71 protein-coding genes and 1 pseudogene are annotated in these 80,866 nt (G+C 57.2%); 33 read left to right on the top strand and 39 right to left on the bottom strand.

The window, feature by feature from the left end; translation table 11 throughout:
- The first annotated feature begins 319 nt into the window (after nt 1–319).
- On the top strand, nt 320–1,324 hold the full coding sequence (locus AC1QQ2_RS07460) for a LacI family DNA-binding transcriptional regulator (protein ID WP_479712672.1): 1,005 nt from the start codon (nt 320–322) through the stop codon (nt 1,322–1,324).
- Here the strand turns inward: AC1QQ2_RS07460 and AC1QQ2_RS07455 are convergent.
- From AC1QQ2_RS07455 to AC1QQ2_RS07445, 3 genes are read right to left on the bottom strand one after another with little or no spacing between them, the layout of a single operon-like run.
- Nucleotides 1,321–2,454 (bottom strand): Gfo/Idh/MocA family protein, encoded by a 1,134-nt coding sequence (locus tag AC1QQ2_RS07455; protein ID WP_479712671.1) that lies wholly within the window; start codon nt 2,452–2,454, stop codon nt 1,321–1,323. The two genes, AC1QQ2_RS07460 and AC1QQ2_RS07455, sit on opposite strands and share 4 nt — an antisense overlap.
- Nucleotides 2,455–2,465: 11 nt before the next feature.
- Nucleotides 2,466–3,356, bottom strand: coding sequence for a TIM barrel protein (locus AC1QQ2_RS07450; RefSeq protein WP_479712670.1), 891 nt, complete (start codon nt 3,354–3,356; stop codon nt 2,466–2,468).
- Nucleotides 3,357–3,379: 23 nt separating this feature from the next.
- Nucleotides 3,380–4,477: a Gfo/Idh/MocA family protein gene (locus AC1QQ2_RS07445; RefSeq protein ID WP_479712669.1), complete on the bottom strand. Its 1,098-nt coding sequence runs from the start codon at nt 4,475–4,477 to the stop codon at nt 3,380–3,382.
- 124 nt (nt 4,478–4,601) lie between these two features.
- On the opposite strand from AC1QQ2_RS07445, the gene iolC reads away from it, so the two are divergent.
- From iolC to AC1QQ2_RS07430, 3 genes are read left to right on the top strand one after another with little or no spacing between them, the layout of a single operon-like run.
- The gene (iolC, locus tag AC1QQ2_RS07440) at nt 4,602–5,582 is read left to right on the top strand and encodes a 5-dehydro-2-deoxygluconokinase (RefSeq protein ID WP_479712668.1); all 981 of its coding nucleotides are present in this window, start codon (nt 4,602–4,604) and stop codon (nt 5,580–5,582) included.
- A 10-nt stretch (nt 5,583–5,592) separates the two neighbouring features.
- Nucleotides 5,593–6,447 carry a 5-deoxy-glucuronate isomerase gene (locus AC1QQ2_RS07435; protein WP_479712667.1) on the top strand — a complete coding sequence of 285 codons (855 nt, stop codon included), beginning with the start codon at nt 5,593–5,595 and terminating at the stop codon, nt 6,445–6,447.
- The gene (locus AC1QQ2_RS07430) at nt 6,444–7,274 is read left to right on the top strand and encodes a class II fructose-bisphosphate aldolase (RefSeq protein ID WP_479712666.1); all 831 of its coding nucleotides are present in this window, start codon (nt 6,444–6,446) and stop codon (nt 7,272–7,274) included. Before AC1QQ2_RS07435 ends, AC1QQ2_RS07430 begins: the two co-directional genes overlap by 4 nt.
- 69 nt (nt 7,275–7,343) lie before the next feature.
- Here the strand turns inward: AC1QQ2_RS07430 and iolB are convergent, their stop codons facing one another.
- The 9 genes and pseudogenes from iolB to AC1QQ2_RS07385 form a co-directional block, all read right to left on the bottom strand.
- On the bottom strand, nt 7,344–8,138 hold the full coding sequence (gene iolB / locus AC1QQ2_RS07425) for a 5-deoxy-glucuronate isomerase (protein WP_479712665.1): 795 nt from the start codon (nt 8,136–8,138) through the stop codon (nt 7,344–7,346).
- A complete protein-coding gene (locus AC1QQ2_RS07420; protein ID WP_105236686.1) occupies nt 8,131–8,337 on the bottom strand; it encodes a hypothetical protein in 207 nt (68 codons plus the stop codon). The genes iolB and AC1QQ2_RS07420 overlap by 8 nt, the downstream gene beginning before the upstream one ends.
- Entirely contained in the window at nt 8,337–9,230 is an 894-nt protein-coding gene (gene iolE / locus AC1QQ2_RS07415) for a myo-inosose-2 dehydratase (protein ID WP_479712664.1), read from the bottom strand. Before iolE ends, AC1QQ2_RS07420 begins: the two co-directional genes overlap by 1 nt.
- A 78-nt stretch (nt 9,231–9,308) precedes the next feature.
- The gene (gene iolD / locus AC1QQ2_RS07410) at nt 9,309–11,150 is read right to left on the bottom strand and encodes a 3D-(3,5/4)-trihydroxycyclohexane-1,2-dione acylhydrolase (decyclizing) (protein WP_479712663.1); all 1,842 of its coding nucleotides are present in this window, start codon (nt 11,148–11,150) and stop codon (nt 9,309–9,311) included.
- Complete coding sequence (locus AC1QQ2_RS07405; protein WP_479712662.1) at nt 11,147–13,057, bottom strand: bifunctional 5-dehydro-2-deoxygluconokinase/5-dehydro-2-deoxyphosphogluconate aldolase; 1,911 nt, start codon at nt 13,055–13,057, stop codon at nt 11,147–11,149. Before AC1QQ2_RS07405 ends, iolD begins: the two co-directional genes overlap by 4 nt.
- A gap of 116 nt (nt 13,058–13,173) precedes the next feature.
- Nucleotides 13,174–14,163: an inositol 2-dehydrogenase gene (gene iolG, locus AC1QQ2_RS07400; RefSeq protein WP_479712661.1), complete on the bottom strand. Its 990-nt coding sequence runs from the start codon at nt 14,161–14,163 to the stop codon at nt 13,174–13,176.
- Nucleotides 14,164–14,465: 302 nt separating this feature from the next.
- Entirely contained in the window at nt 14,466–15,512 is a 1,047-nt protein-coding gene (locus AC1QQ2_RS07395) for a LacI family DNA-binding transcriptional regulator (RefSeq protein WP_479712660.1), read from the bottom strand.
- Between the two features lie 281 nt (nt 15,513–15,793).
- Nucleotides 15,794–16,684 (bottom strand): annotated as a pseudogene (speB, locus tag AC1QQ2_RS07390) (agmatinase).
- Between the two features lie 240 nt (nt 16,685–16,924).
- Nucleotides 16,925–18,079, bottom strand: coding sequence for an acetyl-CoA C-acyltransferase (locus AC1QQ2_RS07385; RefSeq protein WP_479712659.1), 1,155 nt, complete (start codon nt 18,077–18,079; stop codon nt 16,925–16,927).
- Nucleotides 18,080–18,319: 240 nt separating this feature from the next.
- Between AC1QQ2_RS07385 and AC1QQ2_RS07380 the strand changes: the two genes are divergently transcribed.
- The 3 genes from AC1QQ2_RS07380 to AC1QQ2_RS07370 all read left to right on the top strand — a co-directional run bounded on the left by AC1QQ2_RS07380 (nt 18,320) and on the right by AC1QQ2_RS07370 (nt 20,911).
- Nucleotides 18,320–19,108 (top strand): HpcH/HpaI aldolase family protein, encoded by a 789-nt coding sequence (locus AC1QQ2_RS07380; protein ID WP_479712658.1) that lies wholly within the window; start codon nt 18,320–18,322, stop codon nt 19,106–19,108.
- Nucleotides 19,109–19,187: 79 nt separating this feature from the next.
- Nucleotides 19,188–19,694, top strand: a complete 507-nt coding sequence (locus AC1QQ2_RS07375) for a chalcone isomerase family protein (RefSeq protein ID WP_479712657.1) — start codon at nt 19,188–19,190, stop codon at nt 19,692–19,694.
- Nucleotides 19,691–20,911 carry an MFS transporter gene (locus tag AC1QQ2_RS07370; protein ID WP_479712656.1) on the top strand — a complete coding sequence of 407 codons (1,221 nt, stop codon included), beginning with the start codon at nt 19,691–19,693 and terminating at the stop codon, nt 20,909–20,911. The genes AC1QQ2_RS07375 and AC1QQ2_RS07370 overlap by 4 nt, the downstream gene beginning before the upstream one ends.
- Nucleotides 20,912–20,946: 35 nt before the next feature.
- On the opposite strand, the gene AC1QQ2_RS07365 is transcribed toward AC1QQ2_RS07370, so the two are convergent.
- The 10 genes from AC1QQ2_RS07365 to AC1QQ2_RS07320 form a co-directional block, all read right to left on the bottom strand.
- On the bottom strand, nt 20,947–21,399 hold the full coding sequence (locus AC1QQ2_RS07365) for an SRPBCC family protein (RefSeq protein ID WP_479712655.1): 453 nt from the start codon (nt 21,397–21,399) through the stop codon (nt 20,947–20,949).
- 13 nt (nt 21,400–21,412) lie between these two features.
- Nucleotides 21,413–21,535: a hypothetical protein gene (locus AC1QQ2_RS07360; protein WP_290245416.1), complete on the bottom strand. Its 123-nt coding sequence runs from the start codon at nt 21,533–21,535 to the stop codon at nt 21,413–21,415.
- Nucleotides 21,528–22,325, bottom strand: a complete 798-nt coding sequence (locus AC1QQ2_RS07355) for an XdhC family protein (RefSeq protein ID WP_478241659.1) — start codon at nt 22,323–22,325, stop codon at nt 21,528–21,530. Before AC1QQ2_RS07355 ends, AC1QQ2_RS07360 begins: the two co-directional genes overlap by 8 nt.
- Nucleotides 22,325–23,506, bottom strand: coding sequence for a vWA domain-containing protein (locus AC1QQ2_RS07350; RefSeq protein WP_479712654.1), 1,182 nt, complete (start codon nt 23,504–23,506; stop codon nt 22,325–22,327). The genes AC1QQ2_RS07355 and AC1QQ2_RS07350 overlap by 1 nt, the downstream gene beginning before the upstream one ends.
- Complete coding sequence (locus AC1QQ2_RS07345) at nt 23,503–24,375, bottom strand: AAA family ATPase (protein ID WP_479712653.1); 873 nt, start codon at nt 24,373–24,375, stop codon at nt 23,503–23,505. Before AC1QQ2_RS07345 ends, AC1QQ2_RS07350 begins: the two co-directional genes overlap by 4 nt.
- A gap of 53 nt (nt 24,376–24,428) precedes the next feature.
- Nucleotides 24,429–26,846: an aerobic carbon-monoxide dehydrogenase large subunit gene (locus AC1QQ2_RS07340; protein ID WP_479712652.1), complete on the bottom strand. Its 2,418-nt coding sequence runs from the start codon at nt 26,844–26,846 to the stop codon at nt 24,429–24,431.
- Entirely contained in the window at nt 26,843–27,337 is a 495-nt protein-coding gene (locus tag AC1QQ2_RS07335) for a (2Fe-2S)-binding protein (RefSeq protein ID WP_074039080.1), read from the bottom strand. The genes AC1QQ2_RS07340 and AC1QQ2_RS07335 overlap by 4 nt, the downstream gene beginning before the upstream one ends.
- 10 nt (nt 27,338–27,347) lie before the next feature.
- Nucleotides 27,348–28,202, bottom strand: coding sequence for an FAD binding domain-containing protein (locus AC1QQ2_RS07330; RefSeq protein WP_479712651.1), 855 nt, complete (start codon nt 28,200–28,202; stop codon nt 27,348–27,350).
- 135 nt (nt 28,203–28,337) lie between these two features.
- Complete coding sequence (locus AC1QQ2_RS07325; protein WP_479712650.1) at nt 28,338–29,387, bottom strand: MHYT domain-containing protein; 1,050 nt, start codon at nt 29,385–29,387, stop codon at nt 28,338–28,340.
- Nucleotides 29,388–29,573: 186 nt separating this feature from the next.
- Nucleotides 29,574–30,356 carry a FadR/GntR family transcriptional regulator gene (locus AC1QQ2_RS07320; protein WP_479712649.1) on the bottom strand — a complete coding sequence of 261 codons (783 nt, stop codon included), beginning with the start codon at nt 30,354–30,356 and terminating at the stop codon, nt 29,574–29,576.
- Between the two features lie 320 nt (nt 30,357–30,676).
- On the opposite strand from AC1QQ2_RS07320, the gene AC1QQ2_RS07315 reads away from it, so the two are divergent.
- The 5 genes from AC1QQ2_RS07315 (at nt 30,677) to AC1QQ2_RS07295 (ending at nt 38,997) form a co-directional block, all read left to right on the top strand.
- Nucleotides 30,677–31,726, top strand: a complete 1,050-nt coding sequence (locus tag AC1QQ2_RS07315; protein WP_479712648.1) for a TRAP transporter substrate-binding protein — start codon at nt 30,677–30,679, stop codon at nt 31,724–31,726.
- Nucleotides 31,727–31,829: 103 nt separating this feature from the next.
- Nucleotides 31,830–33,896 carry a TRAP transporter large permease subunit gene (locus tag AC1QQ2_RS07310; protein WP_479712647.1) on the top strand — a complete coding sequence of 689 codons (2,067 nt, stop codon included), beginning with the start codon at nt 31,830–31,832 and terminating at the stop codon, nt 33,894–33,896.
- Between the two features lie 13 nt (nt 33,897–33,909).
- A complete protein-coding gene (locus AC1QQ2_RS07305; RefSeq protein ID WP_479712646.1) occupies nt 33,910–35,055 on the top strand; it encodes an alpha-hydroxy acid oxidase in 1,146 nt (381 codons plus the stop codon).
- A gap of 12 nt (nt 35,056–35,067) precedes the next feature.
- Nucleotides 35,068–36,759 carry a D-lactate dehydrogenase gene (dld, locus tag AC1QQ2_RS07300; RefSeq protein ID WP_479712645.1) on the top strand — a complete coding sequence of 564 codons (1,692 nt, stop codon included), beginning with the start codon at nt 35,068–35,070 and terminating at the stop codon, nt 36,757–36,759.
- Between the two features lie 120 nt (nt 36,760–36,879).
- Nucleotides 36,880–38,997 (top strand): M10 family metallopeptidase, encoded by a 2,118-nt coding sequence (locus AC1QQ2_RS07295; protein ID WP_479712644.1) that lies wholly within the window; start codon nt 36,880–36,882, stop codon nt 38,995–38,997.
- A 33-nt stretch (nt 38,998–39,030) separates the two neighbouring features.
- On the opposite strand, the gene katG is transcribed toward AC1QQ2_RS07295, so the two are convergent.
- From katG to AC1QQ2_RS07275, 4 genes are all read right to left on the bottom strand, one after another.
- Nucleotides 39,031–41,235, bottom strand: coding sequence for a catalase/peroxidase HPI (gene katG, locus AC1QQ2_RS07290; RefSeq protein ID WP_479712643.1), 2,205 nt, complete (start codon nt 41,233–41,235; stop codon nt 39,031–39,033).
- Between the two features lie 121 nt (nt 41,236–41,356).
- The gene (locus AC1QQ2_RS07285) at nt 41,357–42,040 is read right to left on the bottom strand and encodes a sulfotransferase (RefSeq protein WP_479712642.1); all 684 of its coding nucleotides are present in this window, start codon (nt 42,038–42,040) and stop codon (nt 41,357–41,359) included.
- Nucleotides 42,037–42,903: a glycosyltransferase family 2 protein gene (locus AC1QQ2_RS07280; RefSeq protein ID WP_479712641.1), complete on the bottom strand. Its 867-nt coding sequence runs from the start codon at nt 42,901–42,903 to the stop codon at nt 42,037–42,039. The genes AC1QQ2_RS07285 and AC1QQ2_RS07280 overlap by 4 nt, the downstream gene beginning before the upstream one ends.
- Nucleotides 42,900–44,153: a glycosyltransferase family 4 protein gene (locus tag AC1QQ2_RS07275; protein WP_479712640.1), complete on the bottom strand. Its 1,254-nt coding sequence runs from the start codon at nt 44,151–44,153 to the stop codon at nt 42,900–42,902. The genes AC1QQ2_RS07280 and AC1QQ2_RS07275 overlap by 4 nt, the downstream gene beginning before the upstream one ends.
- A gap of 138 nt (nt 44,154–44,291) precedes the next feature.
- On the opposite strand from AC1QQ2_RS07275, the gene AC1QQ2_RS07270 reads away from it, so the two are divergent.
- Together AC1QQ2_RS07270 and AC1QQ2_RS07265 are read left to right on the top strand one after the other, a co-directional pair.
- The gene (locus AC1QQ2_RS07270; RefSeq protein ID WP_479712639.1) at nt 44,292–45,053 is read left to right on the top strand and encodes a DUF2793 domain-containing protein; all 762 of its coding nucleotides are present in this window, start codon (nt 44,292–44,294) and stop codon (nt 45,051–45,053) included.
- A 39-nt stretch (nt 45,054–45,092) separates the two neighbouring features.
- A complete protein-coding gene (locus tag AC1QQ2_RS07265; RefSeq protein WP_479712638.1) occupies nt 45,093–45,941 on the top strand; it encodes an asparaginase domain-containing protein in 849 nt (282 codons plus the stop codon).
- 95 nt (nt 45,942–46,036) lie between these two features.
- On the opposite strand, the gene AC1QQ2_RS07260 is transcribed toward AC1QQ2_RS07265, so the two are convergent.
- Complete coding sequence (locus AC1QQ2_RS07260) at nt 46,037–48,349, bottom strand: Tex family protein (protein ID WP_479712637.1); 2,313 nt, start codon at nt 48,347–48,349, stop codon at nt 46,037–46,039.
- Between the two features lie 144 nt (nt 48,350–48,493).
- Here AC1QQ2_RS07260 and AC1QQ2_RS07255 point away from each other — a divergent pair, with 144 nt between their 5' ends.
- From AC1QQ2_RS07255 to AC1QQ2_RS07245, 3 genes are all read left to right on the top strand, one after another.
- Nucleotides 48,494–49,273 carry an ABC transporter permease gene (locus AC1QQ2_RS07255; RefSeq protein WP_479712636.1) on the top strand — a complete coding sequence of 260 codons (780 nt, stop codon included), beginning with the start codon at nt 48,494–48,496 and terminating at the stop codon, nt 49,271–49,273.
- 75 nt (nt 49,274–49,348) lie between these two features.
- A complete protein-coding gene (locus tag AC1QQ2_RS07250) occupies nt 49,349–49,978 on the top strand; it encodes a DUF3047 domain-containing protein (RefSeq protein ID WP_479712635.1) in 630 nt (209 codons plus the stop codon).
- A gap of 107 nt (nt 49,979–50,085) precedes the next feature.
- Nucleotides 50,086–51,621, top strand: coding sequence for a M10 family metallopeptidase C-terminal domain-containing protein (locus AC1QQ2_RS07245; RefSeq protein WP_479712634.1), 1,536 nt, complete (start codon nt 50,086–50,088; stop codon nt 51,619–51,621).
- 2 nt (nt 51,622–51,623) lie between these two features.
- Here AC1QQ2_RS07245 and AC1QQ2_RS07240 read toward each other — a convergent pair whose 3' ends face one another.
- Nucleotides 51,624–52,736, bottom strand: a complete 1,113-nt coding sequence (locus tag AC1QQ2_RS07240) for a polysaccharide biosynthesis/export family protein (RefSeq protein ID WP_479712633.1) — start codon at nt 52,734–52,736, stop codon at nt 51,624–51,626.
- Between the two features lie 170 nt (nt 52,737–52,906).
- Between AC1QQ2_RS07240 and AC1QQ2_RS07235 the strand changes: the two genes are divergently transcribed.
- The 4 genes from AC1QQ2_RS07235 to AC1QQ2_RS07220 all read left to right on the top strand — a co-directional run bounded on the left by AC1QQ2_RS07235 (nt 52,907) and on the right by AC1QQ2_RS07220 (nt 56,981).
- Nucleotides 52,907–54,055 carry a UDP-galactopyranose/dTDP-fucopyranose mutase family protein gene (locus tag AC1QQ2_RS07235; protein ID WP_479712632.1) on the top strand — a complete coding sequence of 383 codons (1,149 nt, stop codon included), beginning with the start codon at nt 52,907–52,909 and terminating at the stop codon, nt 54,053–54,055.
- Nucleotides 54,052–54,990, top strand: a complete 939-nt coding sequence (locus AC1QQ2_RS07230; protein WP_479712631.1) for a glycosyltransferase — start codon at nt 54,052–54,054, stop codon at nt 54,988–54,990. Before AC1QQ2_RS07235 ends, AC1QQ2_RS07230 begins: the two co-directional genes overlap by 4 nt.
- A 21-nt stretch (nt 54,991–55,011) precedes the next feature.
- Nucleotides 55,012–56,151, top strand: coding sequence for a KpsE/RkpR family capsule polysaccharide export protein (locus tag AC1QQ2_RS07225; RefSeq protein ID WP_479712630.1), 1,140 nt, complete (start codon nt 55,012–55,014; stop codon nt 56,149–56,151).
- Between the two features lie 131 nt (nt 56,152–56,282).
- Nucleotides 56,283–56,981 carry an ABC transporter ATP-binding protein gene (locus tag AC1QQ2_RS07220; protein WP_479712629.1) on the top strand — a complete coding sequence of 233 codons (699 nt, stop codon included), beginning with the start codon at nt 56,283–56,285 and terminating at the stop codon, nt 56,979–56,981.
- Here the strand turns inward: AC1QQ2_RS07220 and AC1QQ2_RS07215 are convergent.
- The 7 genes from AC1QQ2_RS07215 to acs form a co-directional block, all read right to left on the bottom strand.
- Nucleotides 56,978–59,062 carry a 3'-5' exonuclease gene (locus AC1QQ2_RS07215; RefSeq protein WP_479712628.1) on the bottom strand — a complete coding sequence of 695 codons (2,085 nt, stop codon included), beginning with the start codon at nt 59,060–59,062 and terminating at the stop codon, nt 56,978–56,980. The two genes, AC1QQ2_RS07220 and AC1QQ2_RS07215, sit on opposite strands and share 4 nt — an antisense overlap.
- On the bottom strand, nt 59,062–59,442 hold the full coding sequence (locus tag AC1QQ2_RS07210; RefSeq protein ID WP_479712627.1) for a response regulator transcription factor: 381 nt from the start codon (nt 59,440–59,442) through the stop codon (nt 59,062–59,064). Before AC1QQ2_RS07210 ends, AC1QQ2_RS07215 begins: the two co-directional genes overlap by 1 nt.
- 16 nt (nt 59,443–59,458) lie before the next feature.
- Nucleotides 59,459–59,947, bottom strand: coding sequence for a hypothetical protein (locus tag AC1QQ2_RS07205; RefSeq protein WP_479712626.1), 489 nt, complete (start codon nt 59,945–59,947; stop codon nt 59,459–59,461).
- A gap of 10 nt (nt 59,948–59,957) precedes the next feature.
- Entirely contained in the window at nt 59,958–61,769 is a 1,812-nt protein-coding gene (locus AC1QQ2_RS07200; protein WP_479712625.1) for a putative nucleotidyltransferase substrate binding domain-containing protein, read from the bottom strand.
- A gap of 91 nt (nt 61,770–61,860) precedes the next feature.
- The gene (locus AC1QQ2_RS07195) at nt 61,861–63,615 is read right to left on the bottom strand and encodes a sodium:solute symporter family protein (protein WP_479712624.1); all 1,755 of its coding nucleotides are present in this window, start codon (nt 63,613–63,615) and stop codon (nt 61,861–61,863) included.
- Between the two features lie 12 nt (nt 63,616–63,627).
- Complete coding sequence (locus tag AC1QQ2_RS07190; RefSeq protein WP_067546907.1) at nt 63,628–63,885, bottom strand: DUF4212 domain-containing protein; 258 nt, start codon at nt 63,883–63,885, stop codon at nt 63,628–63,630.
- A gap of 132 nt (nt 63,886–64,017) precedes the next feature.
- Nucleotides 64,018–65,970 carry an acetate--CoA ligase gene (gene acs / locus AC1QQ2_RS07185; RefSeq protein WP_479712623.1) on the bottom strand — a complete coding sequence of 651 codons (1,953 nt, stop codon included), beginning with the start codon at nt 65,968–65,970 and terminating at the stop codon, nt 64,018–64,020.
- Nucleotides 65,971–66,263: 293 nt separating this feature from the next.
- On the opposite strand from acs, the gene AC1QQ2_RS07180 reads away from it, so the two are divergent.
- From AC1QQ2_RS07180 to AC1QQ2_RS07170, 3 genes are all read left to right on the top strand, one after another.
- Nucleotides 66,264–66,938 (top strand): GntR family transcriptional regulator, encoded by a 675-nt coding sequence (locus AC1QQ2_RS07180; RefSeq protein WP_479712622.1) that lies wholly within the window; start codon nt 66,264–66,266, stop codon nt 66,936–66,938.
- Nucleotides 66,939–66,986: 48 nt separating this feature from the next.
- Entirely contained in the window at nt 66,987–67,877 is an 891-nt protein-coding gene (locus tag AC1QQ2_RS07175) for an FkbM family methyltransferase (protein ID WP_479712621.1), read from the top strand.
- Between the two features lie 187 nt (nt 67,878–68,064).
- Nucleotides 68,065–68,340: a hypothetical protein gene (locus AC1QQ2_RS07170; protein WP_479712620.1), complete on the top strand. Its 276-nt coding sequence runs from the start codon at nt 68,065–68,067 to the stop codon at nt 68,338–68,340.
- Between the two features lie 95 nt (nt 68,341–68,435).
- On the opposite strand, the gene adh is transcribed toward AC1QQ2_RS07170, so the two are convergent.
- On the bottom strand, nt 68,436–69,956 hold the full coding sequence (gene adh, locus AC1QQ2_RS07165) for an aldehyde dehydrogenase (protein WP_479712619.1): 1,521 nt from the start codon (nt 69,954–69,956) through the stop codon (nt 68,436–68,438).
- A 110-nt stretch (nt 69,957–70,066) separates the two neighbouring features.
- Entirely contained in the window at nt 70,067–71,038 is a 972-nt protein-coding gene (locus AC1QQ2_RS07160) for a helix-turn-helix domain-containing protein (protein WP_479712618.1), read from the bottom strand.
- A gap of 220 nt (nt 71,039–71,258) precedes the next feature.
- Here AC1QQ2_RS07160 and repA point away from each other — a divergent pair, with 220 nt between their 5' ends.
- The 7 genes from repA (at nt 71,259) to AC1QQ2_RS07125 (ending at nt 77,254) form a co-directional block, all read left to right on the top strand.
- Complete coding sequence (gene repA, locus AC1QQ2_RS07155; RefSeq protein WP_479712617.1) at nt 71,259–72,458, top strand: plasmid partitioning protein RepA; 1,200 nt, start codon at nt 71,259–71,261, stop codon at nt 72,456–72,458.
- Entirely contained in the window at nt 72,448–73,344 is an 897-nt protein-coding gene (repB, locus tag AC1QQ2_RS07150; RefSeq protein WP_479712616.1) for a plasmid partitioning protein RepB, read from the top strand. The genes repA and repB overlap by 11 nt, the downstream gene beginning before the upstream one ends.
- Nucleotides 73,345–73,530: 186 nt before the next feature.
- The gene (gene repC / locus AC1QQ2_RS07145) at nt 73,531–74,652 is read left to right on the top strand and encodes a plasmid replication protein RepC (protein ID WP_479712615.1); all 1,122 of its coding nucleotides are present in this window, start codon (nt 73,531–73,533) and stop codon (nt 74,650–74,652) included.
- Between the two features lie 55 nt (nt 74,653–74,707).
- Nucleotides 74,708–75,406 carry an energy-coupling factor ABC transporter ATP-binding protein gene (locus tag AC1QQ2_RS07140; RefSeq protein WP_479712614.1) on the top strand — a complete coding sequence of 233 codons (699 nt, stop codon included), beginning with the start codon at nt 74,708–74,710 and terminating at the stop codon, nt 75,404–75,406.
- Nucleotides 75,387–76,001 carry an energy-coupling factor transporter transmembrane component T family protein gene (locus tag AC1QQ2_RS07135; protein ID WP_479712613.1) on the top strand — a complete coding sequence of 205 codons (615 nt, stop codon included), beginning with the start codon at nt 75,387–75,389 and terminating at the stop codon, nt 75,999–76,001. The genes AC1QQ2_RS07140 and AC1QQ2_RS07135 overlap by 20 nt, the downstream gene beginning before the upstream one ends.
- A gap of 30 nt (nt 76,002–76,031) precedes the next feature.
- The gene (locus AC1QQ2_RS07130) at nt 76,032–76,583 is read left to right on the top strand and encodes a biotin transporter BioY (protein WP_479712612.1); all 552 of its coding nucleotides are present in this window, start codon (nt 76,032–76,034) and stop codon (nt 76,581–76,583) included.
- Nucleotides 76,583–77,254 (top strand): nitroreductase, encoded by a 672-nt coding sequence (locus AC1QQ2_RS07125; RefSeq protein ID WP_479712611.1) that lies wholly within the window; start codon nt 76,583–76,585, stop codon nt 77,252–77,254. The genes AC1QQ2_RS07130 and AC1QQ2_RS07125 overlap by 1 nt, the downstream gene beginning before the upstream one ends.
- 6 nt (nt 77,255–77,260) lie before the next feature.
- Here the strand turns inward: AC1QQ2_RS07125 and AC1QQ2_RS07120 are convergent, their stop codons facing one another.
- Both AC1QQ2_RS07120 and AC1QQ2_RS07115 read right to left on the bottom strand, forming a co-directional pair.
- Nucleotides 77,261–78,334: a thiolase family protein gene (locus AC1QQ2_RS07120; RefSeq protein WP_479712610.1), complete on the bottom strand. Its 1,074-nt coding sequence runs from the start codon at nt 78,332–78,334 to the stop codon at nt 77,261–77,263.
- The gene (locus AC1QQ2_RS07115) at nt 78,331–79,509 is read right to left on the bottom strand and encodes an AMP-binding protein (protein WP_479712609.1); all 1,179 of its coding nucleotides are present in this window, start codon (nt 79,507–79,509) and stop codon (nt 78,331–78,333) included. Before AC1QQ2_RS07115 ends, AC1QQ2_RS07120 begins: the two co-directional genes overlap by 4 nt.
- 106 nt (nt 79,510–79,615) lie before the next feature.
- Here AC1QQ2_RS07115 and AC1QQ2_RS07110 point away from each other — a divergent pair, with 106 nt between their 5' ends.
- On the top strand, nt 79,616–80,161 hold the full coding sequence (locus AC1QQ2_RS07110; protein WP_249944677.1) for a glutathione peroxidase: 546 nt from the start codon (nt 79,616–79,618) through the stop codon (nt 80,159–80,161).
- 90 nt (nt 80,162–80,251) lie between these two features.
- Nucleotides 80,252–80,866 (top strand): SapC family protein (locus tag AC1QQ2_RS07105; protein WP_479712608.1); only part of this gene is annotated, 615 nt, incomplete at its 3' end.

Genomic DNA, 80,866 nt, shown 5'->3' with positions numbered 1-80,866 from the left:
ACCCCAACAGAAGCCTTCAGAGAAGAGATCATGAAACTGAGATAGCGGAAAATGTCGCAACGTGTCTTGAGCCATCATTTCATATTGGATAGGACTTTTCCTTAACTATCACTCAGCTTGCTCCGGGCTTCGTATCATTATTCAGGCGACGGTCATGTCTGAGTCCATGGCAACCCTAATCCGCACGGCAGAACTACCGAAGCACCCTGCTCCGCCGAATATGAGGATGCAATCGATTGCAAAATTTTACTTTTTTGCTGAGCCTTGTTCCAGACTTGTGTAGGTTGGCTGCAAGAGAAATCACGTAGGATTAGACCGCATGACACCGACGCTCAAGGATGTTGCCTTACGGGCTGGCGTATCGACCTCTGCGGTGTCGCGGACCTTTACGGATGGGGCGTCTGTCTCTGACAAAATGCGCAAAAAGGTCGAAAAGGCGGCGGCAGAGTTGGGCTACAGTCCAAACTTTATCGCGCGGAGCCTGACCACGCGTCGAACCAAATTGATCGGCCTTGTCTCTGACAACTTGTACAACCCTGTTTTTCTGGAAGTGTTCGACCGATTTACCCGAGCACTGCAGGACTGCGGCCTCCGCCCGTTGCTCGTCAACTTGAGCAATGAAACAGACCCTGAAAATTCGGTGCGGATGTTACAACAGTATTCGGTTGATGGTGTTATGGTGGTGTCGTCCACTCTCCCCCCCGAATTTTCCAAGGCCTTTCGGGATAAGAACATCCCTGTCGTGAATACCTTTGGACGGCACGCAACAAGCCCTGATGTTCACGTCGTAGGGATCGATAACGTCGCCGCAGGACGGATGGCGGCACGTGAGTTGGTGTCCCGAGGATACAAATCCATCGCGTTTTTGGGCGGACCGATGCGAGCAACCTCGACCTTGGACCGTCTCGAAGGCTTTCGGGCGGAGATGGCACAGCATCCAGACATCGCGTTTACATACAGCTTTGCCTCAGCATATTCGTTTCAGGCCGGACGCGCTGAAATCTTACGACTGGCTGAAAACGGTCTAGCAGAAGCCTATTTCGGCGGTGACGACGTTTTGTCTGTCGGCATCTTGAGTGGTTTTCAAGATCTTGGCAAAGGTGTGCCACAGGATGTCGGGCTGATCGGATTCAACAACATGGAGATGGCGGGCTGGGAAAACATCGCCCTGACCACCATTCACCAACCAATCGCGCAGATCATTGCGTCTTCGGTCGAACTGATGGTGGCCATGCTCGAAAATCCAGACCGCTACCCAGAGGCACGATTGTTCCCATGTCATGTGGTCGAGCGCAAAACGTTGCGCCCGATCCAGTGCCGTTAACGGAACATTGGCGGGCGGGCATCCATCCATGCGCCGCCCTGTTTTACCGAAGCAACCGCGGTGTGAACAGCCGCCATTGACCGCACACCATCTGCTGCATTGGGCAAACCATCACGTGTCTCACCACGAATCGCATCGGCGAGATCGCAGTAGATGTTCGCCACGGCCAATGGGAACCCCTCTGGGTGGGCAATGGCAACACGGGACAGACGCTGTGCGTCCTCGTGCAGCCCGCCTTCGCCTTTTTCGATGATCTGCGTGCGCCCACCAACGGGCGTGTAGATCAACTGGTTCGGCTGCTCGGACGCCCAACGCAAGCCGCCCGTTTCGCCAAAGACTTGAATGTCGAACCCGTGCTGGCGACCAATGGCCACGGACGAGGTCCACAAACGACCAACGGTGCCACCCGCCGTTCGGAAATTGACCATCGCATCGTCTTCGAGCACGCGGCTCGGGATTGTGGAGGCAAAGTCCGCCGATAATTTTTCAACCGTATCATCGGCAATAAACGTCGCCATATGGAGCGCGTGGATACCGCAGTCAGCGAACTGCCCCGACACCCCCGCCATCGCGGGGTCATACCGCCACCGCACACGCGGGTTGTCAGCATCGGTCGCATCGCCATGGTGCCCGTGGCTAAAGTTCGTGACGACTAGACGCACCTTCCCGATCTCGCCAGCACGGACCATCGCACGAGCCTGACGCACCATCGGATAGGCCGAATAGCAGTAGTTCACGGCGCAGATTTTGCCCGTCTTTTCTGCGATCCGAACAATCTCTTCACCCTCTTCGACGGTCATGGTCATCGGCTTTTCACACAGCACGTTGAACCCAGCCTCAAGGAACGCTTTTGTGATTTCAAAGTGGGTAGCGTTAGGAGTTGCCACGGTCACGAGGTCAACGCGATCGTCGCGCCCCTTTTCTCCTGCCAGCATCTCTTGCCAATAGCCATAGGCACGATCCTCAGCGATCCCGATCCGTTGCGCATAGTCGCGTCCCACATCAGGACGATGATCCAGTGCGCCCGCGACAAACTCGAAACGCCCATCCGCCTGAGCCCCCAAACGGTGCGCGGGTCCAATTTGGCTGCCTTCACCGCCGCCGATCATGCCCCATTTTAGCTTTGCCATGTTCGGTCTCCTCAAAAGCCTATGGATTGAAGGTACTGACGGTTTGCGCGGGCGTCCTCTAGCGGCGTGCCCGGCATGGACGGGTCGCAATCCTGTTCGACCGTGCACCATCCCTCAAACCCAGCGTCGAGGAGGACCTGCCGAACAGCCGCAAAATCGACATCGCCCTGACCAAGGTTGCAGAAAATACCCTGTCCGCAAGCTTTGTAAAAATCGGTCCGATTGGCGACAACGTCTGCCTTTACGACGGGGTTGATGTCTTTGAAGTGCATGTAGGAAATGCGGTCGATGTGCCGTTTCATAAAGGCGACTGGATCAAACCCCGCATAGGAATGGTGGCCCGTGTCAAAGCAGATTCTAAGCACGCTTTCATCGACCTCATCCAAGAGCCTTTCCAGCTCTGGCTCGAAGTCGATAAAGCCCGCGGCATGGGCGTGAATACTGGTGGTTAGGCCGTATTCTTCGGTGCCCATTTTCGCGATGGTCGCGATACGATCCCGAAACGCGCGCCATTCGTCTGCGTCCATCTGCTCGGCCTCATTCGCACGGCCAGCGGTGGCTGCGCGGCGTGGCGAAATGCTATCGATCAGAACGAGGTGCTCTGCCCCATGCGCAACCAGCGCCTTGCAGGTGCGAACACTTGCGTCCATCACCTCGTCCCACTTTGCGGGATCATGGAAGGGGCGGAACACAACGCCGCCGACGATCTCTAGGTCGCGCTCTGCCAAGGCTGGCGCGAGGACCGCAGGGTCTTCGGGCATGTAGCCAATCGGGCCAAGCTCGATCCCCTTATACCCTGCCCCTGCGCACTGATCCAAAACCGACTGCCATGTCGGATAGGACGGGTCGCTAGCGAATTCGATCCCCCATGAACACGGGGCGTTTGCGATTTTAATGGTCATTTACTGGCGCCTTTCAAACGCAATCAGACAGACGATACTTCAACCCAAGCCTTGCTTCGCGATGATGCCATCGACGCCTCAATCACTTGGTTCACCTCCATGCCGTCCTCAAAGGTCGGCCAGACGGGAGAGCGCGTTTCAATCGCCCGCAAGAAATCACGGGCTTCGATGATGATTTGGTCCTGATAGCCCGTGCCATGCCCCGGTCCCTGACAGAAGGGCAGGTAATCGGGGTGCGCGGGGCCCGTCAGAATTTTGCGGAAGCCCCGCGTCGCCTCGGGTTCATCCATGGAATAAAGCCAGATCGCGTTCTGATCCTCTTGATCAAAGCGGATGGCCCCTTTGGTTCCTGTAATCTCATAGGCGTAGCCCATTTTGCGACCATGTGCGACGCGGCTAAAATACATCTGCCCCATTGCGCCATTGGCAAAGCGGCACATCAGCTGCCCATGATCGTCATTGGTTACGATCCCACCTGGGCGGTTGGTGTGAACCGTTTCGATCTCTGCAATCACCGATTTGATCGGACCGATCAGCGCCAAGGCGCCATTGATCATATGGGGCGCAAGATCCCCCATCGTGCCGTTCGCATCGCCTTGGGTCCGCCAATTGGCAGGCGCATTCGGATCGGCCAAGAAGTCTTCTGTGTGTTCGCCGCGAAACCAAACAACGTCGCCAATCGCACCTTCAGCGATAAGCTGGCGGGCGAATTGGCTGGCGGGGGTGCGGATGTAGTTAAAGCCCACCATGCTAACCTGCCCTTCGGCTGCAGCCACCATCGCGCGGCTATCGTCGAGCGAGGCTCCGAGCGGCTTTTCGCAAAAGACAGGTTTATTCAGCGCAAATGCCGCCTCGGCGATCGCACGGTGGGTGGCCTGCGGGGATGCGATAACAATGGCCTCGACCTTGGGGTCATTGACCAATTCACGCCAGTTATCAGTGCCACGCGCAAAACCATAGGCGACGCGGTAGCGTTCAGCCGAAGCCTTGGAACTGGCGCAGACCATTTCCAAACGCGGACGAAGGGTCGTGTTGAACACCGCACCGACGGCTGACATGGCAACGGCGTGGGCCTTCCCCATGTATCCACCGCCGATGATACCGATCCCGATTTCCGCCATAAAACCCCTCCCGCAAAATCAGTTTGCAACCGCTTGCAATATTCGTATCCTTCCGTTCAAAGTCATGCAAGCGTCAAACGCGCATCGCGGTCGGCGGGATCACAAATCGAGGGTTAGCTGAGAGATGGATATTTTCGACGCCATAAAGCGTAACAGCTATGTCGTCTTAGGCCGTGTCGGCATGGACCTCTTTGCTGATACAGGCATCGCGATTGAAGACGCGACGACGTTTAATGCTGATATGGGCGGATCCTCCGCCAACATTGCGGCTGGGATCGTAAAACTGGGTGGTCAGGCCTCGCTCGTCACCCGCGTCTCTGACGATGCCGTTGGTCGGTTCTGTGTTGGGAAACTCAAACACTATGGGGTCGGCTGCGAATACGTGATCCCCCAAGGCGGGGAAGCTCGCAATTCGCTCGCTGTCTATGAAACACGTGTTGTGGGCCACCAATCGGTGATCTACCGCAACGGGGCTGCCGATTTTGAAATGACAGTCGCCGACGTTGAGGCGGTCGACTACAGCAAATTTGGGACTTTGATCGCCGCAGGCACCGTCTTTGCCGCAGAGCCATCACGTTCAGCTGCGTTTCGCGCGTTTGAGTTGGCGCGCGCGGCAGGCTTACCGATCATCTTTGACGTGGATTACCGCCCCTATAGTTGGCCCAGTGCACAGGTCGCCGAAGAGGTCCTATCACGCGCAGGTTCAATGTCCGATGTGATCATCGGCAATGACGATGAGTTCGGCTTTATGGCAGGCAGCAAGGACGACGGCCTCGCAAAAGCGCGGGAACTCGCTGAGACCTCTGCGCAGATCGTCGTTTACAAAATGGGCGAACATGGCGCGGTGACTTTTCATAACGGCACCGAATTGCGAACGGGCGTTTACCCTGTCAAAGCCGTCAAACCGACCGGTGCAGGCGACAGTTTCATGGCAGGCTTTTTGACGTCTATCGCAGACGGTCATGACCTGCACACAGCGCTTCTGCGTGGATCAGCCTGCGCTGCAATCGTTGTCGGCAAACCGGGGTGCGCCCCCGCTATGCCCTACCCCGATGACCTCGACACGTTTTTGGCCAATCACCCCGGCCCCACCCAGGTGGCCTAAGGAGAGATCAATGCATATCCCCCCACATGACAACCAAAACAAACCGATCGTGGATGTCGATGATCCAACGGTTCCGCTAAACTACTTCAACATCGTTAAACTCAAAGCGGGCGAAGCGTTTACCTATCAGGTGCCGAATTACGAAACCTGCATCGCACCTGCGACAGGCACCGTCGATGTCGACGTCGAGGGTGTTCATTTTGCCGACCTGGGCAATCGTGGCGTCGATGTGTGGGATGGGGAACCAGAGGGCGCCTATGCCCCGTCAGGCGCGAAGGTAACGCTAGTCGCAAAACGTGATACTGAAACCTTTATCGCGGGCGCCAGATACGACAAAGTTCTCGACCCGTTTGATGTGCGTGTCGCAGACATCGACAAAGTCCAATACGGGTCGGACGACACAAAGACCCATCGCAAGATCAAACACATCCTTGGCCAGAAACAACATGATAAAGTTGGACGTCTATTGGTGTCCGAACTCTTTACCGTAGGCCAAGGTGGCTGGTCTGGGTTCCCATCGCACAAACACGACACGGACCGTTGGGACGAAAATGGCACCCTTATCGAGACACGTCATGATGAGACCTATAACTTCCGTTTTCGTCCGAACCACGGCGGGGGCGTTCAGATCCTTCAACGCGAAGAAGGCAAGGTTGGCGATGCCTATCAACTGATGGACCGCTCAACCATTTGCATCGACAAAGGGTATCACCCCTGCGCTGTACTGCCTGGGTATGAGATGTATTATTTCACCATTCTCGGCGGCCTCAGCCAGCGCAGTCTCGTTCAGTTTTTCCAGCCCACCCATGCCTATCAGGTCGAAACGATCCCAGGCATCAAAGACATGGTGGCCAAATTCAAATGACCATCGCGACGCTCGCCGAGGTTTTGCAACCCGCACTCAAGCAAGGCTATGCCGTGGCTGGTCTAGTCACATTGGGTTGGGAAGATATGTGCGCCTATGTTGAGGCCGCCGAAGCCGAAGGATGTCCTGTGATCTTGCAAGCTGGCCCGTCTTGCCGTGCACATACGCCGCTACCAATTTTGGGCAAAATGTTCCGCCATCTCGCTGAGCAAGCAACAGTTCCCGTGGTCGCACACCTCGACCATGGATATTCGCTCGACGACTGTCGGATGGCAATTGATGCAGGCTTTACCTCTGTCATGTTCGACGGATCGCGCAAACCCTTGCGTGAGAACATTGATGAAACCGCAGCCATTGTGGAAATGGCGCACCGTGCGGGGGTCTCTTGTGAAGGCGAAATTGGTTTTGTGGGCTATGCGAACGGCGAACAATCGGCCGGAACAGACCCAAGCGAAGCGGCAGAATTTGCTCGGCAAACAGGCGTTGACGCAATGGCCGTTTCGGTTGGAAACGTGCACCTGCAGCAAACCGAGGGCGCGGGTTTGGACCTCAACCGAATTCACGCGATTGAAGCGGTCACAAACGTCCCACTCGTCATCCACGGCGGATCAGGCGTTCCTTCGGCGCAACGGCGCGAGTTGGCTCAAGGGTCGAATGTCTGCAAATTCAACATCGGGACAGAATTGCGGATGATCTTCGGCGCGGCACTTCGCCAGACTTTGACAGATCATCCTGACCAGTTCGACAGGCTCGAAATTCTCAAAGCGACGATGAACCCAATGGCCGAAGCTACGAGGACCATTTTGCGTGAATTAATGCCGAGCTAGGTTGACCTCCGCCAATCACGACAAAAGCTGCATCGTCTCAACTTCAGCTAGATCGCCACCGCTGCGATCTTAAAAGAGATGCTCGACTGCAGGATCAGGCACAAAGCGCCAGTTGCGGCGCGGACCTGCCATGACGTTCAGATAATACATCTCGAACCCGTAAGGCGCGCCGCAGGGGTGATGCCCACGCGGGACCAAAACAACATCTCCATCAGACACAGCCATGGCTTCATCCAAGGTGCCATCCTCGGTGTAGACGCGCTGGATGCCGAACCCTTGGGCAGGGTTGAGACGGTGGTAATAGGTCTCTTCGAGGTAGGTGATCCGCGGGAAGTCATCTTCGTCATGGCGGTGGCTCGGGTAGGATGACCAATGGCCTGCAGGGGTAAAGACTTCGGTGACCAAGAGGCTGTCACAGTAGTCCTCATTTTCCATCGCGATGTTATTGATAAAGCGCGTGTTGGTGCCCGTCCCACGCTGGGTCAGCGTGATCCCGTCCGGCCCAATGCGACGCGCCTCATGGCCACTTTTGCCAGGCGCCAAACAGACCGCAATCACACAGTCGGTCGTGGCAGTCGCTTCCCAGCTGTTGTCGTTCGGCACATAAAGGCAATGCGGCGGCGTCTTTTCGAAGACGTTCATCCGCTCGCCCAATTCCCCCCAAGACTGCCCTGCGGCCTCAAAGGTTGCCTTGCCTTCGACCATCACCAGAATGGCCTCGTTGTCGCCCAAAGCCTCGCCCACGGTTTCGCCAGCACGCAGACGGAAGAGCGAGAACCCAACATAGCGCCATCCTGCCGACTGCGGCGTGATCTGATGCACCTTGCCATGTGTTCCAAACGGTTTGCACAAAAGATCAGGCATCGTCGGAGTCCTTTTCAGGGTCAGTCGGGTTAAACACGATAAAGAAAGAATAGGCAGCGTAAGCCCCTAAACCCCCGAACATGACGGCCCAACCGGGCGATCCTGTCCAAAGCTCGACCACCGTCCAAAATACGCAGATCGCGACCAAAAGGACGCGCAGCCACAAAGGACGGAAGAAGGGGTCATTCATTTTGAACATCAGATAAGCCCGGTTTCTGTTGCAATCCGCTTGAGCGTATGCAGGCCGAGGGTCTGATACAACAGCGGGTTCCGCACATCGGGGTCCTGCTCTGCCTCAATCACGATCCAACCGTCGTAATTGTTATCCGCAAGGATTTGCAGGAGCGGTTTAAAATCGACGCCACCCTCTTGATCACCCGGCACGGTGAAGGCGCCCTGAACAACCCCCTGAAGGAAAGACAGACCCTCAGCGCGCACCTTTGCGGTGATCGCAGGACGGATGTTTTTCGCGTGGAAGTGACGGACGCGACCAACGTGTTTGGTCAAAACAGCCACAGGATCACCACCGCCGAATGCGCAGTGACCCGCATCAAACAAAAGATGCGTCGCGGGACCTGTCGCCGCCATGAACGCGTCGATTTCCCCGGGGCTTTCTACAATCGTGCCCATGTGGTGGTGATAGACCAAGGTCACACCCTCACCCGCCAGATACTGCGCGAACTCCTCGAGCTTGGCACCAAAAGCCACCATTTCATCGGCAGTGAGCGTCGGGCGGTCATTCACGGGCAGGTCTGAGCCATGAATCGCATTCGAGGTTTCACAAACGATGCACACCTTGCAGTCGTTGTGCTTCAGCTTCGCAAGATGATCCTGCACCGCCTCAATCTCTTCGGCCACAGACTGAACCAAGAGGTTCGTCGAATACCAGCCAGAGATAAACTTTAGACCATATGCCCCTAAGCGGGCCTTCAGCTCTGCTGGGTCATTCGGCCAACGGTGGCCGTTCTCAATACCGTCAAACCCGATCAAACGGCCCGCTTCCTCGAGAATACGGTCGGTCGAGATATTCGCACCGATGGTCTGGTCGTCATCATTGGCCCAAGCAATCGGGTTTGTACCGAACTGGATCATTCTTAGTCACTCCGAAAGGGCACATCGCCCGAATAGGTCTGGAGCAGGGTCCGCCCTGCCCCAAATCTTTGTTTTTGATCAGTTCACAAGGTTCTGACGTTTCATGTTTTGGACATAGCGATCCCGCGCGTCCGACATTCTGTCGTTGCTCGGAACCTCAGGAATTGCCACGTCCCACCAGCTGCCGCCGCCCGCTTCACCGGGGCCGTGCATCGGGTCGGTATCGATTACGATCACGGTTGGAATATCACGCGATTTCGCAGCCGCCAGATGTGCCTCGAGATCGGCAATCGACTGTGCCTTAACCGCATGCGCGCCCATCGATCCCGCATGGGCCACAAAGTCGATCGCAGGTTGGGTTTCAACGCGGCAGTCTTTGTAAAGGTTGTTAAACTGCTCACCGCCTGTGCCCATCTGCAGGCGGTTGATACAGCCAAACCCACTATTATCGGTCAGAACCACCGTGAACGGAACACGACGCATTACAGCCGTCGCCAGTTCAGAGTTCGCCATCATATAGGACCCATCACCGACAAAGCACACAACGTCACGCTCAGGTGCCGCGAGTTTAACACCCATCGCGCCCGCGACCTCGTAGCCCATGCAGCTAAAGCCGTATTCCATGTGGTATCCGCCCTGCGGCGATTGCCACAGCAGCTTGAGCGCGCCCGGCATCGTCCCTGCCGCACACATCGCAATGGTTGCCTCAGACGAGGTCCGCTGAACCGCACCGATCACTTCGCAATCCATAGGCAAGTAGCCCTCACCGCCCTTGCGATCCGCGCAATGCGCATCGACCTTTGCCAGCCACTCCGCCCGCACAGCAGGTTTTGCGTTCGACGCAGAATACCCCGCCAAAAGCCCCGTCAGTTTCTCAAGCGCGACCTTCGCATCCGACACCAGCGGATAGGCCCCGTGTTTCACCGCGTCATAGGCCGCGACGTTGATCGACACCAATTTACGGTTCGGGTTCTCAAACAGCGACCACGACCCCGTGGTGAAGTCTTGGAACCGTGTGCCGACACCGATCACCAGATCGGCCTCTTTCGACATGATATTCGCAGCCTCAGAGCCATCAACGCCCGAGGCGCCGTAGTTCATCGGATGCGATTGCGCCAAAGCCGATTTGCCCGCCTGCGTCTCAACGACAGGAATTCTAAACGCAGTAGCAAAAGCACCCAGAGTTTCTTCGGCCTCGGAATAAATCACGCCACCGCCCGCAACGATCACAGGCGACTTTGCCGCTTTGATCAGGTCCGCAATCTGCGCCAACTCAGCCGCATCGGGCTCTGGACGGCGCACGCGCCAGACCTTGGGCTCAAAGAACGCGACAGGGTAATCATAAGCCTCAGCCTGCGTGTCCTGACAGAACGACAGGCACACTGGACCACAATTCGCAGGATCGGTCATCGTCGCCAAAGCACGCGGCAGCGCGGTCATGATATGCTCAGGACGCGAGATGCGGTCGTAGTAGCGCACCACTGGACGGAAGCAATCATTGGCCGAGATCGTCCCGTCCTCAAAGCTCTCGATCTGCTGCAGCACAGGATCAGGACGACGGTTCGCAAACACATCACCCGGAATAAACAGCACAGGGATACGGTTCACATGCGCCAGCGCCGCCGCCGTTACCATGTTGGTCGCACCTGGTCCAATCGACGAAGTCACAGCCTGCGCACGTTTGCGCTTGAGCGTTTTCGCATAGGCAATCGCCGTATGCGCCATCGTCTGTTCGTTTTGTCCACGCCAAGTCGGCATAGTGTCGGTGGCATTGTAGAGGGCCTCCCCCAGACCCGCGACGTTACCATGGCCAAAAATACCCCAAACACCGTCGATATAGCGGTCGCCATCTTCGTTGAACTGTACAGAAAGCCACTTCACCATGGCCTGTGCGGCAGTCAGTCGGATTGTTTGTGTCATGCGTTTCCTCCCGCTTTGACGCGCGCTGCGTCCCAAATCTTGCACAAATTGGTATAGCGCTCAGCCATTTGTGCAATAGCCTCTGCATCTGTCATCGCGCCCTTCATCCAAGCCCGTGCCGCATCGCCAAAGATCGTTCGGCCAACCGCGAACCCACGCACCAGCGGATAGCTGGCCGCAACCTCGAACGAGGCGCTCAGTTCCGCCTCAGGCGCATCTAGACCCAGGACCACGATACCGCGGGTATAGGGGTCGTTTTCTTCGATCGCATTGATCGCGTTCTGCCACCCCGCATGGGTCTTCATCGGCTCCAGCTTCCACCAATCTGGGTAAACGCCGATCTCATAGAACCGACGGATCAGGGTCGCTGTCGTGTCGTCAGTCACAGGCGCCACCTTCGACGGGATCAACTCAAGCAAGAACTCCAGACGGTTCCGACGCGACGCCTCAAACAGACGCTTCACCGTCGCTTCTTGCTGGGCTTGCATCTCTGCATCGTCATCGGGGTGACAGAAGCATAGAACCTTCACCACGTTTTCCTTGGCCCATTGGTTCAGACCACCAAAGTCCGACCCCAACTCAGGCTCGAGCGTCAGCGGACGCGATCCCGGCCATTCGACCGGACGACCGATCCACAGCCCCGAACCCGAAGCCGCGTGCAGGGCATTCCGACCAATACGGTTATCACAGAGGATACCATAGCCCTCCTGCCCGTCCTGAACCTGTTGCGCGGCCTTGAGGCACAGTTCTTTGAATTCGCCACCGCGCGCGAGGGTATACCCCTCCATCTCTTCGAGCTGCATACGGTGGTCAAACGCAAACACCCGCATTGTCGACCAATCACCGTGACGGTTTGTCGACCAGTGGATCTGCTCCAGCTCCGCATCGTTACGCAGGTCAGGCTGTTTGATGCCCCGCTCAAAGAAGAACTCCAACTCTTCGAGCGACGGATAAGCAGGTGTGCAGCCGTGACGCGACACCGCAAAGGCACCACACGCATTCGCGTATTTCAGGGCCGTCGACCAATCCTCACCGTCGAGCCAGCCCTTCATCAAACCAGAGAAGAACCCGTCGCCCGCGCCCAAGACATTGAACACTTCAATTGGGAAGCCCGGACCCGTTTGCCCCTCATCAAGGCTGTCCGGAATATCGCCCTCAAAGGCCACAGCCCCCGCCGCACCGCGTTTGCACACCAGCGTCGCGTTCGACACTTTGCGCACAGCCCGCAGCGCCTCGATCGTGTTGGTCGAACCGCCCGCAATGTGGAACTCTTCCTCGGTGCCAACGATCAGATCAAAGAAGTGCAGCGACCTTTGCAGCTTTGCCGTCACCGCAGCACTTTCAACAAAGCGGCTCTCGCCATCGCCATGCCCTGCCACGCCCCAAAGGTTCGGGCGGTAATCAATATCCAGAGCCGTCCGCGCACCATGCTTACGCGCCAATTCCAGCGCCTTAATCACCGCAGCTTCGGTCTTTACGTTCGACAAATGCGTGCCCGTCGCCAGAACCGACCGCGCCGAGGCAATGAACGCCTCGTCAATATCATCCTCACACAGAGCCATATCCGCACAGTTTTCCCGATAGAAAATCAGCGGAAACTGCTCTTCGTCGCGGATGCCCAAAATAACCAACGCCGTCAGACGCTCAGGGTCCGTAATAACCCCATCAACATTCACGCCCTCGCGCACAAGCTGCTCGCGGATAAACCGACCCATGTGCTCATCGCCAACTCGGCTGATCAACGCAGACTTCAGACCCAAACGAGCCGTCCCACACGCAATGTTCGTAGGGCTCCCACCGATATACTTCTCAAACGAACCCATGTCCTCAAGACGACCGCCAATCTGCGTCCCGTAAAGATCAACGCCAGCACGGCCAATCGTAATTACATCAAGTGTCTTCGTCATTTATCTCTGCCTTTCAGAACACCGTACAAACGACGTCCGATGTTGTCCGAGCCCATCAAGAACAAACTCATAGACCTGTGGCCCTCAGCCAAAACCAAGGGCCTCAGGTCGGAGGATTACATTCTTACAGCTTGGCCCGTTTGTGCCGACTTCAACGCAGCCTCAGCAAGTTCGAGCGCTTTCAAACCGTCATGACCGGTGGTCGGGGTCTCTGCACCTTTCGCTACAGCATCAACAAAAGCCGCGATTTCGTTGGCATAAGCGGCCGTATAACGCGACATGAAGAAGTTCAGCAGCGGCGGCTGTTTGAAACCTTCAAGGGTTGCGATTTCGATATTGGCTTCTGCGGTGTTCTTAGCAGCCGCCATGCCTTTGGACCCGTGAACCTCAATACGCTGATCATAGCCATAAGTCGCGCGGCGCGAGTTGGTGATGACAGCTTGCTTACCCGTAGCAGTACGCAGAATGACGTTTACGCTGTCATAGTCGCCCAAAGCACCAATCGCTGGATCAACAAGGTTCGACGCTTGCGCCATGACGGTTTGGATTTCTTCGCCCAGCAACCAACGCGCCATGTCAAAGTCGTGAATGGTCATATCGCGGAAGATGCCGCCCGACACCTTGATGTATTCAGCTGGCGGAGCGCCCGGGTCACGCGAGGTGATTGTCACCATCTCAACCTCACCCACGGTGCCGTTATCAATCGCCGCTTTCACAGCCATAAAGTCGGGGTCAAAACGACGGTTAAACCCAACCATCAGAGTGGTGCCCTCGGCCTTTACGGTCGCGATCGCTTGCTTCACGCGCTCAACGTTCAGATCGATCGGTTTCTCGCAGAACACAGCCTTACCGACTTTGGCGAATTTCTCGATCAGATCAGCGTGGGTATCGGTCGGCGTGCAGATCACAACCGCATCGATATCGTCAGAGACCGCAACCTCATCGATGGTGCGCAGTTCGCAGCCGAATTTCTCTTGGGCGGCTTTGGCTGCTGCCTCAAACGGTTCCGCGATCGCGATCAGTTCTGCGCCATCGACAGAAGCAATTGCGCGGGCATGCACCTGACCAATACGGCCAGCGCCAAGGACAGCAAAACGTAGGCTCATTCTTTCCTCCGGTTCCGGACGCTCGCCGGAAACTAATGTGGGTCGTGTCGGACCTCTACCGCGTTGAACAACCTGCGGAAGGGGTCTGGATCTCAGTTTTGTATTTAACAGCATAGTCTACCTAAATCGTTTCAGAAAAGGTCAACTTTGACATGAGTCTTAGCACAGGCAGCGATCTATCCGCCGCCTGTGACAGTGACTAGGCGACGCTGACTTTTGCACGCAGCGCCGTCAATGGAGCACGCCATTTTCAGGTCAAAAATGACGTTTTTCTGCAGACTCCAAATGACGTATTTACGTCATTACAGCATCTCTGGAAGAACAATCCGTGGCTCCAAAAAATGTTGACTTGCGGTGTCATCCAAATGTCCCGCGCTCTCTGAAATCATCAATCCGATCAGGTCGCTGCACAATTGCGGAAGGGGCGTCCCAATTACCATGGTGACGTAGCCGTCCAACAAACCCGCACGACTTTCAGCGGTCAATTCGTTCACCACCAACTGCACTTGTCCCGGCTCTGACGCCTCGCGCATCGCAGCAATAGCGCCCTCCATACCGCCACCCGCGACATAGATTCCGCGCAGATCTGGATAACGCTCGATCAAATCGAGCGTCGCTTCATAGGTCACTTGCCGCGCTTCCAAGTTCACCAAAGTGTCCACAACAGTAAACTCAGACGCATTTTCACGGACATATCCACGGAACCCAACCTCACGAAGATCATGGCCGTGCCAGCGGTTTCCGCCGACGAAAATCGCCAACCGACCAGGTAGTTTTGCGGAATGCGTCAGCATCCACGCCGCACTCCGCCCCACCTTCATATTGTTTATTCCCAGATAGTTACGACGAAGTCCCTGCGCAAAGTCGTTGAGCAAAGAGAACGTAGGCACACCTTTTTGGCGCAACTCCTCAACGACCTGATTTAGCTTTTGATGATTGACGGCAGTGCAGGCCAACGCATCAACCCGTTCGCCCACCGACTGGATCAACTCTGCGAATTCTTCGGGTGACTGGGATTGTGCAAAACGGATTATCGCGTGACCCCGAACATCCGTCCGCGCGGCAATGGCCTGCTCAATCTCGCGCGCAAAATTCTGATAAAACTCGTGCTTTTCCTTCACCAAAACAAAACCAAATTTCTTTTCTGGCGCGACAGTATTCAGACGGTGATCGAAAAGCCCACGGGCATGGTAGCCAATGCGGTGCGCCGCATCCGCGATACGGCGCAGCGTGTCTTCGCGAACAACCGCCCGACCATTCAACGCACGATCCACGGTGGTGACACTCACCCCAGCTTCACGCGCAACATCTTTGACAGTCGGACGATTGCTCATTTTGGTTTCCCTCACTCTATTGGCGATAAGCGGTGAGGGATTGAGATTAAAACGTCAACAGGAAACGCAAAAATGATGTAAAAACGTCATACCACTCAAGACTCACTTCAACCCGTTCAGAAAGGTCTCATATTCGTCGTCTTTGATCGTTACCGAATGCTCCGCTACAGAATAGGCGCAGGTATCGACAACTGCCTTAAACAGGCAAAGCGACCCTCGATGAACCAAACCTTCCAACGGGCCCGCAAATCTTGGACCCGTTGCTGTATTTGCCCGGGTCCGTTTGACATGACTGATCATGATGACGCGCGTTGGCATTTTGGCAAAATGCAGAGCATCTCATACAGTAGGTTCGCCCCAATCAGCGCAGTGTTTCCGCTTGGATCATAAGGCGGGGACACCTCAACAAGGTCACCACCAACAACATTCAGCCCCGCACAGCCGCGGATCAGTTCCAATGCTTGCCATGTCGTTAGACCCCCGATTTCAACTGTCCCCGTACCCGGCGCAAAGGCTGGGTCAAGGCTATCGATATCATAGGTTATATAGGTCGGCGTATCGCCAATCTCTTTGCGAATACGGTTGATCAACGGTTTAAGAGACTGTCCCCAGCATTCTTCGGCCTGAACAACAGTCCAGCCCTGCCGACGCGACCAATCAAAATCGTCAGCAGCATAGCCCGTACCCCTCAAACCGATCTGATAGACCTTTTCATTGTTCAAAAGGCCCTCATCAAAGGCGCGGCGGAACGGCGTCCCGTGGGCGATCTTTTCGCCGAACATCTCGTCGTTGATGTCAGCGTGGGCATCGATGTGGATCAGCGCAACAGGGCCGTGCTTTTCAGCGATGGCTTGCAGCACGGGATAGGTCAGCGTGTGGTCACCGCCGAGGGTCAGTGGCACGACATCATGCTTTAGCAAATCACGATAAAAGTCCGCGATGCGCTTGACCGTGTCCTTGAGGTCGAACGTATTGATCGGAACGTCACCAATATCGCCGACCTGCATGTGATCAAACGGCGCCGCGCCAGTCGCCATATTGTAAGGCCTCAGCATGCTCGATTCAGCGCGGATCTAACGAGGACCAAACCGAGTGCCCGACCGATTGGATGCACCCATGTCCATCGGAATGCCAACGAAACATGCGTCTAGCCCGCTTGTATCGTCGCACGCAGGCAACCGCATCATTGTGACTGGGCCGCCGAAACGAGGAACCTCATTCCCACCAAGGGGCTGATTATATTTATGGTCCACGCTGCCTCCTGAGGGTTTTGTCAAAACCCTAGCCACTCACTCTGCGCGGCTCAAGACAGTTAAGTCGGACGGCTTGCCCATTACTCTCTACACAAGCAACACCGACTCTAATCATTGAAGCTTCGTGGGCTAGGACCGCGAAAACCCGCGGTCCTATTTTTGGATGAACAGACCTTACAGAAGTTCAACAGCCAGCGCTGTCGCCTCGCCACCGCCGATGCAAAGCGACGCAACGCCTTTCCTCAGACCACGGGCCTGAAGCGCCGCGATAAGCGTGACGACGATCCGCGCGCCCGAACATCCAATAGGATGGCCCAAGGCACAGGCACCGCCGTTTACGTTCACCTTTGCATCATCAAGCCCAAGATCGCGGATGGCGGCCATGGCTACGACGGCAAAGGCTTCGTTGATTTCAAAGAGGTCGACATCATCCACGCTCCAGCCGACTTGGGTCAAAACCTTTTGGATCGCAGGGATTGGGGCCGTAGTGAACAGCGACGGCGCTTGCGCATGGCCCGCGTGTCCATGGATGACAGCGATCGGCGTAAGGCCCATCGCGTCGGCTTGCGATTTGCGCATCAGAACCAACGCAGCAGCACCGTCCGAAATTGACGAAGAGTTCGCCGCAGTCACAGTGCCGCCGTCACGGAACGCAGGCTTCAATGTTGGGATTTTTTCCGGACGGGCACGACCGGGTTGTTCATCTGTCGTTACATCACCGACCGCGACGATCTCACCGTCAAACGCACCCGTTTCAATCGCAGTCTTTGCGCGATCCAAAGACCGAAGCGCATAAGCGTCCTGCTCCTCACGCGTGAACCCATAGGTGTCGGCACATTCTTCTGCAAAGGTACCCATTGCGCGGCCTTTATCATAGGCATCCTCAAGCCCATCGAGGAACATATGGTCCATAACCTTGCCATGACCCGCGCGATACCCTGTCCGCGCTTTTTCCAAGAGATACGGCGCGCCCGACATGCTCTCCATTCCACCTGCGACGACGATATCAGACGATCCCGCCTTGATCATGTCGTAGGCGTTCATAATCGCCTGCATGCCCGAACCACACACCTTACCCACGGTCTGACAGCGCACATCCAATGGCAGACCAGCACCCATAGACGCCTGACGCGCTGGCGCTTGACCCAAACCAGCAGGCAACACATTCCCCATGATGACCTGATCGACCTTATCAGCACCAATGCCTGCGCGGGCAACAGCGCCCGCAATGGCGCTCGCTCCCAGATCAGGTGCCGCGATTTTGGACAAACTGCCCATAAAGCCGCCCATCGGTGTGCGGGCCATACTTACGATGACGATCGGGTCCATGAGATGTCCTTTTCTAGTCTGTCCAAATTTGCGCCATGTTGGTGTCCTTCATCGCCCAAGTCTAGGCCCCTGCCCCGATCTGTGACAGCCCGTCGCGGCAGGCCGCAGCGCGCAACATTCTCAACGCCAGACCACATTGCACCGTTGTAGCAACACAGCCATCGCGCTACGAATTTAGCAAAGAGATACACAACGTCACTACGCTATTGCGCTGCTGATTTTCATAGCCGGAGACTACCCATGACCACCTCTTTCAAGCAGCGACTTCAGACGCCCGCGATGATCCCTGCCGCTTGGGTCGAACTGGGTAGCCCAGACATCGCCGAAATCCTCGTGCGACACGGATGGGACACCATCATCGTAGACGGAGAACACGGTCGTGGCGAACTGGAAGATTGGGTAAACGTCTCCCGCGCAATCGAAGCCTGCGGCGGCACGGCCATCCTGCGCCTTCCCGAAGGAAACGATACGCTGATCAAACGCGCACTCGACCGCGGGTTCCGAAACTTCATCGTCCCGATGGTCAACACCCGCGCGCAAGCCGAACAGGTCGTGTCTGCGTTTTATTATCCGCTCAAAGGCCACCGTGGTTATGCGGCCTCTATGGTACGCGGATCACATTGGGGCGCTCGACCAGACTACGGCCTTGTGGACTCTTTCAATGAGATCACGATCATCATCCAGTGCGAACATGTTGATGCAGTGAATGACATCGACGACATCATGTCGGTTGAAGGCATCGACATGATCTTTATCGGACCGAACGACCTTGGAGCGTCCGCGGGTCATCTCGAACATCTGGATCACCCAGAGGTGCTGGCCCTGCTCGAAACGATCGAAGCCGCAGCGAAACGCCATAACATGCCGCTCGCGACGGTACCCAGCGCGGGACGCGGCTGGAAGCAACTCGATGCCCTTGGGTATCGTTTGGTCGCCGGTGTGAACGACGTCTCGATGCTGGTCGAAAGCGCACATCGAAACTTGACCGAAGCCACCGGTCAAATCCTAACGCCGACCAAAGCCTACTGATTTCAGAATACACCTTTTCAGATGGCAACGGCGCTCTACCTATATCGCGTATTGGTTGATCAAAGAGCCGTTGCCGCGCATGTTTCATTTGATTTCTGCAATCGTCCTCTTAGCTGGACCCGCAATGGCCCACGACACGGTCCAGACTGCGGGTCTACCCAATCCCGTGATGATCGGCGAGGCCAGTCTGGGCCTAATCGGCATCACCGCTTATGATGCCCGCCTTTATACACCGTCTGGCGCAGCCTTTGATTGGGCCGCACCGATGGCGTTAGAGCTGGACTACAAACGCGGGTTTTCGGCTCAAGATTTGATAGGCGGCACCGAAGCCGAATTGCGCCGTATTGAAGGGGACCGCGACGACATTCCAACTGTCATATCGGTCCTATCAGAATGCTTCTATGATGTCGGAAAAGGCGACAGCTACCTAGCCGTCGGGCAAACGCCAGATCAGGTCGAACTGTGGCGCAATGGCAGAAAGACCTGCACCATCACCTATCCTGATATTCGTAAACGGTTCCTCTCTATTTGGCTGTCAGATGACAGTCGGTTCACCTCTCTGTCGAGAAAGCTACGCGGACTATGAATGGCTATTGGCGTGTTAGCCTCTTTGCAATGATGCTCGCCTCGGCGGGGTTGCCAATTTACATCCACCTGCCCCGCTTTGCCGCAGTAGACTTGGGCCTCAATCTAGCGACGGTCGGGGCTATTGTTATGGGCATCCGCATCTTTGACTTTGCCCAAGACCCAATCCTCGGCCGCATCATTGACCATTGGCGCGGCCCTCGCCGAAGGCTTGCAGCCATCGCACTGGGAATGATGGCGCTCGGTTTTGTGCTCTTGTTTTCTGTGGCGCCTGTTTTCGATGCGCGCCTCTGGTTGATCGCAACCTTGGTGCTCGTGTTTTCGGGCTACAGCTTTGGTGCGATCCTTTTATACGGCGATAGTGCAGCGCTTGCTGGATCGGCAGATCCCAAAGCCCAACTTCGTCTCGCCACCTACCGTGAAGTGGGACTGATCGCGGGGGTCATCTTTGCAGCCGTGGGACCAGTTGTGCTGAGCGATGGTTTTAGACTTTTCGGCTGGGCCCTCGCGGGTCTGATTTTACTTTCCTACCTCGCGACGAGAAACCTATGGGATCGGCCAACCACAACCCCGGTCCCTTTTGACATCCGCAAGCTATTGATGGCAGGCGGTGGTTGGCTTCTCCTCCTCGCAGTCGTAAACAGCCTGCCCGTCGCCATAACTTCGACCCTATTTCTGTTCTTCGTTGAAGATCGGCTGATGCTCCCTAGTTGGTCAGGTGGATTGCTGATCTTGTTCTTTGCTGCGTCCGGCCTCGCCATCCCTTTCTGGAGCCGCCTCGCCCGTCACTTTGGCGTCCGTCCTGTCTTGCTGAGCGCTATGCTCCTGTCCGTATCAGCTTTCATTGGAACGGCGTTCTTGAGTATTGGTGATGCAATCCCCTTTGCCATCATCTGCATCGCGTCAGGCGCAGCGGTTGGCGCTGAGCTGGTGATCTTACCCGCTGTTTTTGCATCCCTCTTGGGTCGCGCAGGGATTGCGACAGGCCAATCGTTCGGACTGTGGTCTTTTGCAACGAAGCTATCTCTGCCATTGGCGGCAGTGATGGTTTTACCTGCCCTTGATGTCGTCGGGTTTGTTCCTGCAGGCGACAACTCTGACATCGCCCTCGACAGACTTACCTTGCTTTACGCCGTGCTACCCTGCGCCCTAAAAATCATCGCAGCAGGGACACTTTTGATCATGCCAAGGCACGTCACCAATCCGCCGCTAGACTAAAAAGGGCGGCACCAACTGGGCCGCCCATTGTCATTTTATGCCTCAGCCGTCTCAGTGATCACTTCGGCGAATTTGGTAAAGAACGCACCCGCGAGCTTCTTAGCCGTGCCTTGGATCAAACGACTACCAAGCTGGGCAAGCTTGCCACCAATCTCGGCCTTCGCCTCGTAGGTCAGCATGGTCTTACCGTCGACTTCAGTCAGCGTCACATCCGCGCCGCCTTTGGCGTGGCCCGCGGCACCACCTTTCCCCTGCCCCGTCAGCGAAAACGCATCTGGGGCACCCGATTTATCAAGCGTTACGTTACCACTAAACTTTGCCTTCACGGGCCCGATTTTCAGAACCACTTTGGCTTCAAGTTCAGTGTCAGAATGCTGAATCAATTCCTCACAGCCTGGAATACATTGCTTGAGGATCTCTGGATCGTTCAAGGCGGCATAAACGCGATCTTTGGGGGCATCGATCAGAATTTCGTCTTTGAGTTCCATCAGTGTGTCCTTCTCAACAACAGGGGAATTTCACGGTCGCCAAAACTGCCGCCTGTTCTGGCGTCAGAGGGCGAGGTTTCACGGCATCTACCAACCGCTGAAGGGTGGTTTTCTCGGTCGGGGTCGGATCAGACATTGTCGTCCTCCATCCGATGTTTTGCGCGGCGCAATTGCGTCAGCTGGGCAAGGATCGACAGGGCGATCTCGTCTGGTGTGACCGCATCAATCGCGAGACCCGCTGGGGCTTGAACACGGCTCAAAACAGTCTCTGTTACACCTGAACTTTGCAATTTTTCAGACAGCGAGGCCCACTTCTTGCGGCTCGCTACAAAGGCGATGTGTTCGGCATCCGTTGCCAACGCAGCCGTCAGCGCAGCCATGTCGTCTTTGCCTTGGGTGGCCACAACGATCATGCGACGTGCGCCCTGCGGCAGCGGTTTAGCCCCGTCCTCTGACGTCACGGTTTCGACCGACCATTGAAACCGCGGCGCGAGGCTGGCGAGCGCACGTGCGACAGGCGACACGCCGTAAATGAACAGTTCAGGCATCGGCAAAACGGGCTCCACAAAGATATCGAGCGACCCTTTGGACGGGCATCCATTGCGGGCGTACCGTACGCCATTCACCTCTGACCCTGCCTCAACCGACAGATCAGCCAGCACTTCGGCGGGGGCTAAAGAGATCAACTGAGGATCGCCCAGCTCCAGCGCCTTGATCGCCGCTTTGGTCAGGGCAGAACGGACACATCCGCCGCCAATCCAGCCCTCAATGATCTGGCCCTCGTGGTTCAGGATCGCCTTCGCACCGGGTTTCGCTGCCGTCAGCCCGACCGTTCGAATGACGGTCGCGATGGCGTAGGGTTCGCCCCGCTCGGACAGCGATTGTGCGAGGTCTTGTAACGTCGTGTCAGAGAATTTAGCGGTCATCATAGGCGCATTAACTCCGGTTCGAGGGCTGCAAAATCGGCCAGCCTATTGGCTGGACGAAAGAGATCAACGTAGGGAAGCGCAGCAGCCATGCCTGCTGCAACGGGCTCGTAATCCTTCCACCCTTTCAATGGGTTGAGCCAGATCACCTTGCAGCCGCGCTTCTTCAAAAGGCGCATCGCCTCGCCCAATTCATCGGCAGAGCCAGTATCGTAACCGTCCGACAGGATCATCACGACCGTCCGACCGTCCACAAATTTACGGGCATAGGTCCGTGCGAATTGCATGAGGGACGCGCCGATTTTTGACCCCCCGCCAAAACCATCGGCGAGCACAGACAGACGCCCCAATGCCCGCAATGGATCACGGTCGCGCAGAGCCTCGGCGATCCGCACAAGACGGGTGTGAAACAGATAGGCATCCGCCGTATCATCCGACCGCATCAGCCCCGCGATGAAGGCCAGAAACACCTGCGCATAAAGCGTCATCGACCCCGACACATCGCAAATCGCCACGATCTTTTGCGGCCGATCAGGGCGGGATTTCTTGGGCAACCGAATGGGCTCGCCGCCCGTCTGGAGGCTCTGCCGAATAAGCTTGCGGAAATGGATACGATCACCCTTTTGCGCAGCTTTGCGCCGCCGAGACCTGCGATGCCGCAAGGCAATTCCAAGCCTGCGGGCGATCTCTTCGGCCTCGCGGATGTCGTCGGTTTGCACGACATTACGCAGGTCGCGCTTCATCTTTTGGCGCAGGGTCGAGGCGACGAGTTTACCTTCGCCATCGGAATCCGCTTCGCCATCTGATCCGTCGGGGGCGGTGGCCTCTCCCCTGCCACCGCCCGCCTGTTCGCCCTCAGCCGAGCGCGAAGAATGAACGTTATCCGACAGGGTGTTGAGCGATGGCATAACCCGCTCTTTCACCTTGCCCCCGTTCATCCAGAAACTATCGAAAAGGTCATCGAACCGCGCGTTTTCTTCGGCACAACCCGTCAGAACCGCCTTGAGCGCACAGCGCGATTGGGTCGGGTTATGGGCATCAACCTGTGTCAAAGCCGTCAGCGCAGCCTCGGCCTCGCTCACCCCGACGCGCAGCCCGTTGTCCCGTAGATGCGCCATGAACCCTGCCATCCGCGCAGAAGGCCCAGCATCGCGGCCAGAGAATTTCGTGACCCGCGTCATGCTGCCTTCCCCGCGAGCCGCTGGGTGATCTCGGTCGTGATGTTAAAGCGGTCGCTCTCTGTTTTCAAAAGCGTCGCCATCGTCGCCTGCAGGATCACAGGATCATGGGTTAGGTCATTCACGCCAAGCCCGATCAGAGCCGCCGCGAAGTCGAGCATTTCTGCAATGCCGGGCGTCTTTTCCAATTGCTCTTTGCGCAGGCTCTGAACAAAACCGATGATCTGATTGGCAAGCTGCGCCTCGACATCTGGACAGCGCGCCTTGAGGATCGACAGTTCAGTCTGGCGGTCGGGATAACCGACATGCGCATAGAGGCAGCGCCGCCGCAGAGCATCCGACAGGTCCCGCGTGCCATTGGCCGTCAGGATCACGATAGGGCGCGATTGGGCTGTAATAGTGCCTAATTCGGGGATCGTGATTTGAAAATCCGATAGGATTTCGAGGAGGAACGCCTCAAACTCTTCGTCCGCGCGGTCGATTTCATCGACCAGCAAAACAGGCGCCTTATCCTGACGGATCGCGGCTAAGAGTGGGCGTTCTAGCAGGAACTCTTCGGAAAATATCCGTGCTTCTACCTCTTTCGCTGTGCCACCTTCAGCGGCAGCGCGGATCGAGAGAAGCTGCTTTTGGTAATTCCATTCATAGATGGCTTGTGACGCATCCAGCCCTTCATAGCACTGAAGGCGGATCAGTTTCGTGTCTTGGACCGCGGCCAACACCCGCGCGATCTCTGTCTTGCCGACACCTGCCGCCCCTTCGAGCAGTAGCGGACGACCAAGGGCGAGCGCCAAATGAACGGCCATCGCCAGATCATCAGAGGCAACATATCCCTGTACCGCCATAGCGGTTTTGAGTGCGGTGCAATCCATGACTTCAACCCATCAAAGGTGGGCCACCCCATGACAGGGCAGCCCGTTCCGTTTTAGCCGTGCAGACCGAGCTTGTTCGCCGTCTGCCAAATCCGCCAATGGTCATGCGGCATGTGGGTGTGACGGTTGCCAAACGCACGGAACGCATCGTTCACAGCGTTCGAGAAGCACGGAACACCACCGACGTGCGGGCTTTCGCCCACGCCCTTGGCACCGATTGGATGATGCGGCGACGGAGTGACGGTGTGGTCGGTTTCGTAGTTAGGCACTTCCCATGCGGTTGGCAGGAAGAAGTCCATCAACGTCCCCGTTTTCACGTTGCCCATGTCGTCGTAGGCGATCTCTTGGCCCAGTGCGACGGCGAGGGCTTCGGTCAAACCACCGTGCACCTGACCTTCGATGATCATCGGGTTGATACGGGTGCCGCAGTCATCCAGCGCATAGAAGCGGCGGATGGTCTGGACGCCAGTGTCCACGTCGATATCCATGACGCAGACGTAGGCACCGAACGGGTAAGTCATGTTCGGCGGATCGTAGTAGCTGACAGCCTCTAAGCCTGGTTCAACACCTGGAATGGCCTGATTGTAAGCCGCGTAGGCGATTTCCTTCATGGTCTTGAACCGTTCAGGCGCGCCTTTCACGACAAAGCGGTCAATGTCCCACTCAAGGTCGTCGTCATGCACCTCAAGGAGGTACGCCGCGATCATCTGCGCTTTCGCACGGATTTTCCGACCAGCAAGAGCGGTTGCCGCACCTGCCACTGGGGTCGAACGGGACCCGTAGGTGCCCAGACCATATGGCGCGGTGTCGGTATCACCTTCTTCGATGGTGATGCTATCCGCTGGCAAACCAATCTCGGACGCGAGGATCTGCGCAAAGGTTGTTGCGTGACCCTGACCCTGCGAAATGGTGCCCAGACGCGCAATCGCGGACCCTGTTGGGTGGATGCGGATTTCGCAGCTATCGAACATCCCCATACCGAGGATATCGCAGTTCTTCACAGGTCCTGCCCCGACGATCTCCGTAAAGAAGGACAGGCCAATGCCCATGAGCGAACGGGTTTCACCGCGTTTGAACGCCTCAACCCGTTCGGCCTGCTCTTTGCGCAGCCCTTCGTAATCGACCGCCTTCAGCGCCTTATCCCATGCGGTGTGATAATCGCCCGAGTCATATTCCCAGCCGAGAGCCGACTGATACGGGAACTGGTCTTTCTTGATAAAGTTGATGCGACGCAGCTCTGCCGCATCCATATTCAACTCAATCGCGAGGACTTCGATCATGCGTTCGATGAAATAGACCGCTTCGGTCACACGGAATGAACAACGGTAGGACACGCCACCCGGTGCTTTGTTCGTGTAGACACCATCAACCGCGAGGTAAGCGGTCGGGATGTCGTAGGACCCCGTGCAGATGTTCATAAAGCCTGCGGGGAACTTGGTCGGGTCCGCACAAGCGTCGAACGCGCCGTGGTCAGCGGTCACGTGGCAATGAAGGCCAGTGATTTTGCCGTCCTTGGTCGCTGCGATCTTACCCGTCATCCAGTAGTCGCGGGCAAAGGCCGTGGACATGAGGTTTTCCATACGGTCCTCGATCCACTTCACAGGCTTACCCGTTACGATGGATGCAACGATCGAACAGACGTAGCCCGGATAAACGCCCACTTTGTTACCAAAGCCGCCGCCGATGTCGGGGGAAATCACACGGATGTTGTGCTCTTCGATACCCGACAGAAGGGACGCCACGGTCCGCACGACGTGCGGTGCTTGGAACGTGCCCCAAACGGTGAGCTTGCCGTTCACCTTGTCCATCGACGCGACCGAACCGCAGGTTTCCAGCGGGCACGGGTGCGTGCGGTGATAATACATGGTTTCGGTCGCGACGACTTCGGCCTTGTCGATCACGTCGTTGGTTGCGGCCTCTTCGCCTGCTTCCCATGTAAAGATGTGGTTGTGATGCTTACGCGGACCATGCGCGCCTTCCTTCTGGTCGGCGATGTCCTCGCGCAGAACAATATCAGATTGCAGCGCCTCGAACGGGTTCACAATCACGGGCAGTTCTTCGTAATCGACCTCGACCAATTCGACCGCGTCAGCCGCGATAAAGCGGTCTTTGGCGACGACAAAGGCAACCTCTTGCCCTTGGAACAGAACTTTACCGTCGGCCAGAACCATCTGTTTGTCGCCCGCAAGGGTCGGCATCCAGTGAAGGTTCAGAGGCGCAAGGTCAGCCGCTGTCAGAACAGCAATCACACCTTCGAGCGCCATTGCCTTGGACGTATCAATGGATTTCACGCGAGCGTGGGCATAGGGCGAACGAACGAAATCGCCGTGCAGCATGCCGGGCAGTTTCACGTCGTCGACGTAGTTGCCCTTGCCTTGGGTGAAACGCGCGTCCTCAACCCGCTTGCGCGAGCAACCCATGCCCTTGAGCTTGGCGGAACGCTCTACTTGATCTTCGTTCAGGTCTTTCATTCTGCGGCCTCCTTCGCGGCGTTCAGCTCGCTTGCAGCGGCAAGGATGGATTTCACGATGTTCTGGTAGCCCGTGCAGCGGCAGATGTTCCCTGCCATGCCAAAGCGAACCTCTTCTTCAGTCGGGTTCGGGTTTTCTTCGAGCAGTTTGGACGCCCGTGTGATCATCCCCGGTGTGCAGTAACCGCACTGAAGCCCGTGGTGTTCACGAAACGCTTCTTGCAGGACGTGCATGTTGTCGGGGCCGCCCAGACCTTCGATGGTGGTGATGTCTGCGCCGTCAGCTTGGGCGACGAACATGGTGCAGGCTTTGACCGACTTACCGTTGATGGTGACGGTGCAAGCGCCACAATGGGACGTTTCGCAGCCGATGTGCGGGCCCGTGATGTTCAGGCGTTCGCGCAGCGTGTAGATCAACAGTTCGCGCGGTTCGGCTAGAAACTCGTGGCCCTCGCCGTTCACGTTGAGTTTGATGTGCATCTTGTTTGACATGGGTCTCTCCTTACGCGCGGTCCCAAGCGCGGGTGATCGCGCGAGTGAGGATGATGCCGGCCACATGGCGTTTGAACGCAACGGGCCCGCGGTTGTCTTCGGTCGGGTCGATGTCATCGAGCATCGCGTTAACGGCGGCCTTCACCGCGTCTGCATCGCAAGCGGTGCCGATGATCGCGTTGGCAGCAGCTTCGGACCACACGGGCACGTCGCTGAGGTTCGTCATCGCGATAGACGCGCTCGACACCTTGCCGCCTTCGGTTTGGATGGTGACGGCAGCGGCAGCGGTGGCGTAGTCGCCGATCTTGCGCTTCTGCTTTTCGTAAGAATACCCACCCGACGGCGCGTCAAAGCTGATCGCGGTGAGAACTTCGTCCTCTTCGCGTGCAGTGACATATGCTGCCTCGTAGTAGTCACGCGCCGCAACATCGCGGGTGCCATCCGGACCGACCAAGTGCAGCGTCGCATCAAGGCACTGCATCAGACCTGGCATGTCGTTGCCAGGGTCGCCGTTCGCGACGTTGCCACCGACGGTGCCCATGTACCGCACCTGCGGGTCCGCGATCTGCAATGAGGTTTCGCGCATGATCGGCGCTACTTTCGCCAGTTCTGCGTGGTTGATGATATCATGCTGCGTGACCATCGAACCGATGGTGACGCGTGACCCGTTGATGGAAATCCCGCGCAGACTTTCGATCGACTGAAGGTCGATGAGGTGCGGCACCTCTGCCATACGGAGTTTCATCATCGGAATGAGGCTATGCCCACCGGCCAACACACGAGCGTCGTCACCGTGCTCTTTCAAGAGCGCGATGACCCCGTCCATGTCGGATGGTCGATGGTAATCGAATGAGGCTGGAATCATTAGAGGCCCTCCCTGCCGGCAATGATCAGATGAGAGTAGACTGCATACCGAAGCACACCGCCGTCAGCGGTTCGTCAGCGAAAAACGAGGGAATTTTCACGAAATGCGAATAGGCCCGCACGAAATGCGAAAGCGTTAAACGCCTAAAACGTCACGCACAGGTTTGAGCTGTGAACGGCTCACGGGAACTTTGGGCAGCTCGGGCAAATTGAAGTAACAGACGCCTGTGTCCTTTAGCCGTTCGAAACCAGTGACCATCGCGGGGTTCACCAGATAGCTACGGTGGGTCTTAATAAAGTTCGAATTTGCGAGACGTTTCGTGGCATCCGCAATCGACCACGCACAAAAGAACTGGCCCGACTTGGTGTAGATGTAGGTGTAGTGCCCTTCAGCCCGAATAGCCGCCACATTCGACGCATCGATGAACTGCGTGCGACCCTCTTGTTCGTAGGGGATCTGGCGGGTTGCGATGGGTGCGGGCGTTGGCGCCTCTTCAACTTGCGGCGCCTCAACAGGCTCTGCAACCGCCACAGTTTCCGTCGGCAAGAACGTCGTCGTCGACAGCAAGAACGCTCCGCAAAGCGCAAAGCTGGACAGAACAACGCCAATCGCCAAAGTCTCGTTCCCGATCATAGGACCGACCTGTGACGGCACCAACATCTGAACAAAGTTCGTTCCCGCAATCGCAACGAAATGCACGCCACAGACGGCAAAACCAAACACCACAGTGCCCAGTAAGATGTTCCGCCGATTGCGCCGACCGTAGGCAATGCCAAAGGCGATCACACTCAGCACACAGGACGCCACGATCGAAATCCCGATCCCAAGCGGCGTATAAACCGCACGACACAATTCGAGCGCTGCCATGCCAATGTAATGCATTGCCCCGATCCCGACGCCAACGATCACACCTGCAAGCAACAACTTTGCCCGTGTGCGTCTACCAAAATGCAGGATCAAAAGCGCCGTGCCGACCACAAGGATCGCGACCAAAGCAGAAGTCAGCGTCACCGCCGCATCATAGTAAAACACGAACGGCAACTGCAGCCCCAGCATCGCAACAAAGTGCATCGACCAAATGCCGCCCCCCAGCGCAATCGATGCAAATGAAATCGCGATTTTGCGCTGCGTGTAGGAATAAGTAGACAACCCGTTGGTCAGGCTCAGGCCCGTAAAACCCGCCATCAGCGCCACCGCGAACGATGCCACTATCAGCCATAGGTTATGAGAAAACTCTACGAACTCCATACGAACGACAGTCAGCCTCCCTTCCAACTGGTTCTATTTGTGCCCCATGACGGCGGGGTGACCAAACAGGCGTCAACCTAAGGCAAATTTTAAATTTGTCCCGTTATTTATTGATAACGTCGATTAGCCCTTGTCCCACAACAGTTTGCGCTTTTCTGCCATACGTTCACGCTGATCACGGTCGTGGCCCAAACGAAACGAGGTCTCGACGAAATCAATATGGGCGCGAGCCGCGGCCTCTGCGGCGATGGGATCGCTGGCAAAAATCGCCTCCGCAATAGCCTTGTGTTGTTCGAGCAGCCGATCGCCCGCAGTATCAATCGTGCGCAGGAAATTGCGGTTATAGAACACCCCTCTACGAGTCAAATCATAGATCGACGCCATCATATGGATGAGCGTGGAATTGTTGCTCGCATCCGCTACGGCAGAGTGGAAACTGATATCCGCAACCTTTGACGCTTCTAGGTCTTGATCCTCATGCGCCCTCACCATGCGATCCAAGATCGACGCGATAATGTCTTTATCAGTCTGGGTCGCCCGCTGTGCTGCCAACCGCGCGGCAAAGGCTTCCTGTTCACGGCGATACTCCAGATAATCGTAGAACGCCGCAGGGTGCCGCGCATAAAGATCGAGGAACGCGGGCGTCATTGCGGTGCCAGTTAGCTGCGCGATAAACGACCCTTCGCCATGGCGAACAATCAGCAACCCTTCGTCTTCAAGCTGCTTCAGGGCTTCACGCAATTTTGGCCGCGACACCTCTAGCCGTTCAGCCATTTCGCGTTCGGACGGCAGCCGCGCGCCCTCTTTGAGGATGCCATTCACGATCATCGTTTCGATCTGATGGACCACCGCGTCAGCCACCGAATCGTGAGAAATCGGTTCGAATAATGCGCTCTGCTTCACCATTGAACGGCCCCTCCTCAACTTCAGAGCTAAAGTAGAGAGGTAAGTTATATTTTCCAGCCTAAAATTCAAGCAGCCTCCGCCGGCACTCCTTACCCGCCGTCCTTTGCCGTTGTAATTTCGTGAGAAATTCACCGCTCGCAGGTCGTCAGACATCCGAACAGAACAAACTTTTATGGAAGTTTACTGACCTACAATTCTCTCCGATTGCCATCAGTGGTAAATTTTATTGTTGACTGTATGCAGAGGTATATTGTCTTTACCACTCTATCCCATTCGGCGCCAGCGGCCCGAGTGTCGACAGTTTAAATGGAGGAGAGACAATGAATAAATTCACCGCACTCGCTGTATCCGCTTTGGTACTCGCAGCGCCCGCCGCAATGGCAGAAGACGACCCAATCCTGCTCAAAACCCCTGTTGCGTTTAACACCGCCCTTCCGGGTCTCGGCTCGCCGATCCCACGCGTTGCTGAACAGCTTGAACTGATGTCGGGCGGTAGCCTGCGGATGCGCGTCTATGAGCCGGGTGAACTGGTTCCGCCGTTCGAAATCCTCGAAGCTGTCTCGACAGGCAAAATCAACTCTGGCTACACCACTGCCGGTTACTGGGCGGGCTCGATCCCAGCGGCACCGCTGTTCTCGGCTGTTCCGTTCGGCCCCGAAGCTGGCGAATACATGGCGTGGCTCTACTACGGCAACGGCATGACCCTTTATCAGCAGATGTATGATGATGCTGGCTACAACGTTCACGTTCTGCCTTGCGCAATAACCGCACCTGAAACCTCGGGCTGGTTCGCAAACGAAGTTAACTCGCCCGAAGATCTGCAAGGTCTGAAAATGCGCTTCTTCGGCCTCGGCGGTGAAGTCATGCAGAAACTCGGCGTTGCGACCTCGCTGCTGCCGGGTGGTGAAATCTTCTCGGCTCTGGAAAACGGTGCAATCGACGCAACCGAATTCTCGCTGCCCGCCGTGGACACCCGTCTCGGCTTCTACAAACTGGTGAAGTTCAACTACTTCCCGGGTTGGCACCAGCAAGCTACCGTCTTTGAACTTCTGATCAACGGCGACACTTGGAACGAAGCGTCGGACACCCAGCGCGCAATCATCGAAAGCGCTTGTAAAGCATCCATGGCTGACTCCTTTGCAGAAGGCGAAGCGATGCAGTTCTCGGTCATGATGGACAACGTCGAAAACAACGGCGTCGAAATCCGTCAGTGGAACCAAGAGATGCTCGACACCTTCAAGGCTGGTTGGGAAGAAGTCGCTGCAGAACAAGCTGCAAACGACGAATTCTTCGCAGCAGTTCTGGCTGACATGAACGAGTTCCGCGAAGGCTACCAGATCTGGAAAGAAAACGCGTTCTTGCCGCGGTAAGTCACAATCGTGGGAGGGTCGAGGAGGCCCTCCCACACCACATCTCCGAACAATTCTACGGGGTCACTGACCCTTTTCCGCACGTTTCCAAGGAGGAGGAACCATGTCGAATACTATCCATTCGTCCGAAGACCCCGTTGAGGTTTATGAAACCCTTCAAGAGCACCCCGACCGCGACATTCAGCCGATTGCAAACGCGCTAGACAGCGTTGTGAAAAGCGTCGGTTTGGTCGTGATGTGGACCAACGTTCTGCTGATCCTCGCGATCGTGACGCAGGTTGCCTTCCGCTACGTGCTAAACCAGAACTTCCCACAACTCGATGAAATCCAATGGCATTTCTACGGGTTGGTGACGATGATCGGCATTTCCTTTGCCCTCGTGACCGATAGCCACGTGCGTGTGGACGTGCTGCACATGCAGGTGTCCCGCCGTGGTCAGCGCGTGATCGAAGTCATCGGCATCCTCTGCCTTTTGTTCCCGTTCATCTATCTGATGATCGACCAAGGCTACGACTATTTCTACGAGAGCTTCCGCGTTGACGAACGGTCCTCTAGCCCCTTGGGTCTGCCGTATCGGTGGGCGTTTAAAGCGATCATCCCGATCAGCTTCTGCCTTCTGGCGCTCGCTGCGGTCGCACGTCTGATCCACGACATTCACGCGCTTTGGATGAACTACGCAGACGAACGCGAAGGCGGCAGCCTCCGCACCATCCTCGTCACCCTCGTTATCTTTATCGCGGTCACTGTCGCGCTGACGTTCCTTGTCAAATACACCGAGGAAAAGCTCGTTATCGCGATGTTCCTGACCTTCATCATGCTGTTGTTCACGGGCTTCCCCGTTGCGTGGACGCTGGCGGGTGTGGGCGTGATGTATTGTGGTATCGCCTACCTCTTCGACAACAATTTCATGGCGTGGACAGGGCTCAAGCGTACGCTTACCGGCCTCGACTATCTGACCTTGGGCGCGACCGTGAACCGTGTCTATTCCACGATGTCGAACCCGATCCTTGTGGCGCTGCCGATGTTCATCTTCATGGGCCTGATGCTGGACGAAAGCGGCGTGGCTGAAAAACTCATGCGCTCTATGCAGCGTTTGTTCGGCACCGTGCGCGGTGGTCTTGCGATCACTGTGACGCTGATCGGCATTATCCTTGCGGCCTCCACTGGTATCATCGGTGCATCGGTCGTCCTCTTGGGCGTCCTGTCCCTGCCCACGATGATGGAGCAGAAATACAGCCCGCGTTTGGCCGCTGGTGTGGTCTCTGCCTCTGGCACGCTGGGTATTCTGATCCCGCCGTCGATCATGCTGGTGATTATGGCTGACCAAATGGCACTGTCGGTTGGTGACCTCTTTATGGCTGCCGTATTCCCGGGCGTGATCATCGGTGGTCTGTATCTGGTGTACATTTTTGTCGTCGCCCTAATTAATCGCGACCTCGCCCCCGTTCCCGAAGGCGCTGTCCGCCCTGACTGGGCCGCCGTGAAAGACGTTCTGATCGCCGTTATCCCGACGCTTCTTCTGATCCTGTCGGTGCTGGGTTCGATCTTTGCTGGCCTCACCACCCCGACCGAAGCCTCTGGCGTTGGTGCATTGGGTGCGACCCTCCTTGCGATGCTCTACCGCAAGCTCACCCTGCGCAAACTGGTCAACGTGCTGAAGTCCACCTTCAACACCACGGCCTATATCTTTGCGATCTTCCTTGGTGCGACGGTGTTTTCTTACGTGCTGCGCGAACTGGGCGGCGACGAACTGATCGAAGGCATTATTCGCGGCGCTGGCTTTGGTCCCGAAGGCACGATCTTTATGATCCTGTTCCTCGTGTTCCTCTTGGGCTTCGTCCTCGATTGGATCGAGATCACGCTGATTGTTCTGCCGTTGATGCGCCCGATCGTGAATGGCCTCGGCCTCGATATTCCGGGGTTTGGTGAAATCGATGAACCCGCACTTCTGTGGTTCGTGATCATGGTGGCTGTAACCTTGCAGACCAGCTTCCTCACGCCGCCTGTTGGCTTTGCGCTCTTCTACCTCAAGGGTGTCTGCCCGCCAGAAATCCGCCTGGTCGACATCTACAAAGGCATCATCCCCTTCGTGTTGCTTCAGCTGACTGGTCTTATGCTGGTCTACCTCTGGCCACAGCTTGCCACCTGGCTGCCCTCTGTCGCTTATTAACGGAGCCTGAAAAATGCGTCTGGCCCATTGCCACAACTTCCACGACTTCCGCGAACTTGCCCGCCGTCGTCTGCCCGGTCCGATCTTCAACTATATCGACGGGGCTGCCGATGACGAGGTGACCTATCGCCAAAACACAGCCGCCTTTGATCGCTGTGACCTGCTGCCTTCGGTTCTGACCGGCGTGCAGGACGTGGATATGTCTGTCACGGTGATGGGCCAGAAGCTCGACATGCCGATCTACTGTTCGCCGACCGCGCTCCAGCGGCTGTTCCATCACGAGGGGGAACGCGCTGTCGCGGCAGCAGCAGAAAAATACGGCACGATGTTCGGCGTGTCCTCTCTGGGCACCGTCAGCATCGAGGAAATGCGGGCCAAACACAAAAACCCGCAGTGCTATCAATTCTATTTCCACAAGGATCGTGGGCTGAACCGCGCCATGATGCAAAGCGCCAAGGAAAGCGGAGTGAACGTCATGATGCTGACCGTGGACAGCATCACCGGCGGCAACCGCGAACGCGACCTGCGCACCGGATTTTCCATCCCCTTCCGCCTGACACTTGGCGGGATGATGCAATTCGCAATGAAGCCGATGTGGGGCATCAACTATGTCACCCACGAAAAGTTCGCGATGCCGCAGCTGGATAAATTCGTGAACATGGGCGGTGGCGCCTCGTCGATCGGCAACTACTTCTCGAACATGCTCGACCCGTCAATGAACTGGGACGACGTGGCGGAAATGGTGCAAGAATGGGACGGTCAGTTCTGCCTCAAGGGCATCATGACCGCCAAGGACGCCCGCCGCGCCGTGGACATCGGCTGCACTGGCATTGTCCTGTCGAACCACGGTGGCCGCCAGCTGGATGGGTCGCGCACGCCCTTCGATCAGCTCATGGAAATCGTGGACGAGGTCGGGGACGAAATCGACGTTATCATGGACAGCGGCATTCAGCGCGGCACCCATGTGCTAAAGGCGTTGTCGCTGGGCGCTAAGGCTGTTGGCGGCGGGCGGTTCTACCTTTACCCTCTGGCCGCAGCTGGACAGGCAGGTGTCGAACGCGCGCTTGGCCTGATGAAAGCCGAAATCGAACGCGGGATGAAACTGATGGGCGTGACCTCGGTCAGCCAACTGTCCCGCGAAAATTTACGGTTCCGCTAACCGGAGTTGAAAATGGACAACCGCGCGCTTCTCGCTGAACTACGTCGGATCGTTGGACGTCGTCATATTTTCACGTCTCCCCGCGCAACCCAGCGGTTCCGCAAAGGGTTCCGCTCTGGCGAAGGCGAGGTTCTAGCCGTTGTCCAACCTGCGACCCTGCTTGAGCAATGGGAAATCCTCAAAGCCTGCGTGGCCGCCGATAAGATCGTCATCATGCAGGCCGCGAATACGGGCCTGACCGAAGGGTCCACCCCGAACGGTACCTATGACCGTGACGTGGTTTTGGTGAACACCCGCCGCATGGATGGTCTGCGTCTAATCCGTGACGGCAAACAGGTGATCAGCTTCCCGGGGGCAACGCTCTTTGCGCTCGAGAAACTCCTCGACCCGCTGAACCGCCAACCCCATTCGGTGATTGGCTCGTCCTGCATCGGCGCATCTGTCGTCGGTGGTGTCTGCAACAACTCTGGCGGCTCACTCGTCGAACGCGGCCCGTCCTACACTGAAATGGCGCTCTACGCGCAGATAACGGCGGATGGAACGCTCGAACTTGTGAACCACCTCGGGATCAATCTGGGCGACAAAGCCCAAGAGATCCTGACCCGTTTGGAATCCGGTTCTTTTACTGAGGCCGACATCGACGACACGAACCGCAAAGGGTCAGACACCGATTACGTGACCCGTGTCCGCGATGTCACCGCAGACACCCCTGCCCGTTTTAACGCTGACAAACGCCGCCTGTATGAGGCCGCTGGCTGCGCGGGCAAGCTCGCTGTTTTTGCCGTCCGTCTGGATACCTTTGAAAAGAACGCGTCAGAGCGCACCTTCTACATCGGCACCGATGATACCGCCGCGCTGACCGATCTGCGCCGTGCGATCTTGTCTAATTTTGCCTCCCTGCCCGTCAGCGCCGAATACATGCATGCCGATGTGTTCGACATTTCTGACCGCTACGGCAAAGACACGATGGTCATGATCGACAAGCTGGGCACCGACCGTTTGCCCATGTTCTTTGCGATCAAAGGCTGGGTCGATGCGCGACTGGCAAAAGTGCCGTTCATGGGCCGTTTCACGGACCAGTTCATGCAGACCTTGTCGCGCATTTGGCCTGACATCCTGCCTGCATCGCTCCGCAATATGCGGGCCAAACACGAACACCACTTGATCCTGAAGATGCGCGACGACGGCATTGCCGAGGCACGCGCGCTCCTCGACACGATGGCGAGTGAAGGCCGTCTGTCGTTCTTTGAATGCAACCCGCGCGAAGCGAAAATGGCAGGCCTCCTCCGCTTTGCCGCGGCGGGCGCGGCGATCCGATACAAAGCGATCCACGCCGCCGAGGTCGAGGACATCATCGCCCTCGATATCGCGCTGCGCCGAAACGACGAGGATTTCCTCGAACGACTCCCGTCTGAGATTTCGCAATACCTGACCTACAGCCTCTACTACGGTCACTTCATGTGCCACGTCATGCATCAGGATTACGTGGTCAAAGCGGGTGCTGACGTCAAAGCGATCAAAACTGCGATGCTTAAACTGATTGATGAACGCGGCGCTGAATACCCAGCCGAACACAACGTCGGCCACCTCTACGCGGCGAAACCCGACCTCGCCAACTTCTACAAATCCATCGACCCAACCAACAGCCTCAATCCGGGCTTAGGCAAAATGTCGAAACGCAAACATTACGCAGAACAAGATTAATCATCCAATCGCGGAAGATTGACCCGAATAAACTAAAGTTTGCTCTTCTGCGTTTGGCAGTCATTAACAAAGCGCCGTATAAGTTACTGGAGTGTACGTACAATCCAGTCGCGGATGCCAATGGCCTATGTCACCGAAACCAACGATGCCGTCGCATCGACACAGACGCCCTATGCGATCTCTGTGGGTGATTACTTTGTGGGCTACCTCGCCCAAAATAACGAAGACTGGATAGAGGTCACTTTAACTGCTGGAACAACCTATACTGCTGCAATGGCGGGTTTGGGCACACAGTCGGCTGCTGTGTCTGATACCTACCTAACCCTCTATTCCTCGAACGGCACCAATATTACGGTCGACGATGACAGCGGCCCCGGTCTTTACTCCAACCTGACATATACCCCCACAACAACGGGCACCTATTACCTCGCTGCGGGCAGCTACGATGGTGGCAGCAGCGGCGACTATGCTGTGTCTTTGGCCATCGGAACCAAGGCGGACTACGATCTCGCGATGGGGTCATCGGCGCTGATCCGTTCGGATTCTACGTGGTCCAGCGCCCCCGCGACTGGCGCGAATGTCACGTGGGGATTTCGGAACAGTGGCACTGCGCTAGACGCAGACGGCAAAGCGGCCCCGTTTTCCCAACTCTCCGCCGCCCAAATGGATGCAGCGACCGAAGTTGTAACCTACGCGGCGAGCCTCACAAACCTGACGCTGACCCAAGTCGCCACAGGCGGAACCACGAACAATGCCACGATCCTCTTGGCTGGCTACACGTCATCAACCGACGGCGCAGGGGCTTATGCCTATTTCCCGGGGAGCACCGCTGCCTCAAATGCGGCGGGTGACCTATGGGTGAATAACCGCTGGGTATCGACCAGTTCACTCGACGTTGGCAGCTACTCTTACTTTGTCTTTTTGCACGAATTCGGCCACGCCATCGGCCTGTCCCACCCTGGTGATTATGACGTGGTCGCGGGAACGACGATCACCTATTCATCAGCCGCTCAGTTCATCTCGGACAGCCACCAATATTCGGTGATGAGCTATTTCGACGAAGCCAACACCATGCAAAGCATGGGGCTCTATCCGCAGACATTCATGCTCTACGACATTTACGCGCTGCAAATGCTTTACGGAGTGAACACGGCAACGAACGGCGGCGACTCTGTCTACGGGTTTAACTCGAATGTCGGTGGCGTGTTTGATTTCTCGACCAACGCGTCCCCTCTCCTCAGCATTTGGGACGGGAGCGGGTCGGACACCATCGACCTGTCAGGCTTTACGACAAGCCAACTCCTCGACCTTAATGATGGGGCGTTTTCCAACATCGGCGGATATGACGGCAACGTCTCAATCGCCTATGGCGCCGTGATCGAAAACGGGATCGGCGGCACGGCAGCGGATACGATCAATGGCAATGAATACGCCAACACGATCCGCGGACTATCAGGCAATGACACCATCAACGGTGGCGCGGGCGACGACCACCTGTTCGGCAACCTAAACCACGATGTGATCAATGCAGGCAGTGGTGCTGACGATGTGCGCGCGGGCTGGGGCAACGACACGGTTTACGGCGGCGATGGCGATGACCAGCTTTACGGCTACATCGGTCATGACCGGATCTACGGCGAGGCTGGCAACGACAGCATCTTTGGCGACCGAGGCCGCGATATCCTGAACGGCGGCGAAGGGGACGACTACATCCACGGCGGCGCGGATAACGATTTCATTGCGGGAGAAGAAGGCAACGACATCCTCATCGGCGGGTCTGGCGATGACGAGCTCTATGGCTTTACTGGTGATGACTCCCTGCATGGTTGGGACGGGAACGACCTGCTGCGCGGTGGCGAAGGCAATGATTTCCTTGCAGGAAACGAAGGCAACGACACGCTCTACGGGATGGACGGAAACGACCAACTCTTTGGCGCGACGGGGAATGACACACTGTCAGGCGGCGCGGGCGACGACCTCATGCGCGGCGGCCAAGGGTTTGATACATTTGTTTACGATGCAGGCAATGATCGGATCGGGGATTTCCTCAACGACGTGGATCGCCTGTCCTTAGACAGTGCCGCACTCGGTCTCGACGGTCTTTCAGCTCAAGAGATCGCCGATATGGCAATCCAACTCGACACCGCGCTGTTTTGGGATTTCGGCGGAGGGAACACACTGACCCTCGAAGATTGGGAAGATGCCAACGACATAATCGACGACATCTACCTGTTTTGAAAAAGGCCGGTGTTTCCACCGGCCTTTCGTTCGTTACTTCAGATCGAACCGATCCAGTTCCATCACCTTGGTCCATGCTTTGACAAAGTCGGCAACGAATTTGCCAGCGTTGTCGTCCTGCCCATAAACCTCGGACAGGGCGCGGAGTTGCGAGTTTGAGCCAAAGACCAGATCAACGCGGGTCGCGGTCCATTTCGCAGCACCCGTCTTGCGGTCGCGGCCTTCGAACAGCTGATCGCCGTCCACAGGCACCCACGCGGTATCCATGCTCAGCAGGTTGACGAAGAAGTCGTTGGTCAGCTGACCTTCGCGCTCTGTCAAAATACCATGCTTGGTCCCGCCGTGGTTTGCGCCCAATGCACGCATACCACCGACCAACACCGTCATCTCTGGTGCGGTAAGGGTCAGCAACTGCGCCTTATCGACCAGCAGCTCCTCAGCCGAAGCACTGAACTGGCGCTGCTGATAGTTGCGGAAGCCATCACTCAGCGGTTCCAGCGGATCAAAGGACTCTGCATCGGTCTGCTCTGCGCTCGCGTCCATACGTCCTGGGGTGAACGGCACCTCAATCGCGTGACCCGCCGCCTTCGCAGCCTGTTCAACAGCAGCCGAACCTGCCAGCACGATAAGGTCCGCCAGCGATACCTTCTTAGCACCAGCCTCAAACTCGGCCTTGATCCCTTCGAGAACGCCCAGAACCTTTGCCAATTGGTCAGGCTCGTTCGCATCCCAACCCGATTGCGGCGCCAGACGAACGCGCGCACCGTTGGCACCACCGCGCAGGTCAGACCCACGGAAGGTCGAGGCAGACGCCCATGCCGTCAGCACCAGTTCACGGGTCGACAGACCAGAGGCCAAGATCTTGGCTTTCAGATCAGCGATCTCTGCCGCGTTTACGACCTCATGATCGCAGGCTGGGATCGGGTCCTGCCAGATCAGATCTTCCGCAGGAACATCAGCACCATAATAGCAGGCTTTCGGCCCCATATCGCGGTGGGTCAGCTTGAACCACGCACGGGCAAAGGCATCTGCAAACTGGTCAGGGTTCTCGAGGAACCGCTTCGAAATCGGCCCATAGATCGGGTCCATTTTCATCGACATATCCGCGGTCGTCATCATCGGGCGATGCTTTTTCGACGGATCATGCGCATCAACGACCATATCTTCGTCTTCGCAATCAATCGGGTGCCACTGGTGCGCACCTGCTGGCGACTTGCACAGTTCCCAATCGTATTTGAACAGGACCTTAAGGTAGCCCATGTCCCAAGTGGTCGGCTTCGGCTTCCACGCACCCTCAATACCAGAGCTGATTGTGTCGGCGCCCTTGCCCGAGCCAAAGCTCGACGCCCAGCCAAAGCCCATCTGTTCAATCGATGCAGCCTCTGGATCAGCACCAACATGCGCCGCGTCACCTGCACCATGCGATTTACCGAAGGTGTGACCACCGGCAACCAGCGCAACGGTTTCCTCATCGTTCATCGCCATACGGCCAAAGGTTTCGCGCACGTCGCGGCCAGAGGCGACAGGATCAGGCGTCCCATCTGGACCTTCAGGATTCACATAGATCAGACCCATCTGAACCGCTGCCAGCGGGTTTTCCAACTCGCGATCACCCGAATAGCGGCTGTTTTCTTTGTCCGACGTAGCAAGGAACTCTGCCTCTGGACCCCAATAGATGTCTTCTTCCGGCTCCCAGATATCCTCACGACCGCCGCCAAAGCCGAACGGCTTCAGGCCCATCGATTCAATCGCAACGTTGCCCGCAAGGATCATCAAATCCGCCCAGCTCAGCGCGTTGCCGTATTTCTGTTTGATCGGCCATAGCAGACGGCGCGCCTTGTCGAGGTTCACGTTATCCGGCCAAGAGTTCAGCGGCGCAAAACGCTGCGTGCCCGACCGCGATCCACCACGACCGTCAGCCGTGCGGTAGGTGCCCGCAGAGTGCCACGCCATACGGATAAAGAACGGACCGTAGTGCCCGTAGTCCGCAGGCCACCAGTCTTGGCTATCGGTCATCAGCGCGGTCAAGTCCGCCTTTACAGCGTCGAGGTCAAGCGACTTAAACGCCTCAGCATAGTTAAAGTCGGGGTCCATTGGATTGCCCGCAGGCTGGTTCTGATGAAGCACCTTCAGGTTCAGCTGGTTTGGCCACCAATCACGATTCCCGCGGCGATCATTGCGCACATTGGGCATCGCGCCATGAATAACAGGGCATTTACCGCCAGTATTTCCGTCCATAACACTCTCCATCATAGGTCTGGGCGCGGGTTCATCCCCGCCGATCTGGTGCAAGCCTAACGAGAGTTTAGAATAAGTAAAAATTAGATATTCTGATTGTTGTGATAATTAATACTTATCACTAATGGTCCAACCGCCGCGCCAAAACCGCTGCCGTTTTAGCCGTATCAATCGGCTCCTCCAGCCAGTTAAAAACAGGCTCTAATCCAGCAGGATCATCGCAAAACTCCGAGTAATTCGTGACGATCGCTCGCTCTGGATACTGCGCCGCGTAATCCGCAAACCGTGCATCCATGCCTTCGACCAAACGGCGCACGTCTTCGCGATCCCAGTCTTTCCACCACCCCGACTGCGCCACCTGATCCACGTCGCGCGTATTGAAAATGAACCGAGCGTTTTTGAAATGATAATGCATAAAATCGAGGACCATCGGGAAATCATCGCCCAAGGCGTTGTAACGGATTTCCTTAAACCCGAACCAACGTGCATCATTGGGCGGTGTCAGCACGTTTTCGACAAAGGCATCGACCAAGGCCGCCCCGAACTTCACAGGCCGCATTTGATCGGCCCCATGCCAAGGATGTTCAGCACCGCGCAGCTCCTCACCCCACGAATATCGCGTCATCCGCACCCGCCGTGCAGCGCCCCAGATACACTCCATCGCGTTATGGTTTTCACCACGGATCGTCGCACCATCAATCGACATCAACAGGTTCTGCAACAGCGTCGACCCGCTGCGCCCGTAAGTCACAATGAATATGCAGCCCTTGAGTTTGGGGTATGTGGCATCAAAACGATGGCTCATTTGACCCTCTCAATCTCTGGTCGGAACCAAAGCCCGCGCCAAAACGCAGCATAAATCGCCCGCCGAAAGCGCCACGACGATCCGCGCATCTGTCGGTGTGCCCGTAGCCAGAACTCTGCCACGCCAGCCCAACCCATCATCCGTAGCCGCGCCGAAGTTTCGTTCCGCGCTCCGTACCTGAATTTCCAGAGCGTCTCCCGCGTGATCAACCCGTAATTCACTCCTTGGTTAACAGGCAAATCGTGCACGACCACGCTTCCGGGCACGAATAGACCGGGATGGGATCGCGCCAAACGCTGCGTATACTCCGCATCGTCATACCAAATGAAATAGTCCACAATCGGCAGCCCATGCGCCTCAATCGCCCAACGCGGGATCAGGCAGGACACGAACGAACAAGACGACACGAGGAACACCGGCGCGTCAGGCGCATAAAACCGCGGCCAATCCCAAACGGGCGCAGGCGTGTTCATCTCGCAATGCCCCCCATCCATCCATTTTACCCACGAACAGGCAAACGGCGCGCGCCGTCCCGTGTCCGTTTCGAACTGGGTTAGAGCCTGTTCGAGCCGCTCAATCGCCGTCGGTTCGGGATATGCATCATCGTCACTGACCCAAACCAGATCAGCGCCATCTGTATAGGCGCGTTTCAGCCCGAGGTTAAAGCCACCCGCCCCGCCGATATTCTCTTTCAAACGCAGATATTCGACGCCCGTTGCGACCTCAGCTGTATGATCCGTCGAGGCATTATCGACCACATAAATCACATCGGGCACACGCGTCTGACCATGCAGCGCGGCCAGAACCTTCGCCAGTTTATCCTCCCGATTATGGGTGACGATGACAGCGGCAAGTTTGGTCATTTGGCCTCCATCGCCTCGCTATAATATCCCGTAATCACATCCTTCGCAGAAGGCTCCGCAACAAGAGTTTCAAGGTTTTTCCGCAAAGTTAGAGCCTGTTTTTGCAAAAACGCCCCATCCCGCCACAAACGGTCCACGATGCGCACTATCCCCCGAACAGTCTGCGCAGGCTCGGGCGGCGTCAACAGGTCTTGCGTCAACAGTTCACCCATCGCACCGACATCGGTGGCAATCGGGATCACCCCTTCTTCAACCGCCTCAATCGCCACAAGCGCGAGGCCCTCATTCGCGGATGGGAGGATCAAGATATCCGCGCCCTGCAACACCCCGCGAACATCCGCGCCGCTCGAATGAAATGTAATCCGATCGGACAAACCTTTGGCCTCCGCAATCTGGTGAACAAACCGCAAAAACGGACCCTCGCCCACCATATCGAACCGCAGGTCCACACCGTTCTTTCGCCCCCACCGCATCAACCGAGCCATCGCCCAAAGCGCTGTCACAGGCCGCTTTTGGTAGGCCATCCGCCCGACAAAGGCGACCCGCAGCGCGGTCTGTTGAGGTTGCATTCGAACGGGCTTAGCCCTTCTCCATTCTATCATCCGCCCAAGATCAACAGGGCGATCAAACCGATCTCGATAAAAGTTAACCAACTTCCGACTGATCACATGCGTCCGATCAAGTTGCCTGCTCCACACCCCTGAAATCCGAACGAACCCACCGTCCATATGCTCCATAATATGCGTGCTATCATAGATCCTCACCCGCGGAAGCTTGCGACGGATCACAGGCAAAGCGGCGTAAAGGGGGACGCAATGATGGATATGAACCGCAACGATATTTTCTTTTGAAACAATATCTTGAACGAGTCCGCCCCACTCTGATCGGGGTCGATCATGCCAATCCAGCACCTTCACACCCTCGGGCGCAACGCCCCCTGATCGCTCGGCCACGACGAACACCTGCAGCCCCAAATCCTGCGCCCATTCGATGCAATCCCGCGCGAGCGTCTCGGCACCGCCCACGGCAAACCAGTGCATTCCTATGAGGATCGCAGGCGGTTTTGCGTGGTTAGGCCGTGTCCGATCCCCCATTAGAACGCCGTTCAACGGACGCCATTGATGTCGTTCAACCCGACGAGAGAACAGTCGTTCCCGAATATAGAGCAAACGCTCCACAACAAACGGCGCGCCCCAATAGCCAGCGGCCAGCAGGGACTCATAAGGCAATCTTTCTGGCGCTTCCGTCATGGTTAATTCCTACCCGACCACATGCGCCATAAAAAGACAATCAAGGTTAACAGGCCCTTACCAGAGCGGACGCCGCATTAGCCGAACCTTGGGAATTAAACCTTAATGTTGGTGAAAATTTCAGCCCCAGAGGTCCCTATGCCCGATACGTCCGCCACCCTTTCGCTCCCCTATCTGATGCCCGCTCAGGCGCAGAAACACGTCACCCACAACGATGCCCTCGACCGTCTCGACCTCGTTGTGCAGCTCGTCGTCAGCGAATTCGACGCGACCAATCCGCCTGCCAGCCCGACCGAAGGCGACTGCTACGAGATTAGTCAAACTCCAACTGGCGACTGGGTCGGCAACGCGGGACAACTCGCCGTGTTTCAGAACGGCGGCTGGGTCTATGTCACCCCGAAAAACGGGTGGCTAGCGACGACCGAGAGTGGTGATATTAGGCTCTATTCTGGCGGAACTTGGGTGGATGCGCGCAATCAGTCTGCGCTCAACAACCTCCCCGAACTCGGGATCAACGCCTCTGCCGACAGCACCAATCGCCTGTCGATTTCCTCTGACGCGGTGCTCTTGAACCATGCGGGTGCGGGTCATCAGGTGAAGGTGAACAAGGCCACCCCATCCGACACTGCCAGCCTCCTTTTCCAATCGAATTGGTCGGGCCGCGCCGAGATGGGCCTCGCGGGAACGGACAACTTTGCGGTCAAGGTCAGTGCAGATGGCAGCACTTGGACGACTGCCCTTTCAGTAGAGGCGGCCAATGGCAACGTCACCTTATCTCAGGCATTAACCTTAACACCCGCGACGGCCCCAATTTCACCCACCGCTGGCATGCTCTATTTCGACGACACAACAGCAAAGCTCCGATGTTACGACGGCACCCAATGGCATGAGCTGTTTTGACGGATTGCCGAGCCGCGCTCGATCAGGCTAGTGATAGATATGGACCTACTTTTGATACATACTGGCGGCACCATCGGCATGGTGCCCACGGCCAACGGCCTCGCCCCGCAAAAGGGCGTGGTCGAGGACGCAATCGCGGCGCGGCTACCCACTGGCGTGACCTTGCATCAGCACGTTTTTGATCCGCTTTTGGACTCGGCCGATGTTGGACCAAATCACTGGAACGAAATTCTATCGGTGTTGACCAATCACCCCGATATGCCCGCGCTCGTAACGCATGGCACCGACACGATGTCCTTCACCGGCGCAGCTCTGTCGCAAGCGCTGGCGGGGCTGGACCGTCGGGTCATTCTGTGCGGATCGATGCAACCCTTGAACATGGGCGGCGATGCCGAAGGAAACCTCGATCTCGCTCTTGATGCCGCGCTGAACCACAGCGACGCGGGCGTGCATTTATCCTTTGCGGGCAAGCTTTTACCCGCTGATGGCCTGACAAAATACGACAGCCACGCGGACGATGCATTCCGCCATATCCCGCAGGCACCGCTGACCGCCCCTACCCACCGTCAGTTCGACGCGAAACGTCTCGCCATCGTGACGTTGACGCCCGATTTTCCCATCGCCGCCCTCTCCGCGATGCTGTCCGAATTGGACGGCGCGGTGTTGCGGGTGTTTGGTGCAGGGACCGCAATGAACAATCCCGCGCTCTATGACGTCCTGAAATCCGCGATCGCAGACGGCAAACGCATCCGCGCTGTCAGCCAGAGCACGACGGGCGGGTTAGAACCGGGCGCTTATGCGGCGGGGTCGGCATTATGGGCGGGGGGCGTTGAAAATGGCGGGTTAGAGACGCCAGAAGCCGCCTTGATCCACCTTTGGCTCAATTAAGCGGCCAAATTTCAAAAATTTCGACCTGCTTTTTCAAAGCAAAGCGCCGCACCCAACGGGTGCGGCGCAACCGCAGTTCCAAATTCGAACGTAAGTTATTTCTTGCGCATCGCCTCAAGGAGCGCAGCCCCCAGACCACCCGTTTCCGCCTGCTTCGGCGGGCTCGCTTGTGTCCGCATGCGGGACGGAGCCTGCCCGCGCTGACGGTCCTGACCGCGTTCATTACGGGTCTCTTTCGCGCTCGCACCACCATCTTTGCGCATGGTTAACCCGATGCGCTTGCGCGGCACGTCGACCTCGGTCACGGTGACGCGCACAACGTCCCCCGCTTTGACGATCTCATGCGGGTCTTTGACGAATTTATCGGCCAATTGGCTCACGTGAACCAACCCGTCCTGATGGACGCCAATGTCCACAAAAGCACCGAATGCGGCCACATTAGTGACTGTTCCCTCAAGCACCATTCCGGGTTTCAGGTCGGTGATTTCCTCGACCCCGTCGGCAAAGCTAGCGGTTTTGAATGTCGGGCGCGGGTCCCGTCCGGGCTTTTCCAACTCGGTCAGAATATCGCGGACGGTGGGCAGACCGAACGTCTCGTCGACAAAGTCCTCGGCACGCAGCCCGCGAAGAGCTTGCGCATCGCCCATCAGTGACCGGACATCTCGACCGCAGGCCGCAACGATTTTGCGGGCGACGCCGTAAGCTTCGGGGTGGACAGCGGACGCGTCGAGCGGTTCCTTCCCGCCCGTAATCCGCAAAAAGCCCGCACATTGTTCGTAGGCTTTCGGCCCCAGACGCGCGACCTTCAGCAGGTCCTTGCGCGAGGTAAACGCGCCGTTGCTATCGCGGTGCGCCACGATGCTTTCAGCCAAAACGGGGCCAAGGCCCGAGATATGCGCCAATAGCGGCGCGGATGCCGTATTCAGGTCTACTCCGACCGCGTTCACCGCATCCTCGACCACCGCTTCGAGCGATTTTGCCAGTTTGTGCTGATCGACGTCATGCTGATACTGGCCGACGCCGATGGCCTTCGGTTCGATTTTAACCAATTCGGCAAGAGGGTCTTGGAGACGCCGTGCAATTGAAACCGCACTGCGCAGAGACACGTCGAGGTCGGGGAATTCCCGCGCCGCGAGTTCGGACGCCGAATAGACCGACGCGCCCGCCTCGGACACGACGACCTTGGTCGGGGCTTTGACCGACGACGGGAGGCGTTTCAGGGTTTCCGCCACCAACCGTTCGGTCTCGCGGCTCGCCGTGCCATTGCCAATCGCGATCAGATCAACGTTGTGTTTCGCGATGAGCGCAAGGATCACAGCCTGCGATCCCTGCACATCCATGCGCGGTTGGAAGGGGTAGATCGTCGCCGTGTCCAGAACTTTACCCGTCGCATCAACGACCGCGACCTTCACCCCTGTGCGGATCCCTGGATCAAGACCAATCGTCGTCTTCGCACCCGCAGGTGCGGCAAGCAACAAATCCTTGAGGTTACGTGCAAAAACGGTGATCGCTTCCTCGTGTGCAGTGCTGCGCATTTCGCCCAAAAGGTCGAGCATCATGGTCATCGACAGCTTCACCCGCCACGTCCAGCCCGCAACGCCCGCCAGCCATTTGTCACCCGCGGTCCCCGAACGAACACCCAGTTCAGAGGCGATCAGCGACACGGCACGCGCAGCGCCCTCTTCGTCAGGGGCGATATCGATGGTGAGGAAGCCCTCGTTCGCGCCGCGCAGCATCGCCAGCGCACGGTGGGACGGCACGGTCGCCCATTTTTCGCTATGGGCAAAGTAGTCGGCAAATTTCGCGCCGTCCTTTTCCTTGCCCTCAATCACACGGGCGGAAATCACCGCCTCGCGTTTCATGAACTCGCGCAGATCACGCAGCAGACCCGCGTTCTCCGCCAACCCTTCGACCAGAATATCACGGGCACCGTTGAGCGCGTCTTTGGTCGTCGGAACGGCCTCAGTGATGAACCCAACCGCGTGAACCTCGGGATCGGTCGCCCGATCGGACAGGATCAGATCGACCAGCGGTTCCAACCCGTTTTCACGGGCGATCATCGCTTTGGTGCGGCGCTTGGGTTTATAGGGTAGGTAAATGTCTTCCAACTCGGCCTTGGTCGCGGCCTTGTGGATCGACAGCGCCAGATCGTCGGTCATCTTACCCTGCGAGGTAATTTCTTTCGCGATGGCCGCGCGGCGCTGTTCCAATTCCCTCAGGTAGGTCAGACGTTCGGCCAAGGTGCGCAATTGCGTGTCGTCCAGCCCCCCCGTCACCTCTTTGCGGTAGCGCGCGATAAAGGGAACCGTCGCCCCTTCGTCCAACAGCGTCACGGCAGAGGTGACCTGTTTCGGGGTGGCGTTAATGTCCTGCGCGATGGTCGCTGCAATGCGGGTGATGGTGTCCAAAGGGGCCTCCGAATACGAACTGGATATCCTTCTTAGCCCCCCATCCGACCCGCCACAAGCAACCCAAGCCCACTGTTTTACCGATCCGAAAGACAAAGCCGATATCGATGTCTATAGTCCACCCAAACGAACCAAAGCAGCCCGATGACCCCAACCCTGTCTCGTCCCAGATTCACCACGCTCCGTTCGATCATGGCCTTGATCCTGCGCGAGATGGCATCGACCTATGGTCGGTCGCCCGGTGGCTATCTTTGGGCCGTGTTAGAGCCTTTGGGCGCCATCGCGATCATGGCGCTGGGATTTTCGCTGATGATCCACAAACCGTCCTTGGGCAGCAATTTTATGCTGTTCTACGCGACAGGGTTTTTGCCGATCCACATCTACGGCGAACTCTCAACAAAGGTGATGAATACGCTCCGCTATTCACGGATGCTCTTGGCCTATCCACGGGTGCTGTGGATCGACGCGATCCTTGCGCGAGTGGCCTTGCACCTGCTGACAGGGATCGTCGTCTCGATCCTCGTGATCGGCGGCATAATCGTGCTGACATCGGCCGAGGCAGACATCGACCCCGCGCTCATAGCCCAAGGCATCGGCATGGTCGCCCTCATCGGCACAGGCATCGGCACGCTGAACTGTTACCTAACAGGTCGGTTCGAGTTTTGGGGCCGCATCTGGGCCATCGCCTCGCGCCCGATCTTCTTTGCCTCGGGTGTGTTTTTCCTCCTCGACAACGTGACAGAGCCGTTGCGCACATGGCTTTGGTGGAACCCGCTGATCCACGGGGTTGGGCTGGTTCGGGCGGGGTTTTATCCAACCTATGAAGCCACCTACGCCTCGCTCACCTACGGCTATAGCTTCGGCCTGATTGCGATGGTTTTGGGTTTAATCCTGCTCCGCGCCAATCACGACAGGATTTTGTGACAGCCTATCACGTTCGCTAGAGGGGCGTTTACAGATCAGCCTCGCCCGTTACCTATACCGTGACGGAGGACCCCAATGCGCAACCTAATCGCCGCCCTATTCACCCTCGCCGCAAGCAATGCTGTGGCCAATCCGATGACCAATTGGACAGAACAGAAATTCGCGCTGTTTTCATCAAACGATTATACCGCGACCGAGACATCAGTTGATGTGCAGAGCGCGGGAACAGTGTCGATGTTGTGGACCGCGCTCCCACCGTCTGACTGGTCCACTCGACAAGCAAGTTGGGATTGGTCCGTCACCACGAGCGTGCCGCCAACCGACCTCACGCAAAAGGGCGGCGATGATCGGAACCTATCTCTCTATTTCGTGTTCATGCCCGAAGATGTGACGCGTCAAAATCAATCCGCTTCGATCCGCAGCCTCCTCGCTGTCGAGGAGGCCCGCGTGCTGATGTATGTCTTTGGCGGCAATCATAAGATCGGAGATGTCCTAACCTCTCCTTACCTTGGTGATCGGGGTCGAACGATCATTCGGAGATCGGCGGGCACGGGCAGCTACACGGAATCCGTCGATCTCGCCACCGACTATACCCGCGCTTTTGGTGGAGAGGCGACAGCACTTGTTGGTTTGGCCCTGTCCGCAGACAGCGATGATACCGACAGCCAGATTTCCGCACGGTTGGAGAACTTAAAACTCGAATAATCTTTGGATTAAACCCGACCCAAAGGTCGCCATTCCGCCTCATTTTTGCCCCTGCGCCTGACCGTCCGCCCACTGACCATTGGTTCGGTGGTACACAGGGGATGACGATGAACATCGACTATGCTGGCCGCGTAGGGGCGGCGCTTTATACTGATCTGGTGATGATTGATGGCGTGCTGGTCGGCACCTCACGTTATGGCGGCGCGATTGAAAGTTGGACGAGCGACCTCAGCCAAATCGACAGCCTCGCTCACACTCGCACCGATACCGCAGGAGGCAAGGCAGAGTTGACAGTTGTCAACTTTTCCGACGGTCCCGCGCTGATGACAGGAGGCGGCGCAAACGGCAGCCTACAATTGATCAGCGTAACAGATGGCGCTCTGTCCACGGCAATAGACTACGGAGAGTTCTCTTGGCCCTCTGAAATCACCGCCAGCACAGCCGTCACGTTAGCCTCAGGCCGTATCGGATTTTACGGCGGCTTCTGGGGTGAGGACGGTATCGCGCGGCTCCAGTTTTCGGGCAATGGCGCGCTCCTCGGCACAGGCTATACGCCCGACACGGCGCAATCCTACGCCTCTGGCATCACAGCGATGACCACGGCGAACTTTAGCACCACACAGTATATCGTGACCCTGGCCCAAGAGATGAACGGCCTCACCCTGTGGTCGGTGGCAGACAACGGCAACCTCTGGGCCGAAGATACTGTCGACGCCACGGACGGGCTGTGGATCTCGGCCCCCACCGCCATTGAAACCGTTGAGATCGGCGCAAATACCTACATGATCGTCGCTGCAGCGGGGAGCGGATCGCTCTCGGTCGTCACCTTGGACGCAACAGGCGCTATGTCCGTGATCGACCATGTGATCGACGATTTGGACACGCGGTTCGCAGGTGTAACCGCACTGGCCACGATCCAAGTCGACGGCGAAACATGGGTCGCGGCAGGTGGCGCGGATGACGGGGTGAGTGTCTTTTCCCTCCTCCCCAACGGCATGTTGGAACCCGTCGCACACTTAGCCGACACCGTCGCAGCGGGACTCGCCGATGTGTCCACGATTGAACTGGGCAGCACCGATGGGATCATCGACATCTACGTCGGATCGGCGAGCGAGACGGGCATCACCCACCTCACGTTCGACCCCAATGGGGCGACGATATCAGGCACTAATTCGGCGGAAACGCTATGGGGAACCGACGGCGATGACCTGATCTTCGACGGCGGTGGGATCGACATCCTAACAGGTGGCGCGGGCGAAGATGTGTTCATCTTTATCCCCGATGGCACTCCTGACACGATCACCGATTTCACACTCGGCGAGGACCGCATCGACATCAGCAGTTGGGGCCTCATCCGTAATCTGTCCCAAATCGGCTATACCGAAACGCAGGATGGCCTCACGCTGACCTACGGCGAGGAAACACTGCATATCCAATCGTCAAACCCGCTGACATGGGATCAACTCGTCCTACACGACCTCGTGCCCATCGCCCGCTATTCGAACCTCACGATGATCGACGAAAACAACGATGCCATCGACCCGTCCCTCCAAGACGTGCTGTGGCGGTTCTGCGGAACGGTCGACATCGCCGATGACACCTTAAAACAGATGGTCAACGGGGACACGGATTGGGGGTTTTAGACCTACAGGCTGTTCGAAATGCCCAGTGCGGAACCGATCAGACCCAGCACGCTGCGGGCGGAATTGATCGGGCTTTCGGTGGCATACACGAGGTCGCCAGACATGATCTCAAAGTTGCGGGCGGCAAAGAGGCCGTCGGCAGTTGTGAGGTCCACGGTGAACACGACCTGCTCTTTCGCGGGGCCGGTGCCGTCGGTGCGCAGGACAGATGCGGGGTATTCCCGCAGAACCAACACGCCTTTGGGGTTCGCACGGCCAGCATCCACGCCGCCGATCAGCGAAAGCGCCTGAAGCGCGGTCACGCGATCATCGGGGAAAACAAATTCGGATTGTGTGCCCGCAGCGCCGAGCGCGAGGAAGGTACGGTCGTCTTCTTCGATGAGGATACGGTCGCCGCCCTGCACTTCAGCATCCAGCGAGGGGTTATCGAACAGACGATCCAGCGAGATGCCATAAACCGACGAACCACGGATCAGCTTTACCTGCGGGTTCGCCATGCCACCGCGCGCGCCGCCACCTTGGGCGATCAGCGACAGAACAGTCACGTTCCGACCTTCGAGCGGATACACACCCGGCGCACCAACGCCAGACACGAGGTTTGCGGTATTCGCACGGCCTGGGGTCACAGCAATCTGCACCTGCGCAGACGGGATCGTTTCGAGGTATTTTTCCTCAATCCGCTGACGCGCCGTTTCAGGCGACATGCCCGAGATTTTGAGGTCACCAACGAAGGGCAAGAACACTTCACCGTTCGAGGACACCACAACGTCTTGGAGCTGCGCCGCACTTCCCCCCGCACCAGCAAGCAGCGCGTTTTCGCCCGTCTCCCAAACGGTCACTGTGACGACATCGCCTGTGTTAATGATTAACGACGACGGCTGGCCTGCATTGCGGATCCACGACCGCGACGTGTCACCAACCACGGGCCACGCGGCCAGACCAGATTGGGTATCACGGGTGACGGCGACCACTTCGAACGCAGCCTCTTCACCAGATTGGGAGGGTCGCGCGGCAGCGATCACTTCTGACTGGAAACCAGCACCACGCGGCGTGTTACACGCGGCTAGGGTGACACAAAGGCCAGCGGCCATCAGATGACGATATGAAAACCCCATGTCCCCCCCGGGAGTGGCTATGATAAGCAGTCTTTGCACCATACTACCCAAATGGATATGGTCAATAACTTGTAGGCCGCTTCGCGGCTTTACCCACAATATTTGGTAGTTTAGTCTGGTAAATCGTGCGGTCACCACGTTACCTAGCGGTGAGTAAACAGAGGGCGTCCATGTCTAAAGGCATCGTTGTTGTAGGGGCGGGATTCTCGGGCGCTGTCATTGCCCGCCAATTGGCCGATGCTGGGTTGACCGTGACTGTGATCGAGAGCCGTGATCACGTCGGCGGAAACTGCCACACCTCTCGCGACGCGCAGACTGGAATCCTGCTCCACCACCACGGGCCGCATATTTTCCACACTGGGGATCGGGGCGTTTGGGATTACGTGAACCGCTTTGCCGTGTTTCACCCCTATCGCCACGCAGTGCGGACAACCGTGGCAGAGAACGTCTATTCTCTGCCCATAAACCTCCAAACAATTAACCAGTTTTTCGGCACAGCGATGCGGTCGGACGAGGCACGCGCATTTATCGCCGCGCAATGCGTCGACATCCCGAACCCCGCCCACTTTGAAGAAGCCGCGCTCGCCGCCATCGGGCCCGCGCTCTACGAGGCGTTCTTTCGTGGCTATACGGTGAAACAATGGGGCTGCCCGCCGACGGAAATCCCAGCCGCGGTGTTTCGACGGTTGCCGCTGCGGTTCAACTACGACGACAGCTACTTTGACCATCCCTACATCGGGATGCCAGAGGATGGGTATACGGCCTTAATAGAGTCTATTTTGGACCATCCTTTGATCAGTGTTCAGCTCGGTCAGTCAATGACACAGGCCGATTTGGCGACTTACGATCATGCTTTTTGGACTGGCCCTCTCGATGGGTTTTTCGAACACCAATTCGGTCGGCTCGGGTATCGGAGCCTTCGGTTTGATGAGTTCCGCGAAAGGGGCGATTGGCTGGGCTGTGCGGTGATGAATTTCGGGGACGAAGCCGTCCCCTACACGCGGATCACTGAACAAAAGCACCTCGCGCCGTGGGAAAGTCACGATGCATCGGTGCTCTATGCAGAAACCGCGATCGACTGCGGGCCAAACGATGTGCCCTATTACCCGACGCGGCGATTGGATCAGCGGGAGTTGTTGGCCCGCTATGTTGAGGCGGCAGAGGCGACCACTAACACCACATTCGTTGGCCGCTTAGGCACCTACCGTTACATCGACATGGACGTGACCATCCGCGAGGCGATGGACACGGCCACTGCCTACCTCTCGGCCATTAAAACAGGCTCCCGCCCGCCCGTCTTCTCGGTGCGCCCGCTATGACCCGCATCGCTGCTGTGATCGTGACCTACAATCGGGCGGATCGCTTGCGGTGGACGCTGGATCGCACCTTATCGGAGCCATTCGATCAGGTGTTTGTGGTGAACAATGCATCGACAGACGGGACGGCAGAGGTTTTAGCGAAGTTCGATGATCCACGTCTGACCATTATCAACCTGCCCGAAAACCTCGGCGGCGCGGGAGGCTTTGCCGCTGGGATAGAGGCCGCAGAAGATGCCGATTGGCTGGTTCTTTTCGACGATGACGCGTGGCCCGCTGGTGGCGCGATGACCCAGCTTCGGGCAGAATTAGAGACTATTTCGCCCGACATTGCGGTTCTTGCGGCTGATGTTCGGCTTCCTGATGGGACGGCTTCTGACATGAACCGCCCGATCATCAATCCGTTCTGGAACCTCAAGGATCGCGCACTGACAACCCTTCGCCACGGGCGTGGCGGATTTACCGTGCCCGCAGATACTGCCCGCGACATCGATGCGGCGACCTTTGTTGGTTATGCCCTGCGCGGGTCTGTCGCGCGAAAAATCCCGAAACCAGAGGCGGGCCTATTCCTCTATTCGGACGACATTCTCTATAGCCTCGCCCTGCGCAAGGCGGGCTGGCGTATCCGCACCCTGCCCCAAATGCAGTTCATTCATGATTGCGAGACGCTCATGGCTGGCGATGTTTACCGTCCGTTATGGAAAAACCACTACACCATCCGCAACGGGGTCGAAGTCGCCCGTGTTGCCGCAGGTTGGATGTTCCCCGCCGCGCTTGCCTACCTCGTTCTGGTCTGGACCAAACGGGGGCTGAGGCTACGCGGTGGGGAACGGCGCGCCTATTTTGCGATCTTTGCCCGTGCGTTCTTGCATGGGCTGAGGCGAAAACGCGGGCGGTATGATCCGCTACATCTGGCGCCGCCACGGGCAAAGGACTAGGCTCTGACCAAAGGAGAAACGATGACGCAATCGCCTCTGCCACCAGCCCATGCGGCCATATTGCGGCCCCGCCATCGCGGGCTCCTCTGGTCGTTTGTGCTGATCGTTATTCTCCCCGCCGCGATTGCTGCCGCTTATCTCTATCTGATCGCAAAGGATCAATTCGCCTCAACGCTCGGCTTCACGGTCCGCAAAGAGGAAACGTCAATCAACACGGACCTCTTTAGCGGATTGGGACGAACCCTCGGCGCGTCGTCGTCATCAGAGAGCGACATCCTCTACGCCTTTATCCGCAGCCAAGACATCGTCGCGAAAATCGACGCGGAATTGGACCTGCGTCGTCTCTATTCCATGCACTATACCAGCGATCCGCTCATGGGGTTTAACCCTGACGGCACGATTGAGGATCTGACCGATTATTGGCAACGGATGCTCAAAATCTCCTATGACACGGGCACGGGCATGATGGAGGTTTCGGCGATTGCCTTTACCGCCGAGGACGCCAAGGCAATCGCGACCGCGATCTATGACCAGAGCACGGCGATGATAAACGCGCTCTCGGATCAGGCTCGTCTCGACGCCACCCGCTACGCCGCCGAAGACCTCACCCGCGCAGAGGACCGTCTACGCGACATCCGCGAGGCGCTCACCGAATTTCGGACCCGCAACCAGATCGTCGATCCAGAGGCGGACGTTGCGGGGCAAATGGGCCTGCTCACCACACTGCAGGCGCAATTGGCCGAAGCTCTGATCGATTTCGACCTGCTATCGGGCACTGTGCGCGACGGGGACCCGAGGCTCGACCAGATCACCCGTAGGATAGACGTGATCCGCGCCCGTATCGATGAAGAACGGGGCAAATTTGGTGCGGGCGAAAACGGTGATCCTGCCTATGCGACGACCATCGCGGAATACGAGCGCCTCGCCGCGGATCGCGAATTTGCAGAGCTCGCTTATGGTGCTGCACGACAGGCTTACGACGCCGCTATTGCCGAAGCGCAGCGCCAATCGCTCTACCTTGCGTCCTATATCCAACCGACTTTAGCAGAGCGGGCCAGCTATCCCCGCCGCGAGGTGATCTTGGGCCTGATCCTACTATTCACCACATTGGGCTGGGCGGTGATGGCGCTGATTTATTATTCCCTAAGGGATAGGCCATAACCTTTGGGGATAATGATATACCCAAAAGAAATACACACTTTTCGTGCACGCTTTGCGATAGTTAACCATATCCGCCTAAACGCAAGGTTAGTGTGAGCCGTGCGAAGGGTGCCGAATTTAGTGGTGTAACGATGACCTTTCAGTTTCGACCAGACCAGCCGACAGAGCCGTCCAAACGGTTGCCCATCGTACAGATCAACGGTGTGAGCAAAGCGTTTCATGGCCAAGGACGAGACATCGTCGTGGCGAATGACATCACGATGGCCATTCCTGCGGGCACTGCTGTTGCGCTCTTGGGGGTGAACGGTGCAGGGAAATCGACACTACTGAGCATGATCAGCGGCAGTTTGCGCCCCGACGCAGGTCGTATTCTGCGCAATGGCACAGTCAGCTGGCCCGTGGGCTTTGCGGGATCGTTCCACGGCGATCTGACGGGCGCACAGAACACACGCTTTGTCGCGCGGACCTACGGGGTCGACACCGATGCGCTGTTGGACTTCGTCTCTGACTTTGCCGACCTTGGCGATCAGATCAACAATCCGGTGCGAGGGTATTCGTCTGGTATGAGGGCACGTTTGGCTTTTGCGATGTCGATGGGATTGCCGTTCGACCTCTACCTCGTAGATGAAGTGACCGCCGTGGGCGATGCCAAATTCCGTGCAAAAAGCGCGATGGTCTTTAAGTCGCGCATGGAAAGCGCGGGCGCGATTATGGTCAGTCACAACATGGACCAACTACGCAATTTGTGCAGCGCGGGCATGGTGCTCCGCGACGGGCATCTGATGTGGTTCGACAATGTGAACGACGCGATCTGGGCCTATCAGTGCTAGATTTCTAGATCGGTATTCAGATCCTGAATAAGCCGTTTATGCTTGCGCCCTTCGGCAATGACATCGCCAAACGTCTCAATTCCGCGCGCCTCACACATCGCCGTCATCTTGATAAAGGCGTGGGCCGTGGCAATCGTATCGCCCATAGCCGTATGCCTTTGTTCGGGCGGAATCACGATCCCCAACCGCTGACAAATCGCGTCGAGCGTATGTTCCGCGTCCTGACCGAACACGATGGCAGAGAGCAAAACAGTGTCTAACACGGGGTTAGTAAAGGCTTTGCCGATGCCAGCCTCATGGCGCCGTAGAAATTCGAGGTCGAACGGCGCGTTATGCGCGACCAAAATCGACCCACGGGCAAAGCTGTGGAATTGAGCGCCCACAACTTCGATAGTCGGGGCGTTCTCGACCATTTCGTCGGTAATCCCATGCACCTCGGTCGAGCGCACAGGGATCGGACGTTCGGGGTTCACGAGCCGATTGATCTGCTCACCCTCAACGATGCGGCCATTCACAACACGCAGGGCGGCAATCTGGCAAATCTCATCCCCTTGGGACGGCAACAAACCCGTGGTTTCGGTGTCGAATACAACAAAGGTCAGGTCAGACAGCTTTGCCTTTGTCAGCTTGGCGGGTGGCGTTTTCTGCATGAGGTCAAAGTCATATTCGACCCCCCGCTGCATAGACGGCAGTTTGCGACCCGCCAGATGTGGCAGCGGAATTTTCAGGACCGACCGTCCAAAGCGCCCGAACTCTGGCCAGCAATCAGTCGCGTGAATGCGCAGAACCGACCGTCCCGTCACGCCAGGCACGCCGAAATCGAGAGGCTCATCCAGCCACTGAGACATGGTATCAAAGGGCAGCGCATCACCGCTCCAACCCACGGCGATCATCGGGCAATCGTCTTCGTCCGCGACGATCAGTGACGGCACCCGCCCGCCGTGTTGATTGACCACTCGGTCACACAGATGCGCGAGCAGCACGATAATCGGCAGTGCGCCGACATGCAGACGGGTTGCGTCTGGCCCTTCGACGGTCAGATCATTGATATCAAGCCGCGATTTCACCGCGTTGACGATCTGACGGGCTGAAACATCCTCCATCGGCCAGAGCGACCCACGGCTGCTGTCGTATTCCGCAAAATGTTCACCAATGCTGTGCAGCATCGCATCTAGCCCGTCGATCAACCCTTCGGTCATTTCTGGATCAGCGCCGAGGGCGGCGTCCCGTTTGCGGAACTCAATCGCCGTGCGAAGCGATGCCATATGCGGGCGCAAGTCTGCAAAAACACGCGTGAGAAGCGCCGTCGATTGTCCGACCACCGCCAGATCATTGGTCACATCGTCAATCGACATCACGTAACCGGGCGTCACGTCGCTTTCGTCGGCGGCGTGGGTCAAACGCATCCGCGCAGAGAGCGTCCGATGCCCCAACACCGTCGTCACCAAGGTCGGGATGACCATATCGGGCCCCTGCCCGTAGGCGCAAAGACGGTTGTAAGCATCCAAAATCGGTTCAGGTTCGAGGAAGTCGAATAACGAATGGTCAAGTCCAGGGTGATGGTGATCCTCGTCCAGCATCTCTGCCGCAACTGAGTTATAGAACGCGATTTTATGCGTCCCCGAACAGAGCACCACACCGAACGGCACATCCGCCGCCATCGCCACAAGCTGCTGTTTTTCATTAATCAATCGCGTGGTTTCCTGCGCGACCGTCTCGGCCAAGGCGTTGCGGGTCTGCGCGAGGTGGCGTGTCACCTCACGTGCGGCTGGGGCAAGATCGCCAAGGTAACGCGCGGTTTTCGGGTCCAATTCCTCTTCAATGTCCGTATGCGCCCGCGCGGTCAGGGCACCCGCCAACCATTGCATCGGCTTGGCGAGGTTTTCGTCAAACAGATACCAAATCCAAGTCATCAGCCCCAAAAAGCCAAAACCGCCAATGATCTCTGCAAAGAGGAAACCATCCTGTTCGCGCTGACTGCCCAGCCATAGCCCCGTGCCAAAAATCCCCAACCCGCCGAGGGTCATGAACACAAAGAACAGCAGAATCCGAAGACGCAGATGTAGGCGGTCCAACTTCATCATAGGCTCTCCAACTGCACAAACGGCGCGAGAGTTGCGTGCAATTCTGCGGGGCCGAAAGGTTTGGTCAGGGTCGCGGTCGCGCCAACGGCCTTGGCCTTGCGGACCTCAATGTCGGTGTTGCGAATGGTCATCAGGATGACTGGCAGCGCGTCGAAATCTTCGCGCAGGCGTAACGCCTGACACAAGGCAAAGCCCGATTGATCAGGCAGGCTCGCATCAATGACCACGAGGTCGTAACCGTTCGAGGCAATCTGGGTGAGAGCCATTTCAGCCGTTGAGGCAACATCAACCACCAAACCATTCGCGCCCAACATCGTCGCGATTGCCTTGGTTATCGGTCGTTCGTCTTCGACCAAGAGGACTTTCTTCTCACCCATTTTACTCTCCACACTTTTACGAGCGGGAACACACCGCCTGCATCATTGGGTCTTGGGGGTCGAGCGGCGCAAAGGGTTCAGCACCGCCATCCGTCAAAACCCGCGCAATTTCCGAGGTTTCACATTTAAATCGAACAGCAATCACCTGCTCGGGTTGCCAACGCATCATGCGATAGAGAACCGCCTCGCGCTCACCTGTCGCCGCCATGTCCGTGACATCTGCAATGGCCAAAAAGCCTTCGACCTGCGGCCAAGCGTAGGTCCACGGTTTGTAAAACGCTTTGACCTCTGCGGTGTCGATGACCTCTGCACCTTCGGGCAGGCCGCCCGAGGTTACTTCAAACCAAGAGTATTCGTTGTAGACGCTCAGCCCCAACATCCCGAGGCCAGCCATCACAGGCACGATCCATTGTGGTGCGCGGTTACGAGTGATTTTCCGTATGCCGAAGGCAATCCCTGCCATCCCCACGCCCGCGATCACGACCGCGACTAATTCATATAACATGCGTCCTCCCTTAACGCGCTGCCGAGGATGACAGGGCGCTTTGCATGGTTCTTACGATGACGAACGCGTCGCGAAGGTGCGACCGTTCGAAAGCTGGTAACGATGATGGCGTCAGGTAGTTGTCGGGCTTTTGCCCCCCACGGACCTGCGCCGCTTGATGGTTTAGGCGCACTGTGGCGATGGTATCATAAGCGGCCAAGAGGTCGGCGCCCCCTGCCTCGGACACGATGCCAGCCTCAATCGCGCTATCAATCCGCGCGCGTGTGTTCACTGCAGCGATCTGCGCCTTCAGCGCATAAATACGCCCAAGGTCGACAATCGGCACAACGCCGTTGTGTTTCATATCAAGCGTATTGCGGTGTTCACCTGATTTGATCGTCGCAAACCCACGGAACAGCGACAGCGGCGGCACGTGTTTGAGCGAATTCGACGCCATATGCGCGACAAAGATGGAATCCTTTGCCGCCATCGCCAGCGTATCGCCCTGAAGTTCGGAAAAGAGCGTTTCATCCCCCGCGATGGGCCGCAGGTCGAACATGACCGAGGCCAACATCTGCGCTTCTTCGTTCGGTTTTGCGATCCACATGCGGAAATAGCTCTGCCAGACTGACAAACGCTGCCGCCAGCGATCAGCGGTCGCCATCATATCACCCGGGCAATAGACGTAGCCGCAGGCGTTCAGCCCGTCACAAACAAAGGTCGCGAGCTGCGCGAAATACCGCATATCATCGTCGGTCGCACTGTCGTGGATGATCAGACAGTTGTCCTGATCCGACACGCCCGTTTGTTCGCGGCGACCTTGGCTCCCGCAAGCGGCCCAGCAATAGGGCACGGGCGCGGGGCCGAATTTAACCTCGGCCATTTTGAGCAATCGTCGGGTGACGATGTCGGCCACATCGGTCACTTTGCGGGTGACAACGTCGTGGGCAAGGTGGCTACCGACCAATTGCATGAGGAAATCGGGCAGACGTTTCGTCACCTCAGACATTTCCTCAACGCTGGTGGCACGGCCCAAGTCCGCAATCATATGCGCCTGCGAAGTAGCGAGGAACCGTGTCAGGTCGGTCTGGGTGATCATCCCGCGGAACTTGCCATTCTCGACAATCGGTAAGTGACCAATGCGGTGATCAATCATCATATGCATCACGTCCGACCCCAAGGCTGACGGGTCCAACGTCACGGGGTTGCGGGTCATTATGGTGTAGACGGGGAGGTCAGGATTTAGACCCTCTGCCAGCACTTTGTTGTTCATATCGCGCACGGTGAGGATGCCGACCAGCTTGTCGTTTTCCTCAACCCCGAGCGATGAAATCCGTTCATCCCGCATCAGCCGCGCGGCGTCCTTGATCGCCAGATCGGGCGCGCAGGTGATCGGTTCATGCGCCAACATGTCCTCGACATGCAGCGTTAAAATCCCGCCTTGGGTGATGCCACGGGCACCGCCACGGGTGAAATATCGGTTAAATGTCGCGAAGTGTTTGACCGCGTTCAGAAACGCATCAGCGGGAAATAGATGAAGCACACAATCGCTCGCCGCGCGGGCATTGGTTGCGGCCTTGCCGTCCCGCAAGAGACCCCTTTCGCCGAAATGGTTTCGTGCGCCCAAGATCGACACCAAAGCCCCAGAGGCATCCGTGACCTCAACCGTGCCGTCCTCAATCAGGTACACCCCTTCGAGCGGATCATCGTGGCTGTAGATCGTTTCGCCCGTCACAACATCACGGCGGATCAGCCCCGCACCAACCGTTTTAAGGTCGTGCCGCTCTAGTCCGTCATAAGGGTGAGTGGTTGCGAGAAACCGAATAATATCTGCGTTTTCCAAAGGAGCCTCGTGATCAAAAAAGGGCGCGGGATATACTCCCGCGCCCGATCATATTGTCACGGGTCAGGTTTTGCACTGACCTACGTCAACCTTAGTGGTCAACAGCCGAACCTGCACCGCGCGGAATGCGGATGCTTTCAACCAGCTCCTGAACGTCAGCCGGAACTTCTTCGGTCGCGTTGGACACGAGGTAAGCTACGATGAAGTTGATCAGAGCGCCTACAGCACCGAACGAGGTCGATTTGATCGACAGAAGCAGCGGGTCAGCATCCGAGAAGGACGCAGTCGATGCGACGAAGAACCAACCTTTGTGCAGGAAGATGTAAACGATGGTTGTGATCAGACCAGCGAGCATACCAGCCACTGCGCCCTTGTTGTTGATGCGCTTCGAGAAGATGCCCATCAGGATCGCAGGGAAGATCGACGCAGCAGCAAGACCGAATGCGAGAGCAACGGTTTGTGCAGCGAAGCCCGGAGGGTTGAGGCCGAGCCAGGTTGCAACTGCAATAGCAACAGCCATTGCGATACGTGCAGCCATCAGTTCGCCTTTTTCCGAGATGTTCGGGTTGATCTGAGATTTGATCAGGTCGTGCGAAACAGCCGATGCGATAGCCATCAGAAGGCCCGCAGCGGTCGAAAGCGCAGCAGCAAGACCACCAGCAGCAACCAGTGCGATCACCCAGCCCGGAAGCTGTGCGATTTCAGGGTTAGCCAGAACCATGATGTCACGGTTAACGGTCAGCTCGTTTGCGTCGCCGTTTGCATAGGTGATAGCGCCGTCGCCGTTTTTGTCGTCGAACGACAGCAGACCGGTTTTAGCCCAGTTGTTCACCCAGTTCACGTCGTTGCCCTGTGCGTCTACACCAGCTTCGATTTCAGCCAGCGAAAGCGCAGCTTCCGATGTGCCGTTCGGGTAGAAGGTGTTGATCAGGTTCAGACGAGCCATTGCGCCAACAGCCGGAGCGGTCAGGTACAGCAGCGCGATGAACACCAGAGCCCAACCAGCCGACGAACGTGCGTCCTTAACGGTCGGAACCGTGAAGAAGCGAACGATAACGTGCGGCAGACCTGCAGTACCGATCATCAGCGATACGGTGAACAGGAACATGTTCAGGGTGGTGTCAGACTGTGCGAGGTACGACTTGAAGCCGAGATCGCTCAGAAGACCTTCGAGGTCCTGAAGGATCGGTTGGCCGGTCGCAACAGAGTCAGAGAACAGACCCAGACCCGGGATCGGGTTGCCAGTCAGCTGGAGCGAGATGAACACAGCCGGAATGGTGTATGCGATGATCAGAACAACGTACTGAGCAACCTGAGTGTAGGTGATGCCTTTCATGCCGCCAAGAACAGCGTACATGAATACGATCGCAGCACCGATGAACAGGCCGGTCGAGTTCGACACTTCGAGGAAGCGCGAGAACGCAACACCAACGCCGGTCATCTGACCGATAACGTAGGTTACAGATGCGATGATCAGACAGATAACCGCAACGGTACGTGCAGTTTGGCTGTAGAAACGGTCGCCGATGAATTCCGGCACGGTGAATTTACCGAACTTACGCAGGTAAGGTGCCAGAAGCATTGCGAGCAGAACGTAACCACCGGTCCAACCCATAAGGTAAGCCGAGGTGTCGTAGCCGCCGAATGCGATAATACCAGCCATCGAGATGAACGATGCTGCCGACATCCAGTCAGCGCCGGTCGCCATGCCGTTGAGAACCGGGTGAACACCACGGCCTGCAGCATAGAATTCAGAAGTAGATCCGGCGCGAGCCCAGATCGCGATGCCGATGTAGAGCGCGAAAGTCGCACCAACAACCAGCAGGTTAAGCGTAAACTGATCCATTGGTTGTGCTCCTTACTCGTCCACGCCGTGCTCTTTGTCGAGCTTGTTCATCTTTGCAGCGTAAACAAAGATAAGAACAAGAAAGACAAGGATCGAACCTTGTTGTGCGAACCAGAAGCCCAGATCGGTGCCACCGATTGCGATGCCCGAAAGCACCGGACGCAGCAGGATGCCAAAACCGAACGAAACAACAAACCAGATCACGAGGCTGATGCCAATGATCCGTTTGTTGGCTGCCCAGTAGGCGTTGTTGTCGCCATTGTTAGCCATTGAATTTCCTCCAAGTTACCCCACCTTCGGTCCCTCAACCGAAGGGTAATATAACAGGGCGCGTACGCCCTGCTCCCTCCCCCCTTTCGGGGTTTTAGTAGAACGCGGGTGAAGTTCCCGCGTTCATACTGTTCAGCCCTTATTGTGGACCGAATTCTTAATAAGATCGTCTACAACGGACGGATCGGCAAGCGTAGATGTGTCGCCGAGGCTTCCAGTGTCATTTTCTGCGATCTTGCGCAGGATGCGACGCATGATTTTGCCCGAACGTGTCTTTGGCAGACCAGGTGCCCACTGGATCACGTCTGGTTTAGCAATCGGACCGATCTCTGTGCGGACCCAAACTTCGAGCTCCTTCTGAAGCTCAGCAGTCGGCTCAACACCGTTCATCAGGGTGACGTAGCAGTAGATGCCCTGACCTTTGATGTCGTGCGGGTAGCCAACAACCGCGGCCTCAGCGACAGCAGCGTGAGCCACCAGCGCGGATTCTACTTCGGCGGTGCCCATGCGGTGACCCGATACGTTGATCACGTCATCGACGCGGCCGGTGATCCAGTAGTAACCGTCTGCGTCACGGCGGCAGCCGTCACCAGTGAAGTAGTAGCCTTTGAAGTCAGAGAAGTAGGTCTGCATAAAGCGCTCGTGGTCACCGTAAACGGTGCGCATCTGACCCGGCCACGAGTCTTTGATGCAGAGAACGCCTTCAGCTTCGGTCTCGTCGATCTCTTTACCAGTGGTCGCGTCGAGCAGAACTGGCTGCACACCAAAGAACGGTGTGGTTGCCGAACCCGGCTTCGTCGGGGTTGCACCCGGAAGCGGTGTCAGCATGTGACCACCAGTTTCGGTCTGCCACCATGTGTCAACGATCGGACGTGTGCCTTTGCCGACAACATCGTTGTACCAGTTCCAAGCTTCAGGGTTGATCGGCTCACCCACGGTGCCGAGGATGCGGAGCGACGACAGGTCGTATTTCTCAACAAACTCTTTACCCATGCCCATCAGCGAACGGATCGCGGTCGGTGCGGTGTAGAACTGAGTAACTTTGTGCTTTTCACAAACAGCCCAGAAACGGCCAGCGTCTGGGTAGGTCGGAACGCCTTCGAACATCAGGGTGGTGCCGCCGTTAGCGAGCGGGCCATAGACGATGTAAGAGTGACCAGTTACCCAACCCACGTCAGCGGTACACCAGTATACGTCGCCTTCATGGTAGTCGAAGGTGTATTCGTGGGTCATCGCTGCGTAGACCAGATAACCACCAGTCGAGTGCACAACGCCCTTTGGCTTACCAGTCGAACCCGAGGTGTAGAGAATGAACAGCGGGTCTTCTGCGTTCATCGGACGTGCAGGGCACTCTGGCGAAGCGTGGGACATGAGGTATTTCACGTCAACGTCACGGCCATCGATCCAAGTGGTCTGATCACCAGTGTGTTTCACAACAAGGCAACGCACCTTGTCCGAACAGTGCAGAAGCGCTGCGTCACAGTTGGATTTCAGTGCAGTGCGACGACCACCACGCGGAGCGGTGTCAGCAGTGATAACAACCTTCGCACCAGAGTCGTTGATGCGGTTTGCCAGCGCGTCAGGCGAGAAGCCCGCGAACACGATCGAATGGACAGCACCGATACGCGCACAAGCGAGCATCGCGTAAGCAGCCTCAGGGATCATCGGAAGATAGATCACAACGCGGTCGCCGCGCATCACGCCTTGGCTCAGCAGGACGTTTGCGAAACGGTTCACCTTCTCGGACAGCTCATTATAGGTGATGTGCTGTGCAGGCTCATCTGGCGAGTCAGGCTCGAAAATGATTGCGGTCTGATCACCGCGGGTCGCGAGGTGACGGTCCACACAGTTATATGCTGCGTTGATCACGCCGTCTTCGAACCACTTGATGTCGACGTTGCCGTGTTCGAACGACGTGTTCTTTACCTGCGAGTAAGGCTGCATCCAGTCCAGACGCTTACCGTGCTCACCCCAGAATGCCACGGGATCGTTCACCGAAGCCGCATACATCTCTTTGTATTTCGCCGCGTCGATATGAGCGCGCTTCACCACCTCTTCGGACGGCGGATAAATCTTGTCAGTCATGAAATTCCTCCCGAGCATTCTGTAAATCTCGGCTCGGGGCTCCTCTCCCCAAGCTACTTGACTGTGATCATACACCATTTTCCTGTCAACGGTCGCATAAACATAAGCGCTAACAGTATTTTTTTGTAAAATCTTTTACCAACAGAATTGAAAATCAGTAAACCGTTTTGCAGATTCGCGAAATTTCCTTTGTTTTTCTGCAGTTTGACGCAACGGCACTTTCTGACCTTTGACAGCAGCCAGCAGACAACCGATATACGCACATACGACCAAAGAATGGGAAAAACGGGCCGGTGGCTTTTCAACGCGACATAGACGGGTTCAAGACGGCCATCGAAAGCGTCTACGCGGACCTGCGCGACTCTCTTCTCACGGGGGCGATCGCGCCTTCGGCGAAAATGCGAGTCGAAGAACTGCGTGCGCGCTATGGCGTCGGTTCCTCTACCGTGCGCGAGGCGCTGTCGCGTCTGCTCGTTGAGAACCTCGTCACGACCGAAGGCCAGCGCGGGTTCAAGGCAGCGCCTGTGTCCATGTCCGACTTCCGCGAATTGGTCGATATGCGCTGCATGATCGAAGTGCAGGGCGTCCGTTTGGCGATCGAACGCGGCGATCAGGATTGGGAAAGCGGCCTCGTCGTTGCCCACCACCGCCTCGCCCGCGTCGAAGAGTCGATCCCCGCCGAACGCGCAAAACACTGGGAACAGGCCAACCGTGATTTCCACGATGCCACCGTCGCCGCCCACGGCAACCGCTGGCTCGCCGATATGCGCGATCTGCATCAGACGCATTGGATGCGCTACATCCAGATCGCGGCCCCGTGGCGCAAGATGCCCATCGACAGCCGCGCCGAACACCAAGACATCTTTGACGCCGTCATCGCCCGCAAAGCCGACGACGCCGCCCACCTCATCGACCGCCACTTCCGCAAACACGCAAGCGCGGTCGAAGCAGGATTGGGTCGGAAGTAGAGGTTGAACTCAAGGCCCTGAGCCGTCACCCTGTTCGGGGATGAGGAAATGGGCACTGATATGACACCTGCTGACGTTCACCGAATGAACACGCTGATCGCGGACCTGCGCCCAACGGAACGCCTGCGTGTCTTGGATATCGGCGCAAACCCCCTGATCGAAGGGGATGTGTCCTACAAACCGCTCCTCGACCACGGACACGCCGAGGTGTTTGGTTTTGAACCCCAAGAGGACGCCCTCGCCGCGCTAAATGACCGCAAATCGGCCAATGAAACCTACCTACCCCACGCGTTAGGGGATGGGACATCAAAAACATTACACCTCTACCAGCAGGGCGGATTTACCTCGATTTTCCCCGCCGATGAGGACAGTGCCCGCTACCTTGGGTTCGTGAAGGGCATGACTGAAAAAGGCACGATCAAAATCAAGACGCGCAAATTGGACAGCCTCAAAGAGGTGCCCACCGTCGATTTCCTCAAAATCGATGTGCAGGGCAGCGAAAAAGCGATCCTCGAACACGGGAAACAGAAACTCTCCAACGCGATCGCTCTCCAAACCGAAGTCCGCATGTTCCCGCTCTACCGTGGTGAACCCAGATACGGAGAGCTAGAGGCGGAGATCGTCGCGCAGGGCTTCGAATTCCTGCGGTTCGCGTCAATGAAACACGTCAGCCTCGCCCGTCGGCACCGTGGCCGCATCCGTCGTCACGACTTTGCCCAAGCGGTCGATGGCGACGCGTTCTTTGTCCGTGATCTGAGGAACGTGGACAGCTTCACCGACGAACAGCTCAAAAAGCTCGCCATCATCGGCGATGCGATCATGGGCCTGTTCGATGTCGCGCTCTACGCGCTCGATATTCTGGTGGAACGGTCGGTGATCACTGACGATGTGATCAACCGCTATTTCAGCAACATTCCCAAACAACGCCTGCGCAGCTGATTCAGGATTAGACCGGAAATAACACCCTAGGTTGTATCGTCACCTCTTTTCCCTAAACTACCCCCATTTAACAGTGGAGGTTTCCGAAGTGAGAGTTTTAACCCTTATTCCTATCGTCGCTCTGATGGCTGCCTGCCAAACAACCACGGGCCCGAGCACAACTTCGTCATCATCAGTCGGGTCATTGATGACGTCATTCTTGCAATCAAACTACAACCAAAACGGCGGATGGAGCGACGCGGATCGCGCCCGCCACAAATGCCCCGAAGAGCCTTGGTTCTATGAAGGCATCGCAAATGCAACAAGCGTTGCTGAACTGGATGCCTTTGCGCAAGCAAACGGGTTCCAGACCTCGCGCACTGTGGCAACAGCCCGAATGGTGTTGAACGGAGAAGCCGTCCCAGAGAGCCTCTTGGACAAGGCGCGCTGCATCACGCCAGCATCAATCGCCCAAGTTAGATAAACAAACGGCCACGCCCTCTGGGAGGAGGGGCGTGGCCGTTGATAATTAGGGACTGCGGACCCCGGCTAAGGGTCCGCAGCTGGAGGAAGCAAGGCTTAGAAGAAGCCCAGCTTGTTCGGGTTGTAGCTCATCAGGATGTTTTTGGTTTGCTGGTAGTGGTCCAGCATCATCTTGTGAGTTTCACGGCCAATACCCGACTGCTTGTAGCCGCCAAATGCAGCGTGTGCAGGGTAAGCGTGGTAGTTGTTCACCCAGACGCGGCCAGCCTCGATGGCGCGGCCAAAGCGGTAGCAACGGGTCGCATCGCGGGTCCATACACCAGCGCCGAGGCCGTACATGGTGTCGTTTGCGATCTTCAGCGCTTCTGCTTCGTCTTTAAAGGTGGTGACAGAGACAACCGGTCCAAAGATCTCTTCTTGGAACACGCGCATCTTGTTGTGGCCTTTCAGAACGGTCGGCTGAACGTAGAAACCGTTCGCGATGTCGCCGTTGAAACGAGCAGCATCACCACCAACCAGAACTTCTGCACCTTCGTCACGACCGATTTGCAGGTAGGACATGATTTTGTCCTGCTGCTCTTGGGAGGCCTGAGCACCAACCATGGTGTTCATATCGCGCGGGTCGCCTTGTTTGATCGCTTTAACACGCTCGATGCACTTTTCGATGAAGCGATCGTAGATGTCTTCTTGGATCAGAGCGCGCGACGGGCAGGTGCAAACTTCGCCTTGGTTGAAGGCAAAGAGAACGAAACCTTCGACCGCTTTGTCGAGGAACGCATCGTCTTCGGCCATAACGTCCGAGAAGAAGATGTTCGGGGATTTACCGCCGAGTTCCAGAGTCACAGGGATCAGGTTTTCGGTCGCAGCCTGCATGATTTTGCGGCCAGTTTCGGTCGAACCTGTGAACGCGATTTTTGCGATGCGCGGCGAACGTGCCAGCGGTGCGCCAACTTCTGCGCCCATGCCGTTTACGATGTTCAGAACGCCAGCCGGCAGAAGATCTGCGATGATGTCGATCAGAACCATGATCGCGGCAGGGGTTTGCTCTGCTGGTTTCAGAACGATGCAGTTACCCGCAGCCAGCGCAGGCGCCAGTTTCCATGCTGCCATCAGAACCGAGAAGTTCCACGGAATGATCTGACCAACAACGCCGAGAGGCTCGTGGAAGTGATACGCAACGGTGTCGTGATCGATTTCCGACATGTTGCCTTCTTGGGCGCGCAGAACGCCAGCAAAGTAACGGAAGTGGTCAACCGACAGCGGGATGTCAGCGTTTACGGTTTCGCGGATCGGCTTGCCGTTGTCCCAGGTTTCGGCGCATGCCAGCTGGTGCAGATTTTCTTCGAGACGGTCTGCGATTTTCAGCAGGATGTTCGAACGCTCTGCGGGCGAAGTCTTGCCCCATGCGTCTTTTGCAGCATGTGCTGCGTCGAGTGCGAGCTCGATGTCTGCTGCGTCGGAACGGGCAACCTGACATACCACTTCACCGGTGATCGGGGTGATGTTGTCAAAGTATTTGCCGGAAACTGGGGCAACCCATTTACCGCCGATAAAGTTGTCGTAGCGATCTTTGAATGGGTTAACGAAATAGTCGACGACTTGGGTCATCTGGTTCATGTGATTTCTCCTCCTAAGAACCGCGTGTGCCGCGGTATGCAGAAGAGATGAATGGAATCACGGGGCCTTGTGCAGGGGGGTGTCTCAGCCGCCCTGCCCCACCTGTCTCACTACTGAGACAGGTCAGCGCCACTTTCGCTGAGGCCGAGGCGTTTCATACGGCGGTACATCGTGGCGCGCCCAATGCCCAAGGCCCGCGCCGCCGCCGACACGTTACCCTCTGCACGAGCGAGCGCACGTTTCACCGCCGCCTTTTCCCCACGATCAAAGCCCGTTTCCTGCCCGTCACGCCCCAAAAGGTCCACGGCAGGGCGCGGCGCGAGATGCCCCATCGCGTTTAGACCGAACGCCTTACGTGCCGCGCGGGTCGCACCGACAACAATATCGTCCCCATCCACCGCCAATAGCGCCGCACCCGTTGCGTCACCTTCGGCCACGAGGATGCGTTTGCCCGCGAACGACGACCGAAACACTTCCGCTTCGATCTGCTGAGCGGTTTGAACGACCATCGCGCCAATCAAACGGTTATAGCCTTCGGTCTGATCCGCCCGCGCCGACGACACATCGAGCGCCGCAATCAACGCCCCATCAGGTCCGAAAATCGGCGCGTCCATGCAGCTCATCGCGATATTTTTCGCCATGAAATGGTCGGTGCGGTGAATGGTGATCTGTCGTTGCTCTGCCAAACAAGTACCGATGCCGTTCGTGCCCTCGGCAGCCTCACTCCAATCGTGACCAGGCCAGAGGCCCCATTCCTTGAACACCTCCGAGTCCCCGTCGGAACAGCGTTTTTCCAGAACGATCCCGTCCGCGTCCGTTAATAGAACGCCGCAACCAGAATGCCCGATTAGCCCAAAGAGGTTGTCCAACTTTGGCGACGCAACGTGCAACACCCGCTCCATCGCGGCCATGCGGCCCTTCAATGAAGAAGAATCGAGCGAGTCGCGCATTTCGCGCATCGCGGGATCTAGACCATAATTCTTAGCCGACCGCAGCCACGACGCCGCCAAACGCGATCGCGCCGCTGCCGATCCGGACGAAAGGGACTGCATCACGCGGTCGATATGAGAGCTACGAGTCATGTCACGAAAGCCTTAACATATAGTCTTATCGAGCAACGTCGCGACTTTGGTCTCAACTCACGCGGAAGTGCAACCACACAACCTAAAAAGAAGTTTGCACAAAATCTGTGGAAAACTCTTGCCAGAATCCAAATCCTGTCGCAGTAATATACGCAAAATACGAAAATAACGGCAAAAACCGTAACAAACGGTGGCCACAGAGGCGAGAAGAGAGGGTCAGATGGGTCAAGAACCCAAGACAAACCTACGTATTGATACCATCGTTGGTCAACACGCCGCGATGCTATCAGAGCGGTTGCAAGCACACCGTGCCCAGCTTTTTCCGCCGAACGCGAGCAAAGAGCTGCGCAAATTCACCAGTGGTGAAGTCGCTGACCTGCTCGGCGTCAAAGATGCCTATTTGCGCAAGCTTAGTCTCGACTCCAAAGGCCCCGATCCTGAAATCCGTGGCAACGGACGCCGCTATTATTCGCCCGACGATATCGTAGCTCTTCGCGAATACCTCGAAAAAGGCGCGAAGGTTCCCGGCACCTATATGCCCGGTCGTCGCGATGGCGATCATCTACAGGTGATTTCGGTCATAAACTTCAAAGGTGGCTCTGGTAAAACGACGACCTCGGCGCACCTAGCGCAGAAGATGGCGCTCGACGGATACCGCGTTTTGGCGATCGACATCGACCCTCAGGCGTCTTTCTCGGCGTTGCATGGGTTCCAGCCAGAGTTTGACCTTCTAGACGGTGGAACGCTCTATGACGCGATCCGTTATGATAACCCCGTTCCAATTCGAGACGTGATTCAAAAGACTTACTTCCGAAATCTGGACATTATTCCGGGCAACCTCGACCTCATGGAGTTCGAGCACGATACCCCCCGCGCGCTGGCCCAACGGGATGGTAACCTTTTTTTCACTAGAGTGGGCGACGCGCTCGCTGATGTGGAAGAGGATTATGACGTGGTTATCGTAGACTGCCCGCCCCAGTTAGGGTTCTTAACAATGTCGGCCCTTTCGGCCGCGACCGCTGTGTTAGTGACGGTTCACCCGCAGATGCTCGACGTGATGTCGATGTGTCAGTTCCTGTTGATGACATCAAACCTCCTCGGCGTTGTGGCCGAAGCAGGCGGTGACATGTCCTATGACTGGCTGCGCTATGTGGTGACCCGTTATGAACCCGGTGATGGCCCGCAAAACCAGATGGTGTCTTTCATGCGCTCTATGTTCGGAGAGCATGTTTTGAACCACACGATGCTGAAATCGACCGCGATTTCAGACGCTGGCCTGACAAAACAAACCTTGTGGGAGATCGAAAAGTCCCAATTCACGCGGTCCACCTATGACCGCGCGATTGAAAGTATTTCAGCCGTTTGCGGTGAAATAGAGACGCTAGTTCAAGAGGCATGGGGGCGGACCAATGGCGCGTAAAGGTATTCTGACCGGCTTGATGGACAACACCGCCGCGCCCGCAACCGACACCCGTGTTGATCCCGCAAAACCCCGTTACGGCAAGGGTGCCATCGGTGCCGTGAGCCAATCCATCGCCGAACTCAAGTCCCGCTCGATCATTCAGGTCGATCCGCGGATGATCGACGATGCGGGTATGCAGGACCGTCTGGAAACGGATGACATCCCTGCCCTCGCCGAAAGTATCAAACTTTACGGCCAGCAGGTTCCCGTTCTGCTCCGCCCCAATCCGAATGACCCCGAACGCTATCAGGTGGTCTACGGGCGGCGGCGTGTTGCGGCTCTGAAACTGCTAAAACAGCCCGTTGCGGCCATGGTTAGGGTCTTAAACGACCGCGAACTGGTCATTGCCCAGGGTCAGGAAAACTCTGCCCGCCGCGATCTGTCGTTCATCGAACGCGCCAACTTTGCCCGCCAAATGCGGGACGCTGGTTACGAACGTAAAGTGATCTGTGACGCGCTCAACGTCGATAAAACTGTGATTTCGCGGATGTTGTCGATCGTCGACTCGATCCCCCTGCCCCTGATCGAAGCCATCGGGGCCGCGCCCACCATCGGCCGCGATCGGTGGAGCAAACTTGCCGATCAGCTCAACGGTCGGGATCTTACCGCGAACGCCGTCGGTGAAGGATCAGATCAACGGTTCGAGGCCGTGTTTAAGTCTCTAACCTTGCCCAAAACGCCCGCAGCCAAGCCGGACCGGATCACCGCCAACGGTTCCGAAATCGCGCAGGTTGCCCGCAAACCGAATAAAACAGTGCTCACCCTACCCAAAGACGGCTTTGACGATTGGTTGGTGGCGCATCTGGAAGAAATTCACCGCGATTGGAAACAGTCGAACGGCTGAATAATAGAGCAGTAACAACAACTTAGGAGGCACGACCCAGCAAAACCCAAAGAAAAAGGCCCCCCAAAGCAGATACCTCAGAGAGCCCTATTCGTGTTTTAGCACTTCCGAATATCAGGCTAAAGTTGACAGCTGTCAACAGGCGTCGAATCTGGCGGGCAAAAAAGTTTTGCTCCGTGATGAACTATGGACATTTACGCAACGACGCCTTTTGGGCGGCGACCAGTAACGGCTGGATTGATCGAACGCGCCGCCCTTCGTCAACAAGCCCCTGCCCTCCCGACCGCGAACAAATGGGAGCTTTTCCGCGAACTCTGCACCGCACGCAAAGAATTCGGTCTCTCAGACCGCGATCTCACGGTCCTGAACGCGCTGTTAACCTTTCATCGCGGCGACGACCTCGCTGCGTCCGAGCAGTTGATCGTGTTTCCATCCAACGAAACGCTCTCTTCTCGCGCTCATGGCATGCCCGAAAGCACGCTCCGCCGTCACATCGCCACTCTGGTCGAGGCGGGCATCATACTGCGCAACGACAGTCCAAATGGTAAACGCTACGCCGTCAAAAGTAGAACCGGCGTTCTACGGGCCTATGGCTTTGATCTACGGCCCCTTTTGGTGCGCGCCGACGAAATCATCGAAGCCGCCACAAAGATCCGCGAAGAAGACGCCCAAAAAAAAGAACTGCGCGATACGGTTGTGATCCTAAAACGCGATGCCGACAAGCTCATAAGTTTTGGCATGGAAGATCACGCTGACGATCGCTGGACCAAACCTCGCGAAGCGCTGATCGAACTCGGCAAAATGCTCCGACGTAAACTGGACATTTCGACACTAACATCGCTCAAAACGCGGCTTCACGCGCTTGTGGAAAACCTCCATCACTTGCTAGGGATGACTGTTGGTAAATCATCAGAAATGAGCGGCACCGACAGCCAAAATGAGCGGCACCAATCTAATTCAAATAATACTCCTATTGAATCTGAACAAAGCACCGTTCCGCTTCCAATGGTTCTAACCGCTTGTCCTGATGTCGCCGATTTTGCCAATCGACCGCTCCGCAGTTGGCACGATTTCATCTCTGCAATGTCAGTCATTAAGGCCATGATGGGGATCTCGGCTGAAACGTGGGATCATGCGATGAAAATCATGGGACCGAAAAACACCTCTGTTGTCTGTGCTGGCATCCTTCAACGCATGGGAGAGATCAAATCGCCTGGTGGTTACCTTCGTCGCCTCACCCAAAAGGCCGAACAAGGCGGATTTTCACCAATGCCGATGATGATTGCACTGTCCCGTCAACAAAGTTGACAGCTGTCAACTCTCACCCCTTTACATCGTTCTTCAGCTATGACCCCCTAACCTCATGATCCAGATCCAATCCCTTTCCTGCCAATACGGCGACAAAACCGTGATAGACGCGGTCACCCTCGAACTAATCGAGACGCGGGTGGGTATTGTCGGTCGAAATGGCTCTGGAAAATCGACACTGGCGCGGGCGATTTCGGGTCTAATACACCCAGAACAGGGTCGAATTTTGATCGACGGCATCGATGTTCTGAATGACCGAAAATCCGCGCTCTCTGCGGTGGGCATTTTGTTCCAGAATCCAGATCATCAGATCATTTTCCCGACCGTCGAAGAGGAAATTTCCTTCGGATTACGCCAGCTCGGGCAGTCAAAAGCTGATGCATCGACGAAAACCGATGAAACCCTAGCCAATTTCGGCAAACCGGACTGGGCCAAGCGACCCATTTCGACCCTAAGTCAGGGGCAACGCCACCTTGTGTGCCTCATGTCCGTCCTCGCAATGGCGCCTTCGGTGATCATTCTAGATGAACCGTTCAGCGGGTTGGACATTCCGACGACGCGCGCACTGCAAAAGAGACTCAATCAGCTAGATCAGACTCTGATTCACATCACGCATGACCCGGCGGTGATCGCTGATTATGACCGTGTTCTCTGGATCGAGGGCGGAAAAATCATCGCGGATGGTGCGCCAGAGACCGTTTTACCCGAATATCTGCGGGTGATGGAGGCGGATGATGCTGGCGCTCACCTCTGACATTCACACTCCGCTGCATGATTGGCGCGCTGGGGTCAAACTCGGGCTGCTATCCATCGCAATTGTGATCCTATTCCTGCTGAAATCGCCTATTTTGCTCGCAGGTGCTGCGGGACTTACCGCCCTGCTCTATCGCTCGTTTGGCGTGAAATTCGCGGCCCAAGGGCTCCGGATGCTGAAACCGCTGCGGTTTTTCCTCGGGTTTATCCTGCTTTGGCAGGTCGTTTTGGGTGATACGGCCACGGGTTTCGCGATTGTGTTGCGGTTGGCAACTGCAGTGAGTTTGGCCAATTTAGTGACACTTTCGACCCGTTTGGACGACCTGATCGACCTTGTGATCTGGCTTGCCTCCCCTGCCCGCTTTATCGGACTGTCACCCAAGCCCCTTGCACTCTCGATAGCCCTCGTTGTGCGGTTCGTGCCTGTTCTTCTCGAACGGGCCAATCATATGGCGGACGCCTTTCGTGCTCGGTCCACCAGACGGCCCACGTTTTACATCATTCTGCCCCTGATCGTCAGCGTTCTCGAAGATGCGGATCATGTTGCGCTCGCGCTGCGTGCACGCGGTGGGCTGGATGGAGCGTTTAATCCCTGATATGTGGTCCCGCAAATGAGGGGACACATTATGCAAACCAAAGAGAACGACCTTGTAATGATCGCGCTTTTCGCGGCGCTCGTTGCAGTTTTGGGCCTTCTGCCCGCGATTCCGATGCCTTGGGGCATTCCTGTGACGGCGCAGAGCCTTGGTGTGATGCTTGCGGGCGCTGTTTTAGGCGCGAAACGCGGTGGCCTGTCGATGCTGTTGTTTATTGGCCTCGTGGCCTTGGGGCTGCCGCTTTTGGCGGGGGGACGCGGGGGTTTAGGCGTTTTCGTATCGCCGACCGCTGGTTTCGTCGTCGGTTTCCCCGTCGCGGCCTTTGTAACGGGTCTTGTGATGCAGAACCTGCGTATTGATGCGATGGTTGCATCTAGCATCGCGTCGCTGATCGGCGGGATTGGCGTGCTTTATGTCATGGGTATCGGCGGGTTCTGGATGCTGACGGACAAGGGTCTGATGGCCTCGATCACCATCATGGCGACCTACATCCCTGGCGATTTGGTCAAGGTCGTACTGACCGCTATCGTGGTTGGCGCCTTGGTTAAGGCACGTCCGCAGAGCCTTCTGTCGCGTCAGTAATGGAAACGCGGCGGGCCATAGAGGATCGTCGATCGGTTCGCGCCTTCACGGATCAACCCGTGGATCGCGCTGAAATAGAGACGATTTTGACCTTGGCCCGCTGTGCGCCTTCGGGTGCAAACCTTCAGCCCGGTCGGTTCCATGTTCTGACTGGCACACCGTTGAAATCCCTATCCGATGCCCTGCTCGACGGAATTGCAGAGGATCGGCTTCAGGTCAGCGAATACAGCTACTTCCCCCGCCCCATGTCCGCCGATCTAAAAGCCCGTCAGAGGGCCGCTGGCTTTGCGCTCTACGATGCTTTGGGCATTGAAAAACGTGACCTTGAGGGGCGGAAGGCTCAGTTTGAGCACAACTACCGTTTCTTTGGCGCTCCTGTGGGCATGATCATCACGATCCATCGTGAGATGGGCGCGGGGTGCTTTATGGACCTCGGGATGGCGATCCAGACGATGTTGCTCGCCGTGCATGATGCAGGGTTAGCGGCCTGTGGGATTGGGGCGATGGCGAATTACGGGGATTTGATCCACGACCATCTGGGGCTAGATGCCGATGAAATGGTCGTGGCTGGCGTGGCGATTGGCTATGCGGCGGACCATCCTGTGAACGATTTCAGGACAGAGCGGGACGCGCTGGATGTCTTTGCGATCTTCCGTGGGTTTGAAAGTTGACAGCTGTCAACTTTTTCCAAAACCCTGCACTTTGATCGCTGAACCGATGCCGCCCGCCGCTGCTATTGCGGCCAATCCTGTGCGGTTTGTCCCCGCAAGGTCGTGATACAGACGCACCATCAGGATCGCGCCAGAGGCCCCAATCGGATGCCCACGGGCCAAAGCACCGCCCTTGAGGTTCACAGTGCGCGGATCGATCCCTGTGCCTTCCACGCAGGCGATGGCTTGTGCGGCGTAGGCCTCCATCATTTCGACCTGATCGACGGGGGCGTCCGCGACCGCTTTGATCGCGGCAATCGGGGCGAGCGCGGGGTTCATCGGGTCGCCGCCAACACAGGCGTAGTCGGTCAGCAGCAGAGCATTACGGTCGGGTAAAACGTCCTCGGCTACGACAAGGCAGAACGCGGCAGCATCGGCAGAGACGGCGGTGTTGACAGCTGTCAACTCTCCGGTGACGACGGGGGCGCGGGCGACCAAACGAGGGGCGAGGCGGCGGGTGAACGGGTCGTCCAATTCGTCACCCAAGGGCACGATTTCAAACCGAAGCGCTGTGCGGGCAGAGAGGGCCTTTTCATGACTATCAATGGCCCAAGCATCCTGCCGTTCACGCGGCACGTTCAGCGCATTCGCGGCCTCGGCTAGGTCAGGGTCACGGTCGGGCCAGGGGGTGAATGGTGGGCGGTCATAGGCCACGGGACCGTCAGGCGTTTGCGCCATGCGGATCGGACGTTGTGAGTGGGACTCTGCGCCGCCCGCCAAAACGACCTTGGCCTGACCAGAGCGCACCAACGCCATCGCAATCCCAATCGCATCGAGGCCACCCGCGCACTGTCGATCAATCGACAGGCCAGCAACGCGCGTAGGCAGACCAGCGGCGAGTGCGGCGACACGGGCGGGATTGCCACCGCCGCCAATGGCATTCGATAGGATAACTTCGTCCACGTCCTCGGGGCGTAATCCAGCGTCCGCGAGGCAGGCCAGCATCACAGGTGCAGCTAGGTCGTGCAGCGCGTATCCCGACAATGCGCCACCCTTGGGGGCGACGATAGTGCGGCGGGCGGCGATGATGCGGGGGGTCATGCGAGGTTCCTCAGCAAGGCGGCCAGCGCGGTGAGGTTCGGTTTGCCAGAGGGCAGGGCGGGCCAGTCCGACAGACGGTAGGCGCGGCGGATCTGGATGCCATTGGCACGGGCGGCGGTCTGTAGGTCCTCGGGCGCGATCATCCCGTGATAGAGCGCGACGGGAACCGCCCCGCGCATGTCGTCCAGCATCGGCAAAACAGCGACCCCATGCACGCCGTCGATTTGGGATAGGGAGGCCTCTGCGGCTTCGGGGTGGTAGTTGCGATCCGCGACGGTGAACATGCGATCCGCACGACCTGTGAGGAAGAGGTAGCCGTCGCGCATCTCTCCCATCTCGCCAACAGTGACCCAGCCTTTGCGGGTTTGCGTGGTGGCGCTGGAGCCCTCGACGTAGTGGTCAAAGAGGTAGGGCGAGCGCACCCAAACGAGGCCATCGCGAATGTCTATCTCAACACCGGGGTAGGGCGCGCCAACAGAGCCCTCTGGCGTGGTCGCATCGGATAGGGTGATAAAGCTTGTCTCTGCGGCCCCGTAAAATTCATGCAGCCGCGCGTTCGGTGCCATCTGAGCGACGCGTGCTTTGGTCGCTGCATCTAGATGGCCGCCACCTACGAGGATCAGCCGCAAGGCGGGCAGGGGGCGGAGGAGGGCGCTGCGCAGCTGCGTGGGGGTCGCATAGAGGATCGTCGTGTGTTCCATCGCGGCGGTCTGACGGTCGGGGCGCAGGTCGCTAAGGACGTCGACGGTGATGCCTTGCCATAGACCTTCGCAGAGCGCGTAGAGCGCGAGCGACTGATCCAAGCTGCCGAGGATCGCAGAACGGTCGTCAGACGTGATGCCAAAGAGGTCGCGGTTCACGGCGAAACTGCTCACCCAACTGGCGTAGCTACGGCGGATCCGTTTCGGCGCGCCCGTCGATCCAGAGGTGAGCGTGTGTATATACTCTGGCTCGTCATCGGCCTCGAACGGACGGGGCGAGATGCAGAAGCTCTGACCGCTGTGTAGTGCCTCCAAGAGGTGGGGCAGGGTGCTCGCCAGAGGGTTTGGCGCGATCACATCGACAGGGCCACCCGTGGCGCGGGCCACGTAGGGGCGCGGCACCTCAACCCCGTTGCAGAGCAAACGGGCAGTCGGTGATGGCGCGAGGCGCAGGGGGGCGGTGGCGACGGACATGTCCAATCCATAGCGCAACCCTCTCTATCGGACCAGAGTTGCCGACGCCGCTGGCCGCGCTACAATCACCCCCATCTTAGGTTGCACACCTCAATCGGAGGATACTATGACCCTGACGCGCCGTTCCATTCTGGGCACCCTCTGCGCCACTGCTGCGCTGCCGTCTTTTGCGGCGGGTGATAGTCCTCTTCCACGGGTAAGCTTTGTAAATGCGGATGGTGGGATGCACGACAGCGCCGATTGGGCGGGGCATCCTGTGCTGGTGATCAACTCGGCCAGCCGCTGCGGGTTCACGCCGCAGTATGACGCGATGCAGGCGGTTTACGATGCCTATGCAGATCGCGGTCTGATCGTCCTCGCCGTGCCGTCCGACGACTTCCGCCAAGAGTTGTCGTCGATTGATGAGGTCAAAGAGTTCTGCGAGCTGAACTTTAACCTGACCCTGCTGATGACCGATATCACCCATGTTAAAGGGCCAGAGGCGCATCCGTTCTATCAATGGCTCGCCACGGATCATGGCTTTGTCCCGCAGTGGAATTTCAACAAAGTGCTGATTGGTGCCGATGGTCGGGTCAAGGGCACATGGGGCAGCACCACGAAACCTGACAACCGCCAGATCCTCGATTTGATCGAAGCGGAACTGTCCACCTGATTTTCGGCTTTAGGCTTCTGTCGTTTCAGTTAAAACTATGCGCAACGCGGGCCACTGGGGCCTGTAACGTATTTTGAACTGAGGACGATTATGGCGACCGAAACCCCCAAAGCAGAGACCGCAGCACCGCAGCTGCCCATGTTCTACAAATCGCTCGCGCTGCTGAACAAAGCGGCCCACGGCGACCTGCGTTTGCGACCTGCGAAATCGATGAGCTTTGCGGCGAAAGCAAACTCGATCGTTCTGGCAGGGTCTGAATTTGCGTCGGCCAGCCATGACTACCCGATCGTGTTCAGCGGCAAGGGCGCAGAGCCGACCGCCTTTGCGGTGACAGGTCGTAAGACGGGCGAGAACATGTTCGTGTCGAAAGACGGCGCTTGGAAGAAAGGCGCGTATGTTCCCGCCTATGTCCGTCGCTATCCCTTCATGCTGGTGAAGTCGCCAGACGGCACGACCTACAACATGGCGATCGATCCCGAGTCCGAGATGATCCATGCAAAAATCGGTGATCCGCTGTTCGATGGCGATCAGCCGTCCAAGGCGACTGAACGGATGCTGGAGCTCAGCAAGTCCTTCATCATGGACATGGAGCGGACCGCGACCATCATCCGCCAGTTGGAGACGCTGGACCTCCTCGAAGAGCGTCAGGTCGAAGTGACCCTCGCCAACGGAACCAAGTCCCGCATCGGTGGTTTCCGCGTTGTA

The sequence above is a fragment of the Aestuarium sp. genome, assembly GCF_023253315.1.
Classification (GTDB): Bacteria; Pseudomonadota; Alphaproteobacteria; order Rhodobacterales; family Rhodobacteraceae; genus Marivivens; species Marivivens donghaensis.
The sequence above is the reverse complement of the archived record's forward strand: the minus strand, read 5'-3'. Positions and strand labels throughout refer to the sequence as shown.

Coding starts and splice junctions, on each gene's coding strand:
- AC1QQ2_RS07460 (WP_479712672.1), top strand. CDS start 320: ATGACACCGACGCTCAAGGATGTTGCCTTACGGGCTGGCGTATCGACC.
- AC1QQ2_RS07455 (WP_479712671.1), bottom strand. CDS start 2,454: ATGGCAAAGCTAAAATGGGGCATGATCGGCGGCGGTGAAGGCAGCCAA.
- AC1QQ2_RS07450 (WP_479712670.1), bottom strand. CDS start 3,356: ATGACCATTAAAATCGCAAACGCCCCGTGTTCATGGGGGATCGAATTC.
- AC1QQ2_RS07445 (WP_479712669.1), bottom strand. CDS start 4,477: ATGGCGGAAATCGGGATCGGTATCATCGGCGGTGGATACATGGGGAAG.
- iolC (WP_479712668.1), top strand. CDS start 4,602: ATGGATATTTTCGACGCCATAAAGCGTAACAGCTATGTCGTCTTAGGC.
- AC1QQ2_RS07435 (WP_479712667.1), top strand. CDS start 5,593: ATGCATATCCCCCCACATGACAACCAAAACAAACCGATCGTGGATGTC.
- AC1QQ2_RS07430 (WP_479712666.1), top strand. CDS start 6,444: ATGACCATCGCGACGCTCGCCGAGGTTTTGCAACCCGCACTCAAGCAA.
- iolB (WP_479712665.1), bottom strand. CDS start 8,138: ATGCCTGATCTTTTGTGCAAACCGTTTGGAACACATGGCAAGGTGCAT.
- AC1QQ2_RS07420 (WP_105236686.1), bottom strand. CDS start 8,337: ATGTTCAAAATGAATGACCCCTTCTTCCGTCCTTTGTGGCTGCGCGTC.
- iolE (WP_479712664.1), bottom strand. CDS start 9,230: ATGATCCAGTTCGGTACAAACCCGATTGCTTGGGCCAATGATGACGAC.
- iolD (WP_479712663.1), bottom strand. CDS start 11,150: ATGACACAAACAATCCGACTGACTGCCGCACAGGCCATGGTGAAGTGG.
- AC1QQ2_RS07405 (WP_479712662.1), bottom strand. CDS start 13,057: ATGACGAAGACACTTGATGTAATTACGATTGGCCGTGCTGGCGTTGAT.
- iolG (WP_479712661.1), bottom strand. CDS start 14,163: ATGAGCCTACGTTTTGCTGTCCTTGGCGCTGGCCGTATTGGTCAGGTG.
- AC1QQ2_RS07385 (WP_479712659.1), bottom strand. CDS start 18,079: ATGGACCCGATCGTCATCGTAAGTATGGCCCGCACACCGATGGGCGGC.
- AC1QQ2_RS07380 (WP_479712658.1), top strand. CDS start 18,320: ATGACCACCTCTTTCAAGCAGCGACTTCAGACGCCCGCGATGATCCCT.
- AC1QQ2_RS07375 (WP_479712657.1), top strand. CDS start 19,188: ATGTTTCATTTGATTTCTGCAATCGTCCTCTTAGCTGGACCCGCAATG.
- AC1QQ2_RS07370 (WP_479712656.1), top strand. CDS start 19,691: ATGAATGGCTATTGGCGTGTTAGCCTCTTTGCAATGATGCTCGCCTCG.
- AC1QQ2_RS07365 (WP_479712655.1), bottom strand. CDS start 21,399: ATGGAACTCAAAGACGAAATTCTGATCGATGCCCCCAAAGATCGCGTT.
- AC1QQ2_RS07360 (WP_290245416.1), bottom strand. CDS start 21,535: ATGTCTGATCCGACCCCGACCGAGAAAACCACCCTTCAGCGGTTGGTA.
- AC1QQ2_RS07355 (WP_478241659.1), bottom strand. CDS start 22,325: ATGACCGCTAAATTCTCTGACACGACGTTACAAGACCTCGCACAATCG.
- AC1QQ2_RS07350 (WP_479712654.1), bottom strand. CDS start 23,506: ATGACGCGGGTCACGAAATTCTCTGGCCGCGATGCTGGGCCTTCTGCG.
- AC1QQ2_RS07345 (WP_479712653.1), bottom strand. CDS start 24,375: ATGGATTGCACCGCACTCAAAACCGCTATGGCGGTACAGGGATATGTT.
- AC1QQ2_RS07340 (WP_479712652.1), bottom strand. CDS start 26,846: ATGAAAGACCTGAACGAAGATCAAGTAGAGCGTTCCGCCAAGCTCAAG.
- AC1QQ2_RS07335 (WP_074039080.1), bottom strand. CDS start 27,337: ATGTCAAACAAGATGCACATCAAACTCAACGTGAACGGCGAGGGCCAC.
- AC1QQ2_RS07330 (WP_479712651.1), bottom strand. CDS start 28,202: ATGATTCCAGCCTCATTCGATTACCATCGACCATCCGACATGGACGGG.
- AC1QQ2_RS07325 (WP_479712650.1), bottom strand. CDS start 29,387: ATGGCGGGTTTTACGGGCCTGAGCCTGACCAACGGGTTGTCTACTTAT.
- AC1QQ2_RS07320 (WP_479712649.1), bottom strand. CDS start 30,356: ATGGTGAAGCAGAGCGCATTATTCGAACCGATTTCTCACGATTCGGTG.
- AC1QQ2_RS07315 (WP_479712648.1), top strand. CDS start 30,677: ATGAATAAATTCACCGCACTCGCTGTATCCGCTTTGGTACTCGCAGCG.
- AC1QQ2_RS07310 (WP_479712647.1), top strand. CDS start 31,830: ATGTCGAATACTATCCATTCGTCCGAAGACCCCGTTGAGGTTTATGAA.
- AC1QQ2_RS07305 (WP_479712646.1), top strand. CDS start 33,910: ATGCGTCTGGCCCATTGCCACAACTTCCACGACTTCCGCGAACTTGCC.
- dld (WP_479712645.1), top strand. CDS start 35,068: ATGGACAACCGCGCGCTTCTCGCTGAACTACGTCGGATCGTTGGACGT.
- AC1QQ2_RS07295 (WP_479712644.1), top strand. CDS start 36,880: ATGGCCTATGTCACCGAAACCAACGATGCCGTCGCATCGACACAGACG.
- katG (WP_479712643.1), bottom strand. CDS start 41,235: ATGGACGGAAATACTGGCGGTAAATGCCCTGTTATTCATGGCGCGATG.
- AC1QQ2_RS07285 (WP_479712642.1), bottom strand. CDS start 42,040: ATGAGCCATCGTTTTGATGCCACATACCCCAAACTCAAGGGCTGCATA.
- AC1QQ2_RS07280 (WP_479712641.1), bottom strand. CDS start 42,903: ATGACCAAACTTGCCGCTGTCATCGTCACCCATAATCGGGAGGATAAA.
- AC1QQ2_RS07275 (WP_479712640.1), bottom strand. CDS start 44,153: ATGACGGAAGCGCCAGAAAGATTGCCTTATGAGTCCCTGCTGGCCGCT.
- AC1QQ2_RS07270 (WP_479712639.1), top strand. CDS start 44,292: ATGCCCGATACGTCCGCCACCCTTTCGCTCCCCTATCTGATGCCCGCT.
- AC1QQ2_RS07265 (WP_479712638.1), top strand. CDS start 45,093: ATGGACCTACTTTTGATACATACTGGCGGCACCATCGGCATGGTGCCC.
- AC1QQ2_RS07255 (WP_479712636.1), top strand. CDS start 48,494: ATGACCCCAACCCTGTCTCGTCCCAGATTCACCACGCTCCGTTCGATC.
- AC1QQ2_RS07250 (WP_479712635.1), top strand. CDS start 49,349: ATGCGCAACCTAATCGCCGCCCTATTCACCCTCGCCGCAAGCAATGCT.
- AC1QQ2_RS07245 (WP_479712634.1), top strand. CDS start 50,086: ATGAACATCGACTATGCTGGCCGCGTAGGGGCGGCGCTTTATACTGAT.
- AC1QQ2_RS07240 (WP_479712633.1), bottom strand. CDS start 52,736: ATGGGGTTTTCATATCGTCATCTGATGGCCGCTGGCCTTTGTGTCACC.
- AC1QQ2_RS07235 (WP_479712632.1), top strand. CDS start 52,907: ATGTCTAAAGGCATCGTTGTTGTAGGGGCGGGATTCTCGGGCGCTGTC.
- AC1QQ2_RS07230 (WP_479712631.1), top strand. CDS start 54,052: ATGACCCGCATCGCTGCTGTGATCGTGACCTACAATCGGGCGGATCGC.
- AC1QQ2_RS07225 (WP_479712630.1), top strand. CDS start 55,012: ATGACGCAATCGCCTCTGCCACCAGCCCATGCGGCCATATTGCGGCCC.
- AC1QQ2_RS07220 (WP_479712629.1), top strand. CDS start 56,283: ATGACCTTTCAGTTTCGACCAGACCAGCCGACAGAGCCGTCCAAACGG.
- AC1QQ2_RS07215 (WP_479712628.1), bottom strand. CDS start 59,062: ATGAAGTTGGACCGCCTACATCTGCGTCTTCGGATTCTGCTGTTCTTT.
- AC1QQ2_RS07210 (WP_479712627.1), bottom strand. CDS start 59,442: ATGGGTGAGAAGAAAGTCCTCTTGGTCGAAGACGAACGACCGATAACC.
- AC1QQ2_RS07205 (WP_479712626.1), bottom strand. CDS start 59,947: ATGTTATATGAATTAGTCGCGGTCGTGATCGCGGGCGTGGGGATGGCA.
- AC1QQ2_RS07195 (WP_479712624.1), bottom strand. CDS start 63,615: ATGGATCAGTTTACGCTTAACCTGCTGGTTGTTGGTGCGACTTTCGCG.
- AC1QQ2_RS07190 (WP_067546907.1), bottom strand. CDS start 63,885: ATGGCTAACAATGGCGACAACAACGCCTACTGGGCAGCCAACAAACGG.
- acs (WP_479712623.1), bottom strand. CDS start 65,970: ATGACTGACAAGATTTATCCGCCGTCCGAAGAGGTGGTGAAGCGCGCT.
- AC1QQ2_RS07175 (WP_479712621.1), top strand. CDS start 66,987: ATGGGCACTGATATGACACCTGCTGACGTTCACCGAATGAACACGCTG.
- AC1QQ2_RS07170 (WP_479712620.1), top strand. CDS start 68,065: ATGACGTCATTCTTGCAATCAAACTACAACCAAAACGGCGGATGGAGC.
- adh (WP_479712619.1), bottom strand. CDS start 69,956: ATGAACCAGATGACCCAAGTCGTCGACTATTTCGTTAACCCATTCAAA.
- AC1QQ2_RS07160 (WP_479712618.1), bottom strand. CDS start 71,038: ATGACTCGTAGCTCTCATATCGACCGCGTGATGCAGTCCCTTTCGTCC.
- repA (WP_479712617.1), top strand. CDS start 71,259: ATGGGTCAAGAACCCAAGACAAACCTACGTATTGATACCATCGTTGGT.
- repB (WP_479712616.1), top strand. CDS start 72,448: ATGGCGCGTAAAGGTATTCTGACCGGCTTGATGGACAACACCGCCGCG.
- repC (WP_479712615.1), top strand. CDS start 73,531: ATGGACATTTACGCAACGACGCCTTTTGGGCGGCGACCAGTAACGGCT.
- AC1QQ2_RS07140 (WP_479712614.1), top strand. CDS start 74,708: ATGATCCAGATCCAATCCCTTTCCTGCCAATACGGCGACAAAACCGTG.
- AC1QQ2_RS07135 (WP_479712613.1), top strand. CDS start 75,387: ATGCTGGCGCTCACCTCTGACATTCACACTCCGCTGCATGATTGGCGC.
- AC1QQ2_RS07130 (WP_479712612.1), top strand. CDS start 76,032: ATGCAAACCAAAGAGAACGACCTTGTAATGATCGCGCTTTTCGCGGCG.
- AC1QQ2_RS07125 (WP_479712611.1), top strand. CDS start 76,583: ATGGAAACGCGGCGGGCCATAGAGGATCGTCGATCGGTTCGCGCCTTC.
- AC1QQ2_RS07120 (WP_479712610.1), bottom strand. CDS start 78,334: ATGACCCCCCGCATCATCGCCGCCCGCCGCACTATCGTCGCCCCCAAG.
- AC1QQ2_RS07115 (WP_479712609.1), bottom strand. CDS start 79,509: ATGTCCGTCGCCACCGCCCCCCTGCGCCTCGCGCCATCACCGACTGCC.
- AC1QQ2_RS07110 (WP_249944677.1), top strand. CDS start 79,616: ATGACCCTGACGCGCCGTTCCATTCTGGGCACCCTCTGCGCCACTGCT.